101 protein-coding genes and 2 pseudogenes (1 of these 103 cut by a window edge) are annotated in these 115343 nt (G+C 61.3%); 53 read left to right on the forward strand and 50 right to left on the reverse strand.

Annotated features, from left to right (window positions below; genetic code table 11):
- From ELH03_RS09370 to ELH03_RS09390, 5 genes are all read left to right on the forward strand, one after another.
- Positions 1-478, forward strand: partial view of an efflux RND transporter periplasmic adaptor subunit gene (locus tag ELH03_RS09370; RefSeq protein WP_128411383.1) — the end only. The gene continues 815 nt to the left of window position 1, outside the view; 478 of the gene's 1293 nt are visible here — the last part of the coding sequence; its start codon lies beyond the left edge, outside the window; it ends in the stop codon at positions 476-478.
- A 12-nt stretch (positions 479-490) separates the two neighbouring features.
- Positions 491-1207, forward strand: coding sequence for an ABC transporter ATP-binding protein (locus ELH03_RS09375; RefSeq protein ID WP_003539566.1), 717 nt, complete (start codon positions 491-493; stop codon positions 1205-1207).
- Positions 1197-2399 (forward strand): ABC transporter permease, encoded by a 1203-nt coding sequence (locus ELH03_RS09380; protein WP_003559312.1) that lies wholly within the window; start codon positions 1197-1199, stop codon positions 2397-2399. Before ELH03_RS09375 ends, ELH03_RS09380 begins: the two co-directional genes overlap by 11 nt.
- 73 nt (positions 2400-2472) lie before the next feature.
- Positions 2473-2832, forward strand: coding sequence for a VOC family protein (locus ELH03_RS09385; protein ID WP_128411384.1), 360 nt, complete (start codon positions 2473-2475; stop codon positions 2830-2832).
- Positions 2833-3057: 225 nt separating this feature from the next.
- Positions 3058-3678 (forward strand): GntR family transcriptional regulator, encoded by a 621-nt coding sequence (locus ELH03_RS09390; RefSeq protein ID WP_128411385.1) that lies wholly within the window; start codon positions 3058-3060, stop codon positions 3676-3678.
- A 139-nt stretch (positions 3679-3817) separates the two neighbouring features.
- Here ELH03_RS09390 and ELH03_RS09395 read toward each other — a convergent pair whose 3' ends face one another.
- Positions 3818-4630 (reverse strand): ferredoxin--NADP reductase, encoded by an 813-nt coding sequence (locus tag ELH03_RS09395; RefSeq protein ID WP_128402394.1) that lies wholly within the window; start codon positions 4628-4630, stop codon positions 3818-3820.
- A 346-nt stretch (positions 4631-4976) separates the two neighbouring features.
- Between ELH03_RS09395 and pcsA the strand changes: the two genes are divergently transcribed.
- The 14 genes from pcsA (at position 4977) to ELH03_RS09465 (ending at position 21457) form a co-directional block, all read left to right on the forward strand.
- Positions 4977-5705 (forward strand): phosphatidylcholine synthase, encoded by a 729-nt coding sequence (gene pcsA / locus ELH03_RS09400; RefSeq protein ID WP_012757415.1) that lies wholly within the window; start codon positions 4977-4979, stop codon positions 5703-5705.
- A gap of 9 nt (positions 5706-5714) precedes the next feature.
- On the forward strand, positions 5715-6695 hold the full coding sequence (locus ELH03_RS09405; protein ID WP_128402393.1) for a quinone oxidoreductase family protein: 981 nt from the start codon (positions 5715-5717) through the stop codon (positions 6693-6695).
- A gap of 39 nt (positions 6696-6734) precedes the next feature.
- Complete coding sequence (locus tag ELH03_RS09410; protein ID WP_128402392.1) at positions 6735-8303, forward strand: ABC transporter ATP-binding protein; 1569 nt, start codon at positions 6735-6737, stop codon at positions 8301-8303.
- Positions 8293-9378, forward strand: coding sequence for an ABC transporter permease (locus tag ELH03_RS09415; RefSeq protein WP_128402391.1), 1086 nt, complete (start codon positions 8293-8295; stop codon positions 9376-9378). Before ELH03_RS09410 ends, ELH03_RS09415 begins: the two co-directional genes overlap by 11 nt.
- A complete protein-coding gene (locus tag ELH03_RS09420; RefSeq protein WP_128402390.1) occupies positions 9375-10295 on the forward strand; it encodes an ABC transporter permease in 921 nt (306 codons plus the stop codon). The genes ELH03_RS09415 and ELH03_RS09420 overlap by 4 nt, the downstream gene beginning before the upstream one ends.
- Before the next feature lie 54 nt (positions 10296-10349).
- The gene (locus ELH03_RS09425; protein ID WP_033182624.1) at positions 10350-11426 is read left to right on the forward strand and encodes a BMP family ABC transporter substrate-binding protein; all 1077 of its coding nucleotides are present in this window, start codon (positions 10350-10352) and stop codon (positions 11424-11426) included.
- Between the two features lie 144 nt (positions 11427-11570).
- On the forward strand, positions 11571-12533 hold the full coding sequence (gene ytfQ / locus ELH03_RS09430) for a galactofuranose ABC transporter, galactofuranose-binding protein YtfQ (protein ID WP_112903032.1): 963 nt from the start codon (positions 11571-11573) through the stop codon (positions 12531-12533).
- Between the two features lie 229 nt (positions 12534-12762).
- Positions 12763-14286 carry a galactofuranose ABC transporter, ATP-binding protein YtfR gene (ytfR, locus tag ELH03_RS09435; RefSeq protein WP_027684735.1) on the forward strand — a complete coding sequence of 508 codons (1524 nt, stop codon included), beginning with the start codon at positions 12763-12765 and terminating at the stop codon, positions 14284-14286.
- Entirely contained in the window at positions 14283-15296 is a 1014-nt protein-coding gene (locus tag ELH03_RS09440) for an ABC transporter permease (RefSeq protein ID WP_128402389.1), read from the forward strand. Before ytfR ends, ELH03_RS09440 begins: the two co-directional genes overlap by 4 nt.
- Positions 15293-16261 (forward strand): galactofuranose ABC transporter, permease protein YjfF, encoded by a 969-nt coding sequence (gene yjfF / locus ELH03_RS09445; RefSeq protein ID WP_128402388.1) that lies wholly within the window; start codon positions 15293-15295, stop codon positions 16259-16261. The genes ELH03_RS09440 and yjfF overlap by 4 nt, the downstream gene beginning before the upstream one ends.
- A 16-nt stretch (positions 16262-16277) precedes the next feature.
- Complete coding sequence (locus ELH03_RS09450) at positions 16278-17063, forward strand: FadR/GntR family transcriptional regulator (protein ID WP_128402387.1); 786 nt, start codon at positions 16278-16280, stop codon at positions 17061-17063.
- Between the two features lie 164 nt (positions 17064-17227).
- Positions 17228-18589, forward strand: coding sequence for a bifunctional UDP-N-acetylglucosamine diphosphorylase/glucosamine-1-phosphate N-acetyltransferase GlmU (gene glmU, locus ELH03_RS09455; RefSeq protein WP_128411387.1), 1362 nt, complete (start codon positions 17228-17230; stop codon positions 18587-18589).
- A 198-nt stretch (positions 18590-18787) separates the two neighbouring features.
- Positions 18788-20614 carry a glutamine--fructose-6-phosphate transaminase (isomerizing) gene (gene glmS, locus ELH03_RS09460; RefSeq protein ID WP_128411414.1) on the forward strand — a complete coding sequence of 609 codons (1827 nt, stop codon included), beginning with the start codon at positions 18788-18790 and terminating at the stop codon, positions 20612-20614.
- A 135-nt stretch (positions 20615-20749) separates the two neighbouring features.
- Entirely contained in the window at positions 20750-21457 is a 708-nt protein-coding gene (locus tag ELH03_RS09465; RefSeq protein WP_027684729.1) for a DUF502 domain-containing protein, read from the forward strand.
- A gap of 80 nt (positions 21458-21537) precedes the next feature.
- On the opposite strand, the gene recG is transcribed toward ELH03_RS09465, so the two are convergent.
- Positions 21538-23643: an ATP-dependent DNA helicase RecG gene (gene recG, locus ELH03_RS09470; RefSeq protein WP_130766713.1), complete on the reverse strand. Its 2106-nt coding sequence runs from the start codon at positions 23641-23643 to the stop codon at positions 21538-21540.
- 92 nt (positions 23644-23735) lie between these two features.
- Between recG and ELH03_RS09475 the strand changes: the two genes are divergently transcribed.
- The 3 genes from ELH03_RS09475 to ELH03_RS09485 all read left to right on the forward strand — a co-directional run bounded on the left by ELH03_RS09475 (position 23736) and on the right by ELH03_RS09485 (position 28073).
- Positions 23736-24041: an FAD assembly factor SdhE gene (locus ELH03_RS09475; protein ID WP_017960426.1), complete on the forward strand. Its 306-nt coding sequence runs from the start codon at positions 23736-23738 to the stop codon at positions 24039-24041.
- Positions 24038-27541: a transcription-repair coupling factor gene (mfd, locus tag ELH03_RS09480; RefSeq protein WP_128411388.1), complete on the forward strand. Its 3504-nt coding sequence runs from the start codon at positions 24038-24040 to the stop codon at positions 27539-27541. Before ELH03_RS09475 ends, mfd begins: the two co-directional genes overlap by 4 nt.
- A 64-nt stretch (positions 27542-27605) precedes the next feature.
- Positions 27606-28073 (forward strand): OsmC family protein, encoded by a 468-nt coding sequence (locus tag ELH03_RS09485; RefSeq protein WP_130766249.1) that lies wholly within the window; start codon positions 27606-27608, stop codon positions 28071-28073.
- 17 nt (positions 28074-28090) lie between these two features.
- Here the strand turns inward: ELH03_RS09485 and ELH03_RS09490 are convergent, their stop codons facing one another.
- Both ELH03_RS09490 and ELH03_RS09495 read right to left on the reverse strand, forming a co-directional pair.
- Positions 28091-28762 (reverse strand): DsbA family oxidoreductase, encoded by a 672-nt coding sequence (locus ELH03_RS09490; protein ID WP_128411390.1) that lies wholly within the window; start codon positions 28760-28762, stop codon positions 28091-28093.
- Positions 28763-28828: 66 nt separating this feature from the next.
- Positions 28829-30631: an extracellular solute-binding protein gene (locus ELH03_RS09495; RefSeq protein WP_128411391.1), complete on the reverse strand. Its 1803-nt coding sequence runs from the start codon at positions 30629-30631 to the stop codon at positions 28829-28831.
- A gap of 284 nt (positions 30632-30915) precedes the next feature.
- Between ELH03_RS09495 and ELH03_RS09500 the strand changes: the two genes are divergently transcribed.
- Positions 30916-31578 carry an invasion associated locus B family protein gene (locus ELH03_RS09500; RefSeq protein WP_128411392.1) on the forward strand — a complete coding sequence of 221 codons (663 nt, stop codon included), beginning with the start codon at positions 30916-30918 and terminating at the stop codon, positions 31576-31578.
- A gap of 116 nt (positions 31579-31694) precedes the next feature.
- Here the strand turns inward: ELH03_RS09500 and hspQ are convergent, their stop codons facing one another.
- The 3 genes from hspQ to ELH03_RS09515 all read right to left on the reverse strand — a co-directional run bounded on the left by hspQ (position 31695) and on the right by ELH03_RS09515 (position 34010).
- Positions 31695-32024 (reverse strand): heat shock protein HspQ, encoded by a 330-nt coding sequence (gene hspQ / locus ELH03_RS09505; RefSeq protein WP_003539613.1) that lies wholly within the window; start codon positions 32022-32024, stop codon positions 31695-31697.
- A gap of 159 nt (positions 32025-32183) precedes the next feature.
- Positions 32184-33593, reverse strand: a complete 1410-nt coding sequence (glnA, locus tag ELH03_RS09510) for a type I glutamate--ammonia ligase (RefSeq protein ID WP_011651961.1) — start codon at positions 33591-33593, stop codon at positions 32184-32186.
- Positions 33594-33671: 78 nt separating this feature from the next.
- Positions 33672-34010, reverse strand: coding sequence for a P-II family nitrogen regulator (locus ELH03_RS09515; protein WP_003579240.1), 339 nt, complete (start codon positions 34008-34010; stop codon positions 33672-33674).
- Between the two features lie 343 nt (positions 34011-34353).
- Here ELH03_RS09515 and ELH03_RS09520 point away from each other — a divergent pair, with 343 nt between their 5' ends.
- Entirely contained in the window at positions 34354-35826 is a 1473-nt protein-coding gene (locus tag ELH03_RS09520; protein WP_128411393.1) for an NAD(P)H-hydrate dehydratase, read from the forward strand.
- Between the two features lie 479 nt (positions 35827-36305).
- A complete protein-coding gene (locus ELH03_RS09525) occupies positions 36306-37325 on the forward strand; it encodes a DUF808 domain-containing protein (RefSeq protein ID WP_128411394.1) in 1020 nt (339 codons plus the stop codon).
- 108 nt (positions 37326-37433) lie between these two features.
- On the opposite strand, the gene ELH03_RS09530 is transcribed toward ELH03_RS09525, so the two are convergent.
- The 3 genes from ELH03_RS09530 to uvrA are packed head-to-tail and all read right to left on the reverse strand — an operon-like array spanning position 37434 to position 41644.
- The gene (locus tag ELH03_RS09530; RefSeq protein ID WP_128411395.1) at positions 37434-38240 is read right to left on the reverse strand and encodes a DUF72 domain-containing protein; all 807 of its coding nucleotides are present in this window, start codon (positions 38238-38240) and stop codon (positions 37434-37436) included.
- A gap of 24 nt (positions 38241-38264) precedes the next feature.
- The gene (locus tag ELH03_RS09535) at positions 38265-38726 is read right to left on the reverse strand and encodes a GNAT family N-acetyltransferase (RefSeq protein WP_128411396.1); all 462 of its coding nucleotides are present in this window, start codon (positions 38724-38726) and stop codon (positions 38265-38267) included.
- Positions 38723-41644 (reverse strand): excinuclease ABC subunit UvrA, encoded by a 2922-nt coding sequence (gene uvrA, locus ELH03_RS09540; RefSeq protein ID WP_027684718.1) that lies wholly within the window; start codon positions 41642-41644, stop codon positions 38723-38725. The genes ELH03_RS09535 and uvrA overlap by 4 nt, the downstream gene beginning before the upstream one ends.
- A gap of 284 nt (positions 41645-41928) precedes the next feature.
- Here uvrA and ELH03_RS09545 point away from each other — a divergent pair, with 284 nt between their 5' ends.
- Positions 41929-42441, forward strand: coding sequence for a single-stranded DNA-binding protein (locus ELH03_RS09545; RefSeq protein WP_128411397.1), 513 nt, complete (start codon positions 41929-41931; stop codon positions 42439-42441).
- Positions 42442-42539: 98 nt separating this feature from the next.
- Here the strand turns inward: ELH03_RS09545 and ELH03_RS09550 are convergent, their stop codons facing one another.
- Positions 42540-43187 carry a MarC family protein gene (locus tag ELH03_RS09550; RefSeq protein WP_018242015.1) on the reverse strand — a complete coding sequence of 216 codons (648 nt, stop codon included), beginning with the start codon at positions 43185-43187 and terminating at the stop codon, positions 42540-42542.
- A 236-nt stretch (positions 43188-43423) separates the two neighbouring features.
- Between ELH03_RS09550 and gyrA the strand changes: the two genes are divergently transcribed.
- The gene (gene gyrA / locus ELH03_RS09555; protein ID WP_128405046.1) at positions 43424-46261 is read left to right on the forward strand and encodes a DNA gyrase subunit A; all 2838 of its coding nucleotides are present in this window, start codon (positions 43424-43426) and stop codon (positions 46259-46261) included.
- A 182-nt stretch (positions 46262-46443) separates the two neighbouring features.
- Here gyrA and ELH03_RS38485 read toward each other — a convergent pair whose 3' ends face one another.
- The 3 genes from ELH03_RS38485 to ELH03_RS38630 form a co-directional block, all read right to left on the reverse strand.
- Complete coding sequence (locus ELH03_RS38485; RefSeq protein WP_018445350.1) at positions 46444-46578, reverse strand: hypothetical protein; 135 nt, start codon at positions 46576-46578, stop codon at positions 46444-46446.
- 36 nt (positions 46579-46614) lie between these two features.
- Positions 46615-46770 carry a hypothetical protein gene (locus ELH03_RS37355; protein WP_003539654.1) on the reverse strand — a complete coding sequence of 52 codons (156 nt, stop codon included), beginning with the start codon at positions 46768-46770 and terminating at the stop codon, positions 46615-46617.
- Between the two features lie 142 nt (positions 46771-46912).
- Positions 46913-47188: a hypothetical protein gene (locus ELH03_RS38630; protein WP_128411398.1), complete on the reverse strand. Its 276-nt coding sequence runs from the start codon at positions 47186-47188 to the stop codon at positions 46913-46915.
- Positions 47189-47324: 136 nt separating this feature from the next.
- On the opposite strand from ELH03_RS38630, the gene coaD reads away from it, so the two are divergent.
- From coaD to tgt, 5 genes are all read left to right on the forward strand, one after another.
- Complete coding sequence (gene coaD / locus ELH03_RS09565; RefSeq protein ID WP_130766250.1) at positions 47325-47819, forward strand: pantetheine-phosphate adenylyltransferase; 495 nt, start codon at positions 47325-47327, stop codon at positions 47817-47819.
- A gap of 42 nt (positions 47820-47861) precedes the next feature.
- Positions 47862-48434, forward strand: a complete 573-nt coding sequence (locus tag ELH03_RS09570; protein ID WP_128405045.1) for a peptidylprolyl isomerase — start codon at positions 47862-47864, stop codon at positions 48432-48434.
- Positions 48435-48463: 29 nt separating this feature from the next.
- On the forward strand, positions 48464-48973 hold the full coding sequence (locus ELH03_RS09575; RefSeq protein WP_003559389.1) for a peptidylprolyl isomerase: 510 nt from the start codon (positions 48464-48466) through the stop codon (positions 48971-48973).
- A 76-nt stretch (positions 48974-49049) separates the two neighbouring features.
- Positions 49050-50132, forward strand: a complete 1083-nt coding sequence (queA, locus tag ELH03_RS09580) for a tRNA preQ1(34) S-adenosylmethionine ribosyltransferase-isomerase QueA (RefSeq protein WP_128405044.1) — start codon at positions 49050-49052, stop codon at positions 50130-50132.
- On the forward strand, positions 50133-51263 hold the full coding sequence (gene tgt, locus ELH03_RS09585) for a tRNA guanosine(34) transglycosylase Tgt (RefSeq protein WP_130658884.1): 1131 nt from the start codon (positions 50133-50135) through the stop codon (positions 51261-51263).
- A gap of 19 nt (positions 51264-51282) precedes the next feature.
- Here the strand turns inward: tgt and ELH03_RS09590 are convergent, their stop codons facing one another.
- The 5 genes from ELH03_RS09590 to ELH03_RS09610 all read right to left on the reverse strand — a co-directional run bounded on the left by ELH03_RS09590 (position 51283) and on the right by ELH03_RS09610 (position 56330).
- Entirely contained in the window at positions 51283-51711 is a 429-nt protein-coding gene (locus ELH03_RS09590) for a DUF4864 domain-containing protein (RefSeq protein ID WP_128405042.1), read from the reverse strand.
- Between the two features lie 82 nt (positions 51712-51793).
- The gene (gene fabF, locus ELH03_RS09595; protein WP_128405041.1) at positions 51794-53059 is read right to left on the reverse strand and encodes a beta-ketoacyl-ACP synthase II; all 1266 of its coding nucleotides are present in this window, start codon (positions 53057-53059) and stop codon (positions 51794-51796) included.
- 64 nt (positions 53060-53123) lie between these two features.
- Positions 53124-53630, reverse strand: a complete 507-nt coding sequence (locus ELH03_RS09600; protein WP_128405040.1) for a winged helix-turn-helix transcriptional regulator — start codon at positions 53628-53630, stop codon at positions 53124-53126.
- A 38-nt stretch (positions 53631-53668) separates the two neighbouring features.
- The gene (locus tag ELH03_RS09605; RefSeq protein ID WP_128405039.1) at positions 53669-53974 is read right to left on the reverse strand and encodes a hypothetical protein; all 306 of its coding nucleotides are present in this window, start codon (positions 53972-53974) and stop codon (positions 53669-53671) included.
- Positions 53975-54206: 232 nt separating this feature from the next.
- Positions 54207-56330 carry a calcium-binding protein gene (locus tag ELH03_RS09610; RefSeq protein WP_130766251.1) on the reverse strand — a complete coding sequence of 708 codons (2124 nt, stop codon included), beginning with the start codon at positions 56328-56330 and terminating at the stop codon, positions 54207-54209.
- A gap of 260 nt (positions 56331-56590) precedes the next feature.
- Here ELH03_RS09610 and ELH03_RS09615 point away from each other — a divergent pair, with 260 nt between their 5' ends.
- Positions 56591-58963 carry an alpha-amylase family glycosyl hydrolase gene (locus ELH03_RS09615; protein ID WP_128411401.1) on the forward strand — a complete coding sequence of 791 codons (2373 nt, stop codon included), beginning with the start codon at positions 56591-56593 and terminating at the stop codon, positions 58961-58963.
- Positions 58964-58982: 19 nt separating this feature from the next.
- On the opposite strand, the gene ELH03_RS09620 is transcribed toward ELH03_RS09615, so the two are convergent.
- Together ELH03_RS09620 and ELH03_RS09625 are read right to left on the reverse strand one after the other, a co-directional pair.
- Positions 58983-59171, reverse strand: a complete 189-nt coding sequence (locus ELH03_RS09620) for a hypothetical protein (protein ID WP_027684703.1) — start codon at positions 59169-59171, stop codon at positions 58983-58985.
- Positions 59172-59314: 143 nt separating this feature from the next.
- On the reverse strand, positions 59315-59617 hold the full coding sequence (locus tag ELH03_RS09625) for a hypothetical protein (RefSeq protein ID WP_233942409.1): 303 nt from the start codon (positions 59615-59617) through the stop codon (positions 59315-59317).
- A gap of 144 nt (positions 59618-59761) precedes the next feature.
- On the opposite strand from ELH03_RS09625, the gene ELH03_RS09630 reads away from it, so the two are divergent.
- The 6 genes from ELH03_RS09630 to ELH03_RS09655 all read left to right on the forward strand — a co-directional run bounded on the left by ELH03_RS09630 (position 59762) and on the right by ELH03_RS09655 (position 65493).
- Positions 59762-60157: a hypothetical protein gene (locus tag ELH03_RS09630; protein WP_130766252.1), complete on the forward strand. Its 396-nt coding sequence runs from the start codon at positions 59762-59764 to the stop codon at positions 60155-60157.
- Between the two features lie 199 nt (positions 60158-60356).
- Complete coding sequence (locus tag ELH03_RS09635; RefSeq protein ID WP_128411403.1) at positions 60357-61187, forward strand: metallophosphoesterase family protein; 831 nt, start codon at positions 60357-60359, stop codon at positions 61185-61187.
- Positions 61184-62452 (forward strand): ABC transporter ATP-binding protein, encoded by a 1269-nt coding sequence (locus ELH03_RS09640; RefSeq protein ID WP_128411404.1) that lies wholly within the window; start codon positions 61184-61186, stop codon positions 62450-62452. The genes ELH03_RS09635 and ELH03_RS09640 overlap by 4 nt, the downstream gene beginning before the upstream one ends.
- Positions 62445-63368 carry a carbohydrate ABC transporter permease gene (locus ELH03_RS09645; protein WP_130658887.1) on the forward strand — a complete coding sequence of 308 codons (924 nt, stop codon included), beginning with the start codon at positions 62445-62447 and terminating at the stop codon, positions 63366-63368. Before ELH03_RS09640 ends, ELH03_RS09645 begins: the two co-directional genes overlap by 8 nt.
- Positions 63365-64201 carry a carbohydrate ABC transporter permease gene (locus tag ELH03_RS09650; RefSeq protein WP_130766253.1) on the forward strand — a complete coding sequence of 279 codons (837 nt, stop codon included), beginning with the start codon at positions 63365-63367 and terminating at the stop codon, positions 64199-64201. The genes ELH03_RS09645 and ELH03_RS09650 overlap by 4 nt, the downstream gene beginning before the upstream one ends.
- A 26-nt stretch (positions 64202-64227) precedes the next feature.
- Entirely contained in the window at positions 64228-65493 is a 1266-nt protein-coding gene (locus tag ELH03_RS09655; protein ID WP_128411407.1) for an ABC transporter substrate-binding protein, read from the forward strand.
- A 71-nt stretch (positions 65494-65564) separates the two neighbouring features.
- Here the strand turns inward: ELH03_RS09655 and ELH03_RS09660 are convergent, their stop codons facing one another.
- Positions 65565-66533, reverse strand: coding sequence for a substrate-binding domain-containing protein (locus ELH03_RS09660; protein ID WP_128411408.1), 969 nt, complete (start codon positions 66531-66533; stop codon positions 65565-65567).
- 302 nt (positions 66534-66835) lie between these two features.
- Between ELH03_RS09660 and ELH03_RS09665 the strand changes: the two genes are divergently transcribed.
- Positions 66836-69682 carry a M16 family metallopeptidase gene (locus ELH03_RS09665; RefSeq protein ID WP_197729989.1) on the forward strand — a complete coding sequence of 949 codons (2847 nt, stop codon included), beginning with the start codon at positions 66836-66838 and terminating at the stop codon, positions 69680-69682.
- Between the two features lie 499 nt (positions 69683-70181).
- Entirely contained in the window at positions 70182-71420 is a 1239-nt protein-coding gene (locus ELH03_RS09670; protein WP_130766255.1) for a trypsin-like serine peptidase, read from the forward strand.
- A 10-nt stretch (positions 71421-71430) separates the two neighbouring features.
- Here ELH03_RS09670 and ELH03_RS09675 read toward each other — a convergent pair whose 3' ends face one another.
- The 3 genes from ELH03_RS09675 to ELH03_RS09685 all read right to left on the reverse strand — a co-directional run bounded on the left by ELH03_RS09675 (position 71431) and on the right by ELH03_RS09685 (position 73881).
- On the reverse strand, positions 71431-72111 hold the full coding sequence (locus tag ELH03_RS09675; protein ID WP_128411416.1) for a GNAT family N-acetyltransferase: 681 nt from the start codon (positions 72109-72111) through the stop codon (positions 71431-71433).
- On the reverse strand, positions 72111-72599 hold the full coding sequence (locus tag ELH03_RS09680; protein WP_128411410.1) for a MarR family winged helix-turn-helix transcriptional regulator: 489 nt from the start codon (positions 72597-72599) through the stop codon (positions 72111-72113). Before ELH03_RS09680 ends, ELH03_RS09675 begins: the two co-directional genes overlap by 1 nt.
- Before the next feature lie 115 nt (positions 72600-72714).
- Positions 72715-73881, reverse strand: a complete 1167-nt coding sequence (locus ELH03_RS09685; RefSeq protein WP_130766256.1) for an MFS transporter — start codon at positions 73879-73881, stop codon at positions 72715-72717.
- Between the two features lie 216 nt (positions 73882-74097).
- Here ELH03_RS09685 and ELH03_RS09690 point away from each other — a divergent pair, with 216 nt between their 5' ends.
- Positions 74098-75009, forward strand: coding sequence for an agmatinase (locus ELH03_RS09690; RefSeq protein ID WP_128405640.1), 912 nt, complete (start codon positions 74098-74100; stop codon positions 75007-75009).
- A gap of 52 nt (positions 75010-75061) precedes the next feature.
- Here the strand turns inward: ELH03_RS09690 and plsY are convergent.
- A pseudogene (plsY, locus tag ELH03_RS09695) lies at positions 75062-75722 on the reverse strand (glycerol-3-phosphate 1-O-acyltransferase PlsY).
- Between the two features lie 158 nt (positions 75723-75880).
- Between plsY and ELH03_RS09700 the strand changes: the two are divergent.
- A complete protein-coding gene (locus tag ELH03_RS09700; RefSeq protein ID WP_130766257.1) occupies positions 75881-77389 on the forward strand; it encodes a winged helix-turn-helix domain-containing tetratricopeptide repeat protein in 1509 nt (502 codons plus the stop codon).
- Positions 77390-77418: 29 nt separating this feature from the next.
- Here the strand turns inward: ELH03_RS09700 and ELH03_RS09705 are convergent, their stop codons facing one another.
- From ELH03_RS09705 to ELH03_RS09720, 4 genes are all read right to left on the reverse strand, one after another.
- Positions 77419-77946: a YidB family protein gene (locus tag ELH03_RS09705; RefSeq protein ID WP_130766258.1), complete on the reverse strand. Its 528-nt coding sequence runs from the start codon at positions 77944-77946 to the stop codon at positions 77419-77421.
- Positions 77947-78106: 160 nt separating this feature from the next.
- Entirely contained in the window at positions 78107-78448 is a 342-nt protein-coding gene (locus tag ELH03_RS09710; RefSeq protein ID WP_128412721.1) for a hypothetical protein, read from the reverse strand.
- A 111-nt stretch (positions 78449-78559) separates the two neighbouring features.
- Positions 78560-79240: a peroxiredoxin-like family protein gene (locus ELH03_RS09715; protein ID WP_128412722.1), complete on the reverse strand. Its 681-nt coding sequence runs from the start codon at positions 79238-79240 to the stop codon at positions 78560-78562.
- 74 nt (positions 79241-79314) lie between these two features.
- On the reverse strand, positions 79315-82557 hold the full coding sequence (locus ELH03_RS09720) for an adenylate/guanylate cyclase domain-containing protein (RefSeq protein WP_128412725.1): 3243 nt from the start codon (positions 82555-82557) through the stop codon (positions 79315-79317).
- Between the two features lie 272 nt (positions 82558-82829).
- Between ELH03_RS09720 and ELH03_RS09725 the strand changes: the two genes are divergently transcribed.
- Both ELH03_RS09725 and ELH03_RS09730 read left to right on the forward strand, forming a co-directional pair.
- Entirely contained in the window at positions 82830-83081 is a 252-nt protein-coding gene (locus ELH03_RS09725) for a ribbon-helix-helix domain-containing protein (RefSeq protein WP_003539713.1), read from the forward strand.
- A gap of 2 nt (positions 83082-83083) precedes the next feature.
- Positions 83084-83434 carry a type II toxin-antitoxin system RelE/ParE family toxin gene (locus ELH03_RS09730; protein WP_128405426.1) on the forward strand — a complete coding sequence of 117 codons (351 nt, stop codon included), beginning with the start codon at positions 83084-83086 and terminating at the stop codon, positions 83432-83434.
- Positions 83435-83644: 210 nt separating this feature from the next.
- Here ELH03_RS09730 and ilvB read toward each other — a convergent pair whose 3' ends face one another.
- The gene (ilvB, locus tag ELH03_RS09735; protein WP_130658889.1) at positions 83645-85351 is read right to left on the reverse strand and encodes a biosynthetic-type acetolactate synthase large subunit; all 1707 of its coding nucleotides are present in this window, start codon (positions 85349-85351) and stop codon (positions 83645-83647) included.
- A 423-nt stretch (positions 85352-85774) separates the two neighbouring features.
- Positions 85775-86863 carry a LacI family DNA-binding transcriptional regulator gene (locus ELH03_RS09740; protein WP_128405424.1) on the reverse strand — a complete coding sequence of 363 codons (1089 nt, stop codon included), beginning with the start codon at positions 86861-86863 and terminating at the stop codon, positions 85775-85777.
- Positions 86864-87211: 348 nt separating this feature from the next.
- Between ELH03_RS09740 and ELH03_RS09745 the strand changes: the two genes are divergently transcribed.
- The 3 genes from ELH03_RS09745 (at position 87212) to ELH03_RS09755 (ending at position 90863) form a co-directional block, all read left to right on the forward strand.
- A complete protein-coding gene (locus ELH03_RS09745) occupies positions 87212-88174 on the forward strand; it encodes a sugar-binding protein (protein WP_012757474.1) in 963 nt (320 codons plus the stop codon).
- 79 nt (positions 88175-88253) lie between these two features.
- Positions 88254-89795 (forward strand): sugar ABC transporter ATP-binding protein, encoded by a 1542-nt coding sequence (locus ELH03_RS09750; RefSeq protein ID WP_130766259.1) that lies wholly within the window; start codon positions 88254-88256, stop codon positions 89793-89795.
- 42 nt (positions 89796-89837) lie between these two features.
- Positions 89838-90863, forward strand: coding sequence for an ABC transporter permease (locus ELH03_RS09755; protein WP_128412724.1), 1026 nt, complete (start codon positions 89838-89840; stop codon positions 90861-90863).
- A gap of 71 nt (positions 90864-90934) precedes the next feature.
- On the opposite strand, the pseudogene ELH03_RS09760 reads toward ELH03_RS09755, so the two are convergent.
- From ELH03_RS09760 to ELH03_RS09775, 4 genes and pseudogenes are all read right to left on the reverse strand, one after another.
- Positions 90935-91174: pseudogene (locus tag ELH03_RS09760) on the reverse strand (helix-turn-helix domain-containing protein); the annotation flags it as partial.
- 291 nt (positions 91175-91465) lie between these two features.
- Positions 91466-92839: an ISNCY family transposase gene (locus tag ELH03_RS09765; protein ID WP_130766260.1), complete on the reverse strand. Its 1374-nt coding sequence runs from the start codon at positions 92837-92839 to the stop codon at positions 91466-91468.
- 371 nt (positions 92840-93210) lie between these two features.
- Positions 93211-95361, reverse strand: coding sequence for a mechanosensitive ion channel domain-containing protein (locus ELH03_RS09770; protein ID WP_128404336.1), 2151 nt, complete (start codon positions 95359-95361; stop codon positions 93211-93213).
- A gap of 139 nt (positions 95362-95500) precedes the next feature.
- Positions 95501-96811, reverse strand: a complete 1311-nt coding sequence (locus ELH03_RS09775; RefSeq protein ID WP_128404335.1) for an epoxide hydrolase family protein — start codon at positions 96809-96811, stop codon at positions 95501-95503.
- Between the two features lie 404 nt (positions 96812-97215).
- Here ELH03_RS09775 and ELH03_RS09780 point away from each other — a divergent pair, with 404 nt between their 5' ends.
- Positions 97216-98169 (forward strand): alpha/beta fold hydrolase, encoded by a 954-nt coding sequence (locus ELH03_RS09780; RefSeq protein WP_130658894.1) that lies wholly within the window; start codon positions 97216-97218, stop codon positions 98167-98169.
- Here ELH03_RS09780 and ELH03_RS09785 read toward each other — a convergent pair.
- From ELH03_RS09785 to ELH03_RS09805, 5 genes are all read right to left on the reverse strand, one after another.
- On the reverse strand, positions 98158-99072 hold the full coding sequence (locus ELH03_RS09785) for a LysR family transcriptional regulator (protein WP_128404333.1): 915 nt from the start codon (positions 99070-99072) through the stop codon (positions 98158-98160). The two genes, ELH03_RS09780 and ELH03_RS09785, sit on opposite strands and share 12 nt — an antisense overlap.
- A 166-nt stretch (positions 99073-99238) precedes the next feature.
- Complete coding sequence (locus ELH03_RS09790; protein WP_128404332.1) at positions 99239-99928, reverse strand: DUF599 domain-containing protein; 690 nt, start codon at positions 99926-99928, stop codon at positions 99239-99241.
- Positions 99929-100023: 95 nt separating this feature from the next.
- A complete protein-coding gene (locus tag ELH03_RS09795) occupies positions 100024-100995 on the reverse strand; it encodes a 5-oxoprolinase subunit C family protein (RefSeq protein WP_128404331.1) in 972 nt (323 codons plus the stop codon).
- The gene (locus ELH03_RS09800) at positions 100983-101690 is read right to left on the reverse strand and encodes a 5-oxoprolinase subunit B family protein (protein ID WP_197727736.1); all 708 of its coding nucleotides are present in this window, start codon (positions 101688-101690) and stop codon (positions 100983-100985) included. Before ELH03_RS09800 ends, ELH03_RS09795 begins: the two co-directional genes overlap by 13 nt.
- Positions 101691-101795: 105 nt before the next feature.
- Entirely contained in the window at positions 101796-102575 is a 780-nt protein-coding gene (locus tag ELH03_RS09805; protein WP_128404330.1) for a LamB/YcsF family protein, read from the reverse strand.
- A 367-nt stretch (positions 102576-102942) separates the two neighbouring features.
- Between ELH03_RS09805 and ELH03_RS09815 the strand changes: the two genes are divergently transcribed.
- A complete protein-coding gene (locus ELH03_RS09815) occupies positions 102943-103467 on the forward strand; it encodes a PAS domain-containing protein (RefSeq protein ID WP_128404329.1) in 525 nt (174 codons plus the stop codon).
- A gap of 101 nt (positions 103468-103568) precedes the next feature.
- Here the strand turns inward: ELH03_RS09815 and ELH03_RS09820 are convergent, their stop codons facing one another.
- On the reverse strand, positions 103569-104390 hold the full coding sequence (locus ELH03_RS09820) for a universal stress protein (protein ID WP_128404328.1): 822 nt from the start codon (positions 104388-104390) through the stop codon (positions 103569-103571).
- 287 nt (positions 104391-104677) lie between these two features.
- On the opposite strand from ELH03_RS09820, the gene ELH03_RS09825 reads away from it, so the two are divergent.
- Complete coding sequence (locus ELH03_RS09825; RefSeq protein WP_128404327.1) at positions 104678-105940, forward strand: MgtC/SapB family protein; 1263 nt, start codon at positions 104678-104680, stop codon at positions 105938-105940.
- Between the two features lie 102 nt (positions 105941-106042).
- On the opposite strand, the gene ELH03_RS09830 is transcribed toward ELH03_RS09825, so the two are convergent.
- Entirely contained in the window at positions 106043-106420 is a 378-nt protein-coding gene (locus ELH03_RS09830) for a hypothetical protein (RefSeq protein WP_018242059.1), read from the reverse strand.
- Between the two features lie 66 nt (positions 106421-106486).
- Positions 106487-107158, reverse strand: coding sequence for a hypothetical protein (locus tag ELH03_RS09835; protein ID WP_128404326.1), 672 nt, complete (start codon positions 107156-107158; stop codon positions 106487-106489).
- 259 nt (positions 107159-107417) lie between these two features.
- On the opposite strand from ELH03_RS09835, the gene ELH03_RS09840 reads away from it, so the two are divergent.
- A complete protein-coding gene (locus ELH03_RS09840) occupies positions 107418-108026 on the forward strand; it encodes a TerC family protein (RefSeq protein WP_128404325.1) in 609 nt (202 codons plus the stop codon).
- A gap of 36 nt (positions 108027-108062) precedes the next feature.
- Here the strand turns inward: ELH03_RS09840 and ELH03_RS09845 are convergent, their stop codons facing one another.
- The 3 genes from ELH03_RS09845 to metG are packed head-to-tail and all read right to left on the reverse strand — an operon-like array spanning position 108063 to position 111229.
- Positions 108063-108887 carry an MBL fold metallo-hydrolase gene (locus ELH03_RS09845; RefSeq protein ID WP_128404324.1) on the reverse strand — a complete coding sequence of 275 codons (825 nt, stop codon included), beginning with the start codon at positions 108885-108887 and terminating at the stop codon, positions 108063-108065.
- A gap of 4 nt (positions 108888-108891) precedes the next feature.
- Positions 108892-109674, reverse strand: a complete 783-nt coding sequence (locus ELH03_RS09850) for a TatD family hydrolase (protein WP_128404323.1) — start codon at positions 109672-109674, stop codon at positions 108892-108894.
- A gap of 4 nt (positions 109675-109678) precedes the next feature.
- Positions 109679-111229, reverse strand: a complete 1551-nt coding sequence (gene metG / locus ELH03_RS09855) for a methionine--tRNA ligase (RefSeq protein WP_128404322.1) — start codon at positions 111227-111229, stop codon at positions 109679-109681.
- Between the two features lie 235 nt (positions 111230-111464).
- On the opposite strand from metG, the gene ELH03_RS09860 reads away from it, so the two are divergent.
- Complete coding sequence (locus tag ELH03_RS09860) at positions 111465-112253, forward strand: sulfite exporter TauE/SafE family protein (RefSeq protein WP_128404321.1); 789 nt, start codon at positions 111465-111467, stop codon at positions 112251-112253.
- 39 nt (positions 112254-112292) lie between these two features.
- Here ELH03_RS09860 and ELH03_RS09865 read toward each other — a convergent pair whose 3' ends face one another.
- The 3 genes from ELH03_RS09865 to ELH03_RS09875 all read right to left on the reverse strand — a co-directional run bounded on the left by ELH03_RS09865 (position 112293) and on the right by ELH03_RS09875 (position 115334).
- Positions 112293-113318 (reverse strand): DNA polymerase III subunit delta', encoded by a 1026-nt coding sequence (locus ELH03_RS09865; RefSeq protein ID WP_128404320.1) that lies wholly within the window; start codon positions 113316-113318, stop codon positions 112293-112295.
- An 8-nt stretch (positions 113319-113326) separates the two neighbouring features.
- The gene (gene tmk / locus ELH03_RS09870) at positions 113327-114007 is read right to left on the reverse strand and encodes a dTMP kinase (protein ID WP_128404319.1); all 681 of its coding nucleotides are present in this window, start codon (positions 114005-114007) and stop codon (positions 113327-113329) included.
- Between the two features lie 133 nt (positions 114008-114140).
- The gene (locus ELH03_RS09875) at positions 114141-115334 is read right to left on the reverse strand and encodes a D-alanyl-D-alanine carboxypeptidase family protein (RefSeq protein ID WP_130766261.1); all 1194 of its coding nucleotides are present in this window, start codon (positions 115332-115334) and stop codon (positions 114141-114143) included.
- Positions 115335-115343 lie beyond the last annotated feature (9 nt).

The following is a 115343-nucleotide window of genomic DNA, read 5'->3' on the forward strand; positions in this document are numbered from 1 at the left end:
GCAGAAGGCGAAATTCACGGTCGACGCCTATCCCGACCGGACCTTTCCCGCCGAGATCGAGCAGATCCGCTTCGCCTCTGAAGTGGTCAACAATGTCGTAACCTACAAGGCGGTCCTATCCGTCGACAATGCCGATCTGCTGCTGCGCCCCGGCATGACGGCGACGGCCGACGTCACCGTCGAGGCCGTCAAGGATACGCTGATGGTGCCGAACGCTGCGCTGCGCTACGCCCCGGCCCAGGCGGAAAGGCGCGGCCGCGGTATTTTCGGCATCTTCGGCCCGCCGCGCCAGCGCAACAACAATGCCGGCCCGGCGCTGAAGGGCGCTGAACGCCGTGTCTGGGTGCTGCGCAACGGTCGCCCGGCGCCTGTTGTCATCCAGGTCGGCTCATCCGACGGCCAGTTCACCCAGGTCGTCTCCGGCGACATCAGGGAAAACGACGCACTGGTGACCGACGCCACGACGCGTACGAACTAGGCGGAGAGACGGATGGCAAGCCCGCCGCTCATCGAATTCAGACAGGTCTCGAAAATTTACGGCGAGGGCGAGGCGGCAATCCGCGCGCTCGACCACGTCGACCTTGCGATCAACGCCCATGAATTCGTCGCGATCATGGGGCCGTCTGGCTCCGGCAAGTCGACGGCCATGAACATTCTCGGCTGCCTCGACGTGCCGAGTGCCGGCGACTACATCTTCGAAGGTATTCCGACCAGCGGCTTCGACCGCAGCCAGCTGACGCTGCTGCGCCGCCACATGCTCGGCTTCGTCTTCCAGGGCTTCAATCTCCTGTCGCGTACCTCGGCCGTCGAAAATGTCGAACTGCCGCTGATCTATCGCGGCATGGCGGTGCGCGAGCGCCGCGAAAGGGCTCGCGAGGCGCTGGCACTGGTCGGCCTCACCGGTCGCGAACATCATAAGACACAGGAACTGTCAGGCGGCCAGCAGCAGCGCGTCGCTATCGCCCGCGCCATCGTCACCGAGCCGGCACTGCTCCTCGCCGATGAGCCCACAGGCAATCTCGATACGAAGACCAGCGTCGAAATCATGGATCTGATGACGCGGCTGAACCGCGAGCAAGGCATCACCATCGTCATGGTCACCCACGAGCCCGATATTGCCGCCTATGCCCAGCGGCTGCTGCGTTTCGTCGACGGCAAGCTGGAGACGGAAGTCGAGCACCGGAGGAGGGCGGATCATGTTCTTTGAGACGCTGAAGCTGGCGCTGCGGGCCATCAGCCGCAACATGCTGCGCTCGTTCCTGACCGTGCTTGGTGTCGTCATCGGCGTTGCAGCGGTCATCGCGCTGGTGACGATCGGCAACGGCACCACCGCGCAGGTCTCGACCGAGCTGTCGCGGCTCGGCACCAACATGCTGTTCGTCCGTCCTGGCCAGTTCGGCCCCGGCCGGGCGAGCTCCGAGGCCAAGCGCTTTAGCGTCAAGGACGTCGCGGCCATCCGCGACCAGATCGGCGGCCTCAGGGCGGTGGCGCCGCTCAACCAGTCCACAGCGACCGTGATTTTCGGTGGCCAGAACCATTCGACCAGCGTCTCCGGCACCACCAACGACTATTTCATCGCACAGGACTGGAATCTCGCGCTCGGTCGCAATTTTCTTCCCGCCGAGGAACGCGGCCAGGCGCGCTGCATCATCGGCGAGACGGTGCGCTCACAGCTCTTCGGCAGCGCCGACCCGACAGGACAGCAGATCCGCGTCGGCAAGGTCTCATGCCCCGTCATCGGCGTGCTTGCCAAGCGCGGCCAGTCCGGCATGGGCAATGACCAGGACGACGTCGTCATCATGCCGGTCAAGGTGTTCCAGCGACGCATCAGCGGCAACAGCAACGTGCCGCAGATCATCATCTCGGCGCGCGACGGCGTCTCCACAGCCAAGGTGCAGTCCGATGTCGAAAATCTCCTGCGCGAGCGCCGCAAGATCGTGCCCGGCCGCCAGGACGATTTCAACGTCAACGACATGACGCAGATCGCCGAGGCGATGACCGGCACGACGACGCTGCTGACCGGCCTCCTCGGCGCCGTCGCCGCGATCAGCCTGCTCGTTGGCGGCATCGGCATCATGAACATCATGCTGGTCTCCGTCACCGAGCGCACCCGCGAGATCGGCATCCGCCTGGCGATCGGCGCGCTCGAAAACCAGGTGCTCACCCAGTTCCTGGTCGAGGCGGTGGCACTGTCGCTGTTCGGCGGCATCACCGGCATCGTGCTGGGCCTGAGCCTCGGTTTCGGCGCGGTGACGCTGCTGAAAGTACCCTTCGTCTTCAGCCCGCTCATGGTCGCCGTCGCCTTCCTGTTCTCCGCGGCAATCGGCATGATCTTCGGCTATTTCCCAGCCAGAAGGGCAGCGCAGTTGAACCCCATCGAGGCGCTGCGACACGAATAATGCGCCATGGCAAAACGCGTGATGTCCCTCTACTCTTGTGAATCGAACGAAAGCGCTATCGGAGGTCAGTATCATGCCGCTCAACAGGCTGGTGATCTACGCTGGGAATGTCGAGGAAACGGCGCGCTTTTATGAGAAGCACTTCGGTTTCAAGGTGACCAGCCTGCCTGGCGACAGGATCATTGAACTGGTCACTCAGGACGGCGGTGCGAATATCATGCTTCATCAGGCCGCCAAGGGACAGCGGAGCGGTCAATCCACCGTCAAGTTGGTCTTCGACGTGGAGGATGTCGAGGCTTTTTGCAGGCGTTGCGCGGAGAATGGCCTCAAGTTCGGTACCATCCATAAAGCCGATGGCTATCTGTTCGCCAATGCAAAAGACCCTTGTCAAAATTCGATCTCGGTTTCCAGCCGGGCTTTTCGCAAGGGGTGACCAAGGGGTAGTGCCGGCCTGATGACGTAGGCGAGGCGGTGTGCCTCAGCAGGCCGGGGCGGGTGGCACGAGCCTTTGCGGCGCAGACGTCAATGTCTTGCCGGTTTTCGGCAGCCTCCCCTATGTTATCTATCTGTCTCTATTCTGATATTTCAATGCCGACTTGTCTTCGGTTTTTGACCGTGTCACTATGTGATATATCAGACTTGGCGACGGAGCTCCGTATTGCAGACTTCACAGAGCCATCTTGCCTATCTCGCGCTGGAGCATCTGATCGTGACGCTGGCGCTGAAGCCCGGCGCGCTGGTCACTGAAAAGCAGCTGATCGATATGGCGGGCCACGGGCGCACGCCAGTGCGCGAGGCGATCCAGAAGCTTGCCTGGCAGGGGCTGATCCTGGTGAAGCCGCGCGTCGGGCTGCAGGTCGCCGAGATCGCGCCCAACGATCATGGCAATGTCATGCAGGTGCGCCGCGAACTGGAGCCGATTGCGGCAAGCCTTGTTGCTGAACATGCGAGCGACGAACAGCGCGCGCGCCTCATCGACTGCGCCCGCGCGATGGAGGAATGCGCCGTCACCGGCGATCTCGCCGGCTTCTTTGCTGCCGACAAGGCCTTCGACGAAATCCTTGAAGATGCCTGCCCGAACGGCTTCATCACGGCAGCACTCGGCCCGGTGCAGACGCATTCGCGTCGCCTCTGGTACTCCAAGGCAAGCCCGGAGCGCATGGATCGCGCTATCTCGCTGCACGTCGCCGTCATCCGCGCCATCCATCAGGGCAGGCCGGATGAAGCGCGCGCCACCATGGCGGTGCTGATCGATTACCTCAGCCAGACCCCTGCATAATTCCTTAAACCGAAATCGGTTTAAGGAATTATGCAGCATTCAAAGCGCTACAGCGTCCTTTGCGCGTCTGAAAGACGCGCGGCGCTGTAGAAACGGCTCCGTTTCCGGAGCCGCCATAGGTCCATTTGTCAGAAATGCTTTAGCCGACGAAAGCGCGCTCGATGACGAATTCGGCAGGCTTGCTGTTGGCGCCTTCATCGAGGCCTGCCTTTTCGAGCAGTTCCTTGGTATCCTTCAGCATCGCCGAGGAACCACAGATCATGCCGCGGTCGATTGCCGGGTCGAGCGGCGGCACGCCGAGATCGGTGAACAGCTTGCCGGAGGAGATCAGGTCGGTGATGCGGCCACGATATTCGAAATCCTCGCGCGTGACTGTCGGATAGTGGCGCAGCTTGTCGCCGACGACTTCCTTCAGCAGCTCGTCATTCTGGATCTCGTGCACGAGGTCGAAGCCGTATTTCAGCTCGGCGACATCGCGTGTCGTGTGGGTGAGGATGACTTCCTCGAACTTCTCATAGGTCTCAGGATCGCGGATCAGGCTGGCGAAAGGCGCAATGCCCGTTCCCGTCGAGAACATGTAGAGACGACGGCCGGGCGTCAGCGCATCGAGCACCAGCGTGCCCGTCGGCTTCTTGCGCATCAGCACCTGGTCGCCCGGCTTGATCGCCTGCAGATGTGAGGTGAGCGGACCGTCCGGCACCTTGATCGAGAAAAATTCAAGCTCTTCGGCCCAGGCGGGGCTCGCGATCGAATAGGCGCGGAAGACCGGCTTGCCCTCGACCATCAGGCCGATCATCGCGAATTCACCGGACCGGAAACGGAAACCCTGCGGCCGGGTCATCGTGAAGCGGAAGAGCCGGTCGGTATAGTGCGTGACATCGAGCACCGTCTCGGCATAGACGCCGGCGGGGATGGACTGGGCGAAGTCTTCGGTCTTTGCAGGCGCGTTCATTTCGGTAGCGGATCCCGTTTCGTCGGATGAACAGTTGGATGCGAGCGAGATATTACAAATCGGGCCGGAATTAAAGGCATTCCATTCCACGCGACGCTTCTAAAGGGAAATATGCATGTCATTGTCAGGATTCAATGGCTGGCGGGGAATGTCGTATTTCCCGCTGGCGAAGCCCGGCAAAGGATGCATATTAGAGCAGCACGCCGGAAACGGATGCCGGTTTTCGGCAAAAACGGTGCGACAACAAAGACCTACGGCGTCGAACCCGATTCAGCAACAGGGTTCGGCGATGGTGGGGAAAAAAAGATGCTTGCCGGGGCGAGCGCGATAGGGCGGTCGGGGGAATATGAAGATTTTCAACTACAAGCGTGTTCCTTATGCGGAGATGCGCGCCTTTTCCGTCCATATCCTGACGGCATCCGGCTCCTTTCTTGCCTTTCTCGGCGTCGTTGCCGCCGCCGAGCACCGCTTCATCGACATGTTCTGGTGGCTGGGCCTCGCCCTTCTGGTTGACGGCATAGACGGGCCGATCGCCCGTAAGGTGCGCGTCAAGGAAGTGCTGCCGAACTGGTCGGGCGATACGCTCGACAATATCATCGATTACGTCACCTATGTGCTTCTGCCGGCCTTCGCGCTTTATCAGAGCGGCATGATCGGCGAGCCCTGGTCCTTCGTCGCCGCCGGCATGATCGTCGTCTCCAGCGCCATCTATTATGCCGATATGGGCATGAAGACGGACGAGTATTTCTTCTCCGGCTTTCCCGTCGTCTGGAACATGATCGTCTTCACGCTGTTCGTCATCGATGCCAGCGCCACAACGGCGCTCACTGTTGTCATCGTCTCGGTGGTGCTGACCTTCCTGCCGATCAATTTCCTCCACCCGGTCCGGGTCAAAAGGCTGCGCCCGCTCAACCTCGGCGTCTTTTTCCTGTGGTCGGCGCTCGGCATTTTTTCGTTGCTGATGCATTTCGACACGCCCGAATGGGCGCTCATTCTCTTTATCGTGACCGGAGCCTATCTATACGTCATCGGCGCGGTGCTGCAATTCTTCCCCGCCCTTGGACGCGAAGCTTAGGATAGGCAGATGACCAAAACGCAGGCTGTTTCATTTTCGAGGACGGGCGGGCCGGAGGTTTTCGACTATGTCGAGATTGATCTTCCGCCGCCGTCGACGGGCGAAGTGCAGATCAGGCAGGCGGCGGTCGGGCTTAATTTCATCGACGTCTATTTCCGCAACGGCACTTACAAGACGCCGCATCTGCCCTTCGTCACCGGCAAGGAGGGTGCCGGCACCGTGACATCGGTCGGCCCTGGCGTCGAGGATTTCAACGTCGGCGACCGTGTCGCCTATGCCGGCGCCGATGGCGCCTATAGCGCTGAACGCAATATCGAGACGCGGCATCTGGTGCAGGTGCCTGACGGCATCGAGCTCGAAACGGCGGCGGCGATGATGCTGAAGGGCATGACCGCCGAATATCTCTTGAACCGCACCTTCAAGGTCGGCCCGCAGACGGTCCTGCTGTTCCACGCCGCTGCCGGCGGCGTCGGTCTGATCGCCGGCCAGTGGGCAAAGGCGCTCGGCGCCACCGTCATCGGCACGGCGGGCTCGGAAGACAAGATCGAGCTGGCGCTCGCCCATGGCTACGACCATGTGATCAACTACAAGAGCGACAGCTTCGTCGACCGTGTCCGCGACATCACCGGCGGCAAGGGCGTGGATGTCGTCTACGATTCGATCGGCCGCGATACTTTTCCACAGTCGCTTGACTGCTTGAAGCCGCGCGGCCTTTTTGCCTCCTTCGGCCAATCCTCCGGGCCAATCGAGAATTTCACCCTCGCAATGCTGGCGCAGAGGGGCTCGCTCTTTGCGACGCGGCCGACGCTCTTCACCTACATCGCCGCGCGCCAGGAACTGATCGACAGTGCGAAAGCGCTATTTGATATTGTGCAAAGCAACAAAGTGCGTATCAATATCAATCAAACCTATCCGCTGCGTGAGGTTGGGCGGGCTCATGCGGATCTGGAAACAAGAAAAACAACAGGAACGACGCTGCTGATTCCATGAGATCCGAACGGACCGGTTGGCAGAAGAAATGAGGGGAACGTGTCGCCATTGAATGTGCCGGATTCCGGCGCGTTATTATCGGTCCAGAAGCTGACGAAGTTCTTCGGTGGCTTTGCAGCCTGCAATGAAATCGATCTCGATATCGCGCCGGGCGAAATTCATGCGCTTCTCGGCGAAAATGGTGCAGGCAAATCCACCCTGGTGAAGATGCTGTTCGGCGTTCTCGAGCCGACGGGGGGGCATATCCTCTGGCAGGGCCAGCCGGTTGCGATCGCGTCGCCCGGTGAAGCCCGCAAGCTCGGCATCGGCATGGTCTTCCAGCATTTTTCGCTGTTCGAGGCGCTGACGGTTGCCGAAAACATCGCCCTGTCGCTCGATGACGCCATCCCGATCGACAAAATCGCCGAGGAGGCGAGGGCGCTATCGGTCGCCTACGGCCTGCCGCTCGATCCGCATGCCCATGTCGCCGATCTCTCGGTCGGCGAGCGCCAGCGTATCGAGATCGTCCGCGCTCTGCTGCAGAACCCGAAGCTCATCATCCTCGACGAGCCGACCTCGGTGCTGACCCCGCAAGAGGCCGACAAGCTGTTCGAGACGCTGTTCAAGCTGCGCGCCGAGGGGCGTTCGGTTCTTTATATCAGCCACCGGCTGGAGGAAGTGCAGCGCATCTGCGATCGCGCCACCGTCCTGCGCCATGGCCGCGTGACCGGCGCCTGCGATCCGAAACGGGAAACGCCGGCCTCGCTCGCCCGCATGATGGTCGGCAGCGAAGTGGCGACCGTGACGCATCCGGAGCGTAGCGACAAGGGCGAGATCCAGCTTGCCGTCGCCAACCTTTCCGTCTCCGCGCGCACGCCCTTCGCCATGCCGCTGCGCGATGTGTCGATGGCGGTCCGCTCGGGCGAGATCCTCGCCATTGCCGGGGTCGCGGGCAACGGCCAGAGCGAGCTCTTCGACGCATTGTCCGGCGAATATCCGGTTGCCTCAGCCGATGCGATCGTCATCCGCAAAAAGCACGTGGGCAATCAGGGCATTACCGCCCGCCGTCTTCTCGGCGCCGGCTTCGTGCCGGAGGAGCGCCATGGCCATGCCGCCGTCTCCGCCATGAAACTGTCCGACAATCTCGTCCTTGCCCGTAGCCAGTCGGACCGCAAGGCGTTTCTGGGCCTGCTCGGCATCATCCGCCACGCTGCAGTGAAATCCGCCGCAAGGCGCATTTCCGAGGCGATGGATGTCCGCAAGAGCGGCGATGATCCGGCCGCCGGCTCCCTGTCAGGCGGCAACCTGCAGAAGTTTATCGTCGGGCGCGAACTCGACCGTCAGCCGGCAGTACTCGTCGTCAATCAGCCGACCTGGGGCGTCGATGCCGGGGCTGCAAGCCGCATTCGCCAGGCACTCGTCGATCTCGCAAGAGCTGGTTCGGCCGTCGTCGTCATCAGCCAGGATCTCGACGAGATCTTCGAAGTGGCGACCGATATTGCCGTCATCTGCGAAGGCCGTCTTTCCCGCCCGTTCCCGGCCGGCGAACTGACGCGGGAAAGGATCGGACTGCTGATGGGCGGACTGCACGAGAGCAGCTCTCCCCCGGAGGCGCCGCATGCGCATTGAACTTGAAAAACGGCCCGACGTCTCGAAGGTCTTCGCCTTCGTCTCGCCGCTGCTTGCTCTTGTCCTGACGCTGGTATTCGGCGCCATCATGTTCGCCATGCTCGGCAAGGACCCGGTCGAGGCACTCGACGCCTTCTTCATCGAGCCGCTGCTCGAGGTCTGGTCGCTGCACGAGCTGGCGATCAAGGCCGCGCCCCTGATCCTGATCGCCGTCGGCCTGGCCGTCTGTTATCGCTCGAACAACTGGAATATCGGTGCTGAAGGCCAGTTCACCATCGGCGCCATCACCGGCTCCTATCTGCCGATCGTCTTTTACGACTGGCATTCGCCGCTCGTGCTGCCGCTGATGCTGATTCTTGGTGCGCTCGGCGGTGCGCTTTTTGCCGCCATTCCGGCGCTGCTGAAGGCGCATTTCAACACCAATGAGATCCTGACGTCACTGATGCTGGTCTATATCGCCCAGCTCTTCCTTGACTGGCTGATTCGCGGCGCCTGGCGCGATCCGAATGGCTTCAACTTTCCAGTCTCGCGCGATTTCGCGCCGGAAGCGGTGCTGCCGGCGATCTGGGAGGAATCGGGCCGAGCCCATTGGGCCTTCATCTTCGCCATTGTCGCCGCAATCGGCGTCTGGTTCATGCTGCGCTATACGCTGAAAGGCTTCGAGATCGTCGTGCTCGGCCAATCGGAACGGGCAGGGCGCTTTGCCGGTTTCTCCTCCAAGAAGATGATCTGGTTCAGCTTTCTCTTCTCGGGCGCTCTGGCCGGCCTTGCCGGGATAGCCGAGGTCTCGGGCTCGATCGGCCACCTGCAGCCGGCGATCTCGCCGGGCTACGGCTTCACTGCCATCATCGTCGCCTTCCTCGGCCGCCTCAATCCGCTCGGCATCATCGCATCCGGCCTGGTGCTGGCGCTGACCTATCTCGGGGGCGAGGCAGCACAGCTTTCGCTCGGCGTTTCTGACAAGGTCACCCGCGTCTTTCAGGGTCTGCTGCTCTTCTTCGTGCTCTCCTGCGATACGCTGATCTATTACAAAATCCGCATTGTCTGGTCGCGGCTAAGGGGCGGGGCGGCATGAGCATCTTCGAAGCCATTCTGCTGACTGTTATCACCGCCTCCACGCCGCTCGTCATCGCCGCACTCGGCGAACTGGTGACCGAGCGCTCCGGCGTTCTCAATCTCGGTGTCGAGGGCATGATGATCATGGGCGCGGTCGCCGCTTTTGCCGGCGCGCAGATGTCGGGCTCGCCCTATGTCGGCATTGTCTGCGGCATTGCGGCAGGCGCGCTTTTCTCTCTGCTGTTTGCCTTCCTGACGCTGACGCTGGTGGCGAACCAGGTGGCAACCGGACTGGCGCTCACCCTTCTCGGCCTCGGCGCCTCAGGCATGCTTGGCGAAGCCTATGTCAGCGTGCAGGGCATCAGGCTGGGAGAGATCGTCATTCCGGTCCTGTCGGATATTCCGGTCGTTGGCCATGTTCTCTTCAGCCAGGATCTGATCTTCTACCTGTCGATCGCGCTCGTGGTCGGCGTCAGCTGGTTCCTGTTCCGCAGCCGGACCGGGCTGAAGCTCAGGGCGATCGGCGACAATCACGGTTCGGCCCACGCGCTCGGTATTCACGTCATCCGCACGCGGTATCTGGCGGTGATGTTCGGCGGTGCCTGCGCCGGTCTTGCCGGCGCGCAGCTTTCGCTCGTCTACACGCCGCAATGGGCCGAGAACATGTCGGCCGGCCGCGGCTGGATCACGCTGGCGCTGGTGGTCTTCGCCTCCTGGCGGCCATGGCGGGTCTTTGCCGGCGGTTATCTGTTTGGCGCGGTCACCATCCTGCAGCTTCACGCGCAGGCCTTCGGTCTCGGCATTCCCTCGCAGTTCCTCTCGATGCTGCCCTATGCCGCGACTATTGTGGTTCTGGTCATCATTTCTCATAATCGGCGCACGACGTTGATCAATACGCCCGCGGCGCTCGGAAAAGCCTTCGTGCCGGAGCGATAAAGCAACAACATAAAGACGGGTTTCCGCAATAACTTCAAACCAACAGGGGTCATCATGAAGAAGTTAGCATTCACACTTGCCGCCTCGGCTGCCGCCGTGATCGGCATCTCTTCCGCCGCTCAAGCCGCGGACAAGACGAAGGTCTGCTTCGTCTATGTCGGTTCGCATACCGACGGCGGTTATTCGCAGGCCCACGATCTCGGCCGCCAGCAGGTCCAGGCCGAGTTCGGCGACAAGATCGATACGCCTTACCTCGAAAACGTACCGGAAGGCCCGGATGCCGAGCGCGCCATCGAGCGCCTTGCCCGTTCCGGCTGCAAACTGATCTTCACGACGTCCTTCGGCTTCATGGATGCGACGGTGAAGGTCGCCGCCAAGTTCCCGGACGTCAAGTTCGAGCATGGCACCGGCTACAAGGCCGGCCCGAACCTTGCGACCTACAATTCACGCTTCTATGAAGGCCGCTATATCCTCGGCCAGATCGCCGCCAAGACCTCGAAGAATCACGGGGCGGCCTACATCGCCTCCTTCCCGATCCCTGAAGTCGTGATGGGCATCAACTCCTTCGAGCAGGGCGCCAAGTCGGTCGATCCGAGCTTCAAGCTGAAGGTCATCTGGGTCAACACCTGGTTCGACCCCGGCAAGGAAGCCGATGCCGCCAAGGCGATGGTCGACCAGGGCGTCGACGTCTTGACGCAGCACACCGACACGACCGCGCCGATGCAGGTCGCCGAAGAACGCGGCATCCACGCCTTCGGCCAGGCCTCCGACATGATCGCAGCAGGCCCGAAGGCTCAGCTGACGGCAATCGTCGACACTTGGGGGACATACTACTCCAAGCGCGTTCACGCTCTTCTGGACGGCACCTGGAAGTCAGAGCAGAGCTGGGACGGCCTGAAGGACGGCATCCTGAAGATGGCGCCTTATACCAACATGCCCGACGACGTGAAGAAGATGGCCGAGGAAACCGAAGCCAAGATCAAGTCAGGCGAACTGCATCCCTTCACCGGACCGATCAACAAGCAGGACGGAACGCCCTGGCTGAAGGCCGGCGAGAAGGCCGATGACGGCACCCTGCTCGGCATGAACTTCTATGTCGAAGGCGTCGACGATAAGCTGCCGGGTAAATAGTCCCGTAGCCATCTCGCAGATGCGAAGAGCGCCCTTGTGGGCGCTCTTTTTTTGCTGCAGCGCATCCCAAGATTCCGATTTACAAAAGTAATACTATATGATTTTTTGACCCTGCGCCGCGAGATGCGGCATTGGGAGGAAATCATGAAATTGAAGACTGCACTTTTGAGTGCCACGATTCTGGCTGCCTGCATGTTCGGTTCGGCTTCGGCCGCCGGCCTCACCGTCGGCTTCTCGCAGATCGGCTCGGAATCGGGCTGGCGTGCGGCTGAAACGACCGTAACCAAGGAGCAGGCCAAGAAGCGCGGCATCGATCTGAAGTTTGCCGATGCGCAGCAGAAGCAGGAAAACCAGATCAAGGCTTTGCGCTCCTTCATTGCTCAGGGCGTCGATGCCATTCTCATTGCTCCGGTCGTTGAAACCGGCTGGGACGACGTTCTCAAGGAAGCCAAGGAAGCCAAGATTCCGGTCATCCTTCTCGACCGTACCATCAAGGCTCCCGACGATCTCTACCTGACGGCGGTTACGTCGGACCTGGTCCACGAAGGCAAGGTCGCAGGCGACTTCTTGGTCAAGACCGTCGGCGACAAGAAGTGCAATGTCGTTGAACTTCAGGGCACCACCGGTTCGTCGCCGGCGATCGCCCGCAAGAAGGGCTTCGAAGAGGCCCTTGCCGGCCACGACAACCTCAAGATCGTTCGCAGCCAGACCGGTGACTTCACCCGCACCAAGGGCAAGGAAGTCATGGAAAGCTTCCTGAAGGCCGAGAATGGCGGCAAGGATATCTGCGCTCTCTACGCCCATAACGACGACATGGCCGTCGGCGCCATCCAGGCGATCAAGGAAGCCGGCCTGAAGCCTGGCAAGGATATCCTCGTCGTCTCCATCGACGCCGTGCCGGATATTTTCAAGGCGATGTCCGAAGGCGAGGCCAATGCCACGGTCGAGCTGACGCCGAATATGGCAGGTCCGGCCTTCGATGCGCTCGATGCCTATCTGAAGGACAAGAAGGCTCCGGCCAAGTGGATCCAGACCGAGTCCAAGCTCTACACGCCTGCCGACGAGCCGATGAAGGTCTTCGAAGAGAAGAAGGGTCAGGGCTACTGATCTGATGTGACACTGCTGCATAATTCCTTAAATCGGAATTCGCTTTCGGGATAAAATCATGCAGCAATTCAAAGCGCTACAGCGTCCTCTATGCGTCTGAAAAGACCAGGCGGCGCTGTAGAACCGCACCGGCCCGTCATGGACCGGTGCGGGGCTGCCTTGCCGCCTTGGGACGTCATGTCCGGCCGCGGCGCGGCTTTTGCCGTCAATATCAGGAAAACAGACCCTTATGATTCACGATTTCGAGAACGTTCTCGCGGCCTCCGGAATATCGAAATTCTTTCCTGGCGCGGTGGCGCTGGATAAGGTCGATTTCACGCTCCGCAGAGGCGAGGTGCACGCATTGCTGGGCGAGAACGGCGCCGGCAAGTCGACGCTGATCAAGTGCATCACCGGCGCCTACCATCGTGACGAGGGCAGCCTGACGCTGGACGGCCAGGAAATCAATCCGGCCAATACGCTCGCCGCCCAGAAACTGGGTATCGGCACGGTCTATCAGGAGGTCAATCTCCTTTCCAATCTGAGCGTCGCCGAAAACCTCTTTCTCGGACGCCAGCCAAGGCGGTTCGGCATGACCGACGTGCGTTCGATGAACCGCAAGGCGCGCGATCTGCTCGCCGGCTATGGCGTCGATATCGACGTCACCGCCGAACTTGGCCGTTTCTCCGTCGCTGTCCAGCAGGTGGTTGCCATCGCCCGTGCCGTTGATCTCTCAGGCAAGGTGCTGATCCTCGATGAGCCCACAGCAAGTCTCGACAATCAGGAGGTGGCGCTGCTCTTCCGCATCATCGAAGACCTCAAGAAGCGCGGCCTGGGCATCGTCTTCATCACCCATTTTCTCGAGCAGGTCTATGCGATCAGCGACCGTATCACCGTGCTGCGCAACGGCAAGCTCGTCGGTACCCGCGACGTCGCCGATCTGCCGCGCCAGGGCCTGATCGCCATGATGCTCGGTCGCGAACTGGCGCATGTCGAAGAGACCGTCAGGGAACGCAGCCTTGCGGCCGGCGACGTCCGATATCATTTTGCAGGCTACGGCAAACGCGGCAAGGTCAAACCATTCGACCTTGAGGTGCGCGCCGGAGAGGTGGTCGGCGTTGCAGGACTGCTCGGCTCCGGCCGAACCGAAACCGCCGAACTGCTTTTCGGCATCGAGCATGCGGACAGCGGCAGCGCCACGATTGACGGCCAGCCGGTCACGCTTTCGAGCCCGCGCGCCGCGATCGCAAAGGGTTTCGGCTTTTGCCCCGAGGACCGCAAGACCGATGGCATCATCGGCGACCTGTCGATCAGGGAGAACATCGCACTTGCACTGCAGGCCCGCCGCGGCTGGACGCGGCCGCTCTCGCGCGCCGAGCAGAACACGCTTGCCGACCGCTACATCAAGGCGCTCGATATCCGCACCACCGATCGCGAGAAGCCGATCCGGCTGCTCTCCGGCGGCAATCAGCAGAAGGCGATCCTCGCCCGCTGGCTGGCGACCAATCCCAAGTTTCTGATCCTCGACGAGCCGACCCGCGGCATCGATGTCGGCGCCCATGCCGAGATCATCCGGCTCATCGAAGAGCTCTGCGCCGGCGGCATGTCGCTGATCGTGATTTCCTCGGAACTTGAAGAGCTTGTCGCCTATAGTTCACGTGTCATCGTACTTCGCGACAGGCAGCATATCGCTGAACTGACAGGCGAGCGTATCACCGCTGCCGGCATCGTCGAAGCCATTGCCGCCGCCGAACACAAGATGGAGGATGCATGAGGTCCTCCCTGAAAGCGCTGGCATATCGCCTGGCGCCGCAATTGATTGCGCTTGTTGTCATTCTTTTCTTGAATTTCATCACGTCACCGCAGTTTTTTAATGTTGTGGTTCAGAACGGCCGGCTCTATGGCAGCCTGATCGATGTGCTGAACCGCGGCGCGCCGGTGGCGCTGCTGGCGATCGGCATGACGCTGGTCATTGCCACCAAGGGCATCGACCTGTCCGTCGGTGCGGTCATCGCGATCTGCGGCGCCGTCGCCGCCTCGTCGATTGTCTCAGGAAATTCAGTTTCTTATACCATTATCTTAACGCTTGCGATCGGGCTTGCCTGCGGCGTCTGGAACGGGTTCCTGGTGGCAGTCCTCAATATCCAGCCGATCATCGCCACGCTGGTGCTGATGGTGGCCGGCCGCGGCATCGCCCAGCTGATCACCGAAGGCGCCATCCTGACCTTCAACGATGACGGGCTGACCTTCTTCGGCAGCGGTTCGCTGCTGCTTCTGCCGATGCCTGTCGTCATCTGGCTTCTCGTCGGCCTGCTCGTCATCCTGCTTGTCCGCCGCACGGCGCTCGGCATGCTGATCGAGGCCGTCGGCATCAATCGCCGCGCCAGCACGCTCTCCGGCATTCAAACGCCGGTGCTGCTGATGGCGGTCTACATGCTGAGCGGTCTCTGCGCCTCGATCGCGGGCATCATCGTCGCAGCCGACATCAAGGGCGCCGATGCCAACAATGCCGGCCTCTGGCTAGAACTCGACGCGATCCTCGCCGTCGTCGTCGGCGGGAATTCGCTGCTCGGCGGTCGCTTCAGCATTCTCGGATCGCTGATCGGCGCGATGATCATCCAGGCGGTGAATACCGGCATCCTGTCCGCCGGCTTCCCGCCTGAATTCAACCTGATCATCAAGGCCGTCATCATTATCGTCATCCTCGTCATCCAATCGCCGGCGGTTCAATCGCTCGCCATCTTCGCCAGCCGCCGGCAGGGCGGAAGGGAGCAGCCGAAATGAACTCCAAATACCTGCCGCTGCTTGCGACCATCGTCATCTTCGTGCTCGCCTATGCCGGCTGCGCGCTGCAATATCCGAACATTCTGTCGACGCGCGTCATAGGCAATCTTTTGACCGACAACGCCTTTCTCGGCATCGCTGCCGTCGGCATGACCTTCGTCATCATCTCGGGCGGCATCGATCTGTCGATCGGCTCGGTCATCGCCTTTACCGGTGTCTTCCTAGCGGTGATCCTGCAAAACACCTCGATCCATCCGCTGCTCGCCTTTGCGATCGTCCTCGTCATCACCACCGCCTTCGGCGCCATCATGGGCGCGATCATCCACTATCTCGAAATGCCGGCCTTCATCGTCACGCTTGCCGGCATGTTCCTGGCACGTGGCATGGCCTTCGTGCTCTCGATCGACAGCATCCCGATCGATCACGAATATTATTCGACGCTGACGAGCCTCTATTACCGTCTGCCCGGCGGCGGGCGGCTGACGCTGATCGGCGGTATCATGCTTCTGGTCTTTGCCGTCGGCATCTTCATCGCCCAGCGCACCCGCTTCGGCACCAACGTCTATGCACTCGGCGGCGGTCCGCAGACGGCGCGGCTGATGGGCGTGCCGGTCGGCCGCACGACAATCCAGATCTATGCGCTGTCGGGCTTTCTGGCGGGCCTTTCCGGGATCGTTTTTTCGCTGTACACCTCTGCCGGATATTCTCTTGCAGCAGTCGGCGTCGAACTCGATGCCATCGCGGCGGTGGTCATTGGGGGGACGCTGCTGACCGGAGGAGCGGGATTCGTGGCAGGAACCTTAATCGGTATCCTGATCCAGGGGCTCATTCAGACCTACATCACCTTCGACGGCACGCTGTCGAGCTGGTGGACGAAGATCCTGATTGGCCTTCTGCTGTTTGCATTCATCCTGATGCAGAAAGCGATCCTGTTCCTTTCCAGTCTGAACAAGAGGTACGCCTGAGGGGGAGACGGATCGCTTGCGCTACAAATTGGACGAGACACGCAAGACGGGGCGCAGAACCCGGACGAGCCACGCCCAGGTCGTCGACGAACTTGGCAAGGCGATCGTCGCCGGCACCTATCCCGTTGGCTCGATCCTGCCTGGCGATACAGAACTGGCGCAACGTTTCAAAGTGTCCCGCACCGTCTTGCGCGAGACGATGAAGACGCTTGCCGCCAAGGGCATGGTCGTCGCCAAGGCCCGGGTCGGCACGCGCGTGACCGAAAAGAACCTCTGGAACATGTTCGACAGCGAGATTATCGCCTGGCACTTCGACAACGGCGTGACGGAAGAGTTTCTGTTGCAGCTCTACGATATTCGCCTCGCCTTCGAACCCTTCGCCGCCGGTCTCGTCGCCGAGCGGGCGAATGCCGAGGAGATCGAGATGTTACGTGGGCTGGCGCTCGAGATGGCGGCGGCCGGTCATACGGCCGACAGCCTCGCACTCGCCGACCTTCGTTTTCACCTGGCGATCGCCGAAGCCTCGCACAATCCCTTCATGCGGACGCTCGGCAGCCTCATCGAAGCGGCTCTCGTCGGCATGTTCCGCATAAGCACGCCGCCAACCGAAAACGGCTTCGCCAATATCGCCGACACCCATATGCGCATCGTCGATGCGATCGTGTCCGGCGATAACGCCGCCGCGCGCCGCGCGATGGAGGACGTCATCCTGGATGGCCGCGTTCATGTGCACGAAGCCTTCGTGGCCCGCGGTTCCGACGCCGTCACAGGGCCGATTTCGGCCGCAATTTCACCTTTGTGAAGGCTTTGCTTATCGATAGCGCCGCGCGTCTTTTCGAGAGCCGCAAAGGACGCTGCAGCACTTTGAATGGCTGCATAATTTATCCTTAAATCGATTCCGATTTAGGGAATTTTGCAGTATGAGGCGATAAAGCCGCCTCATGGCGCGGATTCGCGGAGCAAATCATGGAACGCACTTGTCTTGCCGTCATCCTTGCCGCCGGTGACAGCACGCGGATGAAATCTTCGAAATCGAAGGTGCTGCATCCGGTCGCCGGACGGCCGATGATCGCCCATGTGGTCGAGGCGGTCGCCTCCGCCGGCATCTCGTCCGTCGCCCTTGTCGTCGGCCGTGATGCCGAGGATGTGGCAAAGGCGGCGAGCATCGGCGGCGTCAGCATCGAATCCTATCTGCAGAAGGAACGCCTCGGCACCGGTCACGCGGTGCTGGCGGCGCGCGAAGCGATCGCCAAGGGTTACGACGATATCCTCGTCACCTATGGCGACGTGCCGCTCCAGACCGACGGACCGCTCAAAGCCGCCCGCCAGGGCCTTGCCGATGGCAGCGATGTCGTCGTCATCGGCTTCCACACCGACCGCCCGACCGGCTACGGCCGCCTGCTCGTCAAGGACGGCGAACTCATCGCCATCCGCGAGGAGAAAGATGCGACGGATGCCGAGCGCACCGTCACCTGGTGCAACAGCGGGCTGATGGCGATCAACGGCAGAAAGGCGCTCGATCTTCTCACGCGCATCGGCAATGCCAATGCCAAGGGCGAATTCTATCTGACCGATCTCGTCGAGATCGCCCGTTCGCTGGGCGGACGCGTCACCGCGGTCGATGCTCCCGAGATCGAGATGACCGGCTGCAACACCCGTGCCGAGCTCGCCGTCATCGAGCGTTTCTGGCAGGAGCGCCGCCGCCACGAGATGATGCTGGCTGGCGTCACCATGATCGCGCCGGAAACGGTTTTTCTGTCCTACGATACCGTCATCGGCCAGGATGCGCTGATCGAGCCGAACGTCGTCTTCGGCCCCGGCGCGGTGATCGACAGCGGCGCCGTCATCCACGCCTTTTCGCATATCGAAGGCGCCCATGTCAGCCAAGGTGCGACCGTCGGCCCCTTCGCCCGGCTGCGGCCGGGTGCCGATCTCGCCAACGGCGCGAAGGTCGGCAATTTCTGCGAGGTCAAGAACGGCCGGCTGGGCGAGGGCGCCAAGGTCAACCACCTGACTTACATCGGCGATGCCGTCATCGGCGCCGGCAGCAATATTGGCGCCGGCACGATCACCTGCAACTATGACGGCGTCAACAAGAGCGAGACGGTGATCGGCGAAAACGCCTTCATCGGTTCCAACTCCTCGCTGGTCGCGCCGGTGACGATCGGCGACGGCGCCTATATCGGCTCCGGCAGCGTCATCACCGTCGATGTTCCGGCCGACGCGCTGGCGCTCGGCCGCGCCCGGCAGGAGATCAAACCCGGCCGCGCGACGCTGCTGCGCGAACGCGCGCTCGCCATCAAGGCGGCGAAGAAGGCGAAAGCCTGACAGGCCTTGCGTAACCGGCGGAAATTCAAAGTGACCGCCGAGGTGATTGAGAAATAAGCAGGAATCGTTAGGACTGGCCTCGTCATCGAAGCCTAAAGCAATCCAGCAAAAGTGCGCAGCGGTTTTGCGTCCGGAATTGCGCAGAGACAAACAGAAGAGCATTTCCGGATTCAGGAAATGCTCGAGTGGGGATACTATATGTGCGGCATTGTGGGGATCGTCGGAACTGCGCCTGTGGCCGAGCGCCTGGTCGATGCGCTGAAGCGTCTCGAATATCGCGGTTACGATTCCGCCGGTGTCGCCACCATTCATGACGGCGTGATGGATCGCCGCCGCGCCGAGGGCAAGCTGTTCAATCTGGAAAAGCGCCTCGACAGCGAACCGCTGCCCGGCACCGTCGGCATCGCCCACACGCGCTGGGCGACCCACGGCGTTCCCAACGAGACCAATGCCCATCCGCATTTCGTTGAAGGTGTCGCCGTCGTCCATAACGGCATCATCGAGAATTTCTCCGAGCTTCGCGACGAACTGACCGAGGAGGGTTCGGTCTTCCAGACCCAGACCGACACTGAGGTGGTCGCCCATCTGCTGGCAAAATACCTGCGCGAGGGCCTCGAGCCGCGCGACGCCATGCTGAAGATGCTGAACCGGGTGACCGGCGCCTATGCGCTGGCTGTTATGCTCAAGGCTCATCCCGGCACGATCATGGCCGCCCGTTCCGGACCGCCGCTTGCCGTCGGCTACGGCCGCGGCGAGATGTTCCTCGGCTCGGACGCGATTGCGCTCTCGCCCTTCACCAACGAGATCACCTATCTCGTCGACGGCGATTTCGCCGTTCTAACCCGCGACGGTGTCGCGGTGCTCGATTTCGCCGGCAAGCCCGTCAAACGCGCCCGCCAGATCTCGCAGGCGACCGCCTATGTCGTCGACAAGGGCAACCACCGCCATTTCATGGAAAAGGAAATCTACGAGCAGCCGGAGGTCATCTCCCACGCGCTCAGCCACTATGTCGATTTCGCCGAGAACACGATCGGCGCCAATGCCGCCGCGATCGACTTCAAGGCGTCAACCGGACTTGCGATCTCGGCCTGCGGCACCGCCTATCTCGCAGGCCTCGTCGGCAAATACTGGTTCGAGCGTTATGCCCGCCTGCCGGTTGAGATCGACGTCGCGTCCGAATTCCGCTACCGGGAAATGCCGCTGTCGCCGTCGCAGGCAGCGCTCTTCATCTCGCAGTCCGGCGAGACCGCCGATACGCTGGCATCGCTGCGCTATTGCCGCGACAACGGGTTGAAGATCGGCGCCGTCGTCAATGTCCGCGAATCGACGATCGCGCGCGAATCCGACGCCGTCTTCCCGATCATGGCCGGCCCGGAAATCGGCGTCGCCTCGACCAAGGCCTTCACCTGCCAGCTTGCCGTGCTGGCAGCGCTGGCGATTGGCGCCGGCAAGGCGCGCGGCACAGTGAGTGCTGACGAGGAGAGGGCGCTGGTGCGCCACCTCGCCGAAATGCCGCGCATCATGAGCCGCGTGCTGAACCTTATCCAGCCGCAGATGGAAAGCCTGTCGCGCGAGCTGTCGAAGTGCAAGGACGTGCTCTATCTCGGCCGCGGCACCAGCTTCCCGCTCGCCATGGAAGGCGCGCTGAAGCTCAAGGAAATCTCCTATATCCATGCCGAGGGTTATGCCGCCGGCGAATTGAAGCACGGACCGATCGCGCTGATCGACGAGAACATGCCTGTCATCGTCATCGCCCCTTACGATCGTTTCTTCGAAAAGACCGTCTCGAACATGCAGGAGGTCGCAGCCCGCGGCGGCCGCATCATCTTCATCACCGACGAGGCCGGTACAGCCGCCTCGAAACTGCCGACCATGGCGACGATCACCCTGCCTGTGGTCGACGAAATCATCGCGCCGATGATCTTCTCGCTGCCGATCCAGCTGCTCGCCTATCACACCGCCGTCTTCATGGGCACCGATGTCGACCAGCCGCGCAACCTGGCGAAATCCGTGACCGTGGAATAAGCCTGTAACGCCGGGACCGTCGCGCCGAAACATATTGTGCGACGCCCCGAATTCTGGCAATTTTGGTCTGCGGACAAGGGGGAAGGGCCGGCATACCGGCCTGTCCACGACTGAGATGGAGATCATCAGGAAACGATGACCGACAACACCCCCAGAATGCCGGTCGCGACCCGGCTGAGGAATAATTTTCTCGCAGGGCTGATCATCTGCGCGCCGATCGCGATCACCATCTGGCTGACCTGGACCTTCATCCATTGGTCGGACAGCTGGGTCAGGCCTTATATTCCGGCGCGCTGGAATCCGGAAAGCTATCTCAATTTCGCCATTCCCGGTTTCGGCCTACTGACCGCCGTTATCCTGATCACCGTCGTCGGCTTCCTCGGCAAGAACCTCATCGGCCAGAGCATCGTCCGGTTCGGCGAATCGATCGTTCAGCGCATGCCGCTGGTGCGCACGATCTACAGAAGCGTGAAGCAGATTTTCGAAACAGTGCTGAAGGAACAGGCGAACTCCTTCAAGAAGGTCGGCCTTATCGAATATCCGGGTCCCGGCCTCTGGGCACTGATCTTTATCGCCACCGACGCCAAGGGCGAAATCGCTTCGAAGTTCAATGCCATGGGCCAGGATATGGTCGCCGTCTTCCTGCCGCCGACGCCGGTACCGACAGCCGGCTTCCTCATCTTCGTGCCGCGCGAGAAGATCGTCATGCTCGACATGTCGCCGGAAGACGCCGCCAAGTTCCTGATTTCAGGCGGGCTTGTGGCGCCCGAACACAAGCCGGCCGATCCGAAGCAGAAGCATTTGCCGCGGCCGAAGCCGGTTGCGGTTTCCAAAGCGGATTGATGCATGTCGCCCAAAAGTGTTCAGCGGTTTTGGGTAACGACATGCATAGAACAAAGCCTTAAAGCGCGCCGCGGCGCGCTTTATCCAGCCCTGAGAAAACGGATCGCCTCGTCGCGGCGGAAAAGATAGAGCAGGGTGCGGATCGCCGTTCCCCTCTCCGTGGTCAATTCCGGATCGCGCTCGATGAGGTAAGCCGCATCCTTGCGGGCGATCTCCAGCAGGTCGGCATGCGCCTCGAGGCTGGCGATGCGGAAACCCGGCGTGCCGGATTGCCTTGTGCCGAGCAATTCGCCTTCACCGCGCAGCTTCAGGTCCTCCTCGGCGATGCGGAAGCCATCCTCCGTCTCCCGCATGATCGAGAGCCTGGCATGGCCGGTCTCGCCGAGCGGCCCCTTGTAGAGCAGGATGCAGGTCGAGGCCTCGTCGCCGCGCCCGACGCGGCCGCGTAGCTGATGCAATTGCGCCAAGCCGAAGCGTTCGGCATGTTCGATCACCATGATCGTCGCATCCGGCACGTCGACACCGACCTCGACGACGGTAGTGGCGACGAGCAGCCGGGTCTCGCCGTTCTTGAACGCCATCATCGCCGCGTCCTTCTCCGGTCCGCTCATGCGACCGTGGATGAGGCCGATGCCGGGGCCAAGTGCGGCGACCAGCGTCGCGTGCCGTTCCTCGGCCGACATCAGGTCGAGCTCCTCGGACTCCTCGACCAGCGGGCAGATCCAATAGGCCTTCTTACCCTCGGCGATCGCGCTTTGCAGCCGGCCTACGATTTCGCCGGTCCGTTCCATCGGCACGGTGATCGTCTGGATCGGCTTGCGGCCGGCCGGCTTTTCGGTGAGCTTGGAGACGTCCATATCGCCGAAGGCGGCGAGCACCAGCGTGCGCGGGATCGGCGTCGCCGTCATGACAAGCATATGCGGCGAGAGGCCCTTGGCGGTCAGCCGCAGGCGCTGATGCACGCCGAAACGGTGCTGCTCGTCGACGACGGCAAGCATCAGATTGGCGTAGCCGACGCTATCCTGGAACAGCGCATGCGTGCCGATGATGATCTGGGCAGCACCCGAGGCGATGCGCTCCAGGATTTCCTCCCGTTCGCGTCCCTTGGTGCGCCCGGTCAGCACCTCGATGCCGAGCCCGGCGGCGGCCGCGAATTTCGAGATCGTCGCGTGGTGCTGCCGCGCCAGGATTTCGGTCGGCGCCATCAGCACGGCCTGGCCGCCGCTCTCGATCACCGCCGCCATTGCCATCAGTGCCACCAGCGTCTTACCGGAACCGACATCGCCCTGCAGCAGCCGCAGCATGCGCTCGTTGCCGGCCATATCCTTCAAAACCTCGGCGATCGCCTCGTTCTGGCTTGATGTGAGCGAGAAGGGCAAGGGCTTCAGGATCTTGCCGCTGATGACGCCGGTCGCATGCACCGGCTGGCCCGCTACCTTGCGCAGCCTCTGCCGCACCAGGCTCAGCGATAGCTGGCCAGCGAGGAATTCGTCATAGGCAAGCCGCCGCCGGGCAGGGGCCTGCGGGTCGATATCCCCAGGGTCGCGCGGCTCGTGCAGCATGTGGAAACTGTCGCGGATCGACGGCAGGCCCTGTTTCTCAGTCAAGGCCAGGTCAATCCATTCCGGCAGCTCGGGAAAACGCGGCAGGCCGGCGTCGATAATCTTGCGCAGCGTCTTCGGCGAGAGCCCTGCCGTCAGCGGATAGATCGGCTCGACCAGCGGCAGGCTCTCCGCCTCGTCCGCCCTGACGATATAGTCGGGATGCACCATCGAGGCGCGGCCGTTGAACCAGTCGATCTTGCCGCTGACCGTCACCTCCGCGTCAACAGGCAGCTGCTTTTCCAGCCACGCCGCCTGTCCGCGGAAGAAGACCAGCGTCAGTTCGCCGGTCTCGTCATGCAGGAAGACGCGGTAGGGGATATTGCTTTTGCCGCGCGGCGGCACCTGGTGCCGGTCGACGCGCGCCGTGATCGTCACGATCGCGCCTTGTGGCGCGCGCGCGATTCCAGGCTGGTTGCGCCGGTCGATCAGCGAAAAAGGCGCGTGGAAGAGCAGGTCGATGACCCGGCAATCCTCCAGCGTCTCGCGCCCGAGCAGCTTGACCAGCAGGTCGGCGATTTTCGGGCCGACGCCCGGAAGGCCCGAAATGGGGGAAAACAGAGGATCGAGAATGGCGGGGCGCATGCGGCCAAAATGCGATGAACAATGCGGCATTGGCAAGGCTGACAAGCCGCTTTCCAGGGTCTATAGAGGCGCATCAACAGGAAGGTAATGCCATGACAGGTGTCACGCTCACGAGTGCCGGTCTCGACCCGCGCCGCCGCAGAATCCTTTTCCGCTGCTGGCACCGCGGCATCCGCGAGATGGATCTGGTCTTCGGCCAGTTCGCCGAAGCCGAGGTCGCGACTCTGTCGGAAGCCGAACTCGACGAGTTCGAGACGATCATGGCGGAAGAGGACAATGATCTCGTCCGCTGGATCATGGGAACATGGCCGGTGCCTGAGCGTTTCCAGACACCGATGTTTGCCCGCATCGCCGCCTACAAGCCCGATTTTGACAAGCCCCTCAGGACGCCGGAATGATCCCTGGTTTCGATGCGAAGAAGCTTGCGGCCATTGCCGAGCCGCTGACGATCGGCAATGTGCCGGCAGGTCTTGAGACGCTGCTGCTCGCCGAGCTCGCCCGAACGGGAGAGCCGGTCGCCTATGTCATGTCCGACGGCCACCGCATGGCCGATCTCGAACAGATGCTGGGCTTTGTCGCCCCCGACATTCCGGTTCTCACCCTGCCGGCCTGGGACTGTCTGCCCTATGACCGCGTCTCGCCAAGCGCCGACACCTCGGCCCGCCGGCTTGCCGCACTCGGCGGCCTGATCGCCCATCGCAAGAAGCCGCATGCGGCAATCGTGCTCGTCACCGCCAATGCCATGCTGCAGAAGGTGGCGCCGCAGGATGTCATCGAAAGCCTGACCTTTTCGGCCCGTCCCGGCAACCAGCTGCGCATGGACGATCTCGCCGGTCGTCTGGAACGCAATGGCTTCGAGCGCGTCGCGACTGTTCGCGAGGTCGGCGAATATGCCGTGCGCGGCGGCATTCTCGACGTCTTCGTGCCCGGTTCGGAAGAGCCGGTCCGCCTCGATTTCTTCGGCGACACGCTGGAGAGCATCCGCAGCTTCGATCCGGCCAGCCAGCGCACGACAGGGCAGGTGCGATCCCTCGATCTCAACCCGATGAGCGAAGTGACGCTGACCCCGGATACGATCAGCCGCTTCCGCAAGAATTACCTCTCCGCCTTCGGCGCGACCACACGCGACGACGCGCTCTATCTCGCCGTCTCCGAAGGCCGCCGTTACCCTGGCATGGAGCACTGGCTGCCGCTCTTCTACGAGAAGCTCGATACCGTCTTCGATTATCTCAGCAGTTTCCGTATCGTCATCGACCATACGGTACGTGAGGCAGCAGAAGAGCGCTCCAAGCTCGTTTTCGATTATTACGACGCCCGCCTGAATTCCGGCCAGCCGGCCAAGGGCCAGATGACGCAGGGCACGCCCTACAAGCCGGTGACGCCGGGCCAGCTCTATCTCGACAGCAAGCTTTTCGTCAAAACCCTCGACGCGCTCGGCGCGATCCGCATCAGCCCCTTCAACGAGCATGAGGGCGAGGCGCGGCGGGTCGTCAATGTCGACGCCCGCCAGGGCCAGCGCTGGGCCCGTTCGAATGCTGAGGGCGGCGGCGATGCCGAACGCATCAACATCTTCGACGTCGTCGTCAAGCATATTGCAGACCGCCGTGCCGCCGGCGCGAAAGTGCTCATCACCGCCTGGACCGAAGGTTCGCTGGAGCGCCTGCTGCAGGTGCTGAACGAACACGGCCTGGAAAAGGTCAAGCCGATCGAGGCGCTAAAGGATGTCGGCTCGCTGGCGAGAGGCGAGGCGGCCGCTGCCGTGCTCAGTCTCGAAGCCGGCTTCGAGGCCGGCGATCTCGTCGTCATCGGCGAGCAGGATATATTAGGCGACCGCATGGTGCGCCGCTCCAAGCGCCGCAAGCGCGCAGCCGACTTCATCTCGGAAGTCGCTGGCCTCGACGAGGGCTCGATCGTCGTCCATGCCGAACACGGCATCGGCCGCTTCGTCGGGCTGACGACCATGGAGGCCGCCGGTGCGCCGCACGCCTTCCTCGAGTTACACTATGCCGACGAGGCCAAGCTCTTCCTGCCGGTCGAAAACATCGATCTCCTCTCGCGCTATGGCGGTGAGGGCACCGAAGCCCAGCTCGACAAGCTCGGCGGCGGCGCCTGGCAGATGCGCAAGGCCAAGCTCAAGAAGCGCCTGCTCGATATGGCCGATGCGCTGATCCGCATCGCCGCCGAGCGCCTGACACGCCATGCGCCGATGCTGACGACGCCGGAAGGCCTTTACGACGAATTTGCCGCTCGCTTCCCTTATGACGAGACCGAGGACCAGGATAACGCCATCGAAGCGGTGCGCTCCGATCTCGGCGCCGGCCGTCCGATGGACCGTCTGGTCTGCGGCGACGTCGGCTTCGGCAAGACGGAAGTGGCGCTGCGCGCCGCTTTCGTCGCAGCGATGAACGGCGCCCAGGTCGCCATCGTCGTGCCGACAACACTACTTTCCCGCCAGCATTTCAAGACCTTCTCCGACCGTTTCCGCGGTCTGCCGGTGCGTATCCAGCAGGCCTCGCGCCTGGTCGGCGCCAAGGAGCTGGCGCTGACCAAGAAGGAAGTGGCGGAAGGCAAGACCGATATCGTCGTCGGCACCCATGCGCTGCTCGGCGCCGGCATCAAATTCGCCAATCTCGGCCTGCTCGTCATCGACGAGGAACAGCATTTCGGCGTCAAGCACAAGGAGCGGCTGAAGGAGCTGAAAAGCGACGTGCACGTGCTGACGCTGTCGGCAACGCCGATCCCGCGCACCCTGCAGCTTGCCATGACCGGCGTGCGCGAACTGTCGCTGATCACCACCCCGCCGGTCGACCGCATGGCGGTGCGCACCTTCATCTCGCCCTTCGACAGCCTGGTCATCCGCGAGACGCTGATGCGCGAGCATTATCGCGGCGGCCAGAGCTTCTATGTCTGCCCCAGGCTTGCCGACCTCGAGGACGTGCATGCCTTCCTGCAATCGGATGTGCCGGAGCTGAAGGTCGCCATCGCCCATGGCCAGATGCCGGCCGGCGAACTCGAAGACATCATGAACGCCTTTTATGAAGGCCGATACGACGTGCTGTTGTCCACAACCATCGTCGAATCCGGTCTCGATGTGCCCACAGCCAACACGCTGATCGTTCACCGCGCCGATATGTTCGGCCTCGCCCAGCTCTATCAGCTGCGCGGCCGCGTCGGTCGCTCGAAGGTGCGCGCTTTCGCGCTCTTCACTCTGCCTGTTAATAAGGTGCTGACGGCCACCGCCGAACGCCGTCTCAAGGTGCTGCAGTCGCTGGATACGCTCGGCGCCGGCTTCCAGCTGGCAAGCCACGACCTCGATATCCGCGGCGCCGGCAATCTGCTCGGCGAGGAGCAGTCCGGCCATATCAAGGAGGTCGGTTTCGAGCTCTACCAGCAGATGCTGGAAGAGGCGGTCGCCGAGGTCAAGGGTGTCGACGAGATCCACGATACCGGCTGGTCGCCGCAGATATCGGTCGGCACGACGGTAATGATCCCGGAAGGCTACGTGCCCGACCTGCATCTGCGGATGGCGCTGTACCGACGTCTCGGCGAAATCACCGAGCTCAAGGAGATCGATGGCTTCGGCGCCGAGATGATCGACCGCTTCGGCCCGATGCCGATCGAAGTCCAGCATCTCTTGAAGATCGTCTACATCAAGTCGCTCTGCCGCACCGCCAATGTCGAAAAGCTCGATGCCGGCCCGAAGGGCGTCGTCGTGCAGTTCCGCAACAAGGAATTCCCCAACCCGGCAAACCTCGTCGGTTATATCGGCAAGCAGGGCACGATGGCGAAGATCCGCCCCGATCACAGCCTGTTCCTGACCCGCGACCTGCCGACGCCGGAAAAACGCCTGCAGGGCGCAGCTGTTATCATGACGCAATTGGCGGAACTCGCGAAATAGAGCAATTCCAGCAACAGCGTGCCGCGGTTTTGCGTCCGGAATTGCGTGGAAAAAGGAGATAGAGATGGGAACATACGGCGCAACGATCGCCTGGCAACGCGACGGTGAGACTTTCACCGACAACCGCTACAGCCGTGCCCACCGCTGGACCTTCGACGGCGGCATCGAGGTGAAGGCATCCTCGTCCTCGCATGTCGTTCCGCTGCCCTATTCGGCCGAGGATGCCGTCGATCCGGAAGAGGCTTTCGTCGCCTCGCTCTCCAGCTGCCACATGCTCTGGTTCCTTTCGATCGCCGCCAAACAGCGCTTTTGCGTCGACAGCTACACCGATGCCGCCGAAGGTGTGATGGAGAAGAATGCCGAGGGCCGTCTTGCCATGACCGTCGTGACGCTCCATCCGCATGTCGTCTTCAACGGTGAGAAACAGCCGTCGTTAAGCGAGCTCGAAGCTCTGCATCATCGCGCTCACGACGAATGCTTCATTGCCAATTCGGTGAAGACCGAGGTGAGATGCCTTCCGGTTCTGGGCTGAGCCTGGCGCCGTCGACGTCAGTTGAGGCCTGATCGCGCCTCAGCCTTCGCCTTGGCGATGTCGCGCAACGCGTTTGCCAAGACGTCAGGCGTCTGTGCGCCGCTGACGGCGTATTGCTGATCGAAGATGAAGAACGGCACGCCGTTGACGCCCATCTCCTGCGCGGCCTTGATCTCGGCGACGATCAGATCGCGATCGGCTTCGGAAGCAAGCAGCGAAGCGATGACGGAACGGTCGAGGCCGGCCTTGTCGGCAATATCGAGCAGCACCGCATGGTCGCCGACATTGCGGCCTTCCTCGAAATTCGCCTTGAACAGTGCGGCTACGACCTTGTCCTGCTTCTCGCGGCCTTCGATCATCGCCCAGTGGATCAGTCGATGCGCATCGAGCGTATTCGGGCCGATCTTGATCGCCTCGAAATCGAAGGCGATGCCGACTTCGCGGCCGTAATCGGAGAGCATCTTGTGCGCCTGCGCCACGCGCTCCTCGCCGCCGAGCTTCTCAGCCAGCGCCTTCTTCTGGTCGACGCCTTCCTTTGGATAGTCGGGGTTGAGCCGGTACGGCCGCCAGTTGATGTCGACGCCGATTTGGTCCTGCACCTCGGCGATGGCGAGCTCCAGCCGCGCCTTGCCGAGATAGCACCAGGGGCAGACGACATCCGAGACGACGTCGATGGTGATACGCTCCATGATGATTTTCCTTATTCTGTGCGTCTCCCAAGGGAGACATTCAAGCCGGGGCGGTCCGGCTGCTTCTTATTGGGCGCTCGTATCCCACCACAGCGGCAGCTGGTAGCCGTAGAGCGGCACTGTGTCGGGATGGCCGATGCGTTTGCTGCGCGCCACCCATTGCTGACCCATATGATAGAGCGGAAGCACGTAATGGCTGGACAGCAGCAGCCTGTCGTAGGAGCGCACCGCCGCGGTGAAATCCTCAGCCGAGCGCGCCCTGAGCAGGTGATCGATCAAGGCATCGAGATCGGGGTCGGCAGCACCTGCGAAGCTGTCGGTGCCCTCGCGGGTCTTCGCGGCTGAAGACCAGCGGCCGAGCTGTTCGTTTCCAGGCGATAGCGAGGACGTGTAGGACTTCATGATCATGTCGTAGTCGAAGCTGTTCGTCCGGCTCTGATACTGCGAATCGTCGACCGTGCGGATCGAAGCGGCGATGCCGATCGTCTGCAGTGAACGCTGATAGGCGACGGCAAGCTTCTCCTGGTCGGCATTCTGCGTCATGATCTCGAAGGCGAGCTGGCGGCCGGAGCCATCGAGCATCTTGCCGCCCTGGATCGTATAGCCGCCCTGTTTCAGTTGCTCGACGGCCTGCTTCAGCACATTACGGTCGCGGCCGGAGCCGTCGGTGACTGGCAGCTTGTAGGTGCCGTCGAGAATCTCCGGCGCAATTTTGTCCTTGATCGGCCCGAGCAGGGCAAGCTCGGCCGCATTGGCGGGAACCCCGAAACTCGACAGCTCGGAATTCTGCCAGAAGCTTTGGGTACGTTTGTAGGCGCCGGAATAGAGGTTCTTGTTTGCCCATTCGAAATCGAACACCAGCGACAGGCCTTCGCGTACCTTGGGATCGGCAAAGATCGGCCGGCGCGTGTTGAACACGAAGCCGAGCATGCCGCTTGGCAGTTTCGGCGTGAACACGTCCTTGATCACAGCCCCCGAGGTGACGGCGGGGAAATTATAGGCATTGGCCCAATGACCGGGATTGCCGTCGGGATAGATGTCGACATCGCCCTTCTTGAAGGCCTCGAACAGCGTCGTATCCTGCAGGAAATACTGGACGGTGATCTGGTCGTAATTGTCGGTGCCGACCTTGGCGGGAATGTCCTTGCCCCAGTAGTTCGGATCGCGCTCATAGGTGATGCTCTCGCCGGGCTTCACCGTCTTCACCTTGTAGGGACCGGAGCCGACCGGTGGCGTCAGCGACGAACGGTCGAAGGTTTCCGGATCGATCGCATGTTTCGGCAGCACCGGGAAGAGACCGAAGATCAGCGGCGTCTCCCGGTCGGCCTTCTCGTTGAAGGTGAAACGCACACTGCGCTCGCCGACCTTTTCCATCTTGGCGACGACGTTGAGGCGGTTGGCGAAAGGCACACGGCCCTTGTCGCGCATCAGCTCGAAGGTGAACATCACATCGTCAGGCGTCACCGGTTGGCCATCGGCCCATTTCGCCTTCGGATTGAGGTTGAACTGAATGAAGCTCCGGTCGTCGTCCCATTCGACCGTTTCGGCGAGCAGGCCGTAGAGCGTGAAGGGCTCGTCCCTGGAACGCTGCATCAGCGATTCGTAGACGAGATTGCCGTAGTCCGGATCCCACATCCCGCGCGCCGTCGTGCGCATGCTCTTCAGGATGAACGGATTGAGGCTGTCGAAGGTGCCGACGACGCCATAGGTGATCTTGCCGCCCTTTTTCACGTCGGGATTGACGTAAGGGAAGTGTTTGTAGTCTGACGGTAAAGCCGGCTCACCGTGCATCGCGATGCCATGCAGCGGCTCGGCGGCGACAGTGCCGCACAGCAGCGAGAGGACGAGGGGGACGACGATCCGGAGCATTCGGCAATCCTTGATCCGTGAAAACGGGCATGATTCACCGCGGAGATTATCATGGGGTCGACCGATTCCAACACGGAGCGGCGATTTCTTTGGCATCGCGACGAAATGCACCTCAAATTGCCAAAGAAATGCTGGATATCTTGAACGCTGCGATGTAACAGGTGAACCCGAAGTTTCGGGGTCATGCATTTGCCTTATTTTTTTAAGAGGTGGAGTGCCGAACGACCCGATGGTTGGGGCGGCAAGACGCTGCTCCGAACGGATATCAGGAGACGGAATTCGTTATGATGTTCAAGTCTGAAAAGAAAATGCGGGCAGCACTGTCCGTTCTGGCAGTGATGTTCGGCGCTTCGGCTCCGGTCTCCTCCTTCGCACAGGATGCGTCGGCGCAGGCTCCGGCCGATGCCCCGGCACAGGCAGCAGGAGCGCCGAAGCTCGGCTGGTACAAGACCTGCAGCAAGCAGGAAGACAACGACATCTGTGTTGTCCAGAACCTGATCCTCGCCAATGGCGGCCAGCTCGTTACGGCCGTCGGCCTGATCTCGGTTTCCGGCAAGATCAACCGCAAGCTCCTGCAGGTCTCGGTTCCCACCGCACGCCTCGTTCCTCCCGGCGTCATCATGCAGATCGACGGCGGCAAGGGTCAGAAGCTCGACTACGCTGTCTGCCTGCCGGACAAGTGCACCGCCGAAATTCCGCTGACCGACGCAATGATCGCCAGCCTCAAGAAGGGCAGCGACGTGATCTTCACCTCGATCAACTTCCGCCGCGCTCCGAACCCGATCAAGATTTCGCTTGAAGGCTTCACCGGTGCTTATGACGGCGAACCGGTTTCCGAATCCAAGCTCGCTGAAAGCCAGCGCAGCCTGCAAGACAGCATGCAGAAGAAGGCCGAGGAAGCCCGCAAGAAGCTGGAAGACGCCCAGAAGGCAGCCAAGGCGCAGTAATCCTGCCATCATTTCTAGACAGAAACCCGGCTTTGCGCCGGGTTTTTTGTTGCGCAAAGAAAAGGCCTCGCCGGGAGAAGCGAGGCCTTGTTTATACGGTCGGTCGGTCATTCGATCTAGTGGGCGAAGCTCATCTTGGGTTTGAACTGCCCTGACGGGGCCTGATCGAAAATCTGATAGATCTGTGGGTTGCGAAGCGGCGTGCCGCTTTCGTCGTTCATCAGGTTCTGCTCGGAGACATAGGCGACATATTCGCTTTCGTCATTTTCGGCGAGCAGGTGATAGAAGGGCTGGTCTCTGCTCGGGCGCACCTCGGCCGGAATGGAATTCCACCATTCCTCCGTATTCGCGAACTCAGGATCAACGTCGAAGATGACGCCGCGAAACGGAAAAACCTTGTGCCGAACCACTTCGCCGATACTGAACTTTGCTACTCTTTCTTTCATGGTACGACTTCCTTTCATCACCAAATTTGGTGATTGGTGTCGCGCAAATCAAGATTTTTGCGCGAGTTCGTCACATGAACGTCATATCCTCCTAGTGGCGTCCATGACCTGGGAGGCGAAAGCCCCGGCGGGCCGGGACTTTCTGTGTTCAGGGCCCGATCAGGCCGAATAGTACATGTCGTATTCGACCGGATGCGGCGTCATTTCAAAACGCATCACCTCAGCCATCTTCAGTTCGATGAAAGCATCGATCTGGTCGTCGTCGAAGACGCCGCCAGCCGTCAGGAACTTGCGGTCCTTGTCGAGGCTTTCGAGTGCTTCGCGCAAGCTGCCGCAGACGGTCGGGATCTTCTTCAATTCCTTCGGCGGCAGGTCGTAGAGATCCTTGTCCATGGCCTTGCCCGGATGGATCTTGTTCTTGATGCCGTCGAGGCCGGCCATCAGCATGGCGGCGAAGGCGAGATAGGGGTTGGCAGTCGGATCCGGGAAGCGGACTTCGACGCGCTTGGCCTTCGGGTTGGAGCCGAACGGAATGCGGCAGGAGGCTGAACGGTTCCGGGCCGAATAGGCGAGCAGCACAGGGGCTTCGTAACCCGGGACGAGACGCTTGTAGGAGTTCGTCGACGGATTGGTGAAGGCGTTGATCGCCTTGGCATGCTTGATGATGCCGCCGATATAGAACAGGCAGCTCTCGGAAAGGCCTGCATATTCGTCGCCGGCAAAGGTCGGCTTGCCGCCCTTCCAAATCGACTGGTGCACATGCATGCCCGAGCCGTTGTCGCCGAAGATCGGCTTCGGCATGAAGGTCGCCGTCTTGCCATAGGCGTTGGCCACCTGGTGCACGACATATTTGTAGATCTGCATCTTGTCGGCGTTGCGCACCAGCGTATCGAACTTGATGCCGAGTTCGTGCTGGGCGGCGGCAACTTCATGGTGATGCTTTTCAACGACGACGCCCATCTCGGAGAGCACCGTCAGCATTTCCGAACGCATGTCCTGGGCGCTGTCGACGGGGGGAACCGGGAAATAGCCGCCCTTGACGCGCGGGCGATGGCCGAGGTTGCCGGTCTCGTAATCGGTGTCGTCATTCGACGGCAATTCGGTCGAATCGAGCTTGAAGCCGGTGTTATAAGGATCGGCCTTGTACTTGACGTCGTCGAAGACGAAGAATTCGGCTTCCGGGCCGACGAAGACCGTATCGCCGATGCCGGATGCCTTGAGATAGGCTTCGGCCTTCTTGGCGGTACCGCGCGGATCGCGGTTATAGGCCTCGCCGGAGACCGGATCGAGGATATCGCAGACGATGACCATGGTCGACTGGGCGAAGAACGGGTCCATATGCACCGTTTCGGTGTCGGGCATCAGCACCATGTCGGACTCGTTGATGGCCTTCCAGCCGCCGATCGAGGAGCCGTCGAACATCACACCGTCAGCGAACATGTCTTCGTCGACGCAGACAACGTCCATCGTCACATGCTGCAGCTTGCCCTTCGGGTCGGTGAAACGCAGATCGACGAACTTTACGTCGTTCTCCTTGATCTGCTTCAGAATTTCGCTTGCGGTCGCCATTAATGAGTTTCCTCCGATTTGCGATGACGGTGTAGGTCGGCGATGACGGTAACGGACTTTGCGCGATTGGCAAAGTGGTCAGATGGCATCGATGCCGGTCTCGCCCGTGCGGATGCGGATAACCTCTTCGATATTGGAGACGAAGATCTTTCCGTCGCCGATGCGGCCGGTCTGCGCCGCCTTGCGGATCGCATCGATGACGGCCTCCGCGTTCTCGTCGGCCAGCACGACCTCGACTTTGACCTTCGGCAGGAAATCGACGACGTATTCAGCTCCGCGGTAGAGTTCCGTGTGGCCCTTCTGACGGCCGAAACCCTTGGCTTCCGTGACCGTGATACCCTGCAGGCCAACTTCCTGAAGGGCTTCCTTCACTTCGTCCAGCTTGAAAGGCTTAATGATCGCTTCGATCTTTTTCATGAGAAAATGTCTCTCCGCTTCTCTTGTTATGGCAGGAATTTTCCCGCTCGCCGGATATGATGCAGATATCGTGCCAGTTTGAAATCCATCTTATCGAAAAAAGACGTCGATTCTGTCAAAACCGGCGCGTTTGCGGGGAATTCCATGTGGTTTTGGGGGCGGAATAGGTGAAAAAACATTGTCTCCGATCAAAATCCCATCCGAAACGGAAAAAGTCAGGTATTTTCGCAACTGCGAATACACATCTCGAGGAGATGAAAATATAGGCAAATGCTTAAATTGCGTCCTTCTCTTTGGTATTTTAGGCGGTTGTTTTTTAGGCGTTTTTTGATTGAATAGGGTGATGATCAAACATCTGTCCGACCTTCTTCTCACGCCTGCCGAAATGGCCGCCGTCGATGCGGCCGCTGCCGCATCCGGCATCGACTCCTTCGGCCTGATGGAGAGGGCAGGTGCCGCGGTCGCGGCCGCTGCTTTGAGCCTTCATCCCGGAGCTTTGCGCTTCGTTGTGCTCTGCGGACCGGGCAACAATGGCGGCGACGCCTATGTCGCCGCACGTCATCTGCAGGAGAGCGGGGCGAGGGTGGCGCTCTTCCACCTCGGCGATCCCTCCGGGCTGAAGGGCGATGCCGCCCGTGCCCGAGCCGGTTGCGTGCTCCAGGGGCAAAACCTCGACCTCTATCGGCCCGAAACCGGCGACGTCGTCATCGATGGCCTGTTCGGGGCGGGGCTTAGCCGCGAGGTGCCGGCTAATGTGCGCGCGCTGATCGGCCGCGTCACCGAGGCCGCTATTCCCGTGCTCGCCATCGATCTGCCCTCCGGCCTCGATGGCCGTACCGGCAAGGTGCTGGGTGCCGCCTTCCGGGCCTGCAATACCATCACCTTCATGACCCGCAAGCCCGGCCATCTCCTAATGCCGGGTAGGGAGCTTTGCGGTGAATTGGAGATCTTCGACATCGGCATTCCCGCCCGCATTATCAGGGCTGAGGCGGGCGGTCTCATCGCCGAGAACACGCCGGATGCCTGGAAGCGCGTGCTGCCGGCCGAGCAGCTGGAAACCCACAAATACAAGCGCGGTCATCTGGTCGTCTTCTCAGGTGAGGCCGACAAGACGGGTGCCGCGCGCATGTCGGCGATCTCGGGCCTGAAGGCCGGCGCCGGCCTGGTGACGATCGCAGCCCCCCGCGCGGCGATGGCCGCCAATGCTGCGCATCTCACCGCCGTCATGCTGCATGCCATCGACGACGAGGCCGACCTCGGCGACTGGCTCTCCGACAAGCGGCTGCAGACCTTCGTCCTCGGCCCCGGTTTCGGCATTGGCGCCAGGGCACGCGGCTTCGTCTCGGCCCTTGCCGATCGCCATCTGGTGCTCGATGCCGACGGCATCTCCTCGTTCAAGGACAATCCGCAACAGCTGTTTGATCTTTTCCGGGGTGAGCCGCGTCTGGTGCTGACGCCGCACGAAGGCGAATTCGCGCGGCTCTTTCCCGATATCGGTGACGACGACGCGCTCGGCAAGGTGGACAAGGCCTTGGCCGCCGCCCGCCGGGCCAATGCCGCGATTATCTACAAAGGCGCCGATACCGTCATCGCCGCGCCAGACGGCCGTGCGCTCATCAATACCAACGCTCCCGTCTGGCTTGCCACCGCCGGTTCCGGCGACGTGCTTGCCGGCATCATAGGCGGATTGCTCGCCCAGGGCCTGCCGGCCTTCGAGGCCGCGGCTGCCGGCGTCTGGCTGCATGGCGAGGCAGGTCAACGCGCCGGCAAGGGCTTGACGGCAGAGGAGCTTGCAGCCGAAGTATTGCCGCTTTAGAGCGCCGGTGCGTCCTTTCGGACGCACAAAGGACGCTCTAACTCTTTCAATTCTCGCATCGTGCTTTCCGACGATCGATTCCGATTTTCGGTCCGATGCGCTGGCAATTCCGCATGGGCCAGGATTGAGGAGCGCGGACGCCGCTGATCCGGCCATCTGGCAGATCTGCCCGCTGCTGGCCTCCTGCACCTCGAACGCAGACGCAATCCGCATCGTCACCCGCTATGTGGCCGTGGCTCAGGTTGGGTTGTTTTACAATTGTAAATGCGGCCAGAGTGTTCTGTCGCGGGTTTCGCAGAAACGGGTACGAGCGGGTCCGTCCTCCGTTGGACGAGGGCGGGTTGAGCCCGATGCCGGCTGAATAACGGCCATTGTCGTCGCGCTCCTTGCGTGGCATCGTCCGGGCGGAGGATTCCACCTCTCGTTGACGGGCTTTCCGTTTTTTACTGCGTAAGTCTGTCTTCTCGACGGAGGCTCGAATGAGTATTGGCCTGATCGCCCTTCTTGATGATATCGCGGCATTGGCCAAGGTGGCTGCGGCGTCGCTCGACGATATTGCCGGCCAGGCTGCCAAGGCAGGCGCGAAAGCGGCTGGCGTCGTCATTGATGATGCGGCAGTCACGCCGCGCTACGTCACCGGATTTTCGGCAGCACGCGAATTGCCGATCATCGGCAAGATCACGCTCGGCTCGCTGAAGAACAAGCTTCTGATCCTGCTTCCGGCAGCACTGATCCTGAGCCTTGTCGCACCGCAGTCGATCACGCCGCTGCTGATGATCGGCGGGCTTTATCTCTGCTACGAGGGTGTGGAAAAAGTCTACGAACTGGTGATGCCGCATGCAGCCCATGCCCATGAATCGGCACTCGAGACGACAAGCCTCGATGCCAAATCGCTAGAAGACGAGAAGGTTGCCGGCGCAATCAAGACGGATTTCATCCTGTCGGCCGAAATCATGGCGATTACGCTCGCCGCGGTGCCGTCAGACAGCATGTTCACGCAGGCCCTCATCCTTGCCGTCGTTGGACTGGGGATCACGATCATGGTCTATGGCGGCGTGGCGCTTATCGTGAAGGCCGATGATCTGGGTCTAATGCTGGCGCGTGTGCGGACGGCATCTCCGATGGGCGCCTTCTTGCGTTCGATCGGGAAGGGGCTCGTCACAGGCATGCCTTATTTTCTGAAAGTGCTCGGCATCGTCGGAACGGCGGCCATGATCTGGGTCGGCGGCGGCATCATCGTTCATGGCCTCGAAGCCTATGGCATCAGCGGCCTTGCGCATCTGATTCATGATGCCGGCGAGGCGACGGCGCATGCAGTTCCCGTTCTGGCATCAGTGCTGCGCTGGATCGTCGAGGCCGCAGGCGCGGGCATCGTCGGTATCGTCGTCGGCTTGATCGCAATTCCGGTCACAGGCTACGCCGTCTCGCCGATATGGCGGTACCTCAAATCGCTCCTGCCGCGGCGGCGGAAAGAGGCGCTGGCGGATGGGAAAAAATAAAGCCCTCGTCCATCGACGAGCAAGGCGTCATATCCAGCCTCATGGAACACGTGACCGACGATGTGATACCCACAATGTCACGATCCCTATGTGACTATTCAGCCTCGCCTATTTCGCTAGCGCCTGCTGCAGGGCGATCGCCCCATGCGGCGCATTGACCTTGCCCTCATGGATCATGAAGGCGAAGACGTCGCGCGGCTCAGCCTTCACTTTGCGATCTCCATCGATCAGCGGCAGGTCACCAGGAACTTTGCCCTCGGCCCAGGTCTCCAGTCGGTCTGCCCAGGCCTTCAGGTCCTTTTCCGGATAGCAGGTCGGTATATCGTCCGAGCCCTTCTGCAGCCGCGCATAGACGAAATCGGCCGTCACGTCGGCGATCATCGGATATTCGAAATGTTCGGCGCAAACAGGCGCCACGCCATATTTCGCCAGCAGCGCCACGAACTCCGGCACCTTGAAGGAATCATGCCGTACCTCAACCACGTGGCGCAGCGTCAGCCCGTCGTGTTTTGCCGGCAGCAGCTTCAGGAAGGCTTCGAAATCGTCTGCATCGAACCTCTTGGTCGGCGCGAACTGCCAGAGCAGCGGCCCGAGATGATCGCCGAGTTCGCTGATGCCCGATGACAGAAACCGCTCCATCGATTCACCGGCTTCGGCAAGCACCCGCCGATTGGTGACGAAACGTGTCGCCTTCAGCGAAAAGATGAAACCGTCAGGCACGTCAGCCGCCCATTTGGCGAAGACCGCGGGCTTCTGCGTGCTGTAATAGGTGCCGTTGACCTCGATAACCTTCAGCTGGCGGCTGGCATAATTCAGCTCGTCCTTCTGTTTGAGGCTCTCGGGAAAGAAATGCCCGCGCCAGGGCTCGAAGGTCCAGCCGCCGATGCCGGTGCGGATAGTGCCGGATTTCGTCATGTCGTCCTCCCCATTCGCAGCCGCTCAGGCCGCATTGATCTCTTTCGTCATATCGACGAGCGTCCATCCTGGCCGATAAGGGTTCGGCCGGCGACCCGTTTCCTGAAACCCGAAGGCGCTGTAGAGCGCGATGTTCCGCTCCATCCGCGCATTGGTGTAGAGCTGGATCTCCGGCACGGCCCATTCCCGCGCCTTGCCCTCCAGCCAGCGCTGCATCGCCAGCCCATGCCCGGCACCCTGAAAGGCCGGCGAGACCGCGATGTTGAACAGCATGAGGTGATCGGCATGCTGCTCGACGACCACCAGGCCGGCCGTTTGCTCGCCGATCTCGCGCAGCCAGACCTCGCCGCGTTCGATCCGCGGCGCGTAATCCTCCGTCACCGGGATCGGCGGAGCGCCGAACAGCTCGGTATAGGGCCGATAGGCGGCTGACGTCAGCGTCGCGATCGTTTCCAGATCATCGGGCGACGCTGGCCTCATCGTCATTCCGCCGCAACCGCCTTCTTCACCGGCCGTCGCTCCAGCAATTCCTTCAGGAAGTGTCCGGTATAGGACCGCTTCTCCTTGACGATCGCTTCGGGCGTACCGGTTGCGACGATCTCACCGCCGCCGTCGCCGCCTTCGGGGCCGAAATCGAGCACCCAGTCGGCCGTCTTGATGACTTCGAGATTGTGCTCGATCACCACCACCGAGTTACCCTGGTTGACCAGTTCGTGCAGCATTTCAAGCAGCTTGGCGACGTCGTGGAAATGCAGGCCGGTCGTCGGTTCATCGAGAATGTAGAGCGTGCGCCCCGTCGAGCGTTTTGATAGCTCCTTGGCAAGCTTGACGCGCTGCGCCTCGCCACCCGAGAGCGTATTCGCCTGCTGGCCGACCTTGATATAACCGAGACCGACATCCTTCAGCGATTGCAGCTTGTCGCGCACGGCAGGCACCGCCGCGAAGAAATCGACGCCTTCCTCCACCGTCATGTCGAGCACCTCGGCGATCGATTTCTGCTTGAAGGTGACGTCGAGCGTCTCTCTGTTATAGCGCTTGCCGTGGCAGACGTCGCAGGTGACGTAGACATCGGGCAGGAAGTGCATCTCGATCTTGATGACACCATCGCCCTGGCAGGCTTCGCAGCGCCCGCCCTTGACGTTGAAGGAGAAACGGCCCGGCTGATAGCCGCGTGCCTTCGCCTCCGGCAGGCCGGCGAACCAGTCGCGGATCGGCGTGAAGGCGCCGGTATAGGTCGCCGGGTTCGAGCGCGGCGTGCGGCCGATCGGCGATTGGTCGATGTCGATCACCTTGTCGATATGCTCGAAGCCGTCGATGCGATCATGATCGGCCGGGTTTTCACGCGCGCCCATGACGCGCCGTGCTGCCGATTTATAAAGCGTCTCGATCAGGAAGGTGGATTTGCCGCCGCCGGAAACGCCGGTCACCGCCGTGAACACCCCGAGCGGGATCGACGCCGTGACGTTCTTCAGATTGTTGCCGCGCGCGCCGACCACCTTGATCTCGCGGCCCTTCTTCGGCTTGCGGCGTTCGTCGGGAACCGGAACGCCGAGTTCGCCGGAGAGATATTTGCCGGTCAGCGAGTTCGGACTGTCCATGATATCCTGCGGCGTACCATGGGCGATGACCTCACCGCCGTGAATGCCGGCCGCCGGGCCGATATCGACGACGTCGTCGGCCGACAGGATCGCATCCTCGTCATGTTCGACGACAATGACGGTGTTGCCGATGTCGCGCAGGTGCTTCAGCGTGTCGAGCAGCCGGGCATTGTCGCGCTGATGCAGGCCAATCGACGGTTCATCGAGCACGTAAAGCACACCCGTCAGTCCTGAGCCGATCTGCGAGGCGAGCCGGATGCGCTGGCTCTCGCCGCCCGACAGCGTGCCGGAATTGCGCGACAGGCTGAGATATTCCAGGCCGACATCGTTGAGGAAGCGCAACCGGTCGCGGATTTCCTTGAGGATGCGCACGGCGATCTCGTTCTGCTTGGCATTGAAGCTTGCCGGCAGTGTCTCGAACCAGTCGCGGGCGACGCGGATCGACATACCAGTCACTTCGCCGATATGCAGCGTGTCGATCTTCACCGCTAGCGCCTCTGGCTTCAGGCGGAAGCCGTTGCAGGCCGGGCAGGGGGCCGCCGACATGAAGCGCTCGATGTCTTCGCGCGCCCAGGCGGAATCGGTCTCTTTCCAGCGCCGCTCGAGATTGGTGATGATGCCCTCGAAATTCTTCTGGGTCGTGTAGGAACGGGCGCCGTCGGCGTAGTGGAACTCGATCTTGTCGTTGGTGCCGTTGAGGATCACGTCCTTGGCCTCGTCGGACAGATCGTTCCAGCGGGTGCCGAGCTTGAAGCCGTAATGTTTGCCGAGCGCTTCCAGCGTCTGATTGTAATAGGGTGAGGTCGACTTGGCCCAGGGCGCGATCGCCCCGTCGCGCAGCGTCCGCTCCGGCTCGGGCACGATGAGATCCGGATCGATCTTCTGCTGGGCGCCGAGGCCATCGCAGGTCGGGCAGGCGCCGAACGGGTTGTTGAAGGAGAACAGCCTGGGTTCGATCTCGGGAATGGTGAAGCCAGAGACCGGGCAGGCGAATTTCTCCGAAAACAGCACGCGCTCATGCGTCTCGTTCAGCGACTTGTTGGCCGAGCCGCCGGCCGAGGTCTCTTCCGGTGGCAGTGGCTTGTCGGCGAATTCGGCGACCGCCAGCCCGTCGGCGAGCTTCAGGCAGGTCTCCAAGCTGTCCGCCAACCGCGCCGAGACATCCGAGCGCACGACGATGCGGTCGACCACCACGTCGATGTCGTGCTTGTATTTCTTGTCGAGCACCGGCGCCTCGGCGATCTCGTAGAACTGGCCGTCGACCTTGACGCGCTGGAAGCCTTTCTTCATCAGCTCCGCCAGTTCCTTCTTGTATTCGCCCTTGCGCCCGCGCACGAGCGGCGCGAGAATATAAAGACGGGTGCCCTCGCCGAAATCGAGGATGCGGTCGACCATCTGGCTGACGGTCTGGCTCTCGATCGGCAGGCCGGTCGCCGGCGAATAGGGAACGCCGACGCGGGCAAAGAGCAGGCGCATATAGTCATAGATCTCGGTCACGGTGCCGACCGTCGAGCGCGGGTTGCGCGAGGTGGTCTTCTGCTCGATCGAGATCGCCGGCGACAGCCCGTCGATCTGGTCGACATCGGGCTTCTGCATCATTTCGAGGAACTGGCGGGCATAGGCCGACAGGCTCTCGACATAACGCCGCTGGCCCTCGGCATAGATCGTGTCGAAAGCGAGCGAGGATTTGCCGGAACCCGACAGCCCGGTCATGACGATCAGCTTGTTACGCGGCAGATCGAGATCGATGCTCTTGAGATTATGCTCGCGCGCGCCGCGGATGGAGATCGTCTTCAGTTCGCTCATCGTCTCTGCTTTGGTTTTCTGGATGACAGCCCTTATTTAGTGATGCCGACGGGCGAGTCGAGGCTGAATATCCGCAAGGGCTCAAGGTTTTCGATTCTGTTGACAGGATCATACGGATAAACTAGAACAAATAAAGAACAAAATTCCTGATGAATGCATGCGGCTTTCTGATGGGATAAATATGTGGATTAAATGCCGCCCATGCGCATCGGCGGTCCGTGATGGTTTAAGGTGCGCCGATCGATTAAACGCCGCCGGGCAGGGCGGCAGGCAGGGTGAGAAGTATGGCTGGTAGCGTGAATAAGGTAATTCTGGTTGGAAACGTCGGTGCAGACCCCGAAATCCGCCGCACTCAGGATGGCCGGCCGATCGCCAATCTTCGCATCGCGACCTCGGAGACGTGGCGCGATCGCAATTCCGGCGAGCGCCGTGAGAAGACCGAATGGCACACTGTCGTCGTCTTCAACGAGGGCCTCTGCAAGGTCGTCGAGCAATATGTGAAGAAGGGCGCCAAGCTCTATATCGAAGGCCAGCTGCAGACCCGCAAGTGGCAGGACCAGCAGGGCCAGGATCGTTACAGCACCGAAGTGGTGCTGCAGGGTTTTGGTTCGACGCTGACGATGCTCGACGGCCGCGGTGAAGGCGGCGGCGCGAGCGGCGGCCGTGGCAGTGCCGCTGGCGGCAACGATTATGGCGACGACTACGGCGCCCCGGCTCCCTCCTCATCGCCGAGCCGCGGCGGTGGCGGCGGCGGCGGTAACTTCTCGCGGGATCTCGACGACGATATCCCGTTCTGACGATAGTCTTTGCTGGCTTTGTGAAAGAGGTGAGAGAGCATGATGCCTTGGATGGCGTCATGCTCTTTTTCTTTGATTTCGCGGCAGATGCCGCCATTTCAGTGCGGCGTCGCGCTGATGAGATTGAGCGCCGATTTCGCGCCGTCGACGACGAATTGTGCGGCAAGGGCGGCGAGGATGACGCCGAGAAGGCGTGTCAGGATCGCCCGGCCGGTGACGCCGAGGAAACGGTCCAGCCGTTCGGCGACGAGCAGCATGAGGAAGGTCAGCAACAGATTGGCGGCAAGGACGCCGATCAGCTGCGCCTTTCCCACAGATGTCGCCAGCGTGCCGGCAAGCAGGATCGTCGCCGAGATCGCGCCGGGGCCGGCAATCAGCGGCAAGGCGAGGGGAAAGACGGCGATATTCTCGATATGATCCTTGGTGATCGCCACCTCGGTGGCCTTCTCCTTGCGATCCTGGCGCTTCTCGAACACCATCTCGAAGGCGATCCAGAATAGCAGCAGTCCGCCGGCGATGCGGAAGGCGCCGATCGAAATCCCGAGCACGCTGAGCACGCCGGCGCCGAACAGCGCGAAGACGGCGAGGATGATGAAGGCGATGGTCGAGCCACGCAGCGCCACCTGCGTGCGCTCACTGCGGCTCATGCCTGTCGTCAGCCCCAGAAAGATCGGTGCGAGCCCCGGCGGATCGATGGTGACGAGAAGCGTCGTGAAGGCGTTGATCAATTGGTCGGCGCTTGCCATCGGCTCTCCGGAACCCCATATGAGTGCGTGGTTTTTATGATTGTGAAGCGGGGATTCCGATTTGGCAAATATCCCGCGGCGGCCTGCGGCGGATTTGTCCGGTCCGGCCGCGTAACTTGTATGTTTTACCGTCTTTAAGCCGCAAAAGCCTGTTCAAAACGCGCTGTGAAATTGGCGCGGGAACAGGCTTTCCGCTATAAATCTTCAAGTGATTCTAGAAGAGATCGTGATCTGTTTTGACTGAGCAAACACCCCCCGGCGGCGGGAAGCTCCCGCCAGGCATCGAGCCCATCTCCATCATGGAGGAAATGCAGCGGTCGTATCTCGATTACGCCATGAGCGTCATCGTCAGCCGCGCGCTGCCCGACGTGCGCGACGGCCTCAAGCCCGTGCACCGGCGCATCCTCTACGGCATGTCCGAGCTCGGCATCGACTGGAACAAGAAATACGTCAAATGCGCCCGCGTCACCGGTGACGTGATGGGTAAATTCCATCCGCACGGCAATTCCGCGATCTATGATGCGCTCGCCCGCATGGCGCAGCCCTGGTCGCTGCGGCTGCCGCTGATCGACGGTCAGGGCAATTTCGGTTCGGTCGATGGTGATCCGCCGGCGGCCGAACGTTATACCGAATGCCGCCTCGAAAAGGCTGCCCACTCGCTACTCGACGATCTCGACAAGGAAACCGTCGATTTCCGCGACAACTACGACGGCACGCTCTCCGAGCCGGTCGTGGTACCCGCCAAATTCCCGAACCTGCTCGTCAACGGCGCCGGCGGCATCGCCGTCGGCATGGCGACCAACATCCCGCCGCACAATCTCTCCGAAGTCATCGACGGCTGCATCGCGCTGATCGACGATCCGGCAATCGAGCTGCCGGAACTGATCCAGATCATTCCCGGCCCCGATTTCCCGACGGGTGCGAAGATCCTCGGCCGTGCCGGTATCCGCTCGGCTTATGAGACCGGCCGCGGCTCCGTCATCATGCGCGGCGTCGCCGCCATCGAGCCGATGCGCGGTGACCGCGAGCAGATCATCATCACCGAGATTCCCTATCAGGTGAACAAGGCGACGATGATCGAGAAGATGGCCGAGCTGGTGCGCGACAAGCGCATCGAGGGCATCTCCGACCTGCGCGACGAATCCGACCGCCAGGGTTATCGCGTCGTCGTCGAGCTGAAGCGCGATGCCAATGCCGAAGTCATTCTCAATCAGCTTTATCGTTATACGCCGCTGCAGACGTCCTTCGGCTGCAACATGGTGGCGCTGAACGGCGGCAAGCCCGAACAGCTGACCCTGCTCGACATGCTTCGCGCTTTCGTCTCGTTCCGCGAAGAAGTCGTTAGCCGGAGAACGAAATTCCTGCTTCGCAAGGCGCGTGATCGCGCCCATGTGTTGGTCGGTCTCGCCATTGCCGTCGCCAATATCGACGAGGTCATCCGCGTCATCCGCCAGGCGCCCGATCCGCAGTCGGCCCGCGAAGAGCTGATGACCCGCCGCTGGCCGGCGGCAGATGTCGAAAGCCTGATCCGTCTGATTGACGATCCGCGCCATCGCATCAATGACGACCTGACCTACAATCTGTCGGAAGAGCAGGCGCGCGCCATCCTCGAACTGCGCCTCGCCCGCCTGACGGCCCTTGGCCGCGACGAAATCGGCGACGAACTCAACAAGATCGGCGAGGAAATCAAGGATTACCTCGATATTCTCTCCTCGCGCGTCCGCATCCAGACCATCGTCAAGGACGAACTTCTCGCCGTCCGGGACGAGTTCGGCACGCCGCGCCGCACCGAGATCGTCGATGGCGGCCTCGAAATGGACGACGAGGATCTGATCGCCCGCGAGGACATGGTCGTCACCGTCTCGCATCTCGGTTATATCAAGCGCGTGCCGCTCACCACTTATCGCGCCCAGCGCCGTGGTGGCAAAGGTCGCTCCGGCATGACCACCCGCGATGAGGATTTTGTTAGCCGGCTATTCGTGGTCAATACCCATACGCCGGTTCTGTTCTTCTCCTCGCGCGGCATCGTCTACAAGGAGAAGGTCTGGCGCCTGCCGATCGGCACGCCGACCTCGCGCGGCAAGGCGCTGATCAATATGCTGCCGCTCGCACCCGGCGAGCGCATCACCACCATCCTGCCCTTGCCCGAGGACGAGACGAGCTGGGACAATCTCGACGTCATGTTTTCGACGACGCGCGGCACGGTTCGCCGCAACAAGCTGTCGGACTTCGTCCAGGTCAACCGCAACGGCAAGATCGCCATGAAGCTTGAGGAGGAGGGCGACGAAATCCTCTCCGTCGAGACCTGCACCGAAGATGACGACGTGCTGCTCACGACGGCGCTCGGCCAGTGCATCCGCTTCTCCGTCGACGACGTCCGGGTCTTTGCCGGACGCAACTCGATCGGCGTGCGCGGCATCACGCTTGCCGGCGGCGACCGGATCATCTCGATGACCATCGTGCGCCATGTCAACGCCGAACCTTGGGAGCGCGCCGCCTATCTGAAGCGCGCCGCCAACGACAGGCGCCTGACAACGGGCGAGGCCGAGGAGATCGCGCTGGTTGGCGAGGAGGTCACCGAGGAGGGACAGCTGAGTGACGAGCGTTACGAAGAGCTGAAGCAGCTCGAGCAGTTCGTGCTGACCGTCTCCGAGAAGGGCTTCGGCAAGCGTTCGTCCTCCTACGACTTCCGCATCTCCGGCCGCGGCGGCAAGGGTATCCGCGCCACCGACACGTCGAAAACAGGCGAGATCGGCGAACTGGTCGCGGCCTTCCCCGTCGATGACGGTGACCAGATCATGCTGGTCTCCGATGGCGGCCAGCTGATCCGTGTGCCGGTCGGCGGCATCCGCATCGCCAGCCGCGCCACCAAGGGCGTCACCATCTTCTCGACGGCCAAGGATGAGAAGGTCGTCTCGGTCGAGCGCATCAGCGAGCCGGAGGAGGACGAGACGGAAGAGACTGTCGAGGTCGCCGAAGGCACTGCTGCTATCGAGGAAGGTGCTGCCGACGAAGGTGGCGGCGACGAAGGCCCGATTGCCGATGGCGATCCGGTCGGGCCAGCCGAGGAATGATCAAATGAACAGGGCGGCTTCGAGCCGCCCTTTTCTTTTCAGACCGCCCTTTCTTCTCAAGTCCGAGGATGGTTTGAGATCACGCCCAAAGAAAAAAGCCGGACGCTGGGTGCATCCGGCTTTGAATGGCCCTGGCGACGGAAGGGTGCCGCTCAAGGGTGGGAAGAGGAGAGAAGGGAACGTCAGAACGCTCTATGTTTTTCGTTCAGCGCCTTCACCTCTTCGCCTTCGCGCCGAAGCGCTGAAATCGTCGAGGCCACAGACACGATGAACATGACGCTGATGAGGGCGGTGAGCACTGTCAAGATCGTGAACATAGGCATTCCTTTCCTGGGGAGTTGTGTTCTCGCCCCTCAGTACTGGCCCAGCACGGCCGTCCGGGCCGAAGCATAGGGACCATAAACCTTGGACGTATCGACCTTCTGATCATAGAGAGCGACAGTTGCGGTCAGCATGCCCGTGACCATTACCATCCAGAGCACGTTAATCATCGTAATCTTACCGGGCATCTTTAGTCCTTCCTGCCGCGCTAATCGCATCTATGGGGTCGGTTGAATGAACGCATCCGTTTGAAAATGGTTCCGCCGGATGTTGAGGGGTGTTTACCAATGGCGATCTGAAGCCTCCTTGAATGTCTCGTTCATCTGGCGTTCAGATTCGAAGTCCGTTTTCGCGCAGCCGGCCTTGGGCGCGCACGATCGCCGCATGTTCGGCAAGCTCCGACCGCACCCAGCTCATCTCGTAACGATCGGCGAAATAGCCATAAGCCATCTCGGCGGCGAGGGAGAAAACGACGGCAAGTGCAACGAGCACGATCAGCATGGACCTGGTCTTTCGGGGAGCGCCTGATGCCGGAATGGCATCGGCTGCTTTGATGATCGGAGTTAAGCAGATCCTGTCTGAAACGGTCTTGAACGGGCCATTCATCCACCGTTTAACCGCCCGACGCACAACGTCCTTTACGTGTCTGAAAAGACGCGCGGCGCTCTAGCCGGACCCGGCCAAATCACTTGCGGCAAGGCGTCATCCGTGACAAAAGGCGTCAAACCAACGGTCGGGCCACATGACGACAGCTTTCTATCCGGGGTCCTTCGACCCGATCACCAACGGGCATGTGGATGTTCTGGTCCAGGCGCTGAACGTCGCCGAAAAGGTGATCGTCGCGATCGGCATCCATCCCGGCAAGGCGTCGCTCTTCTCCTTCGAAGAGAGAGCCGAGCTGATCCGCCGTTCTCTGGCGCAAGCGCTGCCCGGCAAGACCGGCGATATCACGGTCGTCGCCTTCGACAATCTGGTCGTCGATGCCGCCCGCACCCATGGCGCCACGCTGTTGATCCGCGGTCTTCGCGACGGCACCGATCTCGATTACGAAATGCAGATGGCCGGCATGAACCGGACGATGGCGCCCGATCTCCAGACGATCTTTTTGCCGGCGGGCACGGCCTCGCGGCCCATTACCGCCACATTGGTCCGCCAGATCGCCGCCATGGGCGGCGATGTCAGCGCTTTCGTGCCGGCCGCCGTTTTGCAAGCCCTCACATCCAAGCGCAAAGACTAACCAGCGCAAAGACCAGGCGGAACCCGCCGCAATGGAGCTCATATGAAACTCTTCTATCTCGCATTTGCCGGCGTGTTATATCTCGCCTCCTTCGCCGGGGATGCCTTCGCCCAGTCGGCCGATCACTATCTCACCATCCAGCTGAAGAACGGCCCTGTCGTCGTCCAGCTCATGCCTGAGGTGGCGCCGAAGCATGTCGCCCAGATCGAGGCGCTGGCAAAGAAGGGCGAATACGACAACGTCGCCTTCCACCGCGTCATTGACGGCTTCATGGCTCAGACCGGCGACGTCAAATACGGCAACATGGAAAAGGGCTTCGATGCGAGCCTCGCCGGCACCGGCTCTTCCGACCTGCCCGATATTCCGGCCGAATTCTCCAAGACCCCGTTCGTGCGCGGCACGGTCGGCATGGCTCGTTCGCAGGATCCGAATTCCGCCAATTCGCAGTTCTTCATCATGTTCGCCGACGGCTCCTTCCTGAACGGCCAGTACACCGTCGTTGGCAAGGTCGTCTCCGGCATGGAGAACGTCGACAAGATCAAGCGCGGCGAAGGCCAGAACGGCGAAGTCAAAAGCCCCGACCGGATGATCAAGGTCACCCTGGGCAAGAAGTAAGTTAAGAGAGAAAACTAGAGGAGAAGATAATGGCCGAGATCAAGGATCCCGAAAACACCGTCATTCTGGAAACCACCAAGGGCAAGGTTGTCATTCAGCTCTTGCCGCAGGTTGCCCCGGAGCATGTCGCCCGCATCAAGGAACTCGCCCGCGAGAAGGCCTATGACGGCGTCGTCTTCCACCGCGTCATCCAGGATTTCATGGCCCAGACGGGCGACGTCGAATTCGGCAAGAAGGGCTCGGAAACCTTCAATCCCGGCCGCGCCGGCATGGGCGGCTCTTCGAAGCCGGATCTGAAGGCCGAATTCTCCGCGACCACGCATACCCGCGGCACTTGCTCGATGGCCCGTTCGCAGAACCCGAACTCGGCCAATTCGCAGTTCTTCATCTGCTTCACCGACGCGCCTTGGCTGAACAAGCAGTATTCCGTCTGGGGCCAGGTCATCGAAGGCATGGATAACGTCGATAAGATCAAGCGCGGCGAGCCGGTTTCCGATCCGGATTCGATCGTCTCCATGCGGGTTGCCGCCGACGTCTGATTGTGATTTCTGCTGAAACCCGCCCTTGCGTGTCATCCGCGCGGGGGCGGGTTTCGCTTTGCCTGAAAGTGCCCTGATGCGCGTAGACCTTTTCGATTTCGATCTGCCCGATGAACGCATTGCGTTGAGGCCCGCCGAGCCGCGCGACAGCGCGCGCCTGCTCGTCGTCGATCCGAATGTGGAAAGCCACCTGTCTGATTATCGCGTCGGCGATCTCACGTCCTTCCTGCGGGCTGGCGATGCGCTGGTCTTCAACGACACCAAGGTCATTCCCGCCCAGCTCGAGGGTATCCGCCATCGCGACGGCGCCGGTGGCCAGCAGGTGTCCGCAACGCTGCACATGCGCATCGGCCCCAATCGTTGGAAGGCCTTCGCCAAGCCGGGCAAGCGCATCAAACAGGGCGACCGAATCTCCTTCGGCCATTCCGGCGAAAGCTGCTTTCTCGGCTCGCTCGATGCCACCGTCGAGGAGAAGGGCGAGGCCGGCGAGGTGACGCTGCTGTTCGATCTCTCAGGCCCCGCGCTTGACGAGGCGATCGCCGCCGTCGGCCATATCCCACTGCCGCCTTATATCGCCGCCAAGCGCCCCGAGGACGAGCGCGACCGCGCCGATTACCAGACGATCTATGCCCGCGAGGAGGGCGCCGTTGCCGCACCCACTGCCGGCCTGCACTTCACGCCTAATTTATTCGAGGCGCTCGATAGGGCCGGCATCGAACGCCATTTCGTCACGCTGCATGTCGGCGCCGGCACCTTCCTGCCCGTCAAGGCCGACGATACCGCCGATCACCGGATGCATCTCGAAAGCGGCACCGTCAGCGCTGCGACGGCTGCACGGCTGAACGCCGTCAAAGCAGACGGCGGGCGCATCGTCTGCGTCGGCACGACCTCGCTGCGTCTCATTGAAAGTGCGGCGGAAGAGAGTGGCGAAATCCGCGCCTGGAGTGGCGCCACCGGCATCTTCATCACGCCGGGTTACCGCTTCAAGGCCGTCGACATGCTGATGACCAATTTCCACCTGCCGCGCTCGACGCTCTTCATGCTGGTCTCTGCCTTTTCGGGCCTCGATACCATGCGCGCCGCCTATGACCACGCCATCCAGACGGGCTACCGCTTCTATTCCTATGGCGATGCCAGCCTTCTCTTCCGGAAAGACTAGATGACCGAGACCTTCCAATTCACGCTTGACAAAACCGATGCCGGCGCCCGCCTCGGCCAGATTTCCATGCCGCGCGGCGAGATCCGCACGCCGGCCTTCATGCCGGTCGGCACCGTCGGCACTGTTAAGGCCATGTATCTCGACCAGGTGCGCGAGACCGGCGCCGACATCATTCTCGGCAATACCTATCACCTGATGCTGCGCCCGACGGCCGAGCGTGTCGCCCGGCTCGGCGGCCTGCATAAGCTGATCCGTTGGGAGCATCCGATCCTGACGGACTCGGGCGGTTTCCAGGTCATGTCGCTGTCCGGCCTGCGCAAGCTCGACGAACAGGGCGTCACCTTCAAGTCGCATGTCGACGGTAGCCTGCATCACATGTCGCCAGAGCGCTCCATAGAAATTCAGGGGTTGCTCGGCTCCGATATCCAGATGCAGCTCGACGAATGCGTGGCATTGCCGGCCGAGCCGAAGGAGATCGAGCGCGCCATGGAAATGTCGCTGCGCTGGGCCGAGCGCTGCAGGGTCGCCTTCGGCGAGCAGCCCGGCAAGGCGATGTTCGGAATCGTCCAGGGCGGCGATATCCCGGCGCTGCGCATCCGCTCGGCCGAGGCGTTGAGCCAGCTCGACCTCAAGGGATATGCGATCGGCGGCCTTGCCGTCGGCGAGCCGCAGGACGTTATGCTGCAGATGCTGGAAACGACGCTGCCGGTACTTCCGACAGAAAAGCCACGTTACCTCATGGGCGTCGGCACGCCTGACGATATTCTGAAATCGGTCGCTCGCGGCATCGACATGTTCGACTGCGTCATGCCGACCCGTTCCGGTCGCCATGGCCTGGCTTTTACCCGCCGCGGCAAGGTCAATATCCGTAATGCCCGTCATGCCGAGGATATGCGCCCGCTCGACGAACAGTCGAACTGCCCTGCCTCGCGCGACTATTCCCGCGCCTATCTGCACCATCTCGTCCGCTCCAACGAAGCGCTCGGCGGCATGCTGCTCTCCTGGCACAATCTCGCTTATTACCAGGAACTGATGCAGGGCATCCGCAAAGCGATCGCCGAAAGCCGCTTCGCCGATTTCATGGCGGAAACGCAGGAGGAATGGGCGAGGGGTGATCTCGAACCCGTTTAATCCAATCAGTCAAGTCTGATCAGATGCCCTTGCTGTCGGTATTGGGCACGATCTGCACGCCGTTGATCCTGTAGCTGCCGTCCGGCTGGCGGATGATCTGGTAGATCGCCGTCCAGTCCTTGCCATCGCGGCCTGAGATCAGCACCTCGTGATAGATCAGCGCGCCGTCGTCGATCGAGCGGCTGCGCCCGAATGCGTAGTTGCCGGGATGATAGACCGGCTCGTAGCTCTTCTTCACCATGGCGAAGAACAGGTTCTTGTCGGGATACATCGCCTTGATGCCGGGGGCGGCGAAGGAATAGGCGGTCTCGGCATCGTCCTTGAGGAAGGCCTTGATCTGTTCCTCGATCATCGTCCGCGTCGTGTCGATCGGATCTTCGGCGCGGGCCGATACGGGGGAGAGGGCGGATGCGGCACACAGGATGAGAACTGCGAAGAAGGCGCGCATGGATTGATCTCCGGCTCTGTCAGGGAAACGATCCCCCGACAGGCAGAAGTGTAGGCGATTTCTGGCGCAAGAAAAGCGGACTTTACGACCAGCGCCGGAAGAGAGCGCTGGCATTCACCCCGCCGAAGCCAAAACCGTTGGTAATCGCATAGTCCGTCACCAGCGGCCGCGCTGTCTTGCCGACGATATCGATGCCGTCGGCGGCCGGATCCGCATGCTCCAGGTTGCGGGTCGGCGGCGCGATTTGGTCGCGCAGCGCAAGGATGGTGAAGATCGCTTCCAGCCCGCCGGCGGCGCCAAGCAGGTGGCCGGTCGCCGATTTTGTCGCGCTGACGGCAATGCCGCCGTCGCGGCCGAAGACCGTGCCGATCGCCGCGATCTCGCCCCTGTCACCGACCGGTGTCGAGGTCGCATGCGCGTTCAGATGCCTGACCTCCGAAGCCGGGATCTTCGCCTGCTTGAGTGCCGTCTCCATCGCGCGGCGCGCGCCGTCGCCGTCTTCGGGGCCTGAGGTCATGTGGTAGGCGTCCGCCGCCGTGCCGTAGCCGACGAGTTCGGCGAGCGGTGTGGCGCCACGGGCAAGCGCATGCTCCAGTGTTTCGATGACCAGGATGCCGGCGCCTTCGCCCATGACGAAACCGTCGCGCGCCGTGTCGAAGGGGCGCGACGCCAGCTCCGGCGTCTCGTTGAAACCGGTGGAAAGCGCACGCGCGGCAGCAAAGCCGCCGAGACTCACCTTGTCGATGCAGGCCTCGGCACCGCCGCAGATCGCCACATCCGCTTCGCCGGAGCGGATCAGCCGCGCCGCATCACCGATCGCCTGGACGCTGGCCGCACAGGCCGTCACCGGAGCACCCAGCGGCCCCTTGAAGCCGTAGCGGATGCTGACCTGCCCGGCGGCAAGGTTGACGAGGAAGGATGGCACGGTGAAAGGCGACAGTCGCCGCACGCCACGGGTTTCGCCGATCCGCACCGCTTCGGCGATCGCCGGAAAGCCGCCGACGCCCGACGCGATGATCGTTGCCGTGCGCTCGCGCTCGCCTTCGTCGGTCGGCATCCAGCCGGCCTGCTTCACCGCTTGCTCCGTCGCCGCCATGGCGAAGTGGATGAAGCGGTCCATCTTCTTCTGGTCCTTGGGCGTGATGTAACGGTCTGGATCGAAACCAGCCTCTGCATCCCCAGCGATGTCGGGAACGATACCGCCGACCTTGGCCGAGAGTTCGCCGACGATATCCTCCGCCAGCACCCTCAGCCCGGAACCGCCGTCGAGAAGACGCTTCCAGGCGGGCTCGACGCCGGTGCCGAGTGGCGAGACAAGTCCCATGCCGGTGACAACGATGCGATCCATTGTATTTTCCTCCGACAGCGCCGCGCGTTTTTCAGACGCGCAAAGGACGCTGTAACTTTTTGCATTAGGCGTCGATGCCGAGATACCAGGCGCGCATGCGGGCGATCCGCTCGTGCACCTCATCATCGGCGGCGGGGCCTGCAAGCAGGCTGGTGTTTTCGGGTGTCACTTGTTCGCCGGTGCGCGCATCGACCAGCAGCGTCTCGCGCTCTCTGCCGGAAGCCGCATCGCCCAAGAGAAAGGCGAGGTCCTCTTCGGGGATGTGCCGGCTTCCCCAGGAAAACAGCGTCATCAGAACAGGAAAGAAATCACGGCCCTTTTCCGTCAGCAGATATTCGTAGCGGGCAGGGCGCTGATGGTAGAGCCGCCGTTCGAACAGCCCCTTTTCCGTCAGATGTTTGAGCCGCCGCGTCAGGATGTTCGGCGCCACGCCGAGGCTTTTCTGGAATTCGTCGAAGCGCGCAAGCCCCTGGAAGGCGTCGCGCAGGATCAGCATGCTCCACCAGTCGCCGACGCTGTCGAGCGCGCGCGCCGCCGGGCATTTGAAGTCGCTGAAGCTCGTCCGCTGCATGGCTAATGTCACTATAGCAGTGACTATCATTATGCAAGTTACATTCTGGCGTCGCCCTCGAAAATGCGGGCGAGCAGAATGCCGGTGACGAGCATGCCGGCCGCCACGAAGATCGTATCGCCCGGCGTGCCGATATAGAGCGGCCCGACATTGGCAAAGAGCAGGAAGGCGATGAGGAAGTTCGCCCAGCCCCAGACGGCATTGGCTGTCGGCGAGCCAAGCTTTGCCCCTTGCGCGAATGGGATGCGGAACGGCCTGCCGCTGACGCCGTTGACGAAATGTGGGACGCCGTTGGTCAGAAATGCCGCGGCGATGAAATGGGCGATATAGGCGATCCAGGGCAAAGGCTTCTCCGTTGCGGCACGAGTGGCGTCAACGGAGAATGTGGCCGGGAATTTCATGCCGGCAAGAGGAGACTAAAGTATGTCGCGCAAAAGTGTGCAGCGGTTTTGCGGCAACGACATGCGTAAAAACAAAGAGTTAAAGCGCAAGGAGCGAATCTGAAAGATCGCGACGCGCTTTAGAAACGCACGTGGTGCGGCCGCCCGCCGTCGAATAGCGACGGGCCTGGCCGGGTCAGATCAGCACGAAATCCTTGAAGTGAAGCGCCGGAGAATTGTCGAGATCGGCGACATGGATTGCCGCACCCGCGGCACTTCCATCCGCATCAAAGGAAAGAATGCCGCTGGCCTGGTCGTAGATCAGTCTATCGTCAGCTTCGAGCGCTTTCGTTCCGACAACGAAATTCTCATCCGAAAATCCGGATAGGCTGAGTGCGGCGAAAATCGAATGGTCGAGCAGCAGCTTGTCGCCGGCCGCCGAGGAGAAATCCCGGATCTTGTCGATGCTCACATTGTCGGGCTTAACGTCGAAAACGAAGGAATCGGCCCCTCCGCCTCCGGTCAGAATGTCCGCGCCGGCTTTGCCGATCAGCTTGTCGTTGCCGAGCCCGCCGCTCATCTGGTCGGCGCCCTTGCCGCCATTGAGACTGTTGCTGCCGTCGTTGCCGGTGAGAACGTTGGACGTGTTGTTGCCCGTCGCGCTAAGATTGGCCGTTCCGGTCAAGGCAAGGTTCTCGATCGTTCCGGCCGTGCGCTTCAGATCGGCCAGGCTGAAGGAAGTCGAAGCCTTGACGGTGTCCTTGCCGGATCCGCCTGTCTCATCGGCAAAATCGCCGGCATTGTCGACCACATAAGTATCGTTGCCGGCGCGCCCCGACATGTGGTCGGCGCCGGTGCTTCCATCGAGGATATTGTTGCCGGAATTGCCGACGAGGACATTCGCCAGGCCATTTCCGGTGCCGTTCAGATTGGCGGTGCCGGTCAACGTCAGATTCTCGACGTTTCCGATCGTATGCGCCGTATCCTTGAGGCTGAAGCTGATCGACGACATGACGGTATCGGTTCCGCCGCCCCGGCTTTCGTCGACGATTTGAGCGGGGTTGCTCACGGTGAATATGTCGTTGCCCGTGCCGCCATAGATATGGCCGGTGGCCGGCGGCGTGCTGGCACTGCGGCCTTCGATGTCAATGATCAGCGGATGGTCGACGACATCCACCGTCAGCGACGAGACGTTGCTGAGGCTCTTGATCGCCGTCGTCCCGGTCAGGGGATCGAAGACCTTCACGGAGCCGAAGTCGGCGCCGAGATTGACCTTGACGGCTGTGTTCGCAGCCTGAATGGCCGTGTCGGTGGACTGGTTCCAGATATCGGGCTCATTCCAGATGGTGATCTGGTAGCTTCCGTCCGATTTTTCCGTCAGCAGGCTACGGGCCGAGGACGGCAGGCCGTCGATTAAATAATTGAGGGTCCCCGTGCTGAAGCTCGCCCTCGCAGCGCCGTCGTCCGCAAGGATTTCGGTCAGATTGTGGATCGCCGTCGCAGCCGGCTTGGCGGAATAGTCGAGATGAAAAAGGCCGAAATGCTTTTCCTGATTGGTGCCCTGCGGATCGGAATAGGCGTCCAGCAGCTCGTAGATGAACGTCTGTTTCGACCCGAGTGCGGCGCCATCCATCAGCGTATTGAGCAGGAACTTTGCCTGCGTCGCTTCGCTGACGCCTTCCCAGCCGCCATTGGTGTCGGCGGTCAGCGAGGTGTGGTAACCGGTCTCGGTGATCGCCAGCGGCTTGCCCGGATCGGCAGCGCGTTGAACGCCGGATTCTCGGGAAAGCCATGAATATGGCTGGTCGCCATCCTTCGCATAGGTGTGGATCGTCGTGTAGTCGGAGGCGGAAGCGACCGTATATCCGGTAAAGCCGAGAACCGGGATGTTTTTCAACAAGGGGTCGGCGTTGACGGCGGCAGACAGGTCCTTCTGATAGGCGACCGCTGCGGCCTGGCCACTCAGGCCGTGATAGCTGACCGGCCAGTTATTGACTTCGTTCGGGCCTTCAATGCCGACGACCGATCCGGGATGGGCCTGCACGAAATCATGCAGCCGCTGGGCGACGGTGGCGGGGTCGACTTCCCGCTGGGCGCTGAAGACGAATTGCACGCCGGCTTCGGCGGCATCGCCGAGATGCGTTTGGCCGTTGGGATCGGAGGCGGAGTTAGGGGCGTGATCGCGAACCGTATCAAGGCCAAGATAGTCGAGTGCTTTAACAACTTCTCCGACGTTGGAATATTTTCCGTCGGTGTAGTCGATATGCGTGTCAATTCCAAAGGAACGAATAATATCGTTTATGCTAACGGCTTGAGCCATAAGTTTTTCTCCCAGTTTAAGAGGGAATCGGCGATGGGAACTTATCCCTATTTCTGATGCCAATTCGATTTAATACACGAGGAGGATCGTGCGGCGATGACTCGTTATCCATGATATATTGTTCCGAATGTGGCCCGTTTCGGATTGTATTTATTATAAAATCTGCGCTTGCATTTTCTCGTCCGACCGGCTGATCATGCCCGAGTGGGACGGCCCATAGGCAGAGTCTGGCGAAATCCGACATGGTTTTGGAGGATCCGATGACCGTTAATGTTCAATTCCGGTTTCGCAGCGGCTTGCCATTAATGGCGTTCGACAATGTCCGTCTCCGCGGCAGTTGGGACGAACAGGGCCGCCCCTCGAACGAGTGGACATCTGTTCCAATGCAACGCTCTCGTGACGAGGATGGCTATGATGTCTTTGTCGTCAGGGTTCCCTTTCCCGATGACGAGATCGGCACGCATTTTCGCTGGGGGATCGAACTGGATCGACCCGGCGCTTCAAGCCTTTGGGCGATCGCCACCGAAATGGACGACGAGGCTTCGACGCGTCGCGAACGCTCCTTCGATCTCCAGCAGGGGATGGCGCCGCAGACCTATTATCTGACATGGATCGGCCGTCTGGGGGCGAACCGGGTTGAAAGGCGCAACAGTGCAGACGGCATTCGCTTTTCGGTCTGGGCGCCGAATGCCAGGGACGTCGCGCTCGTGCTCGCCGATCCCGCCATTGGCTATATCGCCGATGACGGGACCGGAACGGTCGCAACCATCAGGATGCGCAGGACCGTTGATGGCCTCTGGAGCGTTGAAACCGGCGAGGACCACGGCCTTTCCGACTTCGACAGCATGGTCGGCACGCCCTATATGTACCGCGTCACCAGGGATGATGGATCGCTCGCCTACCGCACCGATATCTGGTCCCTCATGCAGATCGGCGCGGGAGACTTCGATCCCGATGGAGCGATCTATCACGGATCGCCGGCGGCATTGGACGGACCGCAAAGCTGTTCTGTCGTCTGCGACCCCAAGCGGGTGGTGCTCCCGTCCGGGCAGGAGCTTGCGGCCGAGGCGTTCTGGGCCGACGAATTCGTTGGCGGCCGAAAGCTTCCTGATCGGCTCGAGGATCTGGTGATCTATGAACTGCATGTCGGCGCACTCGGTTTCGGCAAGCCCGCGCCCGGGACGCTTGATGATGCCATCGCTTTTGTCGAGCATCTTTCGGCACTCGGCGTCAACGCAGTGGAATTGCTGCCGATTGCGGAATTCGAGACCCGGGCCAACTGGGGCTACGGCACCTCGCATTTCTTTGCTGCCGACCAGGGGGCCGGCGGCACCGACCGGTTGAAGATGTTCGTCAAGGTCTGCCACCAGCGCGGCATCGCCGTCATCCTTGATGTCTGTTACAACCATTTCGATCCGGATGGCGAGCGGGCGCAATGGGCCTATGATTCCAACGATCACACCCGCAATATCTACTATTGGTACGAGGGACGTCCCGAGGACTATGCCGATCCCAGGGGCGGCTACATCGACAACATTTCGACGGGATGGGCGCCTCGCTTCCATGAGGAAGCCGTGCGACAGCTTTTCATCTCGAGCGCTGCATTTCTCGTCTCCGTCTGCCATATCGATGGTTTCCGGCTCGATCAGACAAGTTCGATCCATCAATATCCGGTCCTGCATGCCGACGGCCGGCGCGCCGATCGGGCTGCCGCTTTTGGCGCCAAATTCCTGAAGCAATGGACCCGCACGATGCGGCTGATCAAGCCGCAGCTTTTCCTGACGGCCGAGGACTATTCGGACTGGTCGGCGATGACGGAGCCAAGCCTGACCGGTGACGGGCTCGGCTTCGATGCGACCTGGTTCGGCGATTTTCATCACAACCTCGTCGAATATCACGGCGGCGCACAGGCGCAGCTGTTGAAGAATGCCGGTTTCGGAGACAAGCGGGCGCTGACCATGTCGTCTCTTGCCGGCGCGTTGCAGACGAGCGCGCGATCCAAGGTGGTCTACAACCAGTCGCATGACGATTGCGGCAATCGTGAAGGATCGGCACGAACCGCGGTTATCGCGGTCAATTTCGCGCCTGTTGTCGGCGAGACCCGGGCGTGGGCGGAGGCGAGATCGAGGTTCGCAGCGGCGATGACACTGCTGTCGCCGGGGACGCCGATGTTTTTCATGGGCGAGGAAATCGGCGCCCAGAAGCCCTATCGCTACAATGATTTCCTCGAAAACCGGGAGAATATTCTCGGTGAAGCGGAAGGCAGCGGCGCAGGGATGGTCAGTTGTTATCGCGATCTGATCGCGCTCAGCATCCATCAGGATGCCATTCGCTCGCGCAATATCGCCATCCCCTTGGTTCACGACGAAAATCGGGTGATTGCCTTTCATCGATGGGATGACGGCGAGGATTTCCTTGTCGTGGGGTCGCTGAACGACGCTCCCTTCGAACACGGCTACCGGCTGCATAGCGAACGTCTGGGGGATGATCTCTGGGAGGAGATCTTCAATACCGATGCTCACAAATATGGCGGCTGGAACGTCGGCAACGGCGGCGGAAGAATTAGAGCCAAAGCAGGGGCGCTCGATGCCGTGCTGCCGGCATCAGGCGTTCTGGTCTTTCGCAGGCTGTGACGCGCCACGCCCGGAACGGTCAGACGAAGCCGAGCGGCAGATTTTCGACTTTCCTGTCATTGCCGTAGTCGCGCTCATGCGGCGAGCGACGGCGCCCGTCGCTGCGAGCGGAAAGGTCGATGCGGTTTTCGGCGAAAATCCCATCGGGCCAAGTGCCGGTGTCATGGCAATCGGCGTCGATCTTGGGGGCAAGAATTTTCAGGATCATTAGGGTTCCTCCACGGCGCACCATCAACACTCGAAAAGGCCGTCTGGTTCCGTTTATAAACCCCGAATTATTAATAAATTAACCATAAAGCTTAAGGGCAAGTGTATCGCCGCATTGATCCCGTCATTCTCGCAAGGGTGACATTAGTGGACGACTGATGACGAGGACATCGACGCCAGCATCCCCTCGGTCGCCCGGATCAGCCGCGCTGCGCGCGCCATCACCTCGGCTCCGGCCTCTGTCTCGGCAATCGCGGTTGCCATACTGTCCAGTCCGTCCGCCACCTGGATCAGCTTGGGGAGCATGTCGGCCCGTCCGACCGCTTCGGTCGATCTGGCGAGCTTGCGCAGCGTCTCCGAATAGTTCGATATCAATGCGAGTTTCTGGTCTGCGGGAATATTGGAGAACGAGCGTTTCTCGGAAGGCGACAGCGGCAATTTCGGCATGGAGGCGACCTGTTGAACTGCGTGTGAACTCGCATAGCCGCTTTTTGTTCCGAGCTGGCCCATGTCCCGAGGGCCGATCGCTTGCTTTGAAATGGAACTCCGGAGCTTGCTTGCCGTTGAGATGCATGACCACAGGAGGTTTCCATGCAGTTGATCGATACGCGAGTGACACAGGCAGGCGACATTTTCACCGTAGAATTTTTAGGCGAGGGAGGGGAATCGATTTCCGTCAAAATTGATAACTCTCACGGCGAGCTCGACGATACGACGGCGGTCGATCACGCCAAGGTCATGATGGTTCAGCTGACCTCTTTTGCCGACCGTGAAGCAGATGGCAGCATCAATCGGTACGATGCCTTGAGCAACGGCAATTTCGACGAAGGCAGCAAGGGTTTGATCGGTCAGCCGAGTGCGCGTTCGACCGGCGACAGGCAAACGCTGGAGGAGGAGGTCAACGAGGGCCTCGAGGACAGTTTTCCTGCAAGCGACCCGGTCTCGGCAACGGTGTCGTCCATTCCCGCCAACGCGCCACGGCACTGATTTCACCGCGATCTCAATTCCAAATGCAGAAGAAGGCTGCCCCGGTTCCGGCGGGCAGCCTTCTTCTTACATGACAGATTGATGTCAAAACTGAGAAACAGCTGAAAACATCAGGTGTGTGATTGACATGGGAGCCTTCTAGAGAGGGCACGAGAAGGGGGCGCGGGTGACGCGCTGCCGACGTCTCGGAGACGCGCCCATGAAAATCATTCAGATCACCGACACCCACTTCAGCCCAGACAAGCCGCATTTCAACGGCAACTGGGCGCCGCTTCTGACCTGGATCGAAGAGACCGGCGCCGACCTGATCGTCCATACCGGCGATCTCACCGTCGACGGTGCCGACAAGGACGACGACATCACCTTTTCGATGGATCTGATGCGCCAGGTGTCGATCCCGATGCTGATCGTCCCCGGCAATCACGATGTCGGCCACCTCAAGGGATCGGACCAGCCCGTCAATGCCGAGCGGCTGTCCCGCTGGCGCAGCCTTGCCGGTGACGACCGCTGGCTGGAGGATGCGGCCGGCTGGCGCTTCATCGGATTGAACTCATTGCTTCTGGGTCATGAGGATGACGAGGAGGAGGCTCAGTTCGAATGGCTCCACCGGGCGCTTTCTGACAGGGCAGGGCGGCGCGTCGCACTCTTCGCGCACAAGCCGCTCTTCGTCGATGCCCCCGACGAAGGCGATACCGGATATTGGAGCGTTCGCCCGGCTCAGCGCCGGCGGCTCTATGATCTGATCGCGGCTCATGACGTGGCGCTGTTTGCGAGCGGCCACCTCCACTGGGCCTGGCAGGGTCGCTTCGACAACACCCAGCTGACATGGGGTCCGTCGGCCGCCTTCATCATTGACAAGATGGAGCGCGAGATGCCGGGCGAACGCTTGATCGGTGCGGTCGTCCACGAATTCGATACCTCGGTCGAAAGTACGATCGTTGCCGTTCCCGGCATGACCGCACATGTGCTCGACGATGTCGTGCACGAGGTCTATCCCCAGGCGGTGAAGCAGCGGGAACCCGTCGAATGAGCGCGCTCTCGCTTCGCGGCATCGCCAAGGCTTTCGGCGGCAACCAGATCCTCGATGGCGTCAGCCTGGAAGTCGCCGCCGGCGAATTCATCGCGCTGGTCGGCCCTTCCGGCTGCGGCAAGAGCACGCTGTTGCGCGTCCTTGCCGGCCTCGACCATGCCGACCGCGGCGAGATCCTGATCGGCGGGCAGGACATGACTGGCGTTCCGGCAGCCGACCGTAACATCGCCATGGTCTTTCAGTCCTACGCGCTCTATCCGCATCTGACGGCCTCGCAGAATATCGCCGTGCCCTTAGCGATGCGCCGGCTGTCGAGAATGCAGCGGCTGCCCTTCATTGGGTCGTTGATGCCGGGCCAGCGCGCCACCCGTGCGGCGATTGCCCGCGACGTCAGGGATATGGCGACATCACTGAAGATCGACCACCTGCTCGACCGCAAGCCCGGCCAGATGTCGGGCGGCCAGCGCCAGCGCGTGGCGCTTGCCCGCGCCATGGTGCGCCAGCCGAGCATCTTCCTGATGGATGAGCCGCTCTCCAACCTCGACGCCAACCTGCGCGTCCACGCCCGCGGCGAGATCGTCGACCTGCATCGCCGCGCCGGCGTGCCGACGCTCTATGTCACTCATGACCAGGCGGAAGCGCTGTCGATGGCCGACCGCGTCGCCGTGATGATGGGCGGAAAGTTGCTGCAGATCGCCAGCCCTGAGGTCATCTATGACGATCCCGCCCATATCGAGGTCGCCCGCTTCATCGGCCAACCGCGCATCAACCTGCTGCCGGCCTTTGCCGAAGGCGGCGTCATTCTCTGCGGCGGCCTGCGCCTGACGCTTGAAAATGCACCCGACAGAAAGATGCCGGTCACGATCGCCATTCGCCCCGAATTCGTCTTTCTTTCCAGGAACCGGCATGACGGCCTTGCCGCCCGGATCGAACGCGTCGAATTCTTGGGCTCCGAAGTCATCCTCCATTGCCGGCTCGAAGCGATCGGCGAGACTATCGTCGCCAAGGTTCAACCGGCCGAAGCCTCCGGCCTTGTTGCCGGCGATCCGGTCGGGCTGCGGCTTTCGCCCGGCCGTACCCTGATCTTTGCCGAGGACGGCAGTCGGCTGCCCGGCGGCGTTGCTGCTGGTGATGCCGGGCTCGGCGCCGCCGATGCCGCGCTCGCCAATAACGATGTCGGGCTTGCCAGTGGCAATGCCGGGCTCGCAATAGGCGATGCCGGGCTCGCTGCAAGCGATGCCCAGCGGGAGAGGGCGCATGGCTAGCATCGTCTCCATGGCCGTGCCACACGATGCCGCCGTTGCGCATCGGCGCAGCGAGACCCGCATCGCCTGGATGCTGGTGCTGCCGGCGATGGCCCTGCTGTTTCTCTTCGTGCTTCTGCCGGTCGCAGCCGTCATCTTGCTCGGCTTCACCGATTTCGAACTCGGCTACGGCAAGTTCCGTTTCGTTGGCTTCGAGAATTACGCGCACCTGATCACTGACCGGACGTTTCGCAAGTCGCTCTGGAATACAACGGTCTATGCCGCGATCGTCGCACCCGTCTCGATCCTTCTCGGTCTCGGCATTGCCATGCTGATCGAGAGCGAGACTAAGGCGCGCAGCTTCTTCCGCACCGCCTATTTCCTGCCGGTCGCCTCCTTGATTGTCGCCATGGCGACCGTCTGGCAATATATGTTCCACCCCACAATCGGCCCGGTCAACGCACTGCTCGCCCTCGTCGGGCTTCCCGGCCCGAACTGGCTGGGCAGCTCCGGCACTGTGCTTTACAGCCTGTCGATCATCGGCGTCTGGCAATCGGCCGGTTTCAACATGGTGCTGTTCCTCGCCGGATTGACGGCGATCCCGCGCGAGCTTTACGCGGCCGCCGAAGTGGATGGGGCCAGATCCTCCCTCGACCGCTTCTTGCTGGTGACCTGGCCGATGCTCGGGCCGACGACGCTCTTCGTCATCACCATCAGCATCACCAATTCAGTCAAGGTCTTCGAAACGGTGAAGACGCTGACCGACGGCGGCCCGAACAAGGCGTCGGAAGTGCTGCTCTTCACGATCTACCAGGAAGGCTTCGTCTATCTGCGCGTCGGTTATGCCTCGGCGATGACGGTGGTCTTTCTGCTGATCCTGGTGGTGCTGATGTTCCTGCAGTACCGCGTTCTCGATCGCCGGGTGCATTACACATGATGACGAGCGCTCTTTCCCTCGGCAGGATCATCCGCCTGACCCTGCTTTCCCTCGGCGCGATGATCTTCCTGTCGCCCTACGTCTTCATGATCTCGACATCAGGCAAGGCCCAAAGCGACGTCTTCACCTCGTCGCTGTCGCTGATCCCAGCGCACCTGACCTATGTCGAGAATTTCACCAAGGCCCTGAGCCGGGTGCCGATGGCGCAGCTCTTGTGGAACGGTGTCGTCGTCTGCGGGCTGATCTTCTTCTTCCAGGTGCTGGTGGCGATCCCTTGCGCCTACGCCATGGCGAAGCTGCGCTTCGGCGCTGCCCGCGCCATGATGGTGCTGGTGATGCTCGGCCTGCTGGTGCCGATCCATGCGACCGCGCTGCCGCTCTATGTCGCCTTCGACCGCGCCGCGCTGCTTAACAGCTATGCCGCCCTTGTCGCGCCCTTCACCATTTCGGTCTTCGCGATCTTCATGTTCCTGCAGTTCTTCCGCGCCATGCCTGACGATCTGATTCATGCCGCGCGTCTCGATGGCATGTCGGAACTTGGCATCGTCGCCCGCGTCATCGTGCCGAATGCCTGGCCGGCGGTCACCGCCTTTGCCATCTTTTCGGTCGTCGCCCATTGGAACGATCTCTACTGGCCGCTGATCGTCATCAGCAAGCAGGACTACGCCACGCCGCCGCTCGGTCTGATGTATTTCCGCGCCGCCGAGGCCGGCGACGACTACGGCGCGCTGATGGCGGCGACCCTCATCATTACCCTTCCCCTCGTCATCGCCTTCCTGCTTGCGCAGAAGCGCTTCGTCGAGGGCATCACCATGACCGGTCTCAAAGGCTGACCGGTTTCAACCCAGGAGAACGAGCGATGAAACATATCACCCAGCTTCTCGCCGCAGCGGCCGTCTCGATGGCAATCGCGCTTCCCGCGCACGCCGAGACGACGCTGACGGTTCATTACCCGATGCCGGGCTTCTTCAAGGACGTGATGGACACGATCTCGAAGAAGTTCATGGAAGAAAATCCCGATATCAAGATCCAGTTCGCCAGCCCGTCGGCCACCTATGAAGAAGGCATCCAGACGATCCTTCGCCAGGTCGGCACCAGCGAAATGCCCGATATCACCTTCATCGGCCTCAACCGCCTGCGCATGCTCGACGAACGCGACGTCGCCGTTGACCTCGGTCCGCTCGTCCAGAAGGACGGCAACATGGCCGAGCAGGGCTTCTCCGACACGATCCTCAAGCTCGCCCAGGTCAAGGGCAAGCAGGTGGGCCTGGCTTTCGCGACCTCTAACCCGATCATGTATTACAACGCCGATCTCGTGAAGGCGGCCGGCGGCGACCCTGAAAATCCGCCGAAAACCTGGGATGAGGTCATCGCGCTCGGCGGCAAGATCAAGGCTCTCGGCAATGGTGTCGATGGCATCGATTTCCGCTGGCAGGGCGATGACTGGATGTTTTCGGCACTGCTCTTCGGCGCCGGCGGCAAGATGCTGAGCGACGACGAAAGCAAGGTCGCCTTCAACGGTCCGGAAGGCCAGAAGGCCGTCGAGGTCCTGCATCGCCTGGTTACCGAAGGCGGCATGCCTGTGTTCACCAAGGCCGCCGGCGAACAGGCTTTTGCAGCCGGCAAGGTCGGTTTCGAGTTCCAGACGACAGGCGCGCTGCGCAACACGATCAAGAATGTCGGCAACAAGTTCGATCTGCGTACAGCAAAGATCCCGCTGATCGATCCGGTGAACGGACATCTGCCGACCGGCGGCAACGCCGTCGTCATCCTGACGCATGACGCCGCCAAGCAGGATGCTGCCTGGAAGTTTGCCAAATTCGCCGCCGGCCCTTACGGCGCCTCGGTCGTCGTCCCCGGCACCGGCTATGTCCCGAACAACGAGCTCGCCGCGAAATCGGCCGATTATCTCGGCGACTTCTACAAGCAGAACCCGCTGTTCCAGGCAGGCCTCAGCCAGATGCCGGTGATGATCCCGTGGTATGCCTTCCCCGGCTCGAACGGCGTCAAGGTCACGCAGACGATCGTCGACAACCTCTCGCGCATCGTCGACCAGTCGGCCGAACCGAAGGAAGCGCTTGACGACGCAGCCGCTGACGTCGAGGACATGCTGCCGCGCAGCTGATCGTCTTCCTTACTGAGAACAGGGCAGGGCCGCTACGCCGAGCGTGTGGCGGCCTTCCTGTTTCGCAAGCATCAGATGGCGCGCACCGTGCCGCCGCGACGAAGCGTATAGGCGACGTAGAGATGGCGGGCGGGCGCGGCATTCTCCGCCATGTCGAGAAGCAGCGAGGCGGCCGTCGCCCCCATGCTGGCATCCGGCATTTCGATGGTCGTCAGCTGCGGATCGATCAGCCGGCCGATGGCGATGCCGTCGAAGCCGGCGACTGAAACATCCCCAGGCACCGACAGCCCCTCGCGCTTCAGCGCGCCGATGACGCCGAGTGCCAGCAGATCGTTGGAGGCGATGATCGCCGTCGGTGCAAGCGCGCTCATCGTGACGCCAAGATCGAGCTGGTCATAGCCGCTGACAAAGGGGATCTGCACGGCATCGAGGGGTGTCAGCCCGTTCTCCGCCATGGCGTCGAGATAACCGCGGTAGCGAAGATGAGCACGGTCGGAGGCCGCGAAATTGCCGGAGAGAAACAGAATGCGGCGATGGCCCATGCTGACCAGGAATGTCGCGATCTCGCGGCCCGCGCCGCGATTGTCGGCGGTGACGGCCGCCGGAAACTGCGCCGTCGGCAGGTTGTTGAGCAGCACGGTCGGCGGGAGCTTCGCAAGCAGCGCCTTGCTGGTGGAGGGGTTACAGACGGTGAGGATCAGCCCGGTCGGCCGGTCGTTCAAGAGTGCGGCGACGGCATCGGCCTCGCGCGCCGGATCGTAATTCGACTGGGCGATCAAGACGCCGTGGCCGGCCACCAGCATGCGGTTTTGGATGCTTGACAGCGACGAGGCAAAGACCGGATTGGTGATGCTCGGGATCAGCACGCCGACCACGGGCCTGCGCCCGAGCCGGCCGGCGGAGTAATAACCGAGTTCTGCGGCCGCGCGGCGCACCTTGCGCACCATCAGGTCGCTGGCGGGGCCGTTGCGGTTGAGCACGCGGCTTGCAGTCGCCAGCGAGCATCCTGCCCGGAACGCGACCTGCTCCAATGTCGCCATCGAAAGCGCCTCCTGGTGACAGCATCGAGGCGCAATCCTTTAGGCGGGTTCGATGACAATGATCTGACACTCAGAGCATGATGCCGAAAAGTGTGAGCGGTTTTCGGACGACATCATGCTCTAACTCTTTAATTGAGAACAGGATTCAGATTTTAGGCCGACCGGGCCTAAAATCATCCTGTTCTAGGCAGAGTTATCGACTTCTTATTTATTCACACACATGGAAGTTGCCGGGGAATGCAACCTGTGGAATAGTCAGGTTGACGCCATCTACCCTCTTCATTCTCATCACCTGGACAAGAATGTCTGACAAAAAAATGGAATGCTCCACGGCGTGGTGGTTTTTTGCGACGGCCTCGCTTGTCGCAAACTTCGCGTTGCCAGCCTATGCGGACACCCCGTCCGTGCCCTGGCCACAAACGCAAAGCGACATCCAAGCCGAGTCCGACGTGCATTTTGGCACGCTCGCCAACGGTATGCGGTTTGCGATCATGCGCAATGTCACGCCGCCCGGACAGGCAGCTATCCGCTTTCGCATTGGCTCCGGTTCGCTCGACGAAAACGACGACCAGCAGGGCCTGGCGCATGTTCTCGAGCACATGGCCTTCAAGGGTTCGACACATGTCGCCGAAGGGGAGATGATCCGTATCTTGCAGCGCAAGGGCTTGGCCTTTGGACCGGACACCAATGCCCATACCTCTTATGACGAGACCGTCTATGCGCTCGATCTGCCCGAGGTCGATGCAGACACAATTTCGACGGGCCTGATGCTGATGCGAGAGACGGCGAGCGAACTGACCCTCGATGCCAGCGCCTTTGATCGCGAACGCGGCGTCATCCTGTCGGAGGAGCGGTTGCGCGACACGCCGCAGTATCGTGCGTCACTCGGAATCATGAATTCGCTGCTCGCCGGCCAGCGCGCGATCATGCGCGCGCCGATCGGCAAAGCCGACATTATCAGCAATGCGCCCGTGGACCTCGTCCGTGATTATTACCGGGCCAATTACCGACCCGATCGGGCAACGCTGATGGTGGTGGGCGATATCGACCCCGCCGCCATGGAAGTCGAAATCCGGCAGCGCTTCAGCGACTGGAAGGCCGTGGATCCGGCGCCGACAAAAGCGGATCTTGGCGCGCTTGTGACGAAGGGCGAAAGCGCCGAGGTCATCGTCGTTCCCGGCGGCATGACCAGCATACAGATCGCCTGGACGCGTCCCTATGACGCCGCGCCTGACACCTTCGCCAAGCGCCGCGCTGGGCTTATTGAGGATCTCGGTTTCCTGGTGCTCAAACGTCGGGTGAGCGCCATCGCCAGCAAGGCGAATGCCCCTTTCATCAGTGCGGACGTCGGCTCCCAGGATCTCCTCGATTCCGCCCATGTCGTCCTGATCGCGGCGAATTCGGAGCCGGACAAATGGCAGGCGGCGCTCACGGCCATTGACCAGGAACAGCGCCGGATCCAGGAGTTCGGCGTTGCGCAGGCGGAGATCGATCGCGAAATCCGCGAATATCGCTCGGCCCTGCAGGCTGCTGCGGCCGGAGCCGCGACGCGGATGACCACCGACATTGCTTCCATGCTGGCTAGGAGCGTCGATGACGATCAAGTCTTCACCTCGCCCGCCGAAGACCTCTCGATGTTCGAAACGATGACGAACGGCGTCACGGCGGACGAGGTCAATCGGGCCCTGCAGCGTGCTTTCTCCGGCAACGGTCCGCAGGTCGTGCTACAGGCGGACCAATCACCTGAGGGTGGAGCCGACACGGTTCGGCAAGTCTATGACGCTTCAAATGCCACTGCCGTCTCGGCACCATCAGGTGCAACTGACGTCGCCTGGCCCTACACCCATTTCGGCGAACCGGGCGCTGTGGTCGAACGCCGTGCGGTTGAAGATCTCGGCTTGACCATGGTGCGCTTTTCCAACGGCATACGGCTTACCGTCAAGCCAACCAGGCTGCGTGCCAACGAAGTGCTGGTGCGCGAAGATATCGGCCGTGGTCGGCTGGACCTGCCGCACGACCGTTCCGCCGCGATCTGGGCATCCCCGGCCGTCGTGCTGTCTGGCGTAAAGGCCATGGATTACCAGGATATACAGAAAGCGCTGACGGCCAACATTGTCGGCGTCGACTTCTCGGTCGGCGACAGTTCCTTCCGGTTCGACGGTCGTACACGGACTGAAGATCTTGCGACGCAGCTGCAGCTGATGAGCGCATACACCTCCGATCCCGCCTATCGCCCCGAGGCATTCAAGCGTGTGCAGCAGGCCTATTTGAGCGGCCTCGATCAGTATGACGCGTCACCCGGTGGCGTTTTCAGCCGCGATTTCGCAGGTCTCGTGCATTCCGGCGACCCGCGCTGGACCTTCCCCGACCGCGCGCAGTTGTCCGCCGCCAAGCCAGACGAATTCGAGGCGCTGTTCCGGCCTATGGTTTCCAATGGCCCGATCGACATCACCATCGTCGGCGACGTAACGGTGGACGACGCAATCCGGCTGACGGCTGAAACCTTTGGCGCATTGCCGCCGCGCCCGGAGACGGCGTCGAGCAACGATCGGGACGAAGTGCGTTTTCCGGCGACGACCGAGAAGCCCGTTTTGCAGACCCATAGCGGTAGGGCAGATAATGCCGCCGCCGCAGTAGGGGCTTCCATCGGCGATTTGCTCTCCGATCTGCCGCGCTCCTTCACCGCCAATATCGCCGTGCAGATTTTCCAAAACAGGCTGATCGACCAGTTTCGCATTGCAGAAGGCGCAAGCTATGCCGTGCAGGGCGACGTTGACCTGTCAAGGGGAGTTCCCGGCTACGGCTACGCATATTTCTACGTCGAGACCGACCCGGCAAAGGTTGCGCGCTTCTATGCACTTGTCGACGAGACCGCCAATGATCTGCGGTCGCATGATGTCTCCGAAGACGAGCTCGCGCGCGCCCGGGAACCCATCGTCGAGACATTGAAGCATCAGCAGCAGAGCAACGAATATTGGATCGCATACCTGCACCACGCCCAAGAGGATTCGCGTCGTTTAGACCGGATACGCGATAGTCTCAGCGGCTACGGCAAGGTCACCGCCGGGGATATCCGCGCGTTTGCCGCGACCTATTTGAGCCCGGAAAAGTTCTGGAAATTCGAAGTGCTGCCGGCGGTGGTACGATAGGTTCGGGTCGACCGCTGCGCTTCATCGTGGCGGCCAGTCAGATCGGAGGCCCGCTCTGCCCAGTCCGGCCGGAGGCTCAGCTTCCGGCTGCCTCCATTCGGCGGTCTAACGACCAGAAAAACGCGCTGAAGGAGCTTCTTGATCGGCGGGCGCGGCATTCGATTCCGATGGCAAAATAGCCGATCGATGCCCTCCAGCTCTTGACTTCTGGGTTGTTTCCTGGTGATCTTAACCTCGAAAGAAAACCATGGGTTGAGCGGCTATCAGTCCCGTTTTCCCGATCGCATCACCTTACATGTGTCATCGGACCGTTGTGTCAGCGATGCCGACAACGTGCCCGATGCGCTCGAACTGAGCGGCAGGAACGATCGGCCTCGTCTTGGTTTGGTCCTGATCTCGGTGGGCGCGTGCAGGTAGGCGCATCCGCCGGCAGCATTGCTTTTCAGACAATTCCAATAAATGCGAACTAACCGGCGCCAAGTATTTGGGAGGACTGTCAATGGATGCGGAAGGAACAAGACCCCTCAGCACTGCTGAACTTGTTGATCTCGATGATCAGGTAAACATCGAAGACGATGCCAGGCCATGGGGACATGTCAACGAGAATGCATTCGCGTTTTTTTCCACGGGCGAAGTCTCTGTCAAACAGGAGGGGCGTGCCTTTAAGCTTCATTCATCCTCTCCGATCTTCCAGGGGGTGCTTGTCGCGGATGAGGAAGACGCTGCCGGCACGACGATTGCGCGCACGCCGGCGGAGCGCGCCGAATTGCGCCAAAACCGAGTTCTTGGCCGAAAACGAGTTCTTGGGAGGGAACGTCTATCCCAGCGCGTCCGCTCGGCATCAGCCGACGCTTTTCGCCCACGAGGCATACCAGTAGCGTATCTTCCGCGCGTGCTGCGCGCTTTGGGAACTCGGCGCTTTGGAGTGTCGGCAAGCGGCGGTCGTGTCAGCCTCTCTACTACGGTGGTCTTGACGCAAGATGGGGACAATCATTCGACCGTGTTCGACGGCGAGTCCCGCGACTTCCTTCGGCCGACCCGTTACCCCTACACGGCCGTCTGCAAGCTGGAGAAGTGGTCCCTTGACGCGACGGGGACTTGGGTCAATTCGGGAAGCTACGCAACTGGATTCCTCGTGGGCAGCCGAATTCTCCTGACTTCCGGCCACGCCTTCGAAGATGGCCGGCTCGGCAGTGGAATGTTTGCGATTAAGGTGATCCCGGCTTGTTGGGCCAACCAGTCAGTCTTCGGGCCGGGAATGATCACCTGGGTAACGCGCCGGCGCTGGTGGCATTCGGACTCCGGCAACGATCTGCAGCTATGCCAACTAGCCGATCGGGTCGGTGACAGCCTCGGTTTTTTTGGTGCTCGGGTTTACGACTCCGACTGGGAGGACCTCTCAGTCTGGACTATGGCGGGGTTCCCCTACGATCGCAGCAAGTTTGGCATGTCGGCGCAGCACGGTATCAGCGTCCGTGATGATGACGACGGCGACGATATTGTGTTGGACGGCGAAACATACGACACAACGCAAGTAGAAAACGACGCCGACGAAGCATCCGGAGCCTCTGGCTCTCCTCTTTTTGCGTGGTTCGGTACAGACAACCCCTGCGTAATCGGAGTGCACTCTGGCTACGAAATAGATTGGACTGCCGGCGGCGATGAGACGTGGTCTTGCGCAGCCGGCGGTGACGGGTTGGTGGAGATCGTGTTGTGGGCTCGGCGCAGTTGGGACTAGTAGGCGCTGCTCACGAACGGCGTTTGACCACGCGCATGTTCATTTCCGAGCGAAGAGCGAAGCCCTGCGTTTCGTAGAGGGAAATGGCCGAGGTATTCGCCGCATAGGCATGCAGATAGGCCGTGTCGCCGGTGGATGCGATTTCGCCGGCGACGAAACGGAAGAGCCGGGTGCCGAGGCCGCGCCCCTGGAAATCGGGATGGGTGCAAAGCCCGCTAAGCTCGGCAAAGCCAGTCTGCCGCATCCGCTGCCCGGCCATCGCCACCAGGCGGCCCTCGCTTCTGATCCCCCAGAAGCTGCCGAGGCTCTGGGCTCGCAGGGTGAACGGCCCGGGTTTGGTCAGTGTCGCCAGCGCCAGCATGTCGGCGGCATCGGTCTCCGTCAGGGGCTCGATACGGGGATCTGAAATCCTCTCATGGGGCCGCTCGGCCACCATCTGGACCACCGATGCCTCTGTGACGATAGCCAGGCCCGGTGGAATGGCGATCGGTCCCGCCTCGACGAGGATCATGCTCTCCTCCGGCGCCGGGAGCTCCTCCAGGGCGTCGAGGCTTTCCGGCGCATCGTCGGCGGACGCCGCAAAGGGGACGATGGACGGCGGGTATCGCCGTGCGTTCTCATTGCCTTCTGCGAGATCGGCATGTGCGGTTTCCAGCGCGCTCCAGATCGGCCGGTCGAGAATATGTTTCATCATGTTTCCTCCTTGACAGGGCTGCGGCGCGCAAGCGGCGCCGCCGCAAGCCCATCCTCGATGGCGGCCAGCTGCTCGAGGATCGGTCCGTCGAGATCGCCGCAGAGATCGGCAACGGCGGCGGCGATGCGTGGCCAGATCACCTTCTTCGAATGATCGACGAGGTCCTGTCCCTTGGCGGTCAGCGAGACCAGCCTGCGACGCTGATCGTCCGGCGCCGGCCGCATGTCGACGTAACCGAGTTCGAGAAGCTGGCCGGTGGTCCGCGTTGCGCCGGGCTGGGTGATGCCCACCGCCTGCGCAAGCTCGCCGATCGTCAGCGGCCCGGCTCGGTCGACTGCTGCAAGGAACGGATACTGGCCGGCCTGGATGCCGAGACCGGCCTCATCGATGACCTGTTGCGTATCGGCCTGCAGTCGCTCTCCGATGCGACGCAGCCGGCTGCCCATGCATAGAAACCCCAGCGTCCGGACCACATCCTCGACCATGCCGACTCTCCATTTGCATTGGATGTTATATAACATGTTATGCATTAAACTACAATTCTTCGAAGGTGGTCGGCAGATGAGGCCAGGGGAAGGGCGGCACGAGCAAATGTCCCGATCAGCCCCGACATTTTCTGGCCATCAGAAACACCGCCAGCACGCAGCTGAGCAAGCCAAGGGAAAATGGCAAACCCTGATGTCCGATCAGTTGCATCGCCAGTCCTGTCGCGGGCGAGCCGCCGATGCCGCCGATGCCCCATACCAAGGCGAAGGCCGCGTTGCCGGCGATCAGGGCCTGGCCGGTGAAACGCTCGCCGAGCTGGATCAGCGACAGGGTGTAGATCCCGAACGAGACCCCGCCCCAGACGAAAAGCAGCGGCCAGATAAGCCACGTGGTGAAGACCGACGGCAGCAGCAGGCAGCCGGCCAGGCAAGCCAGGATGCAGAATAACATGGTCCGCGTCGAGCCGAACCGTTCGGCCACGCGCCCGAGCAAAATCTGCAGCACGGCATTGCCGGCGATGAAGCAGGTGATGAGCGACGCGATGCGTCCCTCGGCGCTGCCGAATGCGGAGCCATAGACCGCGAACAGTGAAAGCAGGATCTGCTCGAAGGCGGCAGCCGTGAAGACCGCAAACAACAGCAGCGGCGCCAGTGCGAAGAAGCCGCCGACCGATGTTGCCTCGCCTTGGTTAGGCATCTCAGGCAGTCGAGGGGCGACGGCAAGCACGATCAGGCCGCAGAGAACAAAGGCCGTGATGCCGATCATGAAGGGCGGCCAGCCCTCGGTGCCGGCGAGGCCGAGCGATAACGGGCCGATGGCGAAGCCACCCGAAACGATCGATGAATAGAGGCCCATGATCCGGCCCCGGCGCGGCGCCGGCGTGATCGAAATCAGCCAGGTTTCGCTGATCACGTAAAGCGGATTGGCGAAGAAACCGAGCAGGAAGCGCAGCGGCATCCAGGCCCAGATCTCCTGCATCCAGGCAATCGTAATCAGGGTGAGGGCGGCCAGGATCGAACACAGGATCGCCAGCCGCGCCCCGCCCACACACCGCGACAGCGCCGGTATGAAGGGCGCGGATAGGATAAAACCCAACGGCGTCATAGCCGCCGACAGGCCGATCAGGCCCGATGTCGTTCCCTGCCGCTCCAGGATGAAGCTGAGCAGCGGATAGGTCAGCCCCTGTGCCACGGCGAATACCGTGACGGTCGCGATGATGCCCGCCATCGCGGCCCATGGGATCCGATCCGCGCGCGCTGATGTGATGCTTTCGGCAGTCATGCAGATGTCCTCGTCAGACCGTATGGTTTGAGGGGCCGGGGAGCCTCAACGTCAAAGAGGATGAATTCTGCAGGAGGAGGGGAGCGTCGTACTTAAGTTTTCCCAAAAAGTTCTCAAAAACGTCCAAAGGGACTAAACAGGTCAGCATCGCATTTTGCCCCGACCGCGAGCCCTCACCACCGCAATTTCAGCCGGACATCATCAGGACTACAGGAAATGACCGCCTCACTTTCCTTTCTCGACCTTCCCGATCGCCTCGCCGATGGGCGTTTGCCCCGTGTGGTGATCTTCGCAGCCGCTCACGGCAGCACCTATCCTGGCAAGGACAGCAGCGGCTACGCCCTGGCCGCCGATGCCATCCGCGCTGCGAGCCAGGAAGATGCCGGGCTCGTCGAGCACTGGGATTTCGATCTCGGCGGCCCGCTGTTCGGTGGCAGGCCGGTCTCCTGCATCGACGCCGGCTACATCCCAACCACCCTGCATGACAATGCCGGCAACCGAGCCCGGATCGAGGCGAAGACGCGCGATGTCCTGTCAATGCCCACCGCGCCGATCCTGGTCGGCGGCGATTGTTCCGTGACCATTCCCTTCCTCGCCGGCTTTGCGGATCACGGGCCGGTCTGGATCCTGCAGATCGACGCCCATATCGACTGGCGCGACGAGGTGCATGGCGAGCGCCACGGCTATTCGAGCCCGATGCGTCGGGCGAGCGAGATGCCGCATGTCGCCGGCATGGTCCAGGTTGGCCTCCGCAGCGTCGGCAGCGCACGCCTCGCCGACATCGAAGCGGCGCGGGCCTACGGCAGCCGCTTCGTAACCGCCCGAGAGATTCATGCCGAGGGGGCCGAAGCCGCTCTCCGGCATATTCCGCAAGGAGCGCGGGTCGTCGTCACCCTCGACTGCGACAGCCTCGATCCCAGCATCATGCCGGGCGTGGCGGCGCGTACGCCCGGCGGCCTTACCTACACTGAGGTGATCGACCTGATCGCGGGCCTCGGCAGGCGGGCCAGAATCGCAGGATTCGACCTTGTCGAGCTCTATCCTCCTGCCGACATTGACGGCCTGTCGGCCCTGACCGCCGCGCGCCTTCTGGTCAATGCGGTCGGCGCCATCGTCCGGCAAGATTGAAATCCTGCTTCCTCTGGCAGTAAGCAGTGCATGGTGCGGTGCGTTTTCGCTTCTAGGCGACCTTGCCCAAACGAGACTCCGTCCCGGCCAGTAGCCGCCGAATGTTGGTGCGATGGCGGGCAATCACGGTAAATGCCGCCTGCGATCACCAGCAGCCGATAGGGCAGCGGCTGTTCCAAGCCGCAGACGAGAGCGATGGCCGTCAACGCCGCCAGCATCGAACTCAGCGAAACAATCCGGAAGGCCGCCAGTGCAACGCCAAAAACCGCCACAGCGCCCAAACCTACGGGCCATGACATCGCCAGCAACACGCCGAGCCCCGTGGCAACCGACTTGCCTCCGGTAAAGTTGAGCCAGACCGAACGGCCATGCCCTAACAACACGGCAAGTCCCGCCAGGCAAACAGCCCAAGGCTCTAAGCTTTGCGGATCAAGCGCTGTCGGTGGCGTGCCCGATGAGACTGTCGAGAGCCAAGGGTAAAACCAGCGGGCAAAGACGACTGCGCCCACACCTTTCAAGACGTCGACCAGAAGCACCACCAATGCAGGCCATTTGCCGAGCGTGCGCAATACGTTCGTTGCTCCGGTGGATCTGGAGCCATGCTCCCGGATATCGATGCCCCTGAGCAGTTTGCCCGCCAGATAGCCCGAGGGTGTGGAACCGAAGAGATAAGCGATCACCAATCCAACCGCACCCGCTATCCAGAAAACCATGGGAGTCACCTCGACGCTCTATTTTCAGGCAGTCATCATTTGGTCGTCACCGCCATCAGCCGCTGGAACACGCTTTACACTGCTCGCGCCCTCGATGCCACGCGGCCTAAGCGGACGAACAGTTCCATCCAAGCTCTAAAGACTCTAGGATGCGTTTCATGCAGGGATCGCGTTTTGCCTTTGGACCATTCGTGCTTGATCCGGCTGCGGGAACGCTCCTTCGGAACGACGATCCCGTTGCCGTTGGCCACCGCGGGGTAAAGCTGCTTGCGGCACTTGTCGGACGGCCCGGCGAAATCTTGGGGAAGGCCGAGTTGATGGACGCGGCGTGGCCGGGCAGGGCAGTCGAGGAAGGCAACCTCACCGTCCAGATTGCGCAGCTGCGCAAGCTTCTTGGTCCTGCTGCCGATGGTGGTGAATGGATCTCCACGGTGCCGCGCGTGGGCTACCGCTTCACAGGGGCCATCAACCAGCTTGGCGGCGTGAAGCGAAAAGCTTTGCCGCTGCCTGACAAACCATCGATAGCAGTGCTGCCCTTCGTGAATATCAGCAACGATCCCGAGCAGGAATCCTTCGCGGACGGGCTGACCGAAGACCTGATCACCGACCTTTCCAGAATGCCGGGCCTGTTCGTCATCGCCCGCAACTCGGCCTTCGCCTACAAGGGAAAGGCGAGGGACGTAGGCGAGATCGCCGAGGAGCTCGGCGTGCGCTACCTGCTGGAGGGAAGCGCAAGACGTGCAGCGGGACAGGTGCGCATCAACGCTAAGCTGGTCGATGCGGCAAGTGGCGATCATCTATGGGCGGAACGCTTCGATCGCAGCCTCGAAGATATCTTCGCCGTTCAGGACGAGGTCACCCGCAAGATCGTCGAAGCGCTGCTCGGGCGGCTGCGCGCACCGCCATCGCGCAATCGGCCCAAAAATCTCGAGGCTTACGATCTCTGCGTGCGGGCGCGCAGGCTGATGGATGATACGCCGCAGGCGGCGCGGGAAGCGCATCTGATGCTGACGCGCGCGATTTCCCTCGATCCCGACTATGCCGAGGCCTATCGCTGGCTTGCCATGAACCACTGGATGGGAGAGGTTCATTCCGGCGGACCAACGCAGCCCACCCGTAGCCTTGCTTTGGAGCTGGCGCGCAAAGCCGTCGCGATCGATCCCAATGATGCCGGCTGCCACTGGATCCTGGCCTACCTACTTGCCTATGAGCGCAGCTTTGCCGAGGCGGATGCGGAATTCGCCAAGGCGATCGAACTCGACCCGAACGAGGCCGACACCTTTGCGGCACTATCCGACATTGCGGTGCTGGCCGGGCGGGTCGGGGAGGGCCTCGAGCATATCGCCAAGGCCTTCCGGCTGAACCCGTTTCCGGCAAGCTGGTACTATCTAACGCTCGGCCAGGCGCAATACGCCGCCGGCCAATACGAAGCCGCCGTCGAGACGCTGCGCAGGGACGAGACCTATCGGACAAGCTCACGCCGTTTCCTGGCGGCAAGTCTTGCCCAACTTGGCCGGCTCGACGAGGCTCGCGCCGAGGCCGAGCTGTTCCTCGTCGCCAACCCGCATTTTTCAACCCGCCACTGGGCGGAGACCGAGCCATTCCGCGACGCTCGGGCGCTTGAGCATTTCGTCGACGGCTACCGCAAGGCGGGACTTCCGGAGTGATGCCGGCGCGCCTCGAAGACGGCTCGATGTTAGACGGCGCCGGGCCGCGCGGTTGATTGCCTCGCGAAAGACATAAAATCCTCTTCGGCGGTGGGCAGTTTTCCGTTTGGGGTCAGGTCGTCGACAGCCTTGGGAAGATCGCGCTTCAGTCGCCCAAGAATCTCTTGATGAGAAAGGCCGGTATTGGCAGCGATCTCGTTGAGAACGTCCGGACCCAGTGCTTCCGCGAGCTGGCCGTCATCGATGTCGGCATTCGGACCGGGCTGCACCCACGACTCCACCTTGTCACCGTGACCATTCTGCTGAAATGTCTTCAGCAGATCGCCGAGACCTCCGCTGACGATACCGCCGGATGTCAGCCCGCCGAGAAGGCCGCCGAGACCACCCGAGCCGCCCAGTCCGCCAAGAAGGCCCCCAAGCCCACCGGGCTGCTGGTTTCCTGCGCCCGCCTGCTGAGGGTTCTGGATGCCCCGTAGGAGCTCCCCGATCTTGTCTCTGTTTTGGTAGCCGGCAACGGCAAGGACGGCGAGAAGCGCCTTCAATTGACCGCTCATCATGATGAATCCTCCTATGGTGCTCCTGCAGCGCGGGGCGCTGCATGGACGCAATGTCCAACGTGCTCAAAGGTTCCGCGCCGGTTTGGAAACAGGGCCCCGCCGTCCGCATTCATTCGCGGCCTCGAAGGCGCTGCCGTCCGCCTCATTGCTCACGCAGCGGTCAGATTTCCGGGCAGCCTCGCCTGTTTGCAAAGGTCATTCGTTCCGGTCCACGGCGCGTCATCCCTTGGACAACGATGCTGCGGGGAGACATGCGGACGATCTGCGCCCTGCGAAGTCCTTCGCTGCGTGCGATGTCGAGAGCGTCGTCCGGATCGCAGCCCCGTGGTCCGCGCCGGTCATATCGGTCATATCGATCAGGGTCGCGATCACGGTCGTAAACGCCGACGCCACCGGGGCCGACACGCAACTCCAATTCTTGCGCTGCCGCGATCGTCGGCGAGATCGTCAACCCGGTTAAGGCCGCCGAGCCGATGAGTATGAACTGAAGAGATTTCCGCATGAGTACCTCCCATGGCCATGCCATCGCAATGACAACATCGACATGCGAGTTTTGTTCCTCAAGATAAGAGGAATGGGCGCGGCTGCGCCGCGCCGTACAAGATCATTCGCTTCAAACAGCCATATTCGACGCCGCAGACATCACTTCCCGAGGGGCTGGGCCGCCGAACATATGGCGGCCATCCTCCTCGACTTCGGTGAAACACCAACGCACGACGCCATCCCGATCGAGCAGGAATTCGCCGACAAGTTGGCCATGGCCGGTGGCGATCATCTGCTTGTCATCCTCGGTGAATTCATAGCCGTCCGCCTTGTCGAGGTAGTCCACCGCCGCCATCAGGTCCATGGGCGCTGGAAGCTCGTCCGGCAAATCGATGCGCATCGACGTCACCGCACTCATACTGATTTTGTGCGGCCAGTCATTCTCGGCCTCGGTGAACTGAAGATTCGGCAGGCCGAAGGCTCTGTGCGATACCCGTTCCGGGTCCGAGGCCGCCAGCAGATTGGGAAGCGGATGGTAGCGGAAATAGAGGCGAGCGCGGTCGATCGGCGTGTTGACGACGGTCAGGCTGTCGATGCCTTTCTCCTGTAAGGCATCGGTGAGTTCGGCCATGGCGGCAATCTGCCGGCGACAGAAGGGGCAATGCAGTCCGCGGAACAAGCCGACGAGCACTGGTTTCTGGCCGCGAAAATCGTCGATGGCGACCTTGCCCTGGCGGGTTATTGCATCCAGCACCACGTTCGGCGCACGATCTCCCGGCTGCAATGGTCTTGCGGCGTGGTTCTCCTGCATGTTTCGTTCCTCCTTTTATGTTCTTGAATCGATTACATAATCTATCTCCGGCAGATCACTGCAACGAAGACAAGTCAGTCGAGAAACGGCAGGACGACGAGCGTGCCAGGATCGAGGTTGTGGCGGATGCACACATCCTGTGCCAGCGTGAAATACCGTTCCGCCTCGTCCATGTCGTCATGCTCAAGGCTGAGCGTCGCCAACCCATCATAGCACGGAAAGAGCAGTTGCGGTTCATCAATTTCCTTCGCAACCTCAAGGGCTTCCTCGTAATACTTACGGGCTAGCTTCGGCTTCCCGTGGCATTGATGAATTTGGCCCAGCACGATCAGCGGCACGGAGAGATGGTCGCGCTGATCGAGCGCCCGGTCGATTTCGACGGCTTTTTCCGCAGCCGGTACACCCTCGGCAGCGCAGCGATCGGTGAAGGTGCAGCAGGCAACTGCGAGGTTGGCGAGAAGCCGCGCCTGGAAGCCGAGATCGCCGATACGGGTCGCAAGCTCCAGTCCGCGCCGGCAGATCTTGATGGCGTTGGCCGGATCGACAATCGTGTAGAGAACGCCGAGATTGGAATAGGCGCGACAGGCAGCACTTTGCAGATCGGCCTTTTCGGCGACCGAGAGACTGCGCTCCACTTCCTGCACGGCCTCGCGGCGACGTCCGAGCCGCGCAAAGGCCGCACCCTTGGTGTTCAGCGCCTCCGCCATCGCTCGCGCTGTCTCCCGTCCGGCCTCGGTGGTCCCGTCGATCGGCAGCGTTTGCAGGCATTGCAGTGCCTGCGTCGCCCACTCGGCGGCAGCGGCCTGATCCCCCATGCGGAAGGCCAGATGGCCGCGCTCCTGCAGGACATGTGCACGTTCGACCGGCGCATCGATTGTTGCGATTATCGCTTCGGCTTCGGCCAAATGTGTCTCCGCTTGATCGCGGCGTCCTGCATCGAGATGCAAACGGCCGACCTTGCGCAATATCCGCGCTGCGGCGATAGGGTTGTTGTTGCGGTGGATCGCAAGCGCTCGCTGATAGTGGATCAAGGCAGCGTCGCGCAGGCCGGCGGGACCGCAGAGATCGGCAAGACGCTCCAGCAGCGCGAGTTGCTCTGGTGTTACCTCCGCCTCGTTTGCGAAGGCCGCAAGGGCCTGACGGTAGAGGCGCATCGCATCGTCATTGGCGTAGGTTTTGCGCGCCAGATCGCCCGCCGCCATCAGATAGGTGGCCCCCTTGGCCTTTTCGGTGGTCAGGCTGAAGTGATGGCCGAGCTGCGCCAGATGCTCGGGCCGGTCGGGCGCTGCGCCATATTGACGTTCCAGAACCCGGCCGATCCGTTGATGAAGCTCCATGCGCCGTTGCAGCAGAAGATTATGGTAGATGACATCGTGCATCAGCGTCTGGCTGAAGCGATAGCCCGGCGATTGCCCGGCATCGGGCCCGCGCAATTCCTCGATGATATTGGCATCGCAAAGATGATCCAATGCAGCATCGATGGCGGCCGGGTCTGTGGCGACGGTGCGGAGCAGGGCGGTATCGAACTTCGGGCCGACCACCGCCGCCTCTTGCGCCAGCCGTCTGATCTCCTGTGGCAGACGATCGACGCGGGCAAGCAACAGGGCTTGCAGGTTCACCGGGATATCGACATCAGTGTCTTCCGCTGCGACATGCCAGTGCTGGCCGTCATTGTGCAACGTGCCCATGTCGATCAGCACCCGAAGGATTTCTTCGATGAAAAGCGGATTGCCGCCGGCGCGGTCGAGGATGCGCTTGCGCATCGTGACCGGCAACTTGCCATGATCCACGCCAAAGAACGCAGCAAGCAGCTTCTGTCCGTCGGCCGCAAAGAGTGGGGCAAGACGCTGCACGGTGACGCTGACACGATTGGAGTCCAGTGGGTCGGTCTGCGATGTCGGCCGGTAGATCGCAAGCAGCATCAACCGGCTGCGCTCCAGCCGGTCCATCATGAAGCGAAGCACTTCCAGCGAGGCGGCGTCCGCCCAGTGCAGATCCTCGATGACAAGCAGCAAGGGACCTTGCGCCAGCCGCCGCTCGAAGACGGTGCGGACGGCATAGAAGATCTGCCGCCGCAGCTGCTCCGGCTCGATGTACCGCAAAGCGCCATCGGGATCGCCGAGGCCGAGGACATGCAGAAAGAGCGGCAAAAGTCCCTCGACCTCCTCCTGCGTCAGATCGAGCGCCCGGAACCCCGTTGCCAGCAATTGCCGAGCCCTGTCGAGATCGTCTCGCTCGCCGATGCCATAGGCGCTGCGCACGACCGCGCCGAGCGTGCCATAGGATTGTTCGCCGAGCGGAGAGCAGGTCGCTTTGCGGATGGCGAGGCCCTGGAAACGGGCAGCACTGCCGGCGATTGCGACGAATTCGTTGACCAGCCGCGACTTGCCGATGCCCGCTTCGCCGATCAGCCGGACAAGTTGCGCCGCACCACCGCAGGCAAGGTCGAGGCATGTCAGCAACCGCGACATTTCCGTATCCCGTCCGATCATCGGGGCCTGAAGGCCGAGACTTTCGAGCCCGCGCGCCGTATGCGGCGCTTCCGACAGCCCTGTCAGCCGATGGACAAGGACGTTTCCGCTTTTGCCTCGCAACGCCTGCGCGCCGAGACTCTCGAAGGCAAAGGCGTGGCGGGTGAGGCGATAGGTCAGCGGCCCGACGAGGATATCGTTTTCGCCGGCCATGGATTGCAGGCGTTGGGCGGTGTTCACCGTGTCGCCGGTCACGGAATAGGATTTTGTACTGACCGCACCGAAGCCACCGGTGACGACAGGGCCGCTATTGATGCCGATATGCAGACGCAGCGGCACGCCGGCGCGTGCGTGCCAGCGCTCGCCGACCTGCGTGGCCCGACCAATCATATCGAGTGCGGCACCAAGCGCCCGGACCGGATCGTCTTCATGAGCGACCGGCGCGCCGAACAGCGCCAGCAGCGCATCGCCGACGAACTTGTCGACGAAGCCGCCATAGGCTTCGACCGCCTGGGTCATCTCTTCGAACAATTCGTTCTGCAGCACCCGCATGACTTCGGGGTCGATCTGCTCGCTCAATGTCGTGAACCCGCAGAGATCGGCAAACAGCACGGTCACGGGCCGCCGGTCGGCATCGCTGTCTGATTTGTAGGATATCGCCTCGATCTTCGGCTTCGATGCGGGTTGGACTTTGCCTGATATCGACGCGCCACATCCGGGGCAAAAGGCAAAATCGGGCTGACAAGCATAGCCGCAGGCGGCGCAGGTAATAGGCTGCCTTGCGCCGCATTGCGGACAGAAAGCAAAACCGCTCTGAATATCGAACCCGCAGCCGCTGCACTCCATCGGACGCATCTCACGAAACCCCGATGTACGGCTATTTCAGCCGCAACCAGCAGGCCTCAGAATAGGAAACAAGCATGAACCTGCTGCCCCAGGCCCGCAAGCACTAAACAAGTGGCGGAACGACTGTGATGATCCCGGTCAGAAGATCGTTGAGACAGCCAGGTTGCCGAGTGAGGTTCGAGAGACCATATCACGATCAAATTCTTGGTGATGAATATTGACAATATATGCTACGCTATCCCACGATAGAAGAAGAATGAAAGGGTAGGCCGATGGCATCGGGCAGCATTCATGTGAAGGTCAGCGGCGTGCTGCAAGACCACATTCAGCAGCAGATCGGTGACGACGGCCTCTATGAGAATGCGAGCGAGTACATTCGCGCCCTAATCCGACGCGATTTGCAAACGCGCGACGAGGCATGGGATGGCCTGCAAAAGGAACTTGCACCCGCGATGCGTGCCGACGACAGCGAGTTTGTCGCGGTTTCCGCTGAAGACGTTATCCGCCGCAACAAGCGCCGCTGAGCATGGCAGCTTATCGGTTTTATCCACGCGCTGACGCCGCGCAGGACAAGATTTGGCGCGACACTTTCGAGGCGTGGGGAGAAAAACAGGCAGATGCGTACATTCTCGGGCTGCATGTTTATTTGCAGCGTTTATGCGAGGAGCGCCTGATCTGGCGACAGCTTCCGCAACGTCTGGCGGTTCCCGCAGACATCAGGCGTCGGGCCTATTTCAGCCGCTATGAGCATCACTACCTATTCTTTCGTGAGCTTGAGAACGGTGATCTTGGCGTCATGAGCATTCTTCACGAACGGATGGATTTACCGGTGCGGCTTAAAGAGGACTTGGCCGCTCTTTCAAACAAAGAATTGTGACACAGTATCTTTAATCGGAAGGGCGGGTACCTCGTATTCCTCGGCCAGCAATTCGGCTTGTCTGCGGGCTAGAGAAAATCGGTCCCGTAGAACAGCATAAATACATGATCGAGACACCAGTCTCGATCATGAGGTACTCGGCTAGAGTAGACGGGAAGTGCGGTTCGCGGGACCGCACGGCTTGCTTTTGGCGTGTTCGATCAACAGCCGTCACTGCCGAAGGGTGTCGGCGAGCCTCGCAACCCGACAATGAAAGAGCACCGGCCGGTCCGCGTCGATCATCTCCTCGATCCTGGCGTCGAGTTCGCTCGGGCTCTCGCAGTGAAGGCCGACGGCGCCATAGGCTTCGGCAAGCTTGGTGAAATCGGGCAGCGAAGCCGAATAAGAGCGTGATCGACCACTGCCATCCGGCACTTGACCCCATTCTCGCGTCATGCCCGGATGCTCATCGCTCAGGATGAAGATCTTGATCGGCGCTTGATGCTGTATCGCCGTCGACAGCTCTTTCATCGTCGTTTGCACCGACGCGTCGCCGGCAATGTCGATGACAAGGCGTCCGGGATGTGCGAGCTGCGCCCCCAGCGCGGCAGGAAGACCGAAACCCATGGTCCCCAATCCCCCTGAGGTAATCCAGCGATTGGGTTTGTCGAAACCGAAGAACCGCGCCACCCACATCTGCTGACCGATCTCCGTGGCGATGATGGGGTCGTACGGCTTTGTCAGCGCATGCAGGCGCTCCAGGGCATGTTGCGGCATGATTGCATGGTCCAGCCGCTGGTAGGAAAACGAATGGTGGGTTCGCGAGTGATCGATCTGTGTCCACCACGCCCGCAATCGCTTCTGGTCGGGGACGGTGGAAAGTGACCGCCAAGCATGGATCATATACGCCAGCACATGCGCGGCGTCGCCTTGAATGCCGATATCGACGGGAACGCGTTTGTTGATCGACGAGGCATCGATATCGATCTGGATTTTCTTCGAGTTAGGCGAAAACTCATGGACGCGCGAGATCGCAAGATCGTCAAATCGCGCGCCGATGGCGATCATCAGATCGCACTCGCCAATTGCCATATTGGCTTCATGCGATCCGTTCTGTCCGGCGACTCGCAGCCAGTTCGGCCCGGTGGCGGGGTAGGCTCCAAGTCCCATGACGGTGGAGGTGACGGGAAAGCCAGTGAGGTCGGCGAGTTCGCGCAGCAATCGCGACGCCTCCGGTCCCGAATTGATGACGCCGCCGCCGGTATAGATGATGGGGCGCCGGGCTTCGGCCATCAATGCGACAGCTGCCCGGATCGCGTTCTGATCGCCTTGCATTGCGGGCTGGTAGCTGGGCAGCAGAGCTACCTTGTCAGGTGCGACGTAGGTTCCGCTGGCGAAGAGCACGTCCTTCGGCATGTCGACGAGAACAGGGCCGGGTCGACCGGCCGCCGCAATCCGGAAAGCCAGATGGATCGTTTTGGCCAGATTGTCGATGTGGTTGACCAGGAAATTGTGCTTTGTGCAGGGGCGGGTGATGCCGACCGTATCGCATTCCTGAAAAGCGTCCGTGCCGATCAGATTTGTCGGCACCTGACCGGAGAGGCAGACGATCGGAATGGAGTCCATAAGGGCATCCTGCAGCGCCGTGACCGCATTTGTAACGCCTGGTCCCGATGTCACCAGCATGACCCCAACTCGTCCCGTCGAGCGGGCATAGCCTTCGGCTGCGTGTCCGGCACCTTGCTCATGGCGCACCAGGAAATGTTTGATGTCCTCCTGTTGGAAGATTTCGTCATAGATCGGCAGCACCGCGGCGCCGGGGTAACCGAAAATGTGTTCGACACCGTTGTCGCGCAGCGCCTGCAGAACGATCTCGCCGCCGTTCAGGAGACGATCAGAAGGGGTATTGGGGGACAAGTTGGCTTTCTCGCCGGTCATATCTGGGTTCCGTCGTGAGTGAGGTGATAGGTGCGACGGGGCATAAAAAAAGGCCCCGTCAGGGACCTGTTTTCGGCGCATGGGTGGCTATTGCCGGACGATCAGACCGTCCTGCCCATGCGCGATATCACCACTACGAGAACCATTGCGATTTTCATGGGCGATAGAGCTAGCTCCAAATCTACACGCCGTCAACGTCGACTCTGCGCAGATTGTATCTGCGGTTGAGAATATTTGAGATCAGTGGTTCGGTCAGCGACGAGGCAAGGGCAGGGGGGAACCGTTCGCAAACTATCGCCCAAGGACAAACTCTGCCCGTTCTATCGCCCGCGAAGCGATTTCGACCACTTCCTCCAATGTGCGCCGTCAGGGTTCCGAGCGAGGTGCCACTCAGCGGATGAGTGGCCCGGCGCAACCCAAGTTTTATGGCGAGGTATGTGCGCCATCGAGGATCTGCCGCGCCTCGGCCCGCGGCGCGGCGACGGAATGACGCTTAACGAGCGAGCATTCGAGCTTCGCAATTGGATAGCGCTTGCCGGGCACACTTTCCGGGTTGAGATGTTCGATCGCCCATTGCCCCATGGCAAGATGCGGAAGGACCGAAGTCGTCAACGGGGGTACGAGATGTCGTGAAATTTCTTCATCGTCATAACCCACCACCGACATGTCCTGGGGAATGCGAAGCCCTGCATCCTTGAGCGCTTCGTAGCACCCGATGGCAGTGCGGTCGTTCTGGCAGAAGATCGCGGTGGGCGGCTCTTTCAGAGCAAGCAGTTTCATCGTGGAGGCATAGCCGGCACTGGCCGACCAGTCGCCTTCAATGACCAATTCCGGATCGAAAGGTATATCGGCGGTCGCCAGCGCGCGGCGATATCCCGTCAGCCGGTCCTGTGCCGCCTGCATCCAGATTTCGCCCGTGATCGTCGCGATACGATGGTGTCCGTGCATGATCAGATGTCGCGTGGAGCTCTGCCCTCCGGCGATCTCGCTCGGCACCACGGCGGGAAAGGCATGGTCCGCCGTATAACAGTTCAGCAGGACCGTCGGGATGTTCAGCTTGCAGATATAAGAAGGAATCTCCACCTGGCGGGTGTAGATTGTCATATATATGAGCGCCGATATGCCTCCGCTCGTCAACGCCTCGATTGCTTTCGGCTCCATGACGGGATCACTGAGCGTCTGGGTTACCAAAAGGACATTGCCGGCGTTCCAGGAGGCTTGCCGCGCGCCTTCGATCGCAACGATCGCTTCCGGGCTGGTTGCGAGCTGATCCACGGCGAAACCGATGACGTTGTCCAGTCCCGAATAGGAGGCCTTCGTCGTATAAGTCTTCTCCATGTAGCCGAGCGCGCGCGCCGCCTCCCATACGCGATCGCGCGTCTGCTGTGAGATACGGGTGCCGGGCGTGTCGTTGAGGACGAAGGAGACGGCCGCCTGCGAGCAGCCAGCCGCCGCGGCGATGTCCATCATCGTCACGCGCGCAGGCTTATTTTGGGTCTTGGGTTTTCGCATTCGTGGAAACTGTCTCGCTCGGGATAATAGGGTAGGGTGGATTGATCGTCGTTTCGGCTAATTAATATTAGCATCTATCTGAAAGCGCTGGCAATTGCAGGAATTGCTGCAACACTATCAGTTATTGGCCGTTACCAGTACAAAATTGCCATCCTAGCCACTGCCGATGAAATGTTTTGATCTGCATTGATAATACTATTTACTAATTAAATTTCTTGTATACCGTCAGGGAGCGATCGGAACCTTTGCCACTCGTCGCTTTGCGACGGCCCTAGGAGGGGGCGCGCATCCGGCCGGCCGTAAATCGGAAACGGGCCCGTGCAACTGCGGCCCCTCGGGAGGTGTATTATGAAACAGCTGAAACGCAACGCAGCCTTGTTCTTCGCCGGGTTGATGCTGAGCGCGGCGCCGATTGCCGTATCGCATGCGGCCGACAAACCGACACTTGCATTTGTCGTCAACGGCGCATCCGACTTCTGGAAAGCCGCAGAAGCGGGCGTGAAGAAGGCGCAGGGCGAGATGCCAGACTACCAGATGGAGCTGAAGTACCCTGAGCAGGCATCTGTCGCCGTTCAGCAACGGCTTATGGAAGACTTGGTCAGTGCCGGCGTCAAGGGGGTCATGGTCTCCGCGGTCGATCCCAAGACCCAGACGGACGGCTTGAACAAGATCGGCTCGCAGACTGCTCTCTTCACGACCGATAGTGACGCGCCGCAGACCAACCGCGTCGCCTATATCGGCTCATCGAATATCGACGCCGGCATGCAGGCCGCCGAAATCGCCAAGAAGGCGATGCCGGACGGCGGCAAATGCATCGGCTTCGTCGGCCTGCTCGGCGCCGACAATGCCAAAGAACGCATCCAGGGCATGAAGGACGGCCTGAAGGGCACGAAGATCGAGCTGACAGATGTGCGCGGCGACGATATCGACCAGACGCGCGCAAAGAAGAACGTCGAGGACGCGCTGGTGGCCAGCCCCGACGTCACCTGTATGGTCGGCTTCTACTCCTACAATACGCCGCGCATTTATGAGGCGCTGCGCGACGCTGGCAAACTCGGCCAGATCACCGTTGTCGGCTTTGATGACGATCCGATCACGCTCGGCGGCGTCAAGGAAGGCACGATCGCAGCGACAGTCGTGCAGCAGCCGTTCGAATGGGCCTATCAGGGCATGAAGCTGATGGCGGCCTACCTCAAGGGCGACAAATCAGGCGTTCCCAGCAACGGCTTGATCATCATCCCGACGGTAATCATCGGCAAGGATGACGTTGACAAATATGCCGCCAGCCTGAAGGCCATGTCTGGAAAATAGCCCTCCTTCGCGGCGGCGGCACTTGCCGCCGCCGCGAAAGACGTCTCATGCCGACAGCATCAGCAGCCATGGACAGGCGATGAACCACAGCTCCGACATCCCGTCACCGGACGCGCTTGCAACGCCGTTTCTTTCGCTTTCCGGCGTTGGCAAGACCTATCCGGGCGTCGTTGCGCTTGAGGGCCTGTCGATCGACATCATGCCAGGAGAGGTCATCGGCCTCGTCGGCGAGAACGGGGCTGGAAAATCGACGCTGATGAAGATTCTTGGCGGCGTGATCGCCCCCGACCGGGGCACGATCCTGCTCGACGGCACGGAGCTTCGTTTCCTCACTGTCGAATCGAGCATCGCATCCGGCATCGCCTTCGTGCACCAAGAACTCAATCTCTTTGAGAATCTCGACGTTGCCGCCAATATCTTCCTGGGCCGCGAACCGCTGAAGGCGGGACCTTTCAAGCTCGTCGATCGCGATCGGCTGCGAGACATGGTGAAGCCGCTTTTGAAGCGGGTAGGGGCTCATTTTTCCGCCGACACACCCGTGGCATCGCTTTCCCTTGCCGAGCAGCAGATGGTGGAAATCGCCAAGGCGCTGTCCATCAACGCTAGGCTCGTCATCTTCGACGAACCCACGTCCAGCCTGCCGCTGGCCGAAACCGAGCGGCTCCTGAGCATTATCAAATCGCTGAAAGCGGATGGCATCAGCGTAATTTTCATCTCGCATCGCCTTCACGAGGTCGAGCGCGTCGCGGACCGCGTCATAGTCCTGCGCGATGGCACGCTTGTCGGCACGCTCGCCAAGAAAGACATCGGCCACGACCAGATGGTCAAGCTGATGATCGGACGGGTGCTTGCGGCCCGGACCGCAAAACCGCAGCGCTCGCCCGGCTCGGTTGCGCTGAAGGCAAGCGGCGTGCGCACCGAGGCCTATCCCGGCCGTCCCGTTGATCTGGAAATCCGGTATGGAGAAATCATGGGGCTTGCAGGGCTCGTGGGGTCGGGCCGCACAGAGCTTGCAAAAGTACTCTTCGGCATCGACCGAAGCTATGGCGGAGCCATTCTGCGGGATGGGCGGCAAATTACGTTCAGGTCTGCCCGGGACGCCGTCGCTCGGGGCATTTTCCTGGTACCGGAGGATCGCAAGCGCAACGGCATTCTTCTTGATTTCCCGATTGCCCAGAACATAACCCTTGCCGATCTCCCCAAGCTCTCCAGCCGCTTCATGCTCTCCGCTGAGCGGGAGAGGGCGGCGGCCGAAAAGCAGCGCATTCGCCTTGGTATCAAGGCGCCCTCTGTTTCGACGCGAACCGGCACTCTGTCCGGCGGCAACCAGCAAAAGGTGGTGCTTGCCAAATGGTTGTCGATGAGCCCGAGGGTGATGATCTTCGACGAGCCGACGCGCGGCATCGATATCGGCGCGAAGAACGAGATCTACGGCCTGATGCGAGCGCTTGCCGATGCCGGAGTGGCGATCCTGATGATCTCCAGCGACATGGAAGAGGTGATCGGCGTTTCTGACCGCATCGCCGTCATGCACGAGGGCCAGATCGCCGGCATATTGGAAGAGGACGAAATCAGCCAGGAAAGCGTCCTTTTGCTTGCTGTCGGCAAACGGGTAAAATAGCGGCTGCGGCCAATAGAAATAAGTATCGGGGATGGATCTCGAATGATCAAGAAAGATCTCGGACTGCTGCTTTTGATCGTCGTCGTCGGCATCGTCGTCGCCATCATCAATCCGCGGTTCCTGCTGCCGATCAACCTGGCCAACACCGCCAACCTGATCGGCCTGTTCGGCATCCTGTCGATCGGCCAAGCCTTTGTCATCATTACCGGCGGTATCGAGCTTTCCGTCGGTTCGCTCGTAGCGCTTCTCGGCGTGCTGTTCGTCGATTTCATCGCGGTCCAGGATATGTCCTGGATGCTGGCGCTGCCGTTCATTCTCGCGCTCGGCGCGGTCATAGGTGCCGTCCACGGCTGGCTGATCACCCGGCTCAACCTGCAGCCCTTCGTCGTCACCCTCTGCGGCCTCCTGATTTATCGTGGGGCAGCGCGCTTCTATACGGCCGACGGAACGGCGGGCTTTGCTTTCGGCCAAAATTTCCCCGACCTCGAATTCCTGACCGCTGGACGATTTTACGGCGTTCCCAACACTTTCATCGCACTCGTCATCATTGCCGTGGTCATGTGGATCATGCTGCATCGCTCTGTCTTCGGGCGTTATCTTTACGCGATCGGGAAGAACGAGGAGGCGGCCCGCTATTCCGGTATCCGTACCGGCCGCATGGTCATGTCGGCCTATATCATTTGCGGGCTGCTTACGGCGCTTTCGGCGATTTATTTCGCCATGTACACGCGCTCGATCTCGCCGGCGAGCCATGGGCAGTTCTACGAACTCTACGCGATTGCCGCTGCCGTACTCGGCGGCTTTTCGCTCCGCGGCGGCGAGGGATCGATCGTCGGCGTCGTGCTGGGCACGGTCCTGCTCCAGGAGTTGCAGAATCTCGTGAATCTACTTGGTATCCCTTCGTCGTTGAATTTTGCTGTCATGGGTGGCGTGATCCTCATCGGCGTCCTGATCGACCAGCAATGGCACGCGATCCGCGCAAAGCGCCGCCTCGTCTTTGCCGCCCGGCAGACCGAAACCCGTCTTTCGAACGAAGGCAGTTTGCCAGTGGTTGCCAATCAGGATTAGGTCAGTGGATGGGGCCATGGGTATCGTGACCTTGCCCCGTTGAAATAATCCGTTTCAGGAGGGCAGCATTCAGCCAGCTTTCGCAACTTGGCACGACGCTCACAAGCCATGTCATGGGCCGTCACGCAGTAATAGCCGTTGAGATCCGGTATCAGCTTGTCGACGAACGTGTTGCGCTTGAGCTCACGAAAGATCGTTGAGCGATGCCGCCCGAGTTTCTCGGCGATGATCTCGACGCTGATGCCGGCCGTCCGCCAGCGAGCGATCTTGCGGCGTTCATCCAGGTCGATATGGGAGTAGGTGTGTCTCATTGCGCTTTCCTTGCGAGCGATAACCCATTGGCATCTTTCGCAAGTCGCACTTCATCCTTGAACCCACCCCCTTACAAACATTGTGGCGGGGAAGTTGGAATGTCCGTTTGTGTGCAAAGTAGAAGTGTCACTTTGGGCGCGTCTTCAGCTATTTAGAAATGCGACACTCGGCATGTCCACTTGCGCTTAGGCAAGCCCCCGAGCGGACCGGCTGGACCGGGTTGCAAGGGAAGGGAGGGGGCGGGTGAGATGCTCCCCTTCGGCTTTAGCTTTGACAGTTGGAGCAGCCAGTCATTCCGCCGCATCGAGGCCAGAGAGCGCTTGTCGCCGTCGGGCAATGACGGCGGGATCGTTCATGAAATCCGTCTTCCGACCCGGCTTGCGGCCCCGCGGCGTGTAGCCATTCTTCTCGCTGTTGGTCCTGACCTTGGGCGCCGGCAGTTGCTCCTGACGCTCCTTGATATAGGCCAGGACATCGCCGAGCCGCTTGTTCTCGGTGATCGCCGCATGCGTCACCCGCTGGTCCTTATCGAACGTCTTGTAGGGCAGGGAATGACCTTTCCAGCGCACGTCCAGCCGGCCATCGGCATAGGCATAGGTCTCGACATAGCGGCCAACCAGGCCACGCGTCACCTCGGTCTCTTCCAGCATGATCCGCTGGCGCTCAAACGAAAACGTCAACTGCGACCCGACATAGCGCTGCTCACGCTTGCACAGGATCTCGTGTAGTCGATCCGGCGCCAGATTTATCGGCCGATGCAGGTCTTCCGACCGGGCAGGGGCAATCGCAAAGCGTGCGTTGTAGTCTTCCATGAAGCCGGGCAAAAACGCATTGCCTGCCGCCATGTCGGCTATCCCGGCCAGCCGCAATTCCTTGACCAACCGATCCTGCAGCGTCCGGTTCATCCGTTCGACACGGCCTTTGGCCTGGCTCGAATTTGCGCAAAGAATCTCGATATTTAACTCACACAGTGCACGCCCGAACTGGGTCATGCCCTGGCCACCCTTGGCGTCCTTCTTCGCCACCCGGAATACCGAATGCTTGTCGGAGTAGAAGGCTACAGGCGCGCCGTAATCGCGCAGGTAAAGCGCCAGCGCCTCGAAATAGCTGAAGGCGCTTTCCGAGCGCACGAAGCGCAACTGCATCAGCTTGCCCGTCGCATCGTCGACGAACACCAGCAGCGAGCATGGATCACCGCGGTCCTCGAACCAGCGATGCTCGGACCCGTCGATCTGCACCAGCTCGCCATAGGCTTCACGCCGCAAGCGCGGCTGATGAAACGTCCGCCGCTGCTTGCGCGAGAGCCACAGGCCCGCATCCACCATCCAGCTGCGCAACGTCTCGCGCGACACCCGCAACCCATCGCGCTCGGCAAGCTTCTCGGCCGCCAAGGTTGGTCCGAAGTCTGCATAGCGTTCGCCAACCAGCGTCACGGCGTAATCCCGTACACCGTCGCTGATTCGGTTGTTCGACGGCCGGCCGATCGCCTTGTGCCGGATCGACGCCGCACCACCCGTGTTGATCCGCTCCAGCAGACGACGCACCTGGCGCGTACTCAGATCAAGCAGATGTGCCGCCGACACCATCGTCATCCGGCCGGCGATCACTTTCGATAGAATCTCGATCCGCTGCAAATCACGCTCGCTCATCGCAATCAGTCCCATCCGCAATCTCCCAGGTCACCAAACCCGGGGAGAGTGACATTCCAACTTTGCAGAAACAGGACACTTCAACTTTGCGGCTACATACATGCATCGCATAAGATAGATTATGGAACATAAGGATGCTGTTTGATTACAATGGCATACCTTCGTCATCCATCTCATAGGCCCACTCTTTTAAAATCCGCCCGCTCGAATTTGCGTCTTGACGATCCAGCACATCGACGAGTTCACCGGCGGACGTGCCCTCATAGAACAGCTAATCCCAGCCAACAGACTCGTGTCTCGGACGACGCGCGCTTGACGGCAACGTCCGGGTCAGAGTGTTGCTTTGACGGGATTCGACGGAAAGCTCGCCTGTCCGCTCGCCGTTGCTATTCCTCAAGTGTCGAGATGACTTTCGATGGTCTTTGCAGCTCCGAGGCGGCTGCTGTTGCCGCGGCATCGGCGGGACCGCCGGAAACATGAACGGTCGGTGTTGCAAACTGGATGCCTTTTTCCGCGAATGTCTTTTTGAGCATGGCGAGCGCCTTTCGGCGAACGCCGAACTGTTCGCCGGGTTTCGTCATGAACTTCAGCCGAATCTGCACACCGTAGTCCGCCATCTGCTCAATCCCTTGCATTTTCAAGGGCTCGATGATGTTAGGCCCGAGTTCAGCATCCTCCAGAAGCTCAACGCCGATGCGCTTGATGGTCTTGCGGACCTCCTCAAGATCGCTGTCATAGTTCAGGGTGAGCGTAATGATGTCGATGACCCAGTCGCGGCTCAGATTTTGCACCGCGCCCAGTTCGCCGAAGGGAACGATGGTGACCGGACCGCGGTGATGGCGCAAGCGGATCGATCGCAGCGAGAAACCTTCGACCGTCCCTTTATATTTCGCCGCCTGGATATATTCGCCGATGCGAAAGGCATCGTCGAACAGATAGAAGACGCCGGAGATGATGTCCTTGACGAGTGTTTGGGCACCGAAGCCGACGGCTATGCCGACGACACCGGCGCCCGCCAGCAGCGGTCCGATCTGAATGCCAACGGCATCCAGGATCATCAGGAAGCCGACAGCTCCGATCGCCAGGAACAGTACATTGCGAAGAATGGGAAGGAGGGTATTCAACCGCTGACGCCGGCGCGCGTCGGGTCCCTCCTGATGTCCCGCCTGCACGCCTCGCGACGCCATCGCCATCTGACTGTCGATCAACGTGCTTGCGAGCTTCCAGATAACGTCGGTCACCAGCAGCACGATAACAATGCGGATTCCGGCGCGGATCAAACGCGTGGTCACCGTTTCGGCAGCGGCAAGGTCACTGAGATTGACATTCCATGCGCGGGCAATGAGCAGCGCAGCGACCACGATGAGACCGTTCCGTAGCGTTTGCATGATGACAACGGACCATCCGACGATGGCCGGATCCTCGACCGCCTGCCCCTCACCGGATTGAATAATGCGACGAATGATATCATGAGCCACCGAAACGGTAAGCGGCAGAAGCGTGATGATGATCACCGTCCAGAATGCACCGCGGAGCCCGGATACCCATAACAGCCACGATAGCAGGATGCTCGCGCTGAAGCCGACACAGACCAGCCGGCTCACGGGCGGCCCGTCAGAACGAAAGTGCCGCAACCAGATCATGACGATCAAAGCGATTGAAACGACACCAAGCCATGCTGCGGTAAAGAGGTCGGCCAAGATGGGTGAAGCCCGGATCGTCCCGATCACTTCGATGGTGGCCCAGCCAGCCGCCAGCACTGCGACGATTCCAAGGAGCCAGTAGTACCAGAACCAGGCAAGCGAGGTGACAAGCGTCAGAAGCCGCATATGCGGCAGACGGGCGCCTGGCGCGATCACAATACGGCCGACAAGCACGCCAAGGCGCACCATGAGCGCGGCTGATAGCAGGATGAGCGCGATATCGCGAAACACGGCAGGCCATGGAAAGAGGATAAACGCGCCGAGGCTTCCGATCAGGTAACCGACCAAGGCGAGAAGACCCATTGAAAGCCGGGCGGCGTGGAGCTTGATCCGTTGCCGGACGGTGTCGGCAGGCGCGTTCAGCACAAAATGGAGCAGCCCTCGCCCTGACCACCAGGCAAGGCGCTGCGCAACGAACCCGCCTGCGACGAAGAGTATGACCGCCAAGATCAGGCCGACAGGTTCGATACGATCATCCGTTTGGAAGACCCGGATCGCCGACTGGATCTGCCCGGGAAGAGTCGGAACGGCATCGACGAGTGTGAGCAACCTCTGGCGCAAATCCTGTAGTGACGTGGCAATCGAAGTCGGTGCCGCCTCTTGCGAGACTGCTACCGGCTGCGCCGGTTCCTGATTGCCGGGGACGATCCGATTGACCAGCGCTCGTCCGGAATCATCATTCGGCAATTCGATAATAACCCGGATCGGCGCCGAGAAATTGGTCGGCTCAGCCGCCGAGGCGGGGTTTGCGCTCGCCAGCAGAAGCGTTGAAAATACCAGCGTCAGGAATGCGCACACTCTGCGGCGGGGATGGCGGTCGTCGATGATGCGCATGTAGCCGTGGTCCCTGAGACGTTGTCGTCACTTTTGCCGGGTTGGTCGAAACTTCGGACTTTGTGAAGCGTTGCACGACCAACGTCAATCGACGAACCCGTCTGGGGGACGCAGACTGCGAATCAAAGGCCAGGCTGCTTTAAGACCGCAAGCTTCTGAAACCCTCCCTGATCTCCTGACAGAAGAGTTCTGGCTCCTCCCAGGCGGCGAAGTGACCGCCCTTGGAAGTGCGATTGTAGTAGATGAGCTTCGGATAGGCTTTCGACAGCCAATGCCTTGGCGGCTTGTAGACCTCTCCGGGAAACACTGTGACGGCGACCGGGACTTTGACGGCTGCGAGCGCCGCGCCCGACATGACGTTTTCCCAATAGATGCGGCCACTCGAGGGGCCGGTATTCGTCAGCCAGTACAGTGTGATGTTGTCGAGGATGGCATCCTTGCCAAGAGCCTGTTCGGGATCGCCGCGTGTATACACCCAGTCGGCGATCTTGTCGTAAAGCCAGGCGGCGAGGCCAACCGGAGAATCCGCAATGCCGTAACCGATCGTTTCAGGCCGCGTGCTCATGATCGCTGCGTAGCCGAAGCCGTTATTGAGGAAGTCCCGAGCCTCGTCGAAGACGACCTTTTCATCCTGAGATAAGTTATCAGGAGCCGGCCCTCCATTTTTGAGAGCCTGCGCTGCGTCCGACGGGAAAGTCGTAGCACGCTCGACCCTGTTGACGTGGATCGCGAGTAGCCCATCGGGCGCCTGGCGACCCAAGGCGTCGCTGATGATCGCGCCCCAGTCGCCGCCTTGCGAGACATAACGGTCATAGTTCAGTCGCTTCATCAGCACGTCCCAGGCAGCCGCTATCCGCTGGGGGTTCCAACCTGTTGCCGGAGGTTTCCCGGAGAAACCGAATCCTGGAATCGAAGGGATCACCAGATGGAAGGCGTCCTCCGCCCTGCCGCCATGCGCCATCGGATCCGTGAGCGGCCCGATGACATTAAGCAGCTCGAAGACCGAACCTGGCCAGCCGTGAGTCATGATCAGCGGCAGCGCGTTTTCATGACGGGAGCGGACATGGATGAAATGGATGTCCAGTCCATCGATATTGGTCAGAAACTGCGGAAAACTGTTCAGCCTGCTCTCTGCCTTCCGCCAGTCATGGGACGACTGCCAGTAGCGCACCAGCTCCTTCAGTCTCTCGGGCTGGACGCCCTGCGAACGATCCATGACGGTTTCACCGTCGGGCCAGCGGGTCTCGGCAAGACGCCGCCTGAGGTCCGCGAGTGCCGCATCGGAGACCTCAACTTTGAACGGTCGGATCTCCCCGGACGCGGCGGCGACGACATCAGCGGCTTCGGACGTGCGTGGAAAGAGAGCGGCTGATATGCCGGCCGCCGCACTCCCCAACAGCAGCGAGCGGCGCGATAGATCACTGTGTTTCAAAGAGTTCAGCAGTGCCATGATACGTGTCCTTTCATGACATTGAGGGTCAACGGACCGGTTCGATAAGGGGCACGTCCTTGGTGACCACATAGGTCGCGCTGTCTGCTTTGGATAATGTCAGTCATATCAGCTCTTCCTTATATTATAGCGGCAGACGCTCTGCCTTCCCCAAACGCCAACGAGCTGCCTCAAATCGGCGGCTGCTGGATATTTGGGCGAGTCGACGGCCGGCCGGCACCTCGGGAAAGTGAGAGTCACCCTCTCGTTCAGATGTCAGCCTTGGGCAGCCGGGTTGCAGCTGCCGCCGCCGAGAGGGTTCCTCTCACTTTCTCCGGCTACCGCGGGCTGACGCCATGCTCAATTATTTGTGGAGACGGCCGGCTTTTGGGCTTTGGCTGACGGCCGTTCAGAAAGGACATCCTATGTCTAAGGACAAAATCGTAAATGCTGCATCCGTCGCAGCAACTCCGTCTTCCCACACGGCTGAAGCCTTCGCTTCCGCTTCCGGAGAAGCCGCGCAAGACGCCATCGAGTTCATCGAGATCGACGAGGTCCTCACGCTGAGGAGGATGGTTGTCCGCGCCCCCGCTCCAAAAGGCACCGTGCTTTTCCTGCATGGATTTCCGGAAACGCTGACGGTGTGGAAGGACATCGCGACAACGCTTGCTCACGACTACGGCGTCCACGCCTTCGATTGGCCGGGCTACGGGCAATCGTCGCGCCCGGCCTTCGAGCGGTTTTCCTATGCGCCGAGGGCGTACGCCCAGGTGTTGAAGGCCTATATCGAACGGGCAGGCATCGACCGGTCGAAGCTCGTGATCTACGCGACTGACATCGGTGCCCTCCCCGTCCTGCTGCTTGCTCTCGACGAGCCGACGATCGCCAGGCAGATCATCGTCGGAGACTTCGCGCCGTTCGACCGGCCGCAATACATGTGGGAGAATTTGCAGAACCTCAAAGCCGAGCCCACCGCTTCGCCGACCCGGGTCTACATGAACAAGACGAGCGACGAGATCCTGCGGAACGTGCACAGGCGCGGCCTCTCGCCCGCTGAGCAATTCGATCTGCCGGCTGACGTCCAGCAGGACATGATCCGTTCGTGGAGCCTTGACGGGATGACTTCAGCGGATGCCTTCACCCTCTACTATGCGAATTTCACCCGCGATCAGCACCATCTCGAGGCCAACCTCACCCGGCTGAAGACGCCCGTGAAGGTGATCTGGGGCGAGAAGGACATCTACATTGCAAGGGAAATGGGCATCGAGTTCGCCGGCAAGATCGGTGCAAAAGTCGACGTCCTGCCCGGAATCGGCCATTTCCCGCACCTTCAGAACCCGGAACAAACAGTTGAAGAGATTCGCGCATCATTCAGATAATGTTTGATTATCCTCGTTTAAATATCGCAACCGCAGCCGCGGCAATGCCCAGTCGACGAAAGCCCGTACCTTCAAGGCGAGAAGCCCCTGGCGCGCGTAGACAATATGAATGGGCTGTGGCGTGCCGTCGAAATCGCGAAGGATGGGGACGAGCGCGCCAGACGCCAATTCCTCAGGAACCTGATAGTCGAATAGCCGCGCGATCCCCGCCCCGCCGACGGCGGCATCAACACAGTTTGCCGCGGTATTCACCTCCAGCCGGTTGCGGGGCACAGCCTCCATCGGCGTGCCGTCGACGTCGAAGGTCCAGAAGAATGTCCGCTTGTTGAAGATGATCCCGTCGCGATCGATGAGGTCGCCGGGACGCTCTGGCATGCCATGCCGCTTGAGATAGGCAGGACTCGCGCAGGTCAGCAGGCGGAATTCGCCGACCTTGACGGCATGGAGCGAGCTGTCGGCGAGGTCGCCGAGACGGATCGCTATATCCACCTGCTCGGACACGAGATCGACCGTGCGGTCGAGCGACAGAAGGTTCAGCGATACCTCGGGATATTTGTCCATAAAGCTCAGAGCAACGGGCAGGACGTATCGCCTCCCGTATTCGATCGGCATCGTGATCGTCAGCACGCCTCTGGGCGTCTGGTATTCCCCGGACGCCCTTCGCTCGGCCTCATCGAGATCCGCCATGATCTTTCGGGCGGCGTCGACATAGTCGCGCCCGGCATCGGTGAGCTGAAGATTGCGGCTGGTGCGGACGATGAGGTTTGTCCCAAGATGTCGTTCAAGTTCGGCCACCTTGCGACTAACGCTGGGTAAGGGCGCGTTGAGCTTCCTGCTGCCAGCAGAGATGCTTCCGGCGTCGACGACGGCCAGCAACATGCGCATCGCTTCGAGACGATCCATCGTACACCGCCAATAAGATATCGCTTCTGTTCAGCCCAGCTTAAGGCTCGGCTCTAGAACAGGATGATTTTAGGCCGGGTCGGCCTCAAATCTGAATCCTGTGCTACATTATATAGTTAGAGCATGATGTCGTCCGAAAACCGCTCACACTTTTCGGCATCATGCTCTAGTCAAGCAGCTTGCGTATGGCCATGATCCCTTTTGCAGCATCCGACCAGGATTGACGCCAGATCAACACGCCGACGCTGAGGATGGTCGCAACTGCGAACGGGATTGGCCCGATGAACCAGAAGGCGGCTGCGACGGTGAAGTAGTAAGATCGAACGCCGACGCTGAACGATCGAAGAGCGGGGTTCAAAACCAGGGTCAGGGCGTTCGTCCAACTGACGATGTCCCTGTCTTCATCGCGGGACGGGCTCGCCCCGATCGCCGCCAGGCAGTAGTTGATCTGCCGGACCGCCCATATGAAATCGGATAGTCCCCGCAGCAGCGTCGCCATGACCAACAGGACCTTGCACTGGAAAAACCACGCGGGGTCCTGAGCCGCAAACATCGCAATCAGGCCACCCGATCCATAATTCGGTTCCATGAACAGCGCGCCGCTCAGCCCGACGATGACAATGAGATTGGCGGAGCCGAAGAAGGATGCCGAATTGATCGTGTGCCCGAGGATCGCGGCGTCGCCGATGAAGTTATTGTCTCGCGTCAGGACCTCCCGCATCCAGGCCGCGCGAACGCGCACCATATCAACGGAAAGGCTGTCGTTCCTTCTCGGCCACCCCGCTGCCATCAAAGGCTCGACCGCCACCCAGACGAGAAGGAAGAAAACGATCGCCGCGACATTCAGAAAATCCATGATGCCCCCGAACTGAAACTGGATTTTCTGAACAGTACTTCGAGCTAACGGCAGCTCCAAGCGTCTATCGCCGCCCTGCCCTTCAGTTCATCAGCCTATGTTCGGGTGTTCAAAGTCCGCTCCCGGACCGCCGCGAGGTAACGGGACATCGTCACAGCCCGAAGCCGAATTTGCTCGATCGCCTGCTGCGGCGTCACGGCCAGGAAACCGACGTGGTCGCGTGGGCGGAGCTGGACGAAAGCGTCCAGATCCGAATCCACCACCGTGGCGATCTTGGGATAGCCTCCGGTCGTCTGGTGATCGGCCAGCAGAATAGTGGCGACGCCGTCTCCGGCGACCTGCACCGAACCCCGCACGATCGCTTCCGACGGCATGTCCAGCGCCGCACTTGGCGCAAGCGACGGACCTTGGAGGCGTACTCCCATGCGGTCATAGGCGTCGCTCAGGCGGAAAGGCGACGAAAGGAAATTCGACAAGGTTTCTTTCGAGAAGAACCGGTCCTGCGGACCGACCACCACACGCAGCTCGGATCGTGGTCTTGCGATGACCGGACATGTGATCGGACCATTTCGATCATCTCGCACGTCCGGATCGGCGAGAGTGACCGTCTGACCGGCTGCAAGGCGCCCGCCGCCGAGGCCGGAAAGACTGTGAGTCGACATGCTGCCCAGCCAGGTCTTGGCCTCGATATGACCGGCGAAGGCCAGATACGTCCAGCTTCCCCAATGTCCCGGGCGGATCGCCAGCCGCTCCCCGGCCCTCAAGGTGGCGACCATCCATGCGCCGCGCTTGTCGCCGGCGTGCTCTACGATGAAGCCTCCTCCGGCGACGGCAAACGTAACTTCCCCCGACAGGCAGTCGAGAACCAGGCCGCCCATGGAGACTTCGATTGCCGGCTGACCGGCAGGATTGCCGATGGCGGCGTTGGCGGCTGCAAACGAGGTCCTGTCCATCGGACCGGAGGCCGGAACGCCATACCGCATCAATCCGTGACGTCCTTCGTCCTGGACCGCAACGTGAGGACCCGCGAAGTTGATTGCAAGGACGGCTTCGCTCATGCGGGGCACCTCGCGTCGAATTCGGCCCTCGATATGCGGCGGAAACGCACCGCGTCGCCGACGTCGAAAAGGAACGGACGGTCGTTGGAAGCGGCGTCGAGGATCTTCGTCGGCGAGCGGCCGATGATCCACCAGCCGGTCGGCATGGTGAGCGTGCTCACCAGGCATTGCGGACCGGCGATCAGCACGCTTCCGGCGGCGATGCCGCGAACAGGCGCCGGCTTCCTCGGCTGCTGAATGGCTTTGGGCACGCCTGCAAGGTAGGCATATCCCGGAGCGAAGCCGTACATGAAGACGCTATAGTCGCCAGAGAGATGGGCGGATATAACGTCTTCCGGTGATAATCCGCTTGCCTGGGCGACGGCGGCCAGATCGGGCGCAAGATCAGCATCGTAGCAGACTTCGACTTCGCGCATCGCTCCAATCGTCTCTGGAACCTCAGCTCCCAGAAGCTCAGCAATGGCCGCCTCCGTCGTCTGGTGATCGGCCACGAGCGGATCGAAGCATACGAGAATGCTGGCATAGGCCGGGACGGCTTCGACGAATCCTGGAAAAGGTGCCGCCTTCAAGGCGGCATCCAACTTGACGACCTGATCGTGGATCCGTTTATCGATGGTCGTGCCGAGTTCGACGAGCACCGCGTGCCCGCCCACCGGGCGGTAGTTCGGAACGCTGCCGGACGATGCGGACGGGTCCTGTGACAAATCAGTCGGCGCCTTCGATCAGAATGAAGTCCGCATCCGTGGCGCCTGCCCGAAGCGCCTTGGCTTCCGGATCGGTGACGGGGGCGATAAGATAGCCTTTGGCCATCACCTGTTTTCCTTTGTCGGTTGGAGGAATGGTGCCACCTCGATGCCTGCCTTTTGCAGTTCCCTGCGCACGTGGACGGCCATGGCGAGCGCTCCCGGGCTGTCCCCATGAACGCAGATCGAGTGCGCATCGAGAGGGATCGGAACGCCGTCGACGGTCGGCATGAGGCCGCTGGACAGGTATCCGATCAATCTTGCTGCCGCCTCCGCGGGATCATCGATCATCGCTCCCGGCAAGTTGCGCGGAACGAGCCGACCCGTGGAGAGGTAGCCGCGGTCGGCAAAAATCTCGCTGAAGACGGTTATCCCGGCATCGCGCGCCGCATGCTCCAGCTCTGTCCCGGAGATCGCCAGTATGGCAAGTTCCGGCGAGACTGCTCGGGTTGCACGGATGATGGCATCGGCGACCGGCCGTTCGTCGGCCGCCCAATTGGCGAGTGCGCCGTGCGGCTTGATGTAGCGGATGCGGGCGCCCGCCAGAGCCGCAGCTCCCATCAGCGCCCCCGTCTGCGTCGCGACAAGCTGCTCCACCTCCCGGATGCTCAAGGGGATCAGGCGTCGTCCGAAGCCCTCGCGATCTGCAAAGCCCGGATGGGCCCCGGCGACGACACCCCGTTCGCTTGCCAGGGCAAGCGTCTCCACCATGGTCGCCGGATCTCCAGCATGGCCGCCACATGCGATGTTGGCACTGGTGACGACGTCAAGGATCGCCGTGTCGTCACCCATGCGCCAAGGTCCAAACGCCTCCCCCAGATCAGAATTGAGATCGATTTTCGTCATGATTTCCGTCAACCCTTCGCGCCGGTCTTGTCAGCTTCGTCGCATCCTGGAACGTCGAAGCCGAGGTGGAGCACACCTTCACCGTACGCGTCAAGAAAACGACGCTGCTGGCTGCGCGTGGCGAGCTTGTGTGGCGGTCTCGGGCCGCCTTTCGCGCGGGGCTTCGGTGGCAAGCTTACCATTCATCCGGCACAGATCGAACCCATCAAGCGTGGGTTCCTGCCAAGCGAGGAATCCTTAAATCGATTCCGATTTGAGGAATTATGCAGTAAGATCGGCGGCGAAATGGTCGAGCACGTCGTATTCTCTCAAGAGCCGGGGTGACGTGATCGACCGGCAGCATTGGCGCGCAGACTGGGGATGCGGAATGAACCTTGCCGACAGAGCTTTCGGAACGTCCGAATTTTCTCTTGCCGAAGAGCCTGGCATTTTCACTTGGGATTTGGCGAGCGACAAGGTTTATGCGGATTCGGCGCTGGCAAACCTCTTTGGGCTTGATCCGGAACAGACCCTCACGGGGCTGCCGGTCATACGATACCTCGACCGGATTCACCCGGACGACAAGCCATCTGTGGCCAAGGCGATTTCAGAATCGGTGATCACAGGAAATCCGTATCGCTGTGATTATCGGGTATTTGATCGAAGCGGGCAAATAGTAGCCGTGGCCGCCTTCGGTCGGTGTTTCAGGGATGAAGACGGAAACCCGTCGCAATATGCGGGCATCGTTTTCCCGACGAATAATCACGTCCAGCAGGACGAATTGTCCGCACACTGCAGTGCGGCACTGAAAATTGCGCGGTCATCCGGCCTGCAAACGACGGCCGATGCGCTTGAAGCGATTCTCAAAGAGCTTGCCAAGCCGATGCCTTCAGACACTGTGCAGGTTCATTGATTCCTTCCCAAGTGTTAGTTGTCGCATCAGACCTTCTGAGGCCGCTCTTCCCCTGGAAGTGATCGATGTTCCGGTCATCAGCAACGCGCCGCGCACTGCAGTCAGTGGCAAAGGACAGTGGGCATTTCGAGGCGGGTCAACAGGGACCGTGTGACCCCTCCCAAAATGAATTCGCGCAGCCTCGAATGACCGAACGCGCCGGCGACGAGCAAATCTGCCTTGCGTTCCAGGGCTGCGCCTTGAATGACGCTGGCTAGCGAGTTTCCCTTCGCTTGCACGGCTGCGATATCGACCGCAAGACCAGCCTTACGGAGCGCAGCCGCAAGGTGATTTCGGCTGCGCTCGTCAATCTGCTTATCATCGGTGACGGAAATCAGGACGACACGCGAGACCCGTTCAAGCAAGAACCTGGCACCCGCCAGTGCCCGCGCGACAGTGGCTCCTCCATCCCAGGCGACGGCAATAGCATCGATCCGGCCGCAGAAATTATCCGGGGGAAAAAGCAGGAGCGGTCTACCGCTTTCAAACAGCACGCTCTCGATCAGCGGCCTCATCAGCACAGATGCTTCCAAAATGGAAAGATCATATGCGCGCGACAGCTCGGCAAGAGTTTGTGCGACAAACGGCTCCCTCGCATCGAATGGCTGGATCTCGACCTCGACCTCAGCTTTCTTCGCATAATCACGGAGCGTCTGCCCGAGAACGGTTCCGTTGTCTTTACTCAAGCGCTCCGCCTCCGCACGCATTTTGTCTACGTCAAGGAGTGATGGAAATCGCGGCTGAAAGGGTTCGATCCTGACCAGCGGTATACTTGCCGTCAAACCGGCCTTCTGGTGAAGGGAAACATCGACAGCGTTCTGAAGGAGCGAGAACGAGCTTGCGTCTGGATAGGTGGCCAGCGGTAAATGGAATTGCGCTTTCACGGCTGATCTCCTCCCGATGATTGGAGCTATCATAGCGCAGACTTGTCTGCCGCGCTTTGACGAAGATCAAGGTCGCTCCCCCGCGAAAGCGCGAGCGTGATAGTGAATGTCCTCATCAGGAAGGAAGCGGAATTCGCTGGGCGAAGCGGCAAAGATCTGTGCTAAGCGATGAAGTGCGAAGCGCGATTGAATGTCAGCACTTTGCGGAGCAGCGTACGGATGAACAGCAATGGCATATACGGCGCAGCTGCCTTCGATGAATCGGCCGGCGCGTCTGGACCCATCGGATGATGACATCATTGGTGACGACAGAAGCATTCCAGCGCCTCAGCCTGGCGCTTGCAATCGGCATTCTCGTCGGCATTGAGCGCGGCTGGCAGGATCGTGAGGCTGCGCCGGGCAAAAGAGTAGCCGGTATCCGCACCTATGGCCTGTCAAGTTTCCTCGGCGGCTTCTGCGGTTTCCTGCAGCCTGTGACAGGGCCGATTCTGCCGACAGCTATCTTTATATTCTTTTGCATCACGGTTCTCCTCTTCAGCCGCATGCAGGCGGCACAAGAAGAGGATTACAGCGCCACCGGCACCATCGCGGCCCTGGCGGTCTTTGCGCTGGGCTTTGGCGCGGTCGTGGCGGATATGACGGTAACGGCCGCAAGCGCTGTGGCAATAACGGCCCTTCTTGCAGCGCGGGAGCCGTTGCATGGATTTCTTCGCCAATTGACCTGGCTAGAACTCAGGGCCGCCCTGATCCTGCTGACGATGACCATCGTCATCCTCCCTATCCTTCCCAACGAACCGATTGATCCTTGGCAGACAATCAATCCTTTCGAGCTTTGGATGATGACAATCCTGGTGGCAGCCGTTTCCTTTGCCGGTTATATCCTCATCAAGCTGAGCGGCGCCCGTGCCGGAATACTGCTGACCGGGGCCAGTGGCGGCATCGTTTCCTCGACGGCCTTGACGCTTTCCTTCGCCCGTCAGTCGAAGCAGATGGCTGCCCTCTCGCCACTCCTCTCAGCGGGAGCAATGCTGGCGGGAGCCGTTTCTCTCGCCCGCGTGCTTTTGATTTGCGGCGTCATTGCACCAGCTGTTTTCAGGGAGCTTGCTCCATTACTGGCTCCGGCTGCTGCCACCCTCGCCATAGCGGGCGGCTTCGCCGCATTGCTGCAACGCCCGGATGACAGCACCGATTTTTCACCCCGAAACCCGCTCGAGGTGATGGTCGTGCTGCGCTTCGCACTCCTTCTCGCGGTCGTGACAGTCCTGACGCGAATGACCTTGATCGTCTTTGGAACTCAGTCGCTGATCGCCCTTTCATTCATCACAGGACTGGGCGATCTCGATGCGATAACGCTTGCCGTGGCGAAACTGTCATCCATCCAGGTGCCTGCAGACGCCGCCGCTCGCGCCATAGCGGTCGCCGCTTTCGCCAATCTTCTTGCGAAAGCCGTTCTTGCAGCGAGTATGGGGAGTATCGCCTATGCGGTTCGTTTCGCGATCGCTGGCGGCGTCGCGACCTTGGCCGGAATTGCCGGCTTGGTTTTGACATGAGCGTTTGTTGACATATCGATCACCGGCTCCAATGACGTTCGTCCACTCAATCGGTGCCTGGAACGATATTCCTCCGCACCAGGCAGCCATCATTAACGATCGTCACCGCGGTCTCGCCTCGGAGAGATGACCGGCAAATCCCGCAAGCAGCACGCCGAGCGGAAGACGCCGAACCAGTCTGGCTGCAATGAAGGTTGCGCCGATCGCCGCGGCAAGTTTCAGCCAGGGATAGTCGCCGAGCTGGACATGGGCGCTGGCATCGACCGATGTGGCTTTGGCTTTCAACGCCGCCTCGGCGTCCTCGCGCAGCATGCCTATGCGGGCATTCAGCAGCCTGACCTCATGCTGCAGGGCGTTCAGGCTCTCGTCGGCCTTCTCACGCGCCGTCTGTTCAGCGGCGTCGGCAAAGGGCGGATCACCTTCCGCGATCAGTTCGTCGGGATCTGGCGGAAGGCCGTGGCGGTTGATGGATGATTGCATGGACGTATCCTCGAATAGGTGAGCGAGAGGAAATGAGGCCCGGCATTGCGGCCGGGCCTCATGATATCAGTGGTCGCGCCGGAAACCCTGGCTCTGGTGAGATCCGCCTTGCGATTGCGACTGGCTTTGCGATTGCCGATCGGCATCGTCCGATGGCTCGGAGCTAATGCCGGGCAAGGTATAGGCACGCACCTTGGCGCTTCCATGCGTGGTGTCGCGCATTGCCACCGGGCGCCCATCGTCGAATGCGCTCTCGGACACGGCGAGATCGTCGGACGATTTGCCGCCCGAGGGTTGGCCGGCAAACCCGGTATTGGATGCGCCTTGCTGCCTGTCCTCCAACGACCAGAGATCTGCCCGCTCATCCATGTCGATGCTGCCCTCGTCGTCCAGAATATCGTGGACGGTCTCATACAGCGCATCATCGATATCATTGACCTGGAGGAGGAAGCCGCCTCGCCGCAGCCCTTCTGCGTAGACCGCGCGATCCTCGTCGGGGAAAAAGAAGTCTGCCAGCGCGTCGAAGAAGCCGCTGCGGTCGTCGCTCATCGCGCCGGCATTTTTTCCGTCCGCCTCATATCCAGGCATCAGCCTTATTCTCGCAACCGGCACGCCCGCGTCTTCAAGACGGGAGACGGCGGATTCGGCCTCCGATCGGTTGTCGAAGAATGCAGCAAGGCTGCTGCCGCCTGTCGGGCCTGAGAAGGCCGGGTTGGTATCGTTGTAAATGCTGCCCATGGGACTCTCCTCTCGATGTCTGGATCCAGCCCGCCAATCCGAAGTTTGGCCGAAGTCTGGTTTCCTGACTTGAAGAACCGGTGGCCGAGTTGAATGTTCCAAGGGAATGGCGATGCTCCGCCGTATCGCCTGCTGTTTCATCGCCGCCTGACATTTCGGCGCGCGGAGTCGCAAATTGCGCCGCTCGCGAAATCCCTCAGCGGTTGACGGAAAACCTCCGAGACGCTAGCACGGCTTTGACGCATTGGGGATAATTCACATGGACATCTTTACCGCGGCCGGTCTGACGGCTTTGCTGCAGGTCATTGCTATCGACCTCGTTCTCGCCGGCGACAATGCCGTGGTTATTGGTCTTGCCGCTGCCGGCCTCGAGGCCACGCAACGCCGCAAGGCGATCATCGTCGGCATTGTGGCCGCGACCGTTCTGCGCATTCTCTTTGCCAGCGTTGCGGTCTATCTGCTGGCAATCGTCGGCCTGCTGCTGGCCGGCGGCCTGCTGCTGCTCTGGGTTTGCTGGAAGATGTGGCGCGAGCTTCGCGCCGGCCATGGCGAGAACCACGAAGCCGGAGGTGCAGAGAGCGCGCCGAAAAAGACTTTCTTCCAGGCGGCGACCCAGATCGTCATCGCCGACGTTTCGATGTCGCTCGATAACGTTCTGGCCGTTGCCGGTGCCGCGCGCGAACATCCGAGCGTGCTGGTCATCGGCCTTGCCCTGTCGATCGCGCTGATGGGCATAGCCGCTAACCTGATCGCCCGGTTGCTCACCAACCATCGCTGGATCGCCTATGTCGGCCTGCTGATCATCCTCTATGTCTCGCTCGATATGATCCACCGCGGCGCCGTCGAGGTTCTGCCCTACATGCAGTGACCCTGCATGTAGTGACCGGGCATGCAGTAACGGGGCTCAAGCCTCTATCCTGACCTCGGTCTCGAAGCTCATCTGGTCATACGCCGGCACCACATAGTCCGGCGTCTCAGCCATCACCACGTCGTAATCGAGCGGCGTGTGCATATGGGTGAGGATCGCCTGTTTCGGCTTCAGCCGGCCGATCCAGTCGAGCGACTGTTCCAGCGACAGATGGCTCGGATGATAGGTATATTGCAACGCGTCGATGATCAGCATGTCGAGATTTTGTAGCTTCTCGACGGTCTGCGGCGGGAAGTCGCTGATATCGCTGCAATAAGCCACATCGCCGATCCGGAAGCCGAGCGAGTGGATGTCGCCATGCTGCTGGATATGCGGATGGAAGGCGATCGTTCCGCCGGGACCATGGACTTCGACGGGTTCATCGAGGTTTTCAATGACGATCGGCAGCACGATCGGCGGATAATTGCTGCCCGGCGGCGTTTCCAGGCAATAGCCGAAGGCTTCCCGCAACCTGTCCATCGTAAATTGGTCGGCAAAGATCGGCACCCGGCGGCGAGTATTGTGAAAATAGCCGCGCAGATCGTCGATGCCGTGAATATGATCGGCATGCGGATGGCTGTAGAGCACGGCGTCGACATGGTCGGCCCCTGCCCTGATCATCTGCTCGCGGAAATCCGGCCCGGTGTCGATGACGACGGTGGTCACGCCACCATCCGGTGCGAATTGCTGCACCATGAAGGCTGCGCGCGTGCGCCGGTTCTTCGGATTGTCGGGATTGCAGGCGCCCCAGTCGCCGGTGATGCGCGGCACGCCCGGTGACGACGAACAGCCGAGAATGGTGAAACGCCGCCGGTAGAGCACGCCTCTAGATCCTCGGCATCTTCGAGAACAGCCGGAAAGCGTTCTCCGTCGTGATCCGCGCCACCTCTTCGTAGGAAAGGCCGATCGTATCGGCGAGCACCTCTGCCGTGTTGACGACGTAGGACGGCTCGTTGCGCTTGCCGCGCCAGCGCTTCGGCGCCAGATAGGGCGCGTCTGTTTCCACAAGCAGCCGCTCATGCGGGATCGTCCTGGCGATCTCGCGCAGCTCTTCCGACTTCGGGAAGGTCAGGATACCCGAGAAGGAGATGTAGCCGCCGAGCGCAACACCGGTCTTGGCAAGCTCCGGGCCTGCCGAGAAGCAATGCAGGATGAAGGGGAAGGCCCCATTCCCGCTTTCCTCTGTCAGTATGTCAGCCATGTCCTCGTCGGCACTGCGGCTGTGGATGACGAGCGGCAGCTGGGTCTCGCGCGCCGCCGCAATATGCCGACGAAAGCCGGTCTGCTGATCCTCAGGCTTCTGCGTGTCGTAGAAATAATCGAGACCGGCCTCGCCAATCGCCACCACCTTCTCATGGGCATTGGCGAGACGCACCAGCTCTTCTGTCTGGATATCCAGCTCTTCGTCGGCATTGTTCGGATGCGTGCCGACCGAGCAGAATACCGAGGGATACTTCTCTGTGATGGCAAGCAGCGTCTCGAGCTTGCGCACCCGCGTCGAGATCGTCACCATCTGCGCCACGCCGGCCTGATGCGCACGCGAGACGATCTCGTCCCGCTCCGCCTCGAAGTCGGCGAAATCAAGATGGCAATGCGTGTCGATCAGCACGGCCTCAAGCCTCCGGAGCCACGTAGCGCGGGAAGACCGGCGTCGGCGCTTCGAGCGCCGTTCCGGCAACCAGACGGCCGGCTTCGCCGAGGGCAGCAAAATCGCGCTTGTCTGAAGGTGCCGCGACCAGATCGAGCAGCTTGCCGGATGATTCCGGCATGAAGGGCTGCAGCAGGATGGCAATCTGGCGCACGACTTCGGCGGTCACATAGAGCACCGTGCCCATCCGCTCCGGATCGGTCTTCTTCAGCGCCCACGGCGCCTGGCCGGCGAAATAACGGTCGGTCTCGGAAACGACTGAAATGATCGAGGCGAGCGCCCGGTGGATCTGCTGCTTGCCCATATCCTCGCGGGTCGAGGCATGCAGAGCGTCAACCTGTGCCAGCATCGCCTTGTCTTCGTCGCTGAGCGCCCCGCATTCCGGGATCTTGCCGTCGCAATTCTTGACGATCATCGACAGCGAGCGGCTGGCGAGATTGCCGATGCCGTTGGCGAGGTCGGAGTTGATGCGGGTGCCGATCGCCTCTTCGCTATAGCTGCCGTCCTGGCCGAAGGAGACTTCGCGCAGGAAGAAGTAGCGCACCTGGTCGAGGCCGAAATGGTTCACCAGATTGACCGGATCGACGACGTTGCCGAGCGACTTCGACATCTTCTCGCCCTTGTTGAGCAGAAAGCCGTGGGCAAAGACCCGCTTCGGCAGCGGCAGCTTCGCCGACATCAGGAAGGCCGGCCAGTAGACGGCGTGGAAGCGGATGATGTCCTTGCCGATGATGTGCACGTCGGCCGGCCAGTATTTCGCCCGCGGGCCGTTCCTGTCCTCGATATAGCCTGTTGCGGTGATGTAGTTGGTCAGCGCGTCGACCCAGACATACATGACGTGCGCGGGATCGTTCGGCACCTTGATGCCCCAGTCGAAGGTCGTGCGCGAGACCGAGAGGTCCTTGAGGCCCGACTTGACGAAGGAGATCACCTCATTGCGGCGCTCGGCCGGACCGATGAAATCAGGATTCGCCTCATAATGCGCAAGCAGCTTCTCCTGGTATTCGGAGAGCTTGAAGAAATAGCTTGCCTCTTCCACCCACTCAACCGGCGTGCCCTGCGGCCCGTAGCGTACGCCGTCGGCGCGCAGCTCCGTCTCGTTTTCCTGGTAATAGGCCTCGTCGCGCACCGAATACCAGCCGGCATAGCTGTCCTTGTAGATGTCGCCATTGTCGGCCATCAGCTTCCAGATGTTCCGCGACGTCTCGTGATGACGCTCCTGCGTAGTGCGGATGAAATCATCATTCGAGGCGTTGAGCAGCGTAGCCATCGCCAGGAATTCGCCGGAGTTGCGGTCGGCGAGCGCCTGCGCGGTGATCCCCTCGCCGCGTGCCGTCTGCTGCATCTTCTGGCCGTGTTCGTCGGTGCCGGTCAGGAAGAAGACATCCTTGCCATCCAGGCGTTGATAACGCGCCATCGCATCGGTCGCGATCAGCTCATAGGCATGGCCGATATGCGGCTTACCGTTAGGGTAGGAAATCGCGGTGGTGATGTAGAAGGGTGTCTTGTCTGTCATGGCGGCCAATGTCCGGCTAACTCTATAAAAATGGTCAGCCGCTCTTAGCGCATGTCACCGTCAAGCGAAACCTCAACTTTTCCGGCTGTCGATGATTTCCGGGACGATAGGGCCGTGAACTTGACTCGGCTTCTCGCCCAATCTACCCGTCTTGGGAAAGAGGGCGGGACAAGAACCAAGTGCTAGTTGTCATCTACCGGATTTGTCGTGGCCCCGCGCCGTCGGGGGCGCTTGCTTGACATTCGAGCCGCTCTATTCGCTTTCCGGCCTGTTCGTCGGCGCCCTCGTCGGCATTACCGGCGTCGGCGGCGGTTCGCTGATGACGCCCCTGCTGGTGCTGCTCTTCGGCGTCCATCCCGCCACCGCCGTCGGCACCGATCTTCTCTATGCGGCGATCACCAAGACGGCAGGTACCGCCGTTCACGGCATGCATGGGCGCGTCAACTGGAAGATCGTCGGCGGCCTCGCAGCCGGCAGCCTGCCGGCCGCCCTGCTGATGCTGTGGCTGCTGGCCGGCGTCGATCGCAAAAGCATCGGCGTGACCAATACAATCACCACCGCGCTCGGCTGGCTTCTCGTCATGACCGCAATCATGCTGGTCTTCCGTGGCCCGATCCTTGAACTGGCGCGCCGCGCCATCGGCGAGCGAACGCCGCCGAAGCCGACGACCATCCTCGCCCTCACCGTCATTCTTGGGTTCGTTCTCGGCGTCCTCGTCACCTTGACCTCGGTCGGCGCCGGCGCGCTGGGTGTGACGATCCTGTTGGTCCTCTATCCCAGGCTCGATGTGCGCGAAATCGTCGGTTCCGATATCGTCCATGCGGTACCGCTGACCTTGATCGGCGGCACCGGCTATTGGCTGATCGGCGAGATCGACTGGCCGATGCTGCTTGCCCTGCTGATCGGCTCTATCCCCGGCATCATCATTGGAAGCCTTCTGGCGCCGAAGCTGCACGAACGCACCATCCGCATCGTCCTTGCTGCCACGCTTGCCGTTGTCGCATTGAAGCTGCTGACCGGCTGATCAGGGAATGATGCCGAATAGTGTCAGCGGTGACGCGCTTTAAAGGCCTGGCTGCTTGATATCGGTGAGAATGCTGATGATCGTCTGCTTGCGGTCGAGGTTGTAGCCATCGGAAACGGTAAGCCGTTCGGTGATCTCGGAATAGAGCCGCGCCAGCCGCTCCGCAGCAGTGATCTGCCCCTCGCCCGCTGCCGCGCGCGCCCGGTTCATGATGTCATCGCCGACATGGCTGACGAAGAAATCGAAAATCGTATCGCTTTCCCTCCCCGAGAGCGCGTCGGCCAGCCGATGCATTGCCTTGCGTGCTGTCGGTCCCTCGGCGGAAAGCATCTCGTCATAGGCGGCGATGATCTCGCCGCCGCCGTAGTTCAGGAGTTTCAGCGCCTCGCCGACGCTGCCCTTGGCGGCCGAAAGCACCGCCCCGCCTTCGCCTGATATGCCGAGATGGGCAAGGGCCGCGACGAGTTCATCGTCGGCAAGCGGCGCCAGCTTCAGCGGCAGGCAGCGCGAGCGGATTGTCGGCAGCAGCCGTCCCGGCGCATGCGAGAGCACCAGGAACAGCGCCCGCTTCGGCGGTTCTTCCAGGATCTTCAGGATGGCGTTGGCCGCATTGCGGTTCATGTCGTCGGCCGGATCGATGATGACGATCCGCCAGTTGCCGGTGCCGGATGTCTGCGAGAAGAACTTGCCGGCGCGGCGCACCTCGTCGACAGTTATCGCCGATTTCACCTTGCCGGTCTTTTCGTCCACCGGCCGGGCAAGGTGCAGGAGATTGTGCGAGGCGCCCGACGCGATCTGCCGGCTGACGGGAGAGGCGGGATCCGGATCGCCGATCGTCTCCGGCGCTGTCTCGGGATCGGGATGCGAGAGCACGTGATTGGCGAAGCGGAAGGCGAGCGTCGCTTTGCCGATGCCCTCCGGCCCCTCGATCAGGATGGCGTGATGGCCCTTGCCGGAACGGTAGGACTGCGCGAGGAAGGCTTCCGCCTCCTTATGGCCGAACAACCTGGTATTTTCCCCCGGCCAGATGGCGCCGTCGAGCAGTCCGGGCCTTTCCTCACTCATACTGGGCCTCACTCATGATGTGCGGCTTCCGGCATTCGGGCACGGCCGGCGGGCGATAGCAGCTGTTTGACTATCGCCAGGATCTCGGCGCCGATCGTCTCTTCCGTCTGCATGGCGTTGACCACGTGGCAGCGCTCAGGCTCGCGAGCGGCGATATCGAGAAAGGCCTCGCGCCGCTTCTCGTGCGTTTCCAGCCGCTCCTTCTCGAAGCGATCGGGAGCATCGGCCGCTGCGCGCTTCTGCGCCCGCTCCAGCCCGACCTTAGCGGGGATGTCGAGGATCACAGTGCAATCCGGCATGACGCCGTTGATGGCGATGCGCTGCAGTGTCTCGATGAAATCGGGCTCGAGATTGCCGGTGACGCCCTGGTAGACGCGGGAGGAATCCATGAAGCGGTCGCAGAGCACGACTTTGCCTGATGCAAGGGCCGGCCGGATCACCTCTTCGACATGGTCGTTGCGGGCCGCGGCAAAGAGAATCGCCTCCATCCGCGTGCCGAAGGCTTCGGCAGCCCCCGACAACAGCACATGGCGCACGGCTTCGGCGCCCGGCGATCCGCCTGGTTCGCGCGTCACCAGCACGTCGTGACCTTCGCCCTTCAGTGCCTCGGCGAGGCGGCGGATCTGCGTGGATTTCCCAGCGCCTTCCCCGCCTTCAAACGTAACGAACAATCCCGTACCGGATGACAATGACAACTTCCCGCATTCCAGGCGCCGCACGCGCCCTGCTCCTTCTATCTATCCGAAGATATCAGGGAGGAAAACCTTTCGACGCGGCGACATATTCACCTTTCCCGGCAAATTGCATGAAAGGACCGGGCTTTCAGCCGGGCGCGGACTTGTCCCAGAGCCAGGAGAAGAACAGCGATTCGCCGAGTTCCAGCATGGCGTCGACCGCCCGGCTGCTGAGCGAGCCCTCGCCGACCGCCTGCACGGTATAGAGCGGCACTTCCCTGAGCAGCCGGCTGCCGGCGAAAATCCTGAGCGTGCCCGCCTGGGTATCCGGCTTGACCGGCGCCGTCAGCGGCCAGCGATAGATGATGCGCGCCGACAACCGGTCGGGATTGCTGATCGGAATATAGACGCTGACCGGCGCCTTGGCGACGAGATCGACGGTGCGCGCCGTGCCGCCATAGACGCTGGCGGCCCCGATCACTTCCTTCTCACCGAAGATCTGCCGGTTTTCGAAAGCCGTCAGTCCCCATTCGAGCACCCGCTTGGCCTCCTCCGTCCGCTCCTTGTCGGAAGCGATGCCGGCAAGCGCCAGAAAGAGCCGCCGCCCGTCGCGCTCAACCGAAGCGACGATCGAATACCCCTCGCCTTCTGTAAAGCCGGTCGCCAGCCCATCGGCGCCGAGATCGAGCCCGAGCAGCGGGTTGCGGTTGCGCTGGAAGATCTTGTTCCACTCAAAATCCGGCTGCACGAAATAGGGATAGAGGTTCGGATAGGTCTGCTGCAGGGCAGCGGCAAGCGTCACCATCTCGCGCGCCGTCACCTTGCTCTTGCCGTCGGGAAGGCCGGTGGAATTGCCGAACTCTGCCTCCTCCATGCCGAGCTCGCGGGCGCGGCGCGTCATCGAAACGGCAAATTGCTGTTCGCTTCCGGCCATGCCTTCGGCGAGGATGATGCAGCTGTCATTGGCGCCCTGGATGGCGACGCCCCTAATCAGGTCCTCGACGCGCACGCGCGATTTCAAGCTGGCAAACATCGTTGCCGTCCGCGACGGCGCGCCGCCCGTCCGCCAGGCGTATTCGGAAACGGGATATTCGGTATCGAGCGTGATCTGGCCCTTTGTCACCGCCTCGAAAACGAGATCCATCGTCATCAGCTTGGCAAGCGAAGCCGGCGAAAAGCCCTGGTCCTCGTTCTTGGCGAGAAGCACCGTACCGGTGGCAGCCTCGATCATATAGGCCTGCGCCGCCTTGGTGGCGAAACCGGCGGCACCGCCATCGGCTGCAAACGCGCCGGTGGCGAGCGGCATCAGGCATGCAAGCAGGCGAAGCGCAGGCTTCAGCATCGCAATTTC

Origin of the sequence: Rhizobium beringeri (assembly GCF_004306515.1) — a bacterium.
GTDB classification, from domain to species: domain Bacteria; phylum Pseudomonadota; class Alphaproteobacteria; order Rhizobiales; family Rhizobiaceae; genus Rhizobium; species Rhizobium beringeri.

Bases quoted from the DNA above. Each gene is read 5' to 3' on its own strand.
- ELH03_RS09375 (WP_003539566.1), top strand. From the start codon at position 491: ATGGCAAGCCCGCCGCTCATCGAATTCAGACAGGTCTCGAAAATTTAC.
- ELH03_RS09380 (WP_003559312.1), top strand. From the start codon at position 1,197: ATGTTCTTTGAGACGCTGAAGCTGGCGCTGCGGGCCATCAGCCGCAAC.
- ELH03_RS09385 (WP_128411384.1), top strand. From the start codon at position 2,473: ATGCCGCTCAACAGGCTGGTGATCTACGCTGGGAATGTCGAGGAAACG.
- ELH03_RS09395 (WP_128402394.1), bottom strand. From the start codon at position 4,630: ATGAACGCGCCTGCAAAGACCGAAGACTTCGCCCAGTCCATCCCCGCC.
- pcsA (WP_012757415.1), top strand. From the start codon at position 4,977: ATGAAGATTTTCAACTACAAGCGTGTTCCTTATGCGGAGATGCGCGCC.
- ELH03_RS09405 (WP_128402393.1), top strand. From the start codon at position 5,715: ATGACCAAAACGCAGGCTGTTTCATTTTCGAGGACGGGCGGGCCGGAG.
- ELH03_RS09415 (WP_128402391.1), top strand. From the start codon at position 8,293: ATGCGCATTGAACTTGAAAAACGGCCCGACGTCTCGAAGGTCTTCGCC.
- ELH03_RS09420 (WP_128402390.1), top strand. From the start codon at position 9,375: ATGAGCATCTTCGAAGCCATTCTGCTGACTGTTATCACCGCCTCCACG.
- ELH03_RS09425 (WP_033182624.1), top strand. From the start codon at position 10,350: ATGAAGAAGTTAGCATTCACACTTGCCGCCTCGGCTGCCGCCGTGATC.
- ytfQ (WP_112903032.1), top strand. From the start codon at position 11,571: ATGAAATTGAAGACTGCACTTTTGAGTGCCACGATTCTGGCTGCCTGC.
- ytfR (WP_027684735.1), top strand. From the start codon at position 12,763: ATGATTCACGATTTCGAGAACGTTCTCGCGGCCTCCGGAATATCGAAA.
- ELH03_RS09440 (WP_128402389.1), top strand. From the start codon at position 14,283: ATGAGGTCCTCCCTGAAAGCGCTGGCATATCGCCTGGCGCCGCAATTG.
- yjfF (WP_128402388.1), top strand. From the start codon at position 15,293: ATGAACTCCAAATACCTGCCGCTGCTTGCGACCATCGTCATCTTCGTG.
- glmU (WP_128411387.1), top strand. From the start codon at position 17,228: ATGGAACGCACTTGTCTTGCCGTCATCCTTGCCGCCGGTGACAGCACG.
- glmS (WP_128411414.1), top strand. From the start codon at position 18,788: ATGTGCGGCATTGTGGGGATCGTCGGAACTGCGCCTGTGGCCGAGCGC.
- ELH03_RS09465 (WP_027684729.1), top strand. From the start codon at position 20,750: ATGACCGACAACACCCCCAGAATGCCGGTCGCGACCCGGCTGAGGAAT.
- recG (WP_130766713.1), bottom strand. From the start codon at position 23,643: ATGCGCCCCGCCATTCTCGATCCTCTGTTTTCCCCCATTTCGGGCCTT.
- ELH03_RS09475 (WP_017960426.1), top strand. From the start codon at position 23,736: ATGACAGGTGTCACGCTCACGAGTGCCGGTCTCGACCCGCGCCGCCGC.
- mfd (WP_128411388.1), top strand. From the start codon at position 24,038: ATGATCCCTGGTTTCGATGCGAAGAAGCTTGCGGCCATTGCCGAGCCG.
- ELH03_RS09485 (WP_130766249.1), top strand. From the start codon at position 27,606: ATGGGAACATACGGCGCAACGATCGCCTGGCAACGCGACGGTGAGACT.
- ELH03_RS09490 (WP_128411390.1), bottom strand. From the start codon at position 28,762: ATGGAGCGTATCACCATCGACGTCGTCTCGGATGTCGTCTGCCCCTGG.
- ELH03_RS09495 (WP_128411391.1), bottom strand. From the start codon at position 30,631: ATGCTCCGGATCGTCGTCCCCCTCGTCCTCTCGCTGCTGTGCGGCACT.
- ELH03_RS09500 (WP_128411392.1), top strand. From the start codon at position 30,916: ATGATGTTCAAGTCTGAAAAGAAAATGCGGGCAGCACTGTCCGTTCTG.
- hspQ (WP_003539613.1), bottom strand. From the start codon at position 32,024: ATGAAAGAAAGAGTAGCAAAGTTCAGTATCGGCGAAGTGGTTCGGCAC.
- glnA (WP_011651961.1), bottom strand. From the start codon at position 33,593: ATGGCGACCGCAAGCGAAATTCTGAAGCAGATCAAGGAGAACGACGTA.
- ELH03_RS09515 (WP_003579240.1), bottom strand. From the start codon at position 34,010: ATGAAAAAGATCGAAGCGATCATTAAGCCTTTCAAGCTGGACGAAGTG.
- ELH03_RS09520 (WP_128411393.1), top strand. From the start codon at position 34,354: ATGATCAAACATCTGTCCGACCTTCTTCTCACGCCTGCCGAAATGGCC.
- ELH03_RS09525 (WP_128411394.1), top strand. From the start codon at position 36,306: ATGAGTATTGGCCTGATCGCCCTTCTTGATGATATCGCGGCATTGGCC.
- ELH03_RS09530 (WP_128411395.1), bottom strand. From the start codon at position 38,240: ATGACGAAATCCGGCACTATCCGCACCGGCATCGGCGGCTGGACCTTC.
- ELH03_RS09535 (WP_128411396.1), bottom strand. From the start codon at position 38,726: ATGACGATGAGGCCAGCGTCGCCCGATGATCTGGAAACGATCGCGACG.
- uvrA (WP_027684718.1), bottom strand. From the start codon at position 41,644: ATGAGCGAACTGAAGACGATCTCCATCCGCGGCGCGCGCGAGCATAAT.
- ELH03_RS09545 (WP_128411397.1), top strand. From the start codon at position 41,929: ATGGCTGGTAGCGTGAATAAGGTAATTCTGGTTGGAAACGTCGGTGCA.
- ELH03_RS09550 (WP_018242015.1), bottom strand. From the start codon at position 43,187: ATGGCAAGCGCCGACCAATTGATCAACGCCTTCACGACGCTTCTCGTC.
- ELH03_RS38485 (WP_018445350.1), bottom strand. From the start codon at position 46,578: ATGTTCACGATCTTGACAGTGCTCACCGCCCTCATCAGCGTCATGTTC.
- ELH03_RS37355 (WP_003539654.1), bottom strand. From the start codon at position 46,770: ATGCCCGGTAAGATTACGATGATTAACGTGCTCTGGATGGTAATGGTC.
- ELH03_RS38630 (WP_128411398.1), bottom strand. From the start codon at position 47,188: ATGAATGGCCCGTTCAAGACCGTTTCAGACAGGATCTGCTTAACTCCG.
- coaD (WP_130766250.1), top strand. From the start codon at position 47,325: ATGACGACAGCTTTCTATCCGGGGTCCTTCGACCCGATCACCAACGGG.
- ELH03_RS09570 (WP_128405045.1), top strand. From the start codon at position 47,862: ATGAAACTCTTCTATCTCGCATTTGCCGGCGTGTTATATCTCGCCTCC.
- ELH03_RS09575 (WP_003559389.1), top strand. From the start codon at position 48,464: ATGGCCGAGATCAAGGATCCCGAAAACACCGTCATTCTGGAAACCACC.
- queA (WP_128405044.1), top strand. From the start codon at position 49,050: ATGCGCGTAGACCTTTTCGATTTCGATCTGCCCGATGAACGCATTGCG.
- tgt (WP_130658884.1), top strand. From the start codon at position 50,133: ATGACCGAGACCTTCCAATTCACGCTTGACAAAACCGATGCCGGCGCC.
- ELH03_RS09590 (WP_128405042.1), bottom strand. From the start codon at position 51,711: ATGCGCGCCTTCTTCGCAGTTCTCATCCTGTGTGCCGCATCCGCCCTC.
- fabF (WP_128405041.1), bottom strand. From the start codon at position 53,059: ATGGATCGCATCGTTGTCACCGGCATGGGACTTGTCTCGCCACTCGGC.
- ELH03_RS09600 (WP_128405040.1), bottom strand. From the start codon at position 53,630: ATGCAGCGGACGAGCTTCAGCGACTTCAAATGCCCGGCGGCGCGCGCG.
- ELH03_RS09610 (WP_130766251.1), bottom strand. From the start codon at position 56,330: ATGGCTCAAGCCGTTAGCATAAACGATATTATTCGTTCCTTTGGAATT.
- ELH03_RS09615 (WP_128411401.1), top strand. From the start codon at position 56,591: ATGACCGTTAATGTTCAATTCCGGTTTCGCAGCGGCTTGCCATTAATG.
- ELH03_RS09620 (WP_027684703.1), bottom strand. From the start codon at position 59,171: ATGATCCTGAAAATTCTTGCCCCCAAGATCGACGCCGATTGCCATGAC.
- ELH03_RS09625 (WP_233942409.1), bottom strand. From the start codon at position 59,617: ATGCCGAAATTGCCGCTGTCGCCTTCCGAGAAACGCTCGTTCTCCAAT.
- ELH03_RS09630 (WP_130766252.1), top strand. From the start codon at position 59,762: ATGCAGTTGATCGATACGCGAGTGACACAGGCAGGCGACATTTTCACC.
- ELH03_RS09635 (WP_128411403.1), top strand. From the start codon at position 60,357: ATGAAAATCATTCAGATCACCGACACCCACTTCAGCCCAGACAAGCCG.
- ELH03_RS09640 (WP_128411404.1), top strand. From the start codon at position 61,184: ATGAGCGCGCTCTCGCTTCGCGGCATCGCCAAGGCTTTCGGCGGCAAC.
- ELH03_RS09645 (WP_130658887.1), top strand. From the start codon at position 62,445: ATGGCTAGCATCGTCTCCATGGCCGTGCCACACGATGCCGCCGTTGCG.
- ELH03_RS09650 (WP_130766253.1), top strand. From the start codon at position 63,365: ATGATGACGAGCGCTCTTTCCCTCGGCAGGATCATCCGCCTGACCCTG.
- ELH03_RS09655 (WP_128411407.1), top strand. From the start codon at position 64,228: ATGAAACATATCACCCAGCTTCTCGCCGCAGCGGCCGTCTCGATGGCA.
- ELH03_RS09660 (WP_128411408.1), bottom strand. From the start codon at position 66,533: ATGGCGACATTGGAGCAGGTCGCGTTCCGGGCAGGATGCTCGCTGGCG.
- ELH03_RS09665 (WP_197729989.1), top strand. From the start codon at position 66,836: ATGTCTGACAAAAAAATGGAATGCTCCACGGCGTGGTGGTTTTTTGCG.
- ELH03_RS09670 (WP_130766255.1), top strand. From the start codon at position 70,182: ATGGATGCGGAAGGAACAAGACCCCTCAGCACTGCTGAACTTGTTGAT.
- ELH03_RS09675 (WP_128411416.1), bottom strand. From the start codon at position 72,111: ATGAAACATATTCTCGACCGGCCGATCTGGAGCGCGCTGGAAACCGCA.
- ELH03_RS09680 (WP_128411410.1), bottom strand. From the start codon at position 72,599: ATGGTCGAGGATGTGGTCCGGACGCTGGGGTTTCTATGCATGGGCAGC.
- ELH03_RS09685 (WP_130766256.1), bottom strand. From the start codon at position 73,881: ATGACTGCCGAAAGCATCACATCAGCGCGCGCGGATCGGATCCCATGG.
- ELH03_RS09690 (WP_128405640.1), top strand. From the start codon at position 74,098: ATGACCGCCTCACTTTCCTTTCTCGACCTTCCCGATCGCCTCGCCGAT.
- ELH03_RS09700 (WP_130766257.1), top strand. From the start codon at position 75,881: ATGCAGGGATCGCGTTTTGCCTTTGGACCATTCGTGCTTGATCCGGCT.
- ELH03_RS09705 (WP_130766258.1), bottom strand. From the start codon at position 77,946: ATGATGAGCGGTCAATTGAAGGCGCTTCTCGCCGTCCTTGCCGTTGCC.
- ELH03_RS09710 (WP_128412721.1), bottom strand. From the start codon at position 78,448: ATGCGGAAATCTCTTCAGTTCATACTCATCGGCTCGGCGGCCTTAACC.
- ELH03_RS09715 (WP_128412722.1), bottom strand. From the start codon at position 79,240: ATGCAGGAGAACCACGCCGCAAGACCATTGCAGCCGGGAGATCGTGCG.
- ELH03_RS09720 (WP_128412725.1), bottom strand. From the start codon at position 82,557: ATGGAGTGCAGCGGCTGCGGGTTCGATATTCAGAGCGGTTTTGCTTTC.
- ELH03_RS09725 (WP_003539713.1), top strand. From the start codon at position 82,830: ATGGCATCGGGCAGCATTCATGTGAAGGTCAGCGGCGTGCTGCAAGAC.
- ELH03_RS09730 (WP_128405426.1), top strand. From the start codon at position 83,084: ATGGCAGCTTATCGGTTTTATCCACGCGCTGACGCCGCGCAGGACAAG.
- ilvB (WP_130658889.1), bottom strand. From the start codon at position 85,351: ATGACCGGCGAGAAAGCCAACTTGTCCCCCAATACCCCTTCTGATCGT.
- ELH03_RS09740 (WP_128405424.1), bottom strand. From the start codon at position 86,863: ATGCGAAAACCCAAGACCCAAAATAAGCCTGCGCGCGTGACGATGATG.
- ELH03_RS09745 (WP_012757474.1), top strand. From the start codon at position 87,212: ATGAAACAGCTGAAACGCAACGCAGCCTTGTTCTTCGCCGGGTTGATG.
- ELH03_RS09750 (WP_130766259.1), top strand. From the start codon at position 88,254: ATGAACCACAGCTCCGACATCCCGTCACCGGACGCGCTTGCAACGCCG.
- ELH03_RS09755 (WP_128412724.1), top strand. From the start codon at position 89,838: ATGATCAAGAAAGATCTCGGACTGCTGCTTTTGATCGTCGTCGTCGGC.
- ELH03_RS09765 (WP_130766260.1), bottom strand. From the start codon at position 92,839: ATGGGACTGATTGCGATGAGCGAGCGTGATTTGCAGCGGATCGAGATT.
- ELH03_RS09770 (WP_128404336.1), bottom strand. From the start codon at position 95,361: ATGCGCATCATCGACGACCGCCATCCCCGCCGCAGAGTGTGCGCATTC.
- ELH03_RS09775 (WP_128404335.1), bottom strand. From the start codon at position 96,811: ATGGCACTGCTGAACTCTTTGAAACACAGTGATCTATCGCGCCGCTCG.
- ELH03_RS09780 (WP_130658894.1), top strand. From the start codon at position 97,216: ATGTCTAAGGACAAAATCGTAAATGCTGCATCCGTCGCAGCAACTCCG.
- ELH03_RS09785 (WP_128404333.1), bottom strand. From the start codon at position 99,072: ATGGATCGTCTCGAAGCGATGCGCATGTTGCTGGCCGTCGTCGACGCC.
- ELH03_RS09790 (WP_128404332.1), bottom strand. From the start codon at position 99,928: ATGGATTTTCTGAATGTCGCGGCGATCGTTTTCTTCCTTCTCGTCTGG.
- ELH03_RS09805 (WP_128404330.1), bottom strand. From the start codon at position 102,575: ATGACGAAAATCGATCTCAATTCTGATCTGGGGGAGGCGTTTGGACCT.
- ELH03_RS09815 (WP_128404329.1), top strand. From the start codon at position 102,943: ATGAACCTTGCCGACAGAGCTTTCGGAACGTCCGAATTTTCTCTTGCC.
- ELH03_RS09825 (WP_128404327.1), top strand. From the start codon at position 104,678: ATGATGACATCATTGGTGACGACAGAAGCATTCCAGCGCCTCAGCCTG.
- ELH03_RS09830 (WP_018242059.1), bottom strand. From the start codon at position 106,420: ATGCAATCATCCATCAACCGCCACGGCCTTCCGCCAGATCCCGACGAA.
- ELH03_RS09835 (WP_128404326.1), bottom strand. From the start codon at position 107,158: ATGGGCAGCATTTACAACGATACCAACCCGGCCTTCTCAGGCCCGACA.
- ELH03_RS09840 (WP_128404325.1), top strand. From the start codon at position 107,418: ATGGACATCTTTACCGCGGCCGGTCTGACGGCTTTGCTGCAGGTCATT.
- metG (WP_128404322.1), bottom strand. From the start codon at position 111,229: ATGACAGACAAGACACCCTTCTACATCACCACCGCGATTTCCTACCCT.
- ELH03_RS09865 (WP_128404320.1), bottom strand. From the start codon at position 113,318: ATGAGTGAGGAAAGGCCCGGACTGCTCGACGGCGCCATCTGGCCGGGG.
- ELH03_RS09875 (WP_130766261.1), bottom strand. From the start codon at position 115,334: ATGCTGAAGCCTGCGCTTCGCCTGCTTGCATGCCTGATGCCGCTCGCC.